Source organism: Gemmobacter aquatilis (assembly GCF_900110025.1).
GTDB classification, from domain to species: Bacteria; Pseudomonadota; Alphaproteobacteria; order Rhodobacterales; family Rhodobacteraceae; genus Gemmobacter; species Gemmobacter aquatilis.
Genome location: NZ_FOCE01000001.1, coordinates 630,212 through 743,104, shown reverse-complemented (window position 1 = coordinate 743,104; position 112,893 = coordinate 630,212). Strand labels below are relative to the sequence as shown.

Below are 112,893 nucleotides of genomic sequence, written 5' to 3'. Positions count from 1 at the left end.
TTCGCTGTCCACAAGGATATGGGCGGCATGGTATTCGGTGCCCGGTTTGAAGTCCTTGTATTTGGCGTCATAGGCGGCCTGCAGCGCCGTATCCGTCACGGCCTTCTGCACCACATCCTGCAGCGCGATGGCAGCGAGGGCGCTGCGGCGGTCATTTTCGATCTGGATACGGTCTTTCTTGCTCAGCGTCGGTTCGACTGATTGTTCCAGCGCGCTTTGCTGCACCATCTGGTCGAGGATGCCCTTGAACAGCACGTCATCGGGCAGCGACAGATATTGCTGTGGCAGCGAGGCGCGCATCACGATCATCTCGCCCAGCGTCACCGGTTTGCCGTTCACCGTGGCGACCACCGTTTCCGGCGTCAGATCCCCGGCCAGCGCAGGCAGGGCGCAAAGGCCTGCCGAAAGCGCCATTGCGCCCAGAATCTTCGTCATTTTCGCCATATCACCGTCTCCTGATCGGGGCAGCCCATTGCGCCACGTTGACTTGGGCGAAGCCGCCCCTTACATCGCGGAGGTCGCGCGAGACGGGGCACCTTCGCGCCTTTCCGGGTTCTTCTATGAAAGCTGGGTGAGGCGGGCAAGTCCCCAAGCCCTACACACCCTCGCACGATCTTGTCAGCTAAGAGGCACCGGAGAAAACATGCTTGGTCTCGGAACGCTCGCGCGGAAGGTCTTTGGCACGCCGAATGACCGTATGGTCAAATCGGTTCGCCCGCTTATCGCAAAGATCAACGCGCTGGAGCCAGAGTTTCAGGCTCTCTCCGATGAAGGGCTGATCGAAAAGACACGGGCCTTTCAGGCGCGGGTGCAGGGGGGCGAAAGCCTTGATGCGCTGCTGCCCGAGGCCTTTGCCAATTGCCGCGAAGGCGCGCGCCGCGCGCTTGGCCTGCGGGCCTTCGACGTGCAGCTGATGGCGGGGATCTTCCTGCATCAGGGCAATATCGCCGAAATGAAGACGGGCGAGGGCAAGACGCTGATGGCGACCTTCCCGGCCTATCTGAACGCGCTGGCGGGCAAGGGCGTGCATGTCGTGACCGTCAACGACTATCTGGCCAAGCGCGATGCGGAATGGATGAGCAAGGTTTACGGCCATCTGGGCCTGACCTGCGGCGTCGTCTATCCGTTCCAGCCCGATGGGGAAAAGCGCGAGGCCTACAAGGCCGACATCACCTATGCGACGAACAACGAGCTGGGCTTCGACTATCTGCGCGACAACATGAAATCCTCGATCGAGGAAATGGCACAGCGCGGGCATTTCTTCGCCATTGTGGACGAGGTGGACTCTATCCTCATCGACGAGGCGCGCACGCCGCTGATCATTTCCGGCCCGTCGCAGGATCGCAGCGACCTGTATCTGAAGGTCGATGCCCTGATGCCAGAGCTGACCGAGGCGCATTTCAAGCTGGACGAAAAGGCCCGCAACGCCACCTATACCGAAGAGGGCAACGAGTTTCTCGAACAGCGCCTGCATGAAATGGGCGTGCTGCCCGAAGGCCAGACGCTGTATGACCCGGAAAGCACCACGCTGGTGCATCACGTCAACCAGTCGCTGCGCGCGCACAAGCTGTTCCACAAGGACCAGAACTATATCGTGCGCGAAGGCGAGGTGATGCTGATCGACGAATTCACCGGGCGCATGATGAAGGGCCGCCGTCTGTCGGACGGGCTGCATCAGGCGATCGAGGCGAAGGAACATGTGCAGATCCAGCCGGAAAACGTGACGCTGGCCTCTGTGACGTTCCAGAACTATTTCCGTCTTTATGAAAAACTGTCGGGCATGACCGGCACGGCGCTGACCGAAGCCGATGAATTCATGGAGATTTACAACCTTGGCGTGGTGGAGGTGCCGACCAACCGGCCCATCGCCCGCAAGGATGACCACGATCAGGTCTATCGCACCGCGCGCGAGAAATATGACGGCATCGTCGAGGTCATCAAGAAGGCGCATGACAAGGGCCAGCCGCTGCTGGTCGGCACCACCTCGATCGAGAAGTCGGAATTCCTGTCGGATCTGCTGAAGAAAGCGGGTATTTCGCATAACGTGCTGAACGCGCGCCAGCATGAACAGGAAGCGCAGATCGTCGCCGATGCCGGCAAGCTGGGCGCGGTGACCATCGCCACCAACATGGCGGGCCGCGGCACCGACATTCAGCTGGGCGGTAATGTGGAAATGAAGGTGATGCAGGCCATCGCCGCCGACCCGCATCTGCACCCCGACGAGGTGCGCGCCAAGATCGAGGCGGACCACGCCGCCGAAAAGGCCCGCGTGCTGGAGGCGGGCGGGCTGTTCGTGCTGGCCACCGAACGGCACGAAAGCCGCCGGATCGACAACCAGTTGCGTGGCCGCTCGGGCCGTCAGGGCGACCCGGGCCGCTCGGCCTTCTTCCTGTCGCTGGAAGACGATCTGATGCGCATTTTCGGCAGCGAACGACTGGATTCGGTTCTGTCGAAACTGGGGATGAAAGAGGGCGAGGCGATTGTGCACCCTTGGGTGAACAAGTCGCTGGAGCGGGCGCAGGCCAAGGTCGAAGGCCGCAACTTCGACGTGCGCAAGCAATTGCTGAAATTCGACGACGTGATGAATGACCAGCGCAAGGCGATCTTCAGCCAGCGGTTGGAGATCATGCAGGCCGAAGACCTGTCGGAGATCGCGCAGGACATGCGCTATCAGGTGATCGACGATCTGGTCGAAGACTTCATGCCGGGCAAAACCTATCCCGAACAGTGGAACACGCAGGGGCTTTATGCCGCCTGTATCGAGCGGCTGAACCTTGATGTCCCGGTGATCGACTGGGCCAAGGAAGAAGGCGTCGATCAGGACGTGATCCGCGAGCGGCTGGAAGCGGCCTCGGACAAGATGATGGACGAGAAACTGCAGGCTTTCGGGCCGGAAACCATGCGCAACATCGAAAAGCAGCTTCTGTTGCAGACGATTGACGCGAAATGGCGGGAACACCTGCTGACGCTGGAACATCTGCGCTCGGTCGTGGGCTTCCGGGGCTATGCGCAGCGTGACCCGCTGTCGGAATACAAGACCGAGGCTTTCACGCTGTTCGAATCGATGCTGAACGGGTTGCGGCAGGATGTGACGCAGAAACTCGCCATGATCCGCCCGATCAGCGCCGAGGAGCAGCAGGCGATGATCGCGCAATATCTGGCGCAGCAGCAGGCCGCGCAGGCGCCCGTCGCGGCACCGGAGGAACAGGTGGCGCCGGCGCCGGCATCGCAAGCGCTGGCGGGGTTCGATGAAACCGACCCCACGAGCTGGGGGAACCCCTCGCGCAACGACCCCTGCCCCTGTGGCTCGGGTGAGAAGTTCAAGCACTGCCACGGTCGTCTGGCCTGACGGTAAGCGGGGGCCACGGCCCCCGTTTTGCGGCGCAAGGTTGGAAACATTCCCCGCTTTCGCCGCAGATTCTCCGCTTTTGGCCGATAGATCTTGCCCGGTAATTCGTGTGGTGGAGCCGGAAGATGGATCGCAAACGTCAGATTGCCCTCGTCGCAGCCCTTGTGGCCGTGGGTCTGGGAGCGGGGCATTTCGTGCAGAAGGACGCCCCGCAACAGACGGCAAGCCTGCCTGCCGTGAAGCCCACGACGGTCGTGCCGCTGGCGGCGGGGCCGGATGATCTGCCGGAACCCGCACCGCCGGTGGTCAAGGCGCCGCCTGCCACGGTGCCGCTGGCCAGCCCCGCGGCGGTTGAGGCCGAAGCCTGCGCCGCGCAGCTGGATATGATCCCGCGCGCGCGGGCGATGATCGGCATCACGCTGATCGCGCCCTGCCACGGCCACCAGCGTGTGGTCATCAAGCATGGCGGGCTGGTAGTGACGGGCCGCGCCTCGGCCAATGGCGTGCTGTTCCTCGATCTGCCCGCGATGGAGCCTTCGGGCCGTGTGACCGTGACTTTCGCCGATGGCGAGACGGTGCAAGGTGCGCTGCCAGTGCCGGACATGGCAGCGGTGCAGCGTTTCGCGGTGCAATGGCTTGACGAAGATGCCTTCCAGATCAACGCGTTCGAGGATGGCGCCGATTATGGCGATCCGGGCCATGTGTCGCAGGCCACCCCCCACCATCCGAGCGATGCGGGCGGGTTTCTGACCTTGCTGGGCGATGCCACGGTTGATCTGCCGATGCTGGCCGAGGTCTATACCTACCCTGCGGCGGGCAAGGCCGAAGTGGTGGTCGAGGCGGCGGTGACGCAGGCCACCTGCGGGCGCGAATTGCTGGGCGAAACGCTTGCATCGCAGGGCGGCGAGGTGCGGACCGAGGAATTGACGCTGGCGATGCCCGAATGCGAGGCCGAAGGCGACATTCTGGTGTTGAAGAATCTTGCCCCGGAGAGGAAACTCGCCACAAGGTAACAGGTGGGGCGCAATGCAGCCAAGGCTCTGGTGCGCGGCGGTTTTCGCCGCGCTCTCGTTTTCCGGGGGAAGCGCTGCGGCGCAGGATGTGACGTTAACGGCACGCGATGGCTCGCTGTCGATTGATGGCACATTGCAGGCCTTTGATGGCGAGTTCTATCGCGTGGTTACCAAATACGGCCCCCTGACCGTGGATGGCGAAGGTGTGATCTGCGAGGGGCCGGGCTGCCCCGACCTGACGGCCACGCTGGCGGTCCTGCGGATCACCGGCGCGGGCGAACAGGGCAATGCCTTGCTGCCAAAGCTTTTTTCGGCCTATGCCGCCACGCGCGGCCTGACGCTGACACAGGCGCCCGAGGGCGAGGGTTTTGTGGCAGAGCTGACCGATCCGGCCAGCGAACAGGTGCTGGCGCGCATCACCTTTGCCCCGGCCACCCCCTCGGACAGCCGGGCAGCGCTGCTGGCGGGCGGGGCGGAGCTGGTGGTCTCGGTGACGGCGGACAAGGGCTTTGGCGCCCATGCCATGGCGCTGGATGCGCTGGTGCCTATCGTGGCGCCGGACAATCCGCTGGGGCAGGTTTCCACGCCGGATCTGGCGCAGGCGCTGTCGGGCGAGATCGACAACTGGAAGGTGCTGGGCGGGCCGGACATGCCGCTGGTGCTGCATGCGCTGCGGCGGGACAATTCGATGCAGGAGGCGCTGGCGGCGCGGCTGGGGCGCGATCTGCCCGCCGTGGTGGTGCATCGCACGGCGGCCGAGCTGGCGGCGGCGGTGGCGGCGGACCCTTGGGCGCTGGCGATCACCGGCATGGCCGAGGCGGGCGCGGCGCGGGTGTTGCCGCTGACCGACAGTTGCGGCTTTCCGCTGCTGCCCGACCGGGCCTCGGTCAAGGCGGCGGATTACCCGCTGACCCTGCCGGTGCAATTGCTGACCCCACGGCGGCGGTTGCCGCTGTTTGCCCGAGAACTGCTTGAATTCCTTGACCATCCTGCGGCACAGGCGGCGGTGGATCAGGCCGGTTTCGTGGGCAGCGCGCCGGAAATCGTGCCGCTGACCGCCGATGGGCTGCGGCTGCTGAACGCGATCAAGGGGGCGGGGCAGGATGTGCCGCTGGACGAGTTGCAGCGGCTGGCCGAGACCATGGCGGGGGCGAGCCGGTCGTCGCTGACCTTCCGGTTCGAGGATGGCACCAGCACGCTGGACGCACAAAGCCGCCAGAATCTGGAGATGCTGGCGCAGCTTCTGGCGGTGGGGGCCTTCAAGGGGCGCGATGTGATTCTGGCTGGATTTTCAGATGGTTCCGGCGATGGCGTGGCGAATATGGATCTGTCGGAAAGCCGGGCGATCGGGGTGGCGACCAGCCTGCGCGCGCTGCTGCCCGATCTGGCCGAAGGGCAGGCCTTTCCGCGCGTCATCGCCTTTGGCGAGGCCCTGCCGATGGCCTGTGACACCACGGCTGCCGGGCGGCGGGCGAATCGACGGGTAGAGGTTTGGTTGCGGCCTGCCGCTATAGATAGCGAGATGCCCTGAAGCTGAGTTCGCGTTCCTTGCCGATGATCAGGTGGTCGTGCAGGGTGATGCCCAGAACCTCGGCCCCGTCGCGGATCTGCAGGGTCATCGCGATGTCGGCATCCGAGGGGGTGGGGTCGCCTGACGGGTGATTATGCACCAGAATCAAGGCGCTGGCGTTCAGTTCCAACGCGCGTTTGACCACCTCGCGCGGGTAGACGGGCACATGATCGACGGTGCCTTTCGCCTGTTCTTCATCCGCGATCAGCACGTTCTTGCGATCCAGAAACAGGATGCGGAATTGTTCGGTTTCGCGGTGGGCCATGGCGGTGTGGCAATAGTCGAGCAGGGCATCCCAGCTTGACAGGATCGGGCGCAGCATCACCCGGGCACGGGCCATGCGCTGGGCCGCCGCCTCCAGAATTTTCAGTTCCAGAACAACGGCTTCTCCGATGCCTTTCACCGCCAGCAGGCGCGGCACCGGGGCGGTGATGACGCGGTTGAAATCGCCGAAAGTCTCCATCAGCAGGCGGGCGAGGGGTTTGACATCCTGCCGGGGGATGGCGCGGAACAGCACGAGTTCCAGCAGTTCGTAATCCGGCATCGCGGCGGCGCCGCCTTCCATGAAGCGGGTGCGCAGGCGTTTGCGGTGGTCGGCGATGTAGGAGGGCAGGCGGTCGGGAACGGGCGTGGGCGGCGCCTCGTCAGGATCGCCGAAGAGACGGGGTTGGGGGGATTCGTGGAAGGCGCGGGGCTGGGTCATGCGGGCAGGGTGGCGCGCAATGGTAAAGGCCGGGTTAACGGCTGACACCGGGCAGGGGGACGAATCGGGGGGCAGGCAGGGTTAACAGGCTGGATTTCGGGGATTTTATGGGGGTGACAGGGGGCGGATTTCTGTCGGCCCTTTGTACACCCCCTGTCGGGCGGGGTTTGGGGATCGGGCCGGGTTAAGGGGGCGGGCGGTGCGTGCCTTCAGCCGGAATGGGCACGGGCAGGAATATGGGCGGCGGCGCGATATTTGGCGATGCGGCGGCGCGGCACGTTCAGGCCCTGTTCGGCCAGCCAGCGCGACAGCGTGGCATCCGAGGCGGGGCCCTGGGTCAGGCGCTGCTGCATCAGGGCCAGAATCTGGCTGCGGCAGGCCGTTTCATCGCTGTTGCACGGCCGCGCAAAGAAGGCGGCGAGCGGGATGACGGTGCCGTTGATCTGGGCGGTGGCGTGGCGGACGATGCGCCCGATGGTGGTTTCGTGCAGGTTCAGGGTCTCGGCCAGAGTGCGGCGGGTCAGCGGGCGCAGCGCGGCGGGGCCGTGGCGCAGCGCCTCGGGCTGGTGCCGGGCGATGGCTTCGGCCACGGCGAGCAGCGAGCGATTGCGCAGATCCATGGCGGTGACGATGCGGCGTGCCTCGTGATGGGTGCGGCGCTGGTCGGCGCTGGTGCCGGACTGGCGCGGCACGAGATGCAGCGCGGGCATGGCGTCGGGGCTGAGCCGGGCCTGCCAGCCGGTTTCGGTTTCGGTGAAGGTGACATCGGGCAGGCGCGGCGGCGGCGGCGTGAAGCTGAACCCGGCGCCGGGGCGTGGGTCAAGGCGGCGCAGTTGCGCGGCCATGGTGGCGAGGCGATCGGGTGCGACGCCGCAGAGGCGCGCAAGGTCGGCGTGGCGGCCTTGTGCCAGCAGGGGCAGGTGATCCAGCAGGGCGGCGAACGCCGGATCAAGGCGGTTTTCGGCGCGCAGTTGCAGCGACAGACATTCGGCAAGGCTGCGGGCGAACAGGCCCGCAGGCTCGATCTGTTGCAAGTCTGCAAGCACCTGCGCCAAGGCGGCTTCGGGCTGGCCGGCGCGCAAGGCGATGCTGGCCAGCGGTTCCACCAGATAGCCCGAGGCATCCAGCGCCTCGGCCAGCGCCAGTGCCAGCGGGTGCTGGCGCCGGTCGGGCACCAGCAGGGGAAGCTGCGTCAGAACATGGGCGATCAGGCTGGGGGCATCGGCGGCGATTTCGACGGCGGGCGCTGTGGCGCGGGGGCGGGTGAGGCGCAGATAGGGGTTTGCCTCCGCCGCCTGCGCAAGCTGTTCGGCCAGTTCCGCCCCCGGCAACGCCATGAAGGCCACCGCCTGCCGCAGCGTCTGGCTGAGGGTCTGGCGCTGGTGCAGCGCGGTGCGGGCGGTGCGTTGCAGCTCCACGGCGGTCAGCCTTCCGGGTGGGGGGCACGAAAGAAGCGGGCGAAACCCTGCGCGACAAGATCGGCATCCAGCGGATCGTGCAGGTCTTTCTGCGCTTCGGCAAGGATTTCGGGGGTGAAGCGCATCCCGAGCCCGGCATCCAGCACCATATCCACATAATCGGCGCCAAATTCCGGGTGGAATTGCACCGACAGTGCCGGGAACGGGTAGCGAAAGCCGCCATGGGGCGAGGCGTCGGAGCGCAGCAGAAGCTGCGCGCCGGGCGGGGCGGTGATGACCTGATCCTGATGCACCGAGACGGCGGCCAGCGGGCTGGGGCCGAACAGCGCTGCGCCTGCGGGTGTGGGATCGTGCAGGTGGCGCCCGATGGTCCAGCCGCGGGCGGCCCGGGCGACGGTGCCGCCAAAGGCCTGCGCCATCAGTTGATGGCCGAAGCAGATCCCGGCGATGGGCGTGCCCGCATCGCGCAGGGCGTGCAGATGCGGGATCAGCGCCTCGGCCCAGGGCTGGCGGTCTGGCACACCGGCGCGGGAGCCGGTGATCAGCACGCCATCGGTGCTGCCGGGCGGCGGCGGGGGTTCGCCCGCCGCCACATGGACCCGGGTAAAGCGGGCCTCGGGCAAGGCCGCGCCCAGCCAGCGTTCGAACATGTCGGCATAGGTGCCGAAGCGCGGCTGCTGGTCGGGCGCGGGGCGGTCTGCCTCGTAGATGCAGATCTGCATGGTTCAGCGCAGGTCGATCCAGACGGATTTGGTCTGGCTGTATTGCGACAGCGCCTCCAGGCACTTGTCGCGCCCGTTGCCCGATTGCTTGAACCCGCCCCAGGGGGTGGTGGCGTCGCCCGCCTCGTAGGCGTTGACCCAGACGATGCCCGCCTCGATGTCGCGGGCGAAACGGTGGGCGGTCTTCACATTCGAGGTCCAGATCGAGGCGGCGAGGCCATAGATCGTATCATTGGCCACCGAAATCGCGTGATCGACATTGTCCACCGGGATGACCGAGGCGACAGGGCCGAAGATTTCTTCCTGCGCGATGCGCATGGAATTGGCGACATTGGTGAACAGCGTGGGTTCCACATAGCAGCCCGCGTTCAGCCCGGCGGGGACAGCGCCACCGAAGGCGAGATTGGCGCCCTCTTTCTGGCCGATGTCGATATAGCGCAGCACGCGGTCCTGCTGTTCGGGGGTGACCAGCGGGCCCATGGTGGTGGCCGGATCGAGCGGGTCGCCGGGTTGGTGGGCGGTTTTGGCGACCTCGGTGAACTTCTCGATGAAGGCGTCATAGATCGGGCGTTCGACCAGAAGGCGCGAGCCTGCAGAACACACCTCGCCCTGATTGCCATAGATGGCGGAAACGGCCGTGGCGGCGGCGGTATCGAGATCCTCGCAATCGGCCAGGATGACCTGCGGCGACTTGCCGCCACATTCGTTGGTGACGCGCTTCATGTTGGACTGGCCCGCATAGATCAGCATCAGCTTGCCCACCTCGCCCGAGCCGGTGAAGCCGATCTTGTCCACATCCATGTGCAGGGCCAGCGGCTTGCCGGTTTCCTCGCCAAAGCCGGTGACGACGTTCAGGATGCCGGCGGGGCCGCCCGCCTCCATGAACAGTTTGGCCAGCAGCAGGGCCGACAGTGGCGATTGTTCGGCGGGTTTGAGCACGACCGAATTGCCGGCTGCCAGCGCCGGGCCAAGTTTCCACGCGGCCATCATCAGCGGATAGTTCCACGGCACCACGATGCCGCAGACGCCCAGCGGCTGGCGCAGGATGTAATGCAGCGCCGAGGCGGTGGTATTGGTGACGGCGCCTTCGGTCTTGTCTACCACCTCGGCGAAGAAGCGGATGTTGGAGACCGAGCCGGGCACGTCGATGTTGAGCATGTCGGAGATCGGCTTGCCCATGTCCAGCGTGTCGAGCAGGGCAAAGCTTTCGGCATTCGCCTCGATCAGGTCGGCAAAACGCGACAGCACGGTCATGCGGTCGCGCGGGTCCAGCCGCGACCAGCGGCCATCGCGGAAGGCGCGCTTGGCCGAGGCGACGGCGCGATCGACATCTGCGGCGGTGCCGCGCGCGACCTCGGCCACCACTTCGCCGGTGGCGGGGTTGATCGTGGGGAAGGTGGCGCCCGACAGGGCATCGACGAATTCACCGTCGATGAACATGCGGGTTTCGGGTTTCAGCGCGGCGGCGCGGGCTTTCCAGTCGTCACGGGTCAGGGTCATGGCAGGCTCCAGTCAGATCAGCGGGGGCTGCGGTCGCGCGACAGCAGCACGGAGACAATGATGAGGATGAGAGAGGCGAGCACGATCAGCGTGCCGACCGCATTGATTTCGGGCGTCACGCCGCGCCGCATGGTCGAATAGATATACATGGGCAGCGTGTTGTCGCGGCCGGTGAGGAAGAAGGTCACCGGGATTTCATCGAAGGACAGCACGAAGGACAGCAGGCCCGCGCCGAACACCGCAGAGCGGATGTTGGGCAGGGTGATGTGCAGGAAGGTGTGCAGCGGCGGGGCGCCCAGATCGGACGAGGCTTCCTCCAGCGATTTCGGCAGGCGTTGCAGCCGGGCAAAGACCTGCGTGACCACCACGCCGATCAGGGCGGTGGCATGGCCGATGATCACGGTTTCAAGGCTGGGGTTGAAGCCGAACAGGCGGAACATGTTCAGCATCGAGATGCCGGTGACGATGCCCGGCAGGGTGATCGGCAGCAGGATCAGGCGGCGGAACAGTGTCTTGCCCCAGAAGTTGAAGCGGTGCAGCGCCATGGCCGCCGGGATGCCGACCGCCAGCGCCAGCAGGCTGGCGAAGGTGGCGACGTAAAAGCTGTTGCCGACGGCGGTCAGCAGATCGGCATTGGCAAAGAGCTTGCGATACCAATCCAGCGTGAAGCCGGGAATCGGCCAGGTGAGCGAGCGCGAGGAGGAGAAGCTGAAGGCGATCAGCACCCAGATCGGCACATAGAGGAAGGCCATCAGCAGGCAGACAAAGGTGGTCAGCGCCGTGTCGGCCACGAAACTCGAGGAGGGTTTGTGCGACATGTCAGGCAGCTCCGGTATGGGCGGTGGCTTCCAGCCGGTCCGACAGCGAGACGATGGCCAGCACGATGATCAGCATCACGATCGACAGCGCCGAGCCGAGCGGCCAGTTGAGCGCCGCGCCGAATTGCGTCTGGATCACCGAGGCGATGAGGTTGCCATCCGGCCCGCCGACGAGGAAGGGCGCGATGAAATCGCCGAAGGACAGGCAGAAGGTCAGGGTGAACCCGGCGGCAATGCCGGGGGTGGACAGCGGCAGGGTGACCTTCAGGAAGGTCTGCACCGGCCCCATGCCCAGATCGGCCGAGGCTTCTGCCAGATTAAGCGGAATCCGCTCCAGCGCGGTGTAGATCGGCATCACCATGAAGGGGATGAAGATATAGGTCAGCGTGACCACCATCGCGAACTGGTTGTACAGGAACAGCGACGAGGGTTCGGAAATCAGGCCGGTGGACATCAGGAACGAGTTCAGGATGCCCTCGGTGCCGAGGATGGTTTTCCAGATATAGGCGCGCAGCAGGTAGCTGACCCAGAGCGGCGCGATCACCGCCATATAGGCCCAGGTGCGCAGCGCCTGCGACCGGCAGCGGAACACCAGCCACCAGGCGAAGGGATAGGCCAGCCCCAGCGACAGGATCGAGACGAGGATCGAGATCTTCAGGGTGCGGCCCAGCACCTGCAGATATTGCACATCGGTCAGCAGGGTCAGGTAGTTGCCGAACTGGAAGGCCGGTTTGAAGGTGGGGTAGGATTTGAGCCAGAAGCTGTAGGTCACGATGATGCCATAGGGCAGCAGCATGAAGACCACGATCCACAGCAGCGGGATGCCCAGCACCAGCAGGGCCGAAAGGTTGCGGGGGGCGCGGGCGATCATGCCGCCACCCTTCCGGCGAAGACGAAGACATTGTGCGGCTCGATCCCCAGCCGGACCGGCGCGCCGGGCTGCGGCACGGCAGAGCGGGCGAGGCTGTCGGGCAGCAGGCAATCCACATGGACCTGCGTGCCCCCGGCCAGTTCGACCGTGGTGCGCAGGCCCAGGCCGTAATAGATCACCTCGGCGATGCGGCCCGGCACGACATTGGCGGCGGTTTCGCCCTCGGCCAGCAGGCGGACCTTTTCGGGGCGGAAGCCCAGCGTCACCTCGGCGCCCTGCGGCAGGGCCAGATCGGCCGTCGCGGTGAAGTCGCCCGCCGCGCTGGCGATGCGGGTGCCTGCGGGGCTGCGCCCGGTCAGCGATCCGGCGACGAAATTGGTGGTGCCGATGAAATTGGCCACATAGGGCGAGGCCGGTTGATCATAGAGATCCTGCGGGCGCCCGTCTTGCGCGACGCGGCCCTTTTCCATCACAACCACGCGGTCGGACATGGTGAGCGCCTCTTCCTGATCATGGGTGACCATGATGAAGGTGATGCCGACCTTTTCGTGCAGGTGCTTCATCTCGATGCGCATCTGGTCGCGCAGGCGGGCATCCAGCGCGGACAGCGGTTCGTCCAGCAGCAGCACCTTGGGGCGGCGCACGATGGCGCGGGCCAGGGCCACGCGCTGCCGCTGGCCGCCGGAAAGCTGCGCCGGTTTCTGGTCGATCTTGTCGGGCAGGCCGACCAGCGCCAGCGCGTCCACCGCCATGTCGCGGGCCTGTGCCCGGCTGCGGCCCTGAATCTTCAGCCCGTAAGCGATGTTTTCGCCCACGGTCATGTGGGGGAACAGCGCGTAATCCTGAAACACCATGTTCACATCGCGCCGATAAGGCGGCACATGTGTCACATCCTGCCCGGCCAGGCGGATCATGCCATGGGTCGGCGCCTCGAACCCGCCGATCATGCGCAACAGGGTGGACTTGCCGCAGCCCGACGGGCCGAGCAGGGTGACAAACTCGCCGTCCTCGACATCAAGGCTGACATCATCGACGCCGATGATGGTTTTGGAATAATGCTTCGATATGCGCTGAAGCTCGATGATTGCGGCCATGCGGCGCCCTTTCCCTGTGTGATTCCGCCCGGGTGGCGGGCAGCCGAAGCCGCCCGCCCCCGATCTTTTCCCCGATGGAGTCGGAGAGGTGCGGTTACTGCGCCTTCACGGCATTCCAGGCGTTGGTATAGGCCTCGAACCGATCACCGAGCGCTTGCCAGACCTGCAGGCTGTCCAGATAGTTCGGGTCATCCTGATGCAGGGCGGCATATTGTTCGGCGGGCATGCAGGCCTTGGCGGCGGCGGCATTGGCAACCGAATAACCGTTCACATTGGCCACACCGCATTGGCCCAGTTCGGAAAGCTGCATGTTGAGGAACTTGTAGGCACATTCCTTGTTGGGGGTGTCTTTCACCACCATCCAGCTGTCCATCCAGCCCTCGGCGCCTTCTTTCGGGATGAACTCTGTCACCTTCACGCCTTCGGCCTTCAGCAGACCCGATTGATAGCCGGCCCAGGTGTTGGAGATCACAACCTCGCCTGCCTTGTAAAGATCGACCAGTTCCCCCGCCGTGGCCCAGTATTTGCGCACCAGCGGTTTCTGTTCGACCAGCGCGGCCTTGGCCTTTTCGATCTGCTCGTCGGTCAGGTTGTAGATGTCCATGTCGCCATTCTTGCGCGCAGCGACATAGATCGAGCTTTTGTCATCCCAGAGCGAGATCTTGCCCTTCAGTTCCGGGTTCCACAGATCGGCGATCGAGGTCGGCGGAGTGGGGAAGGCGCTGTCGAGATACATGAAGGCGATGGCGCCCCAGACATAGGGCATGCCGTAATAGGCGCCGTCCCGCTGGATCCCCTCTTGCGACAGGAATTTCGGGTAGATGTCGTTCCAGCCGGTGATCGCGGCGGTATCCAGCGGCTCTACCAGCCCGAGGTCGATCATCAGGGCGGTGGTGTCGATGGAGGGGGTGATCAGGTCATAGATGCCGCCGCCGCCCAGCAGTTTCGGCGCGAAATCGTCATTCGAGCCGACATAGGTCGCGCTGACCTTGCAGCCGGATTCTTCTTCGAACTTGGTGATGAAGGACGGGTCGGCATAGCCTTCCCAGGTCAGCACGTTCACCGTGCCTTCGGCAAGCGCAGGACCGGCGGCAAGGCCGAGGGTCAGCATGGCAGTCAGGGTCTTTTTCATTCTCTCGCTCTCCTGTTGGTGGTTGTTTGGCCCTCAGGGCTCTTTTCTGGTTTTTCGGACAATGGTGCCGATATCGACACCAAGGGCGGCAGCCGCCTTGCGCTTGCTGCCATGGATGCGGATCGCCTCCTCGATCACGCGCGTCTCGAAGCCTGCGACCTGCGCACGCAAAGAGCCGCCTTCCGCCCCCGGATCGGGGGCGGGCTGGACGGATTGCAGACGGCGCGGCAATTCATCCTCGCCGTCGCCCAGAACCGAAATCTGTTGCAGAAGATTGGCCAGTTCGCGGATGTTTCCGGGATAGTGATAGGCCAGCAGCCGCGCCCGCAGATCGGCAGACAGCACGAGCGGTTGCGCCCGGCGCTGGTTGATCGCGGTCAGAAACCGTTCGATCAGGTGATCGAGCAGTTCGGGCATGTCGCGCAGCGGTTTGATCGGCATGTTGACCACGGCCAGCCGGTAATAGAGATCCAGCCGGAAGCGGCGATCTTCGGCCATTTCCAGCAGGTCGCGGTTGGTGGCGGTGATGATGCGCAGGTTGACCCGGCGCGGGCGGGTGGAGCCGACGCGCAGCACCAGACCGTCTTCCAGAAAGCTGAGCAGCTTGGCCTGCAGCGTCAGGGGGATCTCGCCGATTTCATCCAGAAACAGCGTGCCACCTTCCGCCGCCTCGATCAGGCCCTTCTTGCCTTCGGTCAGCGCGCCGGTGAAGGCGCCGCGTTCATAGCCGAACAGTTCGGATTCAAACAGGGTTTCGGGGATGGCGGCGCAGTTCACCGCCACGAAAGGATCGGCGCCATTGGCGACGAAGCTGTGCAGGTGGCGGGCGATTTCGGTTTTACCGACGCCGCTTTCGCCGGTGATGATGACGCGGGCGCCTTGCAGCAAAGCGCGTTCGCCCCGGGCGATGATGCGGTCCAGATAGGGGGAAAGCTGACGCTGGCGGGCGAAATCGGGGCGCAGGCGCCGCTCGACGGTGGAAGAGAAGCCGGCGGGGTCACGCTCGCCGGTGGCGCGGCGGCGGGCATGGTCGAACACCGCCAGATCGCGCAGTGTCAGCGCCAGCGCGCCGGGCTGATCGGCGATGCGGCGCAGGGTGACGAAGATCGCCCCCATCCCGTCGCTGCGCAGGATCATGTCGCCAGACCGGCCCGAGGCGACCAGTTCCTCGATCGGGGCCCAGTTCAGGGCCGACAGGCGGGCCAGTTCGGCAAAGGGCTGGCCGCTGACCCGGGCGTTGCCCAGCCCGGCCAGCGTGGCGGCCTCGCGGTTGCACAGCACCACCAGCCCTTCGGGGTTCAGCACGATCAGCCCGTCGGGTGCGGCGTCGAAGGCGGCCAGCAGCAGCCGCGCGCGTTCGGCGGCGGGTTTGGTCGGAGGGTCTTGCGGCAGCGTCATCTTCATTGCGCCCCCCGCTCGGCCCGGCTGGCGGGGCGCAGGCACAAGACCAGCGCGGGCGTGCCGCGCAGGTCAAAGCTGGCGGCAGTGCCTTCCACCCGCAACGGGCCGCTGGGGCGCAGGGCCAGCGCGGAAAACGGGCTGCGGGTGGCGTGCAGGCTGGTGGCATCGGCCAGCAGCGCGGCCAGCGGGCGCCCGGTTTCCAGCAGGTCTTCGAACTGGCGCAGGGCGATGACCTCGGGCGGGCCTTCAAACAGCGCTTCGGCGGCGATGTTGAGATAGATCGGCGCCCCCGCATCATCGACGACCAGAACCGGATCGGGCAGGGCCGCCAGCACCGATTGCAGCGCGCCGATTTCATCGCGCAGCAGGGTTTCCCGCCGCACATGTTTGGACACATCGCGCACAGTGCCCCACATGCGCACCAGCTTGTTGCCGCGGATATGGCCGCGCACATCGTTTTCCACGTCGATGAACATGCCGTCATAGCGCAGATCGCGCGAGGGAGAGGCGGTCATGTCGAAATCTGCGCGGATCAGGCGGCGGATGAAATCTTCGTTTTCCGGGGTGCGCGGAAAGGTTTCCGACACGGGCAGAGCGTTGAAATCCTTGCCCGGCGGGGTGCGATACAGCCGCGCCATCGCCTCGTTGCAAAAGCGCCAGCGCGGCCCGTTTTCAAAGACCTGCCGGACGATTTCATGTTCCGGCGCCGACAGATCCACCGGATCGGCCCATTCCATGCACCAGCCGGCATCGGAGGAGGCGGCGACGATGCCGGACAGCACCTCGTTGGCTTCCGACAGGCGGGCCACGTCATCCAGTGCCCCGCCTGTCGGCCATTTCCACAGCCGCAGGCAGCGGCCATGCTGCGGGTCATCCACCCAATCGGCCACGGCGGCGGTGGCCAGTGTTGCGCCCGAAGCGGCGCGCAGCACCATCGGCAGGACGGCAGGGGTGATGGCCGCCGTCCCCTGCGCGAACAGCGCCGCGATCCGGTCGCGCGCATCCAGCGTATAGATGCGCGCCCAGTCCGCCCCTTCCAGCGCGTCGGCTGTCAGGCCGAGCCGCGCTGCCTGCACCGGATCGGCGCCAAGGATCAGCCCGTCCGGCGACAGGATGTCAACCATCGGGCCGGGCACGGCGGCGATCTGCGGGGCGAGGGGGCGGTTCATCGGGGCTCCTTTCAGAGGCAGATCGGGATCACGGCACGCAATGCAGATAGCGTTCGACATCCCAGTTGGTCACTTCACGCAGGAACCGGGTCCACTCGTCACGTTTGTACTCATCGAATACCTCATAGAGCCGTCCGGGAAGGGCCGATTTGATCACATCGTCTTTTTTCAGCGCTTCGAGGGCGTCGTGCAGGTTCAGCGGGATCAGTTTCACCGGCTCGCCCGATTGCCAGACGGTGGTGACGTTGCGGGTTTCATGCGGGCCGGGGTCGATCTTGTTGGTGATGCCGTCATCCATCGCCTTCAGCAGCGCGCCGCAGAACAGATGCGGGTTGACCATGCTGTCCACCGCGCGGAATTCAAAGCGGTCGGGCGAGGAGATGCGGATGGTGCAGCTGCGGTTCTGCAGGCCCCAGTTGGCGCCGATCGGGGCCCAGAGGCCGTAATCATTGAAGCGGCGATAGCTGTTCACGGTCGAGGCGCCAAGGCAGGTCAGCGCGTCGATATGTTTCAGGCTGCCGCCAAGGATGTGGTGGCCCAGTTCGGTGGGAATCCAGCCGCCATCCTTGTTTTCAAACTCGTTCACGCCGCCTTTGGAATAGTGGAACAGCTCTTCCATCCCCGGCGCCTCGCCCGGCACCAGTTCCTGCATCTCGCGCGAACCGCCTGTCCAGACCGAGCAGTTGTGGTGACAGCCATTGGCGGCATAGCCCATGAAGGGTTTGGCCATGAAGCAGGCGATCAGCCCATGCTGGCGGGCCACCTCGGCGCAGATCTGGCGATAGGTGGTCATCCGGTCGCAGGTCGGCAGGGCATCGTCGAACTGGTAGTTCAGTTCGATCTGGCCGGGGGCGTCTTCGCAATCGCCCTGGATCATGTCCAGCCCCATGGCGAGCGCATAGTCGCTGACCTGGGTCCAGATATGGCGGGCGGATTCGAACTGGCCGATGTGATAGGCGAAGGCCTCGGTGATGCCTTCATAGGGGCGCACTTCGCCCGCCTTGGGTTTGAGCCAGAGCATTTCCGGCTCCAGCCCGACGCGCAGGTGCAGGCCGTTGTGTTTGGTGCGGAATTCGGCGTCGAAGCGCTTCAGGTTCCCGCGGGTGTCATGTTCGTAATACATGCCGGGCGAGGTGTAATCCTCGAGGCTGTAATACAGCGTGCAGAACACGCGGGCGACGCGCTTGTCCCAGGGCAGCTGGCAGAAGGTGTCGGGGTCGGGCAGGGCGATACATTCCATCGCATTGCTGTCGAAGCCGATCAGGTTGCCCTTGAAATCGGGGGTGACGTTGGCCACGCCGCCCATCCAGGTCTGCACGCCTTTGCGGGCCTGGGTTTCCCAATGCCGCGCCGGGGCGGCCTTGCCCATCACCCGGCCGGTGATCGAGATATATTGATAATAGATATATTCTACGCCCAGGGCGTTGATCTTGTCGCGGACGCGTTTCACGAGCGCGGCGCGGCCGGGGGCTTCGATGTCGCGGTGATAGTCGGTATCGGTGCGCGCTTGGGTGCCGGTAACCATCTTGTTCATTCTCTCATCCCTCCAGATAACGGGCGCGCTCTTCCGCGCTGACAGCTTTTGCTAGGCTTGCGTATTCGGCGCGGCAGGCTGCCGCGTAATTGTCGGTGAAGGCGTCGCCCCAGATGCGGCGCACGGCGGCCGAACGATCCAGCCGGTCGGCGGCTTCGGCCAGATCGCGCGGGAAGCGCTGGGCACCTTCGGGCACGAAATCAGGCCCGGCCGAGGCGGTGGCGGCAGGGGCGGGCAGGCCGCGTGCGATACCATCCAGCCCCGCGCCCAGCATCATCGCCATGGTCAGATAGGGGTTGCAATCGGCGGGCGGCACGCGGAATTCCAGCCGCGCCAGCGGCCCGGCATGGGGGGCAGAGCGGACGGCGACGGTGAAGGGATGTTCGGCCCAGGTCAGCGATTTCGGCGCCCAGCTTCCCGGTGCCAGACGGCGATAGGCGTTGACGGTGCCGGTGCACATGGCAAAGGCCTCGGGCACGATGTCCATCATCCCGGCGATGAATTGCCCGGCCAGCGCGTTGGTATGGCCGTCGGGCGAGGAGAACAGGTTGGCGCCGGTGGTGGCATCTTTCAGCGACAGGCAGATATGCCCGCCGATGCCGGGATATTCGGCGCCAAGGTAAGGCATGAAGCTGGCGGTCTTGCCGTGTTTGCGGGCAAAGGCGCGGGTTGCCAGCCGGAAGAAGGCGGCATCATCGGCGGCGCGCAGACCTTCGGTCGCGGCAAGGGTGCCCTCCAGACAGCCCGGCCCGAGTTCGACGCCCAGCCCGTGCAGCGCGATGTCATGGCCCAGAATCTCCGCCTCCAGCGCGGCGATGAAACCGGCATGGGTATTGGCGGTGGTGCCGGACCAGCATTTGTTGTCGGGCGCGAATTTCTCCAGCCCGGCAAAGCCCTTGCTGCGCACCGTGGTTGCGTCTTCGTCCAGCAGGATCACTTCGAATTCAAAGGCGGCATCGACCTTGAAGCCCATGGCCGCCGCACGTTCGATCTGGCGGCGCAGCACCTGACGCGGCATCAGCTCTTTCGCATCGCCTGACAGTTCGGCGATGACCGACACGGCATTGGGTTCCGACGGATTGCGGCGGATCGAGCTGGCGTCGATTTCGACGGTTTCGGTGTAGTAGCGCGTGCCGCCGAACAGGCTGTCGGCGGTATCCCAATGCGCGATCACATTGGCAAAGCGCGGATCTTCGGCCCATTGCAGGAATTGCGCGCGGCGCAGGCGGCGTTCGCGAAAGACCGAGGCCAGATCGAACTGGCCGACATGCACGACCTCGGCGTCGAACGGCGCGAGGGCGTCGGTGAGCGTGGACATTCTGTTCTCCCTGTTCGCGGCTCTTATGCGGCCACGGTTTCGTTCAGTGCCGCATCCAGCCGGGGCCGGTGGCGGGTCAGGTGTGCGGGCGACAGGCCAAGGCCCAGAAGGCCGATCAGCCGCCCGCCCTGCAGATACTCGACAAGGCAGGGCTCTTGCCCCAGCCGGTCCAGCCGCCCTTCGGCGATGCGGATCGCATCGGCCAGCGCGGGCGCGCCGAAGCTTTGCAGGCGCATCCCGTGCTGATCGCTCCAGAAACTGGGCATCGGGGCGAAGGTGGGGGCGGGGTCGTGGCCCGCCGCGCGGGCGGCGATGGTTTCGGCGGCGCGTTTCGCGGTCTGGCCGGGCACGCACCAATGTTCCACCCGGCGCGGCGCGGGGCCGAACAGCGGGTTGGGAAAGCGCGCCAGATCGCCCACGGCCAGCAGGCGCGGGTTGCCCGGGGCCGTCAGGGTGGCATCGGTCAGCACGCCATTCGACAGATCCAGCGCCGGGTCGGTCAGCCATTCGGTATTGGGCAGTGAGCCCACCGCCTCGACCAGCAGATCGCCGGTGACGGTGCTGCCGTCAGACAGTGTCAGGGTTACCCCGTTTGCATCCGACAGGCCGGTGACCGTCAGACCACAGCGCAGGTCGATGCCCCGGGCGCGGTGAAAGCTGGCCATGGCCTGCGCCACATCGGGGCCAAGGGCCGCCAGCATCGGCGCCGCCTGCGGTTCGATCACCGTCACCGACAGGCCCAGATGCGCCGCCGTTGCGGCGATTTCGCAGCCGATGAAACCTGCCCCCACCACCAGCATCCGTGCGCCGGGCACGAGTTGCGCGCCCAGCCGGGCCGCATCGTCAAAGCTGCGCAGCACATGGCGGCGGGCTTCGGCCCCTGCGAAGGGCAGGCGGCGGGGCCGCAGCCCGCTGGCGGCAATCAGCCAGTCATGGGCGATGCGCCCGCCATCCGACAGACGCACGCTGCGGGCGTCGGCGTCAAAGCCGGTCGCCTTGACCCCCAGCCGCCAGTCCAGCCCGGCATCGGGCAGGCGGTGCTTGAAGGTCAGTTTCGCCAGCGCCGCCTGCTGCGTTTCTGCATCGGCCCCGGCCAGTTGCTCTGCCACGTCTTTCGACAGCGGCGGGCGGTTGTAGGGGGCGTGCGGTTCGTCGCCGATCAGGGTGATGCGGGCGTCGGGCAGCAGGGCGCGCACCGCTTCGGCGCTGCGCAGCCCGGCCAGCGAGGCCCCGACGATGGTGACGCGCGGCGCCACGGCCTTAGCCTTCCAGCACGATGGCCTGCTCGGGGCAGGCATCGGCGGCGGCTTCGGTATCGGCGCGCAGGTCTTCGCCGATCTCTTTCACCCAGACGAGACCGCCGTCATCGTCAAAGGAAAACACCTCGGGCGCGGCGATCACGCATTGGCCGTGCAAGAGGCAGATCGACATATCGACATGAACTTTCATGAGTCACTTCCTGTTGGTTTCTTGTGGGATGTCCGGCGTCTCAGGCCGGATCAAAGGCCAGCGGCATGCGGATCGCGCCGGTATTGCCGCTGTCGGGCAGCCATTCGACCGGCGCGGCGAAGCGCGGGTTCTTCAGGCGGCTGGCCAGCAGTTTCAGCGCCTCGGTCATGTCGCCACGGGCGATGAAATGGCCAAGGCAGTGATGCGCGCCGCCGCCAAAGCCGAAATGCGGCTTGCGTTCGGCGGTGATGTCAAAGCGTTCGGCATCGGGCATCACCGCCGGGTCGGTGGCGGCGGTCTGGCCGTACAGGTGCAGGGTGGTGCCCTCGGCAATCTCCAGCCCGTTGAAGGTGAAGGTTTCGGTTGCGGCACGGGTGACCCAGGTCACGGTGGGGCGGGTGCGCATCACCTCTTCGACGGCGGCTTTGGCCAGATCGGGGCGTTCGGCCAGCAGCGCCCATTGGTCGGGGTTCTGCACGAACATATCCATCGCCAGCCCGATCTGGTTGCGCGTCGTGTCGATGCCGCCAAAGATCGCCAGCACGATCATGTCGAGCAGTTCCTGATCGGAAAGCTGATCCTTGTTTTCGGTATTGGCCTTGACCAGCATCCCCACGAAATCGGCGGAGGGATGGGCGCGGCGGTCGGCCACCAGCTCTTCGGCATAGGCGAACAGCCGGGCGATGGCGGCCTCGATCTTCGGCAGATCCTGCTTGAAGGTCACACCCAGGGCGAGGCCCATATCGGCGGCGATGTCGGCCAGTTCGCGCCATTTCTCGAACGGCAGGCCCAGCAGATCGCAGATCACGCCGGTGGCATAGGGTTCGGTGAAATCGGCGATGAAATCACATTCGCCCTTGGCCGCGAACTGGTCGATCAGGCGGTTGGCCAGTGCCTGGAATTTCGGCTGCAGATCCGCGATCAGCTTGGGCGAGAAGGCGGGGTTGGCCATGCGGCGCAGGCGGCCATGGGTTTCGCCTTCCTGACACAGCAGCATGTTGCACCACCAGGTGGCAAATTTGCCGGTGGTGACGCCATTGTGCTGCGGCCACAGATGGCTGCCCTGCCGCAGCTTCGGGTGGCGCAGCAGCTTTTGCACCTCGTCATAGCGCAGCACGGCGATGCCATAGGGGGTGCGGGCATACCAGCTTTGCGCCCGCGCATCTTTTACCGCCTGCGAGCGGATCGAGAAGGCAGGGTCGGCAACGTCAAGATAGGGGGCATCGGCGAGGGGGGCGGCAGTCTCGGTCATGGCAAGCTCCGGCAATCAGCGCGTTCGATTGGGGAGATGCAGGTTTGGGGCCAGTTTTGCGGGGCGGGGCGTGGATTTTGTCTAGTTGACTGATTATTAAGGGAAAGAAAAACATTCCGGGAGTTTTTGGCGGGATGTGGCGCCGGGGATCGCGTGCCTCTTGTCGCGGGGTGATGTGGTTTTGCGTTGGGTGCTGTGGATTTGCAGCAGCCGGTTTTGCTGCATCGGCATATGAGAACGCCCCGGACGGGCGTTCGCGGCCTGTCCGGGGCGTTCGGGGCGGTGGGAAGATCAGGCGGTTTCGGTCAGCGGATCGCCCGCAAAGCTGTAGCTGGTCTTGACGGTGGTGTAGAATTCCACCGCATGGCGCCCCTGTTCGCGCGACCCGTGCGAGCTGCCGCGCGTGCCGCCGAAGGGCACATGGTAATCCACCCCTGCGGTGGGCAGGTTCACCATCACCATGCCTGCCCGCGCGTGATGGCGGAAATGCCGCGCCTTGGCGAGCGAGCGGGTGCAGATCCCGGCGGACAGGCCAAACTCGGTGGCATTGGCGAGGGCAAGCGCATGGTCATAGCTGTCGGCGCGGATCACTGTGGCGCAGGGACCGAAGATTTCCTCGCGCGCCACGCGCATGTCGTTGTGTGCGTTCAGGAACAGGGCGGGGCGCTGGAAATAGCCCTCGGTCGGGCCGTTCAGACAGTCGCCGCCCAGCACGGTGCAACCTTCTTCCGCCGCAAGCCGGACATAGCCCAGATTGCCATCCAGTTGCGGCGCCGAGACGACCGGGCCGATCTGGCTGTCGGCGGCCAAGGCCGGGCCGACGCGCAGCGCCTGCATCTGGCGCGACAGTTCGGCCACGAAAGCGTCATGGATGCCGCTTTCCACGATCAGCCGCGACGAGGCGGTGCAGCGCTGCCCGGTGGAGAAGAAGGCGCCGTTCAGGCAGGCGGCCACGGCCAGCGGCACATCGGCATCGTTCAGAACCACCATCGGGTTCTTGCCGCCCATTTCCAGCTGCACCTTCTTCATCGTTTCGGCGGCGCGGCGGGCAATGGCGCGGCCGGTGCGGGCCGATCCGGTGAAAGTCAGGGCGGCGATCTCGGGCTGGGCGACCATCGCGGCGCCCACCCGGCTGCCTGCGCCCATCACAAGGTTGAACACGCCCGGCGGCACGCCCGCCTCGTGCAGGATCTGTGCCAGCAGATGCGCGGTGCCGGGGGTGATTTCGGCGGGTTTGAACACCACCGCATTGCCATAGGCCAGCGCCGGGGCGATCTTCCAGGCGGGAATGGCGATCGGGAAGTTCCAGGGCGTGATCAGGCCCACAACGCCCATCGGTTCGCGCAGCACCTCGACATCCACGCCGGGGCGGGTGGAGGCGAGCGCCTCGCCGGGGATGCGCAGCGCCTCGCCCGCGTAAAAGCGGAAGATCTGCGCGGCGCGGCGGGTTTCGGCGATGGCTTCGGGCAGGATCTTGCCCTCTTCCCGCGCCAGCATGGTGCCGATTTCGGTGGCGCGCGCCTCGATCAGCCCGGCCACGCGATCCAGCAGATCGGCGCGGGGCTGGGGGCCGCCGCTGAACCAGGCGCGCTGGGCCTCGGCGGCGGCGGCCGTGGCGCGGGCCACGTCGTCTTCGGTGGCGCTGGCGTAATGGCCGATCACATCGGCAATATCGGAGGGGTTGCGGTTTTCGCTCGCGTGGTCGCCCGGCACCCATTGGCCGGCGATGAGGTTCAGATGCGTGTCGGTCATGGGGCCTCGGCAAAAGTCGGCCCGCGCCTTGCCGGGGGCAAGGCGGGGCCAGTCAGGGGGCGAAGAGGGGTGGATCAGGCGGTTTTCTGCACCGCAGCCTCGACCGAGGCTTCGATGATGTCCAGCGCCTCGTGCAGTTGATCCATCGGGATGGTCAGCGGCGGCAGCAGGCGGATGACGTTGTAGCGCGTGCCGCAAGACAGCAGGATCAGCCCGCGCGCCTCGGCCTCGGCCACGATGGCAGTGGTCAGCGGCGCATCGGGCGCATTGGTGGCGCGGTCTTTCACCAGTTCGAAGGCGTTCATCGCGCCAAGGCCGCGCACGTCGCCGATACATTCCATGCCCTGACGGGCAGCCATGGCGGTCAGCCGGGCGCGGATCACCTCGCCGATCTCGGCGGCACGGGCGCAGAGGTTTTCCTCGTCGATCACATCCAGCACGGCATGGCTGGCGGCAATGGCCAGCGGGTTGCCCGCATAGGTGCCGCCCACCCCGCCCGGATTGGGCGCATCGACGATATCGGCGCGGCCCGTCACGGCAGACAGCGGGAAGCCGCCAGCCAGACCCTTGGCCATGGTGATCAGGTCGGGGGCGACATCGGCATGGTTGACGCCAAACATCCGCCCGGTGCGCGCCATGCCGGCCTGCACCTCATCGGCGATGAAAACGATGCCATGTTGATCGCAGATCTTGCGCAGGGCGCGCAGGAAACTGAACGGCGCGATGGTGAAGCCACCTTCGCCCTGCACGGGTTCGATGATGATCGCGGCAATCCGCTCCGGGTCCACCGACGAGGCGAAGATGCGGTCCAGCTGGGCCAGTGCCTCGGCTTCGGAAACACCGTGGAAGGCATTCGGGAAGGGGGCGTGGATGATTTCGGGCGGCATGGCGCCGAAGCCCTTCTTGTAGGGCGCAACCTTGCCGGTCAGCGCCATGCCCAGCAGCGTGCGGCCATGGAAGCCGCCCGAGAAAGAGATGACGCCCGACCGTCCGGTGAAGGCGCGGGCCATCTTGATCGCGTTCTCCACCGCCTCGGCGCCGGTGGTGACGAGCATGGTCTTTTTCTCGAAATCCCCGGGGGTTGCGGCGTTCAGGCGTTCCGCAAGCGCGATGTAGGATTCGTAGGGGGCAACGTGAAAGCAGGTATGGGTGAAGGCCTGCGCCTGATCGGCGACGGCGGCCATCACCTTGGGGTGGCGGTGGCCGGTGTTGTTGACGGCGATGCCCGCCGCGAAGTCGATGTAGCGCTTGCCTTCGGCATCCCAGAGTTCGGCGTTTTCAGCGCGAATGGCATAGATGCCGCGGGTGGAGACGCCGCGGGCGACGGCGGCGGATTTGCGGGCGGAGAGGGCGGTGGTCGCGGTCATTTGAGGCTCCAGCTTTGTTCTGGGATTCGATGTAGCATTGCGCAGGATATTGAGCAACATATTCTGCAAATATCAGGCGGTTTATCGGGTGAAGTTGCGCATCGGGCGTATCTGGCCTAGGGTCGTGGCAGAGAAGGAGCGCGATCATGCAGGAATTCGACGTTGGCACGCGGCTGAAAGAGATGCGGCTGGTGGCCGGGCTGTCGCAGCGGCAGTTGGCCGAGGCGTCTGGCGTGCCGCATGGCCAGATTTCGATGATCGAAACCAACCGCTCCAGCCCATCGGTAGCCTCGTTGCGCAAGATTCTGGGCGGACTGGGCATCACCATGTCGGAATTCTTTGAACCCGACACGCCGACGACGCAGGCGGTGTTCTTCAAGCCGCAAGAGCTGCGCGACCTGACGACCAAGCTGTATTCCACGCTGGACGATCCGCGCGGCAAGATCACGCTGCAACAGGTGGGCGATGCGCGGGCGCATAACCTGCAGGTGCTGTATGAACGCTATGAACCGGGCGCGGATACCGGCGAGGCGATGCTGGAACATGTGTCGCATGAAGGCGGCATCGTGATCGCGGGCGAGATCGAGATCACGGTGGGCGATCATTGCGCGGTGCTGAAGGCGGGCGACAGCTATCTGTTCGACAGCAACCTGCCGCACCGCTTTCGCAATATCGGGGATCGTGAGGCGGTGGTGGTCTCCGCCTGCACGCCGCCTTACCTGTAAGGCGCCCCCGCCGCGCGGGGGCGCGGCCGGTCATTTGCCCAGCAGCACATCCATCGGCACGGGCTGCGAGATGCGCCATTCATCGACACGGGCAGGTTTGCCATCGGTGATTTCGACGATCTGCATCAGCGCGGTGTTCTGGTGGTGCAACTCGGCGCTGAAGCTGCGCGGGCCGAAGGCGGTGGGTTCATCCTGCATCTTTTCCAGTTCTGCCGTGACGGCGGCGCCATCCACGCTGCCTGCACGCTCCACCGCCTTGGCCCAGAGGTCGATCAGCACATAGCCGGGATAGGCGTATTGGCTGGCCGGGCGGGCGCCGGTCTTGGCCTCATAGGCGGCGTTGAAGGTTTCCACCTCGGGGCGCGGATCGTCGCCATGGATCGAGCCTTGCACCGGCAGCACGAAGCCTGACAGGCCCGGCGTCGCATCCAGCCAGTAAGATCCATCCACAGCCGAACCGTTCAGGATCAGCGAGTTGATGCCCGCCGCGCGGATCTGGCGCACGGCAGCGGCAGCCCCCGGCATGACCGAGCAGAGCATGATGACATCGGGTTCCGCCCCCAGCGCCTTGATGCGGGTGATCTGCGAGGCGATCGAGGCGTCGTCGTTCTTGAACGTATCGGAGCCGACGATCGAGGCGCCTTCCAGCGTCGGGAACATCCAGTCAAAGCCGGTGCAGATGCCCTTGTTGTATTCGATGAAGGTATCTTCCAGCACATAGGCGGTGCGGGCGTTGCGCTTGGCATGGGCCCATTCGGCCATGGTGGCCCCCTGCACCGGCGCCAGAACCGAGGACGAGAAGCTGTTCGGCCCCACGCCCTGAATACCTGCCTTCACGTCCTCGGCGCAGAGGAAGAAGCTGTTCATCCCTTCGCCCTCGGCCACAAGGGCGGCGGGCGCGCCGAAATCGTAATCGCAGGAGACGACCATCATCTGCGCGCCCTGATCCAGCACGTCCAGCCCGGCCTTGGCGCTTTCGGCGCGGTCGGTGCGGGTGTCTGCCTCGACCACCTTGATCTGCTGGCCCAGCAGGCCCCCTGCGGCGTTGATCTCGTCGATGCGGATCTTGGCAGCGGTGGCGGCGGGGGTATCGTAAGCCTCCATCCAGCCGGATTTGGCGATGGCGAAGCCGATGGTGATGTCTTCGGCCTGCACAGGGGCGGCAAGCGCCAGCAAGGCAAGCAGGGATGTGGTGTATTTCATGGGAAACTCCTGTCGGGAAGGGTCATTGATTGGATGTGCCGCGTCCGGTGACCCAGCGGGCGGGCAGCATGATCTCGCGCCCGGCCAGAAGGCCTGCGGGGCGGAAGACCAGAACAAGGATCATCGCCAGCGCGATGAGGATCTCCTGACTGCCGGGGGGCAGCGCGAAGGTGGTGGTGCCCAGCGTCACGCCCTTTTCCAGCCGCACCAGCGCCTCGACGGCGAGGGAGACGGCCAACACGCCGACCACCGCGCCGGACAGGCTGCCGATACCGCCCATCACCAGCATGGCGAGCATCAGGAAAGTGAGGCTGAGGTAGAAGCTGTCGGGGTTGATGACGCCGATGAAATGGCCCATCAGCGCGCCGCCCACCCCGCAGAAAAAGGCGGAAACGGTATAGGCCAGCAGGCGGTGACGATACCGGTCGATGCCCGAGGCGGCGGCGGCCACCTCATCTTCGCGTGAGGCGCGCAGGGCAAGGCCCGAGGCGGACGCGGCATGAAGGGCGGCGGCGAGGATGGCGGCCACGGCCCAGCCGAGGGCAACCCAGGGCGAGACATAGCGCGCCAGCCCCACCACCGACGAGGTGCCGCCGGTGACCGGGGTCCAGTTGGCCCAGATGGTGTTGACCATGGCGAGGAAGGCAAAGGTGGCAATCGAGGCGGCGATGCCCGACAGCCGCAGGATGGCCGCGCCGCTGATCAGCGCCAGTGCCGCCGCCAGCAGCCCCGCCGCAAGCGCGGCAGGCAGCACCGGCCAATGCGCCTGCGCCAGAAAGCCGGGCAGGCCGGGCAGCAGCAGCGTCTTCATCGCCGGTTGCAGTGTCAGCCAGGCGGAGGTGTAGGCGCCAAGGCAGGCAAAGGCGGCATGGCCGAAGCTGATCACCCCGGAATTGCCGGCGAAGATCCAGAAGCCCACGACCAGCGTGACGCGGATCAGGGTTTCCGCTGCCATGCGCGCCGTGGCCCGATCTCCCAGCAGGGTTGCGGCCAGAACGAAGGCCAGCAGCAGCAGGGCCAGCAGAACCGGCGTTGTGGCGGCCATGCGGCGGCGGATCTGGTGGGGGGTGGTGGGTTGGGGGGACATGGCTCAAACCCTCGGTTTGGCGCTGGCAGAGGCGAAAAGGCCTTGCGGGCGGAAGAGCAGGACAAGGATGACGAGCCCGTAGAGAAAGGCGTCGCGGAAGGGCCGGGCCTCGGGCGGCAGGAAGGCTTGCAGCAGGGCCGAGACGGCACCAAGCGCAAGGCCCGCGGCGACGGCGCCGGGCAGGCTGCCCATGCCGCCCATCACGGTGGCGATGAAGGCAACCAGCATGATCTGCCCGCCCATCCGCACATCGGCCACGCCGGTTTGCGCCACCAGCACCAGCGCCACCACGGCAGCCAGCGCGCCGGACAGCGCGAAGGCGCCCGAGATCACCCGGTTGGCCCGCACCCCGAGCAACCGCGCCATGCCGAAATCCTCGGCTGCGGCGCGCATTTCCAAGCCGATACGCGTACGTTTCAGCATCAGCGCCAGACCGGCCAAAATCACCCCCACCGCGCCGATGACGAACAGTTGCAGCAGCGGGATTTCGGCGGACAGCAGGCGCACCGGCTGGCCCAGTTCAGGCCAGAGGCTGATCGCCTTGGGGCGCCCGCCATAGGTGACCAGCAGCAGGTTCTGCAACAGGATGCCAAGCGCGAAGCTGGCCACCATCAGCGCGACCGGGCTGGCATTGCGCAGCGGGCGGAAGACGAAGGCTTCGGCCAGAACCGCCAGCCCGGCGCCGAACAGCAGAATGGCCGGGATCAGCAGCCCGGCGGGCAGCGCGCCCAGACCCAGCACCGCCACCGCATCCGCCGAGGGCAGGATCAGCGCGAAGACCGAACAGGCGATGAACTGGCCATGGGCGAAGTTCACCAGTTTCATCACGCCGAAGATCAGCGCGATCCCCAGCGCGGCAATGGCGTAGATGCCGCCCAGCGACAGGGCGTCGAACAGGATTTGCAGGCTCATGCGGGGTCTCCGAAATAGGCCTCTGACAGCAGGTCATGGGCGGCAAAGCTGGCGGCATCGCCATCGGCGACCACCCGCCCGCCGCGCATCAGCAGCATCCGCCCCCCCACCCGCGCGGCGCGGGCCGAGGATTGTTCGACGATCACCAGCGTCAGGCCGCGCTGGGCCTGCAGGGCCACCAGCCGGTCATAGACCTCGTCCACCACCTTGGGCGCGAGGCCGAGCGAGGGTTCATCGACCAGCATCAGCTTGGGGTTGGTCATCAGCGCACGCGAAATCGCCAGCATCTGCTGTTGGCCGCCCGAAAGCGCCCCGGCATTGGCGTGGCGGCGGTCGTGCAGGATCGGGAAGGCGGCATAGACCGTCGCCAGATCATCGGCCACGGCAGCGCGGTCACGGCGCAGCCCGGTGCCGACCATCAGGTTTTCCTGCACGCTCAGCGCGCGGAAGATGCGCCGCCCTTCGGGCACCATCGACAGCCCGCGCCGGGCGATGCCTTCGGGCGAATGGCCCGACAGGATGTCGCCATCCATCTCCACCCGGCCATGCGCCGCGCGCACGGCCCCGGAAATCGCGCCCAGAAGCGAGGATTTGCCCGCACCATTGGGGCCAGAGATGAACAGCCGCTCGCCTTCGGCCACGGTGAAGGACACGTCCGACAGCGCGGTCAGTTTGCCATAGCGAACGGAAAGATCGTGGACACCCAGCTTGGACATCAGGCTTCCTCCACATTGGCGCCAAGATAGGCTTCGCGCACGGCGCGGCTGCCCAGGATCGCGGCACGGTTGCCCTGTTCGATGACGCGGCCCCCATCCAGCACCACGACATGCGAACAGACCGACAGCACCAGCCCGACATTGTGTTCGATCAGCAGGCAGCCGGTGCCCCGTTCCACCGCGATGCGCCGGATCAGGGCGGCCAGATCGGCGGCCTCCTTTTCCGACATGCCAGCGGCGGGTTCATCGAGCAGCAGGAAGGCGGGGCGGCCCATCAGCGCGCGGGCAATGGCGACGCGGCGTTCATCGGTATAGGGCAGGCCCGCGGCGGGGCGGCTTTGCAGATCGGCAATGCCCATCCAGCGCAGCAGGTCTTCCGCCTCGTGTTCGGCGGCGGCGCGGCGCTGGCCAAGGCCGACGCCGGTGCAGGCCAGATTGTCCAGCACATCGAGGCCGGTGAACAGCCGCCCGGCCTGAAAGGTGCGCGCCACGCCCGCGCGGCGAAAGGCATGGGCGGAGAGGCGCGAGACATCGCGCCCCCCCAGTGTTACCCGCCCCGATGTGGGGCGCTGGAACCCGGTGAGGGTGTTGACGCAGGTTGTCTTGCCTGCGCCATTCGGGCCGATCAGCCCGATCACCTGCCCCGGCTCTACCGCAAGCGTCACATCGCTGAGCGCCCGGAAGCCGCCGAAGGCGACCCCTGCCTGGTCCAGTGCCAAGGGCATGTCAGGCGTCCTCGGTCAGGGCTTCGGCGCGGGCGGCGCTGTCCGCAAGGGCCGGGGCATCGCCCAGCGTCACGAGATAGACCCCGGTTGCATCCAGTTCGGCCACCCAGCCCGGCTCGATCACGATGGTCGTGGTGACCTCTTGAATGACGGCAGGCCCGGTGATGCGGTCGCCCGCCCCCAGCAGCGCACCGTCATAGACCGGCGTTTCATGGGCCAGACCCGAGGCGGTGAAGATCATCTCGCGCGTGCCCTTCAGCGCGGCATGGGCGCCTTTGCCTTGGGCCACGGTCATGCGCGCGGGCTTGTCCACCCCGCCGGTGATGGCGCTTTCGACGTTCACCACCTCCACCGCGCTTTGCGGTTCGGAATAGGTGTAAAGCTCTTCATGCCGGGCGTGGAAGGCGGCTTTCAGCCGTTCCAGCGCGGCTTCGGTCACCTCGAACGGGTCCACGTCCACGGTGCATTCATGCACCTGCCCGACATAGCGCATGTCCAGCGACCGGCGGATGGCGATCTGGTCATCGGTGAAGCTGTCGGCCTTCAGATCGGCGGTGCCGCGCGTTTCCAGATCGGTGAACAGGGTGTTCAGGCGGGCGGCAGCCTCGGCGCCTTCCAGACGGATCGGGGCGGGGGCCATGTAGTTGTATTTCACATCCGACAGGATCTGCCCGAAAGCGCAGAGCCCCGAGGCGAGTTTCGAGATCATCACCTTGCGGATGCCCATTTCGCGGGCCAGCGCGGTGATATGCGCGCCGGTGGCCCCGCCCGCGCAGTTCAGCACGAAATCGCGGGGGTCATAGCCGCGTTCGACTGAAACCCGGCGGATGGCGTTCACCATGTTGTTGTTGACGATGGTGAACATGCCATAGGCGGCGCGTTCCACGCTGATGCCCAGCGGATCGGCCAGATGGGTCTTGATGGCGGTGCGGGCCTTTTCCACGTTCAGCGGCAGGCGCCCGCCCACCAGACCATCGGGATTGAGGTAGCCGAGGATCAGGTTGGCATCGGTGGTCGTGGGCTTTGTGCCGCCTTGGTCATAGCAGGCCGGGCCGGGTTCCGACCCTGCCGATTGCGGGCCCATCTGCATCAGACCCATGCTGTCGATCCAGCCGATCGAGCCGCCGCCCGCGCCAAGCGTTTCCACCTGAATCATCGGGATGCCGATGCGGTAGCGCAGGAAGTCGATGTTTTTCGACACATTCGCCCGACCGTCGCGGGTCAGCGTGATGTCGAACGAGGTGCCGCCCATATCGACGGTGATGATGTCCTGCATCCCCCAGGGCTCGCCCAGATAGAGCGCGGCCTGCGGCGCCGAGGCGGGGCCGGAGTTGATGGCATAGACCGACTGGTCCGACACGATCCGCCCCAGCGCCAGCCCGCCATTCGACTGGAAGTAACGCACCGGATGGCGCGCGCCGAGCGACTGGAAGTAACCGTCCACCGCCTCGACATAGCGTTGCAGGATCGGGGCGAGATAGGCGTTCACGATGGCGGTGGAGGTGCGGGTATATTCGCGCACCTGCGGATAAAGCTGGCTGCCCACGGTCAGGCGGACATGCGGCATCATCTCGCGCACGATTTCGGCGGCGCGCTGTTCGTGTTCGGGATGCAGCACCGACCAGACGAAGCTGATGGCAACGGATTCCACCTCTTCGCGCAGGAAGTGGCGGCAGGCGGCGCGCACATCCTCTTCGTTCAGGGGCGTGTGGACGGCGCCGGTGGACAGCACCCGTTCGGCGATACCACGGCGCAGGTAGCGCGGCACCAGCATGGTGGCGGGCGGATATTCCGGGTCGTAACGATAGCCGTCTTCCTTGTGGCCCAGCCGGATCTCGATGCTGTCTTCGTGCCCGGCGGTGGCGATCAACCCGGTTTTCGCGCCGTTATGGGTGATCAGCGCATTGAGCCCGACCGTGGTGCCGTTGATGCAAAGATCGGAATTGGCGACGATGGTCTGCGGCGTGAGGCCGGTTTCCTCTTCGATCAGTTTCAGCCCGTTGCGGATGGCCGCGGTGGGATCGTTCGGGGTGGACAGTGCCTTGAAGATGCGCACCTCGCCCTTGCGGTCAGCGAGGATGAAGTCGGTGAAGGTGCCGCCGGCGTCGATGCCAAGGCGATATTGGTTCTGCATGGGACGGGTTCCTTTGGGATGTGGGGCGGGGATGGGGGGCTGTCTGCCCCCCACGGCCTTCGGCCTTCCCCCCGAGGATATTTTTGAACAGAAAATGAAGATCAGGCGGCGCGCAGCTTTGCCGTGGCGGCGTGATCCACCGTCAGGCTGTCGCGGTCGGTGATGACCACGCCGTAATCCAGGCGGGCGCCATCGAGGCTGACGAGGCCGTTGCGCACGTCTTCGACCACCTTCTGCACGTCCCGCTCGAACGGGTTGCCGAAGCCGCCGCCGCCGGGGTTGCGGTTGGCCGCGCGCTCGCCGGGCTGGATGGTTTCGATCACGTTGTCGGTGATGATCTGGGTGGCGCCGTTGCGGGTGACCTCCAACCGGCCGACCTTGGGCGGGATGAGGGCGGATTTGGCGCCTGCCGCCCCCATGGCGGGGATGCGGCGGCCTTCGCCGAAGGTGATGAGGGTCATCGGGCTATCGAGCGGTTCGACCTCCCAGCAGGTGCCCGATCCGCCACGATTGCGGCCCGCACCGCCCGAATCCTCCATCAACCCGTAGCGGTGGATGATGATCGGGTAGCTGTGTTCCAGCATTTCAATGTCGCCCGAGGTGAGGGCGCCAAAGCAGCATTCCGGGCCACAGGCGTGCCAGCCATCCTGGCTGGCGGTGGCACCCGCGCCCGAGATGATCGAGGCCAGCACCATGGTCACATATTCTTCGTCATGCCGCTTGTCCCAGCCCGCGATGTTGCAGCCATTGGCATGGCCCCAGCTGGCCGAAACCTTGGCGGGCGCGGCCTGTTCAAAGGCCAGCCGCACCGCATCGGTCAGGGTTTCCATCGGCGTGGTGGTGCAGTTCATGTGCGGCGCTGGCGACTTGGCGTTGCACAGTGTGCCCTTGGGGCCCATGTCGGTGGTGACGCAGCGGTAAAGGCCCTCGTTATAGGGCGGCGGCAGTTGGGCGAACATCATCAGCCCGAGATAGACGCCGGAATGGCTGTTCCCTTCGTAGCTGTTGATGAAATAGGGGATCTGCGGCGGCGAGGCGATTTCGATATGGCAGCCGTCGCCCTTGATCGTCACCGTGGCGGTGATTTCAAAATCCCCGAAGCCATGGCCCGCGTCTTCGAGAATGGCCGTGCCGGAATAGGTGCCGTCGGGCACTTCGGCGATCAGCTTGCGCATATGCGCCTCGGCCATATCCAGCAGTTCGGCGATGCAGTCCTGCACCATCTCCTTGCCGTATTTCTTCATCAGGTTGATGAGATTGCGCGCCCCCACCTGACAGGCACCGATCAGCGCGTTGAAGTCACCCTCCTGATCGCGGCGGGCGCGCATGTTGGTGAGCAGCAGGTTCATCACGTCATGGCGCGGCTTGCCCTTGTCCCACAGCTTGACCGGCGGGATGCGCAGGCCCTCGGCATAGATTTCGGTCGCGTTGGGGTTATAGCCTGCGGGCACCGGGCCGCCGATATCGGTCAGGTGGCCCTTGCAGACCGTCCAGAACACCAGTTCGCCTTCGTAGAACACCGGGTAATACATGCAGGTGTCGATGATATGGCTGCCGCCATAGGCCGGATCATTGTGCAGGATCAGGTCGCCCTCGTGGATCTCGCCCTCGAAGAACTTCGCCACCGATTTCATGGCAGGGATCAGCGAACCGAGGTGGATCGGGATGTCCTGCCCTTGCAGGATCATTTCCGGCGTGTGGTTGAACAGCGCTGTCGAATAGTCATGCGCCAGATTGAACACCGAACTGCGCGCCGTCTGTTCCAGTGTCAGCGTCATTTCGCGCTGCGTCGTTTCCAGCACGCCCCGCACCACTGAAAGCGTGATCGGATCTACCTTGCGTCGTGTCATCCCTGTTTTCCTTCGCTGGGGAGGCGTGCGGCAACAAAGGACAGGGCCGCCGAAGCGGTGTCTGGTCGTCTCCCTGTTCTCCGTGCCGCTGTCCGGCCTCATGGTTCTGAGGGAAAGACTGACGCGAATCGGCGGGGCGATCTTGCAGCCGGGCGCGCAATGATTTGTGTTTCCGTGCAGCCGGGCCGCGGATTTGTCTGTCCGCGCACAAGCTTTTGCCGCAGGGTGCGGTGAGGGCGAAGTGTCACGAAATTTTCTTGATTGGACTCGGCGCGATCATTACCGATTCTTGCAGGCGGATGGGGAAGCTGCGGATGGGGCTATCGGCGCAAACCACGGATGGCATCGCACCGGCGCAACGCGCGGGGCATTGGAATCGCGTGATCGCCGAGGCCTATTTTCCGCTGCAACTGAGCTTCCGCGACGCTGCCACCTTCAGCGGGCGGCTGGAGCGGCGGCAGTTGGGGGTCGCGGCGCTGTCGCGGCTGGCGACCGAGCCGATGCAATATGAACGGCGGCCCAACCACATTTCGGGGGCGGCCGACGAAGAATACCTGATCACCATCCCGCGCCGCAGCCCGGTGGAGTTTCGCCAGTTGGGCCGCGAGGTGCGCTGCGATCCGGGCGGGTTCATTCTGGAGCGGGGCGACGAGCCCTATCGCTTTTCCTACGGGGCGCCGAACGAGCTGTGCGTGTTGAAAGTGGCCAAGCCGGTGCTGGCCGAACGCCTGCGCGACCCCGACAGGTTCTGTGCGGCGGTGATCGACGGGCGCGAAGGGGTGGCGGGGCTGTTCACATCGACGCTGCGCCAGTTGCAGGATCTGCCCGCAACAGAACCACATGTCGCCGAGGTGCTGGGGCGGCAGTTGATCGAGCTTCTGGCGCTGGCGCTGGACCGGCAGGTGGAGCCGGAGGGCGGCGTGCGCAGTGCCGTGCGCGCCGCGCATCTGCGCCGGGCGGAACAGGTGATCCGCCGCAACCTGTCTGACCCCGCGCTGTCGCCCGAAATGGTGGCCGATGCCTGCGGCATCTCGAAGCGCTATCTGCACGAGCTGTTCAGCGACGCAAACTCCACCGTGTCGCAGTTCATCCGCGAGCAGCGGCTTTATGCGGCGCGCGATGCGCTGCAGACGGCGCAAGGCCCGGCGATGGCCGAGATCGCCTACAAGTTCGGGTTCAGCGATCAGGCGCAGTTTTCGCGGCTGTTCAAGGCGATGTTCGGGCTGACGCCATCAGGCTATCGCGCGGGGCAGCGGGTGGGGTGATCTATGCGTTTTGCGCATAGATAGTTGGCCAGCCAGCGTTGGCGCCACGGGGCGCGATCCGCTATCGCTGGGCTGCAACGCAGATCAAGGAGACAGCCGGATGGCGGAGAATGTAGTGCCGGGCGGTCAGGCGCCGCTGGCCGGGCTGAAAGTGGTGGAACTGGCGCGCATTCTGGCCGGGCCGTGGATCGGCCAGACGCTGGCCGATCTGGGCGCCGAGGTCATCAAGGTCGAAAGCCCGCAGGGCGATGATACCCGCAGCTGGGGCCCGCCCTTTCTGGAACGCGATTTGCCCGAGGGCGGGACGGAAAAGGTGGCGGCCTATTTCCATGCGGCGAACCGGGGCAAGCGCTCGGTCACCTGCGATTTCGCCGATCCGGCCGATCTGGCCCGCGTCAAGGCGCTGGTGGCCGAGGCCGATGTGGTGATCGAGAATTTCAAGGTGGGCGGTCTGAAGAAGTTCGGGCTGGATTATCCGGGCGTTGCCGCACTGAACCCGCGCGCGGTTTATGTTTCCGTCACTGGCTTTGGCCAGACCGGGCCGATGGCGGCGCAGCCGGGCTATGATTTCCTGATTCAGGGCATGTGCGGCATCATGGATCTGACGGGCGAACCTGCGGGCGAGCCGCAGAAGGTGGGTGTGGCCTGGATCGACATCTTCACCGGGCTTTATGGCGTGATCGGCGTGCAGGCGGCGCTGGCAGAACGCGCGCGGTCGGGCCTTGGGCAGCATGTCGATCTGGCGCTGCTGGATTGCGGTGTGGCGGTGCTGGCCAATCAGGCGATGAACTATCTTGTGTCGGGCAACAGCCCGAAACGATTGGGCAATGCCCATCCGAACATCGTGCCCTATCAGGTGTTCCCCTCGGCCGACGGGCATCTGATCATCGCTTGCGGCAATGACCGGCAGTTTGTGGCGCTGTGCGGCGTGCTGGGCGTGGCGGAACTGGCGCAAGACCCGGCCTATGCCACCAACCCGGCCCGCGTGGCCAATCGCGCGGTCTTGGCGCCGCTGCTGGCCGCGCGCACGGCGCTTTGGGTGAAGGCCGATCTGATCGCGGCGCTGGAAGGGGCGGGCGTGCCGGGCGGGCCGATCAACACGGTGGCCGAGGCCTTGGAGCATCCGCAGATCGCCGCGCGCGGGCTGCGGGTGGCGCCCGAAGGCATCCCTGGTCTGCGCACCCCGATCCGCTTTTCGCGCAGCCCGCTGGCGCTGGACGGCGCCTCGCCGCTGTTGGGGCAGGGGCGCTGGGCCTTCGGAACGGGCCCTGACACCCCGTAGCCTGCGCCCGCTGCCCCGGCTATGCTGCGGCGGGCGGGGCAGGAAAGGGCGGCGATGGACAGGCTGAACGCCGAACGGATGTTCGTGAAGGTGGTGGAAACCGGCAGCTTCGCGGCGGCGGCGCAACGGCTGGGCACAAGCTCGGGTCAGGCGTCCAAGCTGGTGGCGCGGCTGGAGGCGGAACTGGGCGTGAAGCTGCTGAACCGCACCACCCGCGCGCTGTTCCTGACCGAGGCCGGGCAGGCCTATGCCGAGCGGTTGCGCGGACTGATCGAGGCGTTCGACGATCTGGAAACCGAGACGCGCAATGCCGCCGTCGCCCCGCGCGGGCGGCTGCGCCTGACGGCACCGCTCAGCTTCGGCACGCTCCGGCTGGCGCCGGTGCTGGTGCGCTTTGCCGCTGAATTTCCCGACATCGCGCTGGATGTGCAGTTTGCCGACCGGATCGTGAACCTTGTCGATGAAGGCTTCGATGCGGCGATCCGGGTCGGAAATCCGGGCGATGGCACGCTGATCGGGCGCAAACTGGGCGTGGCGCGGATGCTCTGCGTGGCGGCGCCCGGCTATCTGGCGCGTCTGCCTGCGCCAGCGGAGCCTGCGGCACTGGCGGCCCATGCCTGCATCATCGACACCAATTTCCGCGATCCGCATCACTGGCCTTTCGCGCAGGGGCAAAAGGTGGCGGTGGCCGGGCGGTTGGCCTTTTCCAACGCCTCGGCCTGCCTTTGCGCGGCAGAGGCCGGGCTGGGCATCGCCTGTCTGCCGGATTTCGTGGCGGCGGACAGTCTGGCCGCCGGACGGGTGCAACAGGTGCTGGCCGCGTTCGAGCCGCCCCCGCTGGGCATCCATGCGCTCTATCCCGGGGGGCGGCATTTGCCCGCCAAGGTGCGGGTTCTGGTGGATTTTCTGACCAAGGCGCTGCGCTGATACATTCCATTTCGGAAGCAATCATCTTCTATCTTCCTGAATTGTTGTTTGAGGGGAATCGGCGCATCTTCTTCTCATCGGGCCAAGCCCCAGACATCAGGAGATGACCATGACCACCACGATCCATACCGAAACCCGCTCTGCCGATCTGGCCGCCACGCTGCTGCGTGTCACCACGGGCGGGTTGTTCCTTGCCCATGCGGCGCTGAAGATCTTTGTCTTCACCCCGGCGGGCACTGTCGGCTTTTTCCAGTCCATCGGGCTGCCGGGCTTTCTGGCTTACATCACCATCCTTGTCGAAGTGCTGGGCGGGCTGGCGTTGATTGCCGGGTTCCGCACCCGCATCGTGTCGCTGGCACTGGTGCCGGTGCTGCTGGGGGCGGCGTGGTTCGTGCATGTGCCGGCGGGTTTCTTCTTCTCGAACCCCAATGGCGGCTGGGAATATCCGGCCTTCTGGGCAATCGTGCTGATCGCGCAATCGCTGCTGGGCAGCGGCGCCTATGCCGTTGACCGCCGTATCTGACTGCTGGCCCCGGCGCTGCGCCGGGGCTTCCCCTTTCGCCTGAACCGGAGACTGCCATGTCCACTGCATCCGCCCCCATTGAGATCGGCCATGTCACCCTGACGGTGCATGATCTGCCAAAAGTTGCCGCCTTCTATGAAACCGCGCTTGGCCTTGCGCGCCTGTCGTCGGAGGGTGAAACCGTCCGGCTGGGCGCAGGCGGGAATGTTCTGGTGGAACTGCGCGGGGATCGCCACGCCCGCCGGTCTACCCCGCGCGAGGCCGGGTTGTTTCACACAGCCTTCCTGATGCCGTCACGGGCGGCATTGGCGCGCTGGCTGATCCATGCCGCTGAAAGCCGGGTGCCGCTGCAAGGCGCCTCGGACCATCTGGTCAGCGAGGCGATCTATCTGGCCGATCCCGAGGGCAACGGGATCGAGGTCTATGTCGATCGCCCGCGCAGCGCCTGGTATGATGCTGCGGGGCAGGTGAAGATGGCGACGGATGCGCTGGATCTGAACGCGCTCGCCCAAGCCGCCGATGGCCGCTGGACTGGCGCGCCCGAAGATGCCGTGGTGGGCCATGTTCACCTGCAGGTCGGCGCGGTGCCGCAGGCCGAGGCATTCTGGCGCGATACGGTGGGGATGCCGATCATGGCGCATTACCCCGGCGCGGCCTTCTTCGGCTCGGGTGGCTATCACCACCATATCGCGGGCAATATCTGGAACAGCCGCAATGCGGGCCCGCGCAGCTTTCCGGCCACCGGGCTGGCCAGTGTCACGTTGCGCGCCGATGCGGCGGACCATGCGGCGATTGTCGCCCGCGCAGGCAGTGCCGATCTGACCGACCCGTGGGGCACCCCGATCCTTGTTGAACGGAAAGGGGCCTGAGATGCTGGTCAACGGCAAATGGGTTGAAAACTGGCAACCCGTGCAGGCGAAGGACGCAAAGGGCGGCTTCGTGCGGCAGGTGTCCAGCTTTCGCAACTGGGTCACGCCGGATGGTGCGGCGGGGCCGACCGGCGACGGCGGCTTCAAGGCCGAGGCCGGGCGCTATCACCTTTACGTCGCACTGATCTGCCCTTGGGCCAGCCGCACGCTGATCGCCCGCAAGCTGAAGGGGCTGGAGGCGGTGATCTCGGTCTCTGTCGTGGAACCGGCGCTGACCGAACAGGGCTGGCGCTTCGGGGATTACCCGGGGGCAGACCGCGATACGCTGAACGGCGCCACCTACATGCACGAGATCTATACAAGCGCCGACCCGGTGTTTTCGGGCCGCGCCACGGTGCCGGTGCTGTGGGACAAGCAGCGCGGCACCATCGTATCGAACGAATCCGCCGATATCCTGCGCATGTTCAACAGCGGCTTTGGTGCGCTGGCCTCTGGCCCCGATCTGCGCCCCGCCGGTCTGGTGGCAGAGATCGACGCGCTGAACGACTTCATCTATCCAAGGCTGAACAACGGTGTGTATCGCGCCGGGTTCGCCACCACGCAGATCGCCTATGACGAGGCCTTTGCCGATGTGTTCGCCGCGCTGGACGCGCTGGAGGTGCGGCTGTCCGACGGGCGCGCCTTCCTGCATGGCGCCGCGCTGACGGAAACCGACATCCGCGCCTTTGTCACGCTGGTGCGCTTTGACGCGGCCTATCACGGGCTGTTCAAATGCAACCTGCGGCGCGTGGCCGATTACCCGCATCTGCAGGCTTTCATGGAGCGGGTGCTGGCCCTGCCGGGGGTGCGCGACACGGTGAGCATCGACCATATCAAACGCGGCTATTACTCGATTGCCGCGCTGAACCCGTCGCGCATCGTGCCGCTTGGCCCCGATCTGCCCTGGATGCGCTGAGCCTTAGCCCTGCATCACGTAGCGGCCCGGTGCGGGGCCGTGATGCGGGGCGTCGGCGTCGCCCATCGGCGGGGGCGCCACGCTTTCCGGCCCGCCGGTGCGGTGCAGCCAGTCGGCCCAAGGGGCCCACCAGGTGCCCGCCACTTGCGGCACCGAAGCGGCCCAATCCTCTGGCGCCGGATGCGTCTCGCCCGCGTGATGGCCCAGAAGCCTGTAACGCGCCCGCGTCGAATCCGGTGGCGCCACGATGCCGGTATTGTGCCCACCCGAGACCAGCGCGAAGGTCACCTCGCCCGGCAGAAGATAGGTCAGCTTGAAGACCGAATTCCACGGCGCGATATGGTCATGTTCCGTCGCCACGGCAAAGACCGGCACGCCGATGTCTTGCAGATAGACGCGGCGCCCGCCCGCCTCCATCCGCCCTTCGGCCAAGTCGTTTTGCAGGAACATCCGGCGCAGGTATTCCGAATGCATCCGGTAGGGCATCCGCGTGGCATCCTTGCTCCACGCACCCAACTCGCTGGCGGCCTCGCGTTCGCCCATCAGATATTCGCGCACCATATGCGACCAGATCAGATCCTGTGATTTCAACATGCTGAAGGTGCCCGCCATCGCGGATTTGTCTAGGTAGCCATCCTCCCACATCATGTCTTCCAGCAGCGCAAGCTGCGCTTCCGAGGTGAACAGCGACAGCTCGCCCGCTTCGGTGAAATCCACCTGTGCGGCCAGCATGGTCAGCGAGGCGAGACGGTCATCGCCATCGCGCGCCATCGCCGCCGCCGCAACCGACAGCAGCGTGCCGCCAAGGCAATAGCCCAGCGCATGAACCTTGTGCGCGCCGGTGATGCGGGTGACGGCCTCCAGCGCGGCCATCACGCCGAGTTCGCGGTAATCGTCAAACCCCAGATCGCGGTCGCCCGCATCGGGGTTCTTCCAGCTGATGCAGAAGACGGTGAAACCCTGTGCCACCAGCCAGCGGATCAGCGAATGGGCCGCCGTCAGGTCAAGGATGTAATATTTCATGATCCATGCGGGCACGATCAGCAGCGGCACCGGATGCACCGTGCCGGTGGTGGGGGCATACTGGATCAGTTCGATCAGGCGGTTGCGCAGCACCACCCGGCCCGGGGTGGCGGCAACGGTTTTACCCGGTTTGAATGCGGCGTCGGTGCCATCCGCCGTGCCCGCCATCATGCGTTTCGCGTCTTCGGCCAGAAAGGCCGCGCCGCGCAACAGGTTCTGCCCGCCTTCCCGCATCGTGCGCTCGATCACCTCGGGGTTGGTGGTGGGGAAGTTGGACGGCGCCAGCATGTCGAGCAACTGGCGGCCATAGAATTCCACGATCTGTTCGTGCCGGTCATCGACGCCATGGATGTGGGTCGTGGCATTGTGCCACCATTGCTGTGTCAGCAGAAAGCTCTGGGACCACAGGTTGAACGGATAGCGCTGCCATTCCGGCCCGGCGAAGCGGCGGTCTTGCGGCAGGGGCGTGATGCAGGCGGCGGGGGCATCGTCCTTGCGGGCGGCATCCGTCATCTGGCAGGTGAGCACCCCCATCAGCCGTTGCCATTTGCGCGCGGCCTTCCAAGCGAGTTCGAGCTGCTTGCCGGGCGATACCGCCAGATGCTGGGCCCAATCGGCCCATGCGGCGTGCAGCGCGATGGGCGACAGCCCACCCGCCGCCTGCCCGATCCGGGCATGGATCAGCCGGTCGAGATTGAGGAACGCGTCTTCTGCCGCCTGCCTGCCCGGTTCTTCGGGCCGCAGGGCGGGAAGATGCGCAGCGGCAGGGACAGCCGGGGCGGTGGGTGTCACATCCCCGAAAGCCCGGGGTGCGGCTTCGCCTTGCGCCTTGCGTTGCCGCGCCTTGCGCCGCTGCGTCACGTCCTGCATGTCTCAGCTCTTGGGCTTGATGGTCGCGCCGACAGCCGCGGCCTCTTCCGTGGCGCTGCGCACCGCCTGCTGCGCGATTTCCGACACCGAGGCAGCCAGTTTGTTGGTCTCGGTCCCGTAATCGGCCAAGGTGCGTTGCCAGAACTCGGACCAGAGCGACATCACCTCGCCGGATTCGGTGGCATCGGCCATCCGTGACACAAGGCCCAGATCGCGTTCATACCGGGCCCGCATGAAGGCCAGCACTTCGATATTCTGCTTCAGCAGGGCTTCCATCATTTTCGCCTGCGGACGAATGAGCGCGGACACGGCAGCGGTCGATGCGCCGGGCATCAACGCCGCCATCGCATCCATCGGGGTCTTCTGGGATTTCGCAGCCATGAGTGTTTCTCCTCCTCTGATCTCTGACGCCTTCAGTTTAGCACGTTCGGCGCGACCCTTTGTTGACATGACGCAACTTCTGGCGCCGGGCGGGCGGAACCTGGCCCATATCCGTGACCATCGGCTGCGGAATGCCTGCTGCGCCGCCGTTACGCCATGGTTCTGGGCTGCACAGGAACGGATCATGCGAATCACCTGGGCCAAGGGGCTTTGCGCGAATTTCCGGGCTGAAGATGCCTTTCATCATGGGGACAGCAAACAGACCAAGGCCAAGCCGTGCAGCCAAGGGGCACCTGCAGTATCAAAGCAGTGTCGTCAGGATCTGCTGGGCCCCACGCGAATCGCAGGTGAAGCCATGAGGCCGCGCTGTGCCGTCGGGCCACAGGCAGGTTTTCCGCCCGTGCCGCTGACTTGAAGACCTGCTGTCTTTTGGCCGTTTCGTGGCTGTGCTATAGAACCCGCGAACCGCCGGTTGGAAAACGACAGTATGAATACCTTCTCTCCCGCTGCCGAGCGCACGGACCGGCGTGCCGAAGGGGCGCCGGACCTGTCGGTCGTGGTGCCGATGCAGGACGAGGCGCCCAATATCGGGCCGCTGGTCGCTGCGATCCGCGCGGCGCTGCCGCAGGGGTTGCGCTATGAAATCGTGCTGGTCGATGACGGATCGCGCGACGAGACGCGGGCGATTGCGCTGCGCCTTGCGACCGAGGCGCAGGCCGCCGGGCTGCCACCGCTGCGGGTGATCGCGCATGACCGGGCGGGCGGGCAATCGGCGGCGGTCAATTCCGGCGTGATCGCGGCGCGGGCGCCGGTCATTGCCACGCTGGATGGCGATGGCCAGAACCCGCCCGAAAACCTGCCCGCGCTGATTGCGCCGCTGATGGCGCCGGGCCGCGATCCGCGTCTGGCGCTGGTGGCGGGGCAGCGCGTCGGGCGGCAGGATACGCTGTCGAAAAAGCTGGCCTCGCGCTTTGCCAACGGGTTGCGGTCCTGGGTGCTGAACGATGGCACGCGCGATACCGGCTGCGGGCTCAAGGCGTTTGACCGGGCCGCCTATCTGGCGCTGCCGTTCTTCAACCACCAGCACCGCTATCTGCCCGCGCTGTTCACCCGCGATGGCTGGACCGTGGCGCATGTCGATGTGACCCATGCCCCGCGTGAGGCAGGCCGGTCCAAATACACCAATTTCGGGCGGGCCATTGTCGGGATCACCGATCTGATGGGCGTGGCCTGGCTGATCCGTCGTCGCAAGCTGGCGCGGCCCGGCGAACTAACCCCGATGGAGCGCGCGCAATGAGCCTTGAAGCCGTCTGGTCGGCCCTGCATGTGGAAAACTGGACCGAGTTCACCTGGGTCATGGTCGGTTTTGCCGGGCAGTTGATGTTCACCATGCGCTTCATCGTGCAGTGGATCACGTCAGAGCGGCAGAAGAAATCGGTGATCCCGGTGGCCTTCTGGTATTTCTCGCTGGCGGGGGGGATCGTGCTGTTCACCTATGCGCTGTGGCGGCGCGACCCGGTGTTCGTGCTGGGGCAATCGACGGGCCTTGTGATCTACATCCGCAATCTGTGGCTGATCCATGCCGAAAAGCAGAAGATGAGCCGTGCGTCCTGAGGCGGGGGCACCGGGCCGCAGGCTGGCGATTGCGGCGATCCTGTTGCTGACCGCGTTTCGCGTCATCACCCTGTGGTTCGACCGGACAGAGCTTTACACCGACGAGGCGCAATACTGGTTCTGGGGGCAGGATCTGGCCTTTGGTGCCTTTTCCAAGCCGCCGCTGATCGGCTGGCTGATCCGCGCGATGACCGAGTTGTTCGGGCAGACCGAATTTGCGGTGCGTCTGGTGGCGCCGCTGCTGCACGGGATCACGGCCCTTCTGGTGCTGGCGCTGGGGTTGCGTATCGCGTCGGACCGGGTGGCGGGCTTTGCGGCGCTGTCCTATGCCACGCTGCCTGCCGTGGCGCTGGGGTCGGCGCTGGTGTCCACTGATACGCCTTTGCTGGCCTGTATCGCGGCGGGGCTGCTGATGCAGCATGTGCTGGCGGCGCGCGCGCTGCGCGGGCAGGGGGCGCCGCTTCTGGCGGTCACGCTCGGGCTGGTGCTGGGGCTCGGCTTTCTGGCGAAATATGCGATGGTCTATGCCATGGCGGGGATGGTTGCCGCCGCGTTGGTCAGCCGCGATTGGCGCATCCGCCGCGCCGATCTGGGGATTGCGGCGCTGGTCTTTGCTGCCACCATTGCGCCGAACCTGTGGTGGGTGGCGGCGCATGGCTTCGTGACGGCGAAACATCTGGCTGCCGATGCCGAATGGGCGGGGCCAAAGCTGGACGCGCTGCGTGGGCTGAAATTCATGGCCGAGCAGTTTGCCGTCATGGGGCCGGTGCTGTTCGGCGCCTGGTTGCTGGCGCTGGTGACGCCGGGGCGGGGGTCTGGCGCGCTGCGCGGGCTGCTGGCGGCCTCGGCGCTGGTGCTGGGCATTGTGGTCGTGCAGGCGGTGACCAGCCGGGCGCTGGCCAATTGGGGCGTGGGCTTTGTGATCGCAGGCTGTCTGGTCGCCGCCGCGCGGCTGGAACGGGCGCCGCTGCTGCGCGCGCTGTCACTTGCGCTGGGGCTGGCGCTGAGCCTTGCCCTGCCGATCCTGAAGATCGAAGGCACCACGCTGCGCCTGCCCAACGGCCAACTGATGCTGGATCGCTATCTGGGCCGCGCCGAGGTGTCGCAGCGCGCCATCGCCTTGGCGCAGCAAAACGGTGCAGGTGTGATCCTGTCCGCCGACCGCGAATTGCTGGCGGATCTGAGCTGGCAGGTGCGCGCCGGTGGCCCGGAGGTCTTTGCCGCGCCCTTTGACGGGGCGCCGCGCCATCACTGGGATCTGACGCGCCCTTACCCGGGCGGCACGGCGCCGGTGGTGCTGTTGGCCAAGGGGGACCAGCCGCCGACCTGCCGCCCCGGCACCGCGCCGCTGCTGGTCGATCACTGGACCGCCGGGCCGGGCTTCGCCGAAGGCCGCGCCTTCACCCTGAGCCTGCTTCCCGCCGATTGTCTGGTGCCTGCCCCATGAAAGACCCGCTTTATACCCGGCTGCTGATCGTGGCGCTTGTGCTGCTGCTGGGCGTCTTTGCGCTGTTCGCCGCAGCGCCATCGCTTGATCTGGCGATCTCGCGCGCGTTTACCGATGCCGAGGGGCGGTTCTGGCTGACGCTCACCCCGGCGCCGGGTGCGTTCAACGCCGCGCTGAAAAAGGTGTTGGAGCTGTTGGCCTATGGCGTCGTGCTGGCAACGCTGGTCATGGTGATCCTGCGGCGGCGCCCGCAGTCGGGGCTGCGCAACTGGCTGTTCCTGTCGGGGGTGTTTCTTGTCGGGCCGGGGCTGATCGTCAACCTGATCCTGAAGGAACATTCGGGCCGCGCGCGCCCGGCCAATGTGATCGAGTTCGGGGGCGAAAAGCTGTTTACCCCGGTGCTGCAATTTACCGATCAATGCGCCAGCAACTGTTCGTTTTCCTCGGGCGAGACGGCGCTGTCTTCTGCCGTGGCCTTCGCGGTTCTGGTGCTGCTTTGGCCGCATCTGGGCTGGCGGGGGCGGCTGGTGGGGCTGCTGACGGGGGCTGGGCTGATCGGGGTGACGCTGGGGCTGCGCATCGGGCTGGGCCGGCATTTCGCCAGCGATGCGCTGACTTCGGTGGCGATTTCGGCGCTGGTGGCGCTGGGGTTTTACCGGCTGTGCGGGGTGGCGCAGGCGCGGCAAAGCTTCACCCGCGCGGCGCTGATGGCGGATCTGCGGGCCTTGGGCGCCCGGTTGCGGCGCCGGTTTTCCGCGACCTAGGTCGCATTCCCCCGCGCTGCCCGCGCTGGCATCCTTGCCCCAGCCGGGGAGGAGCCTGCCATGCGGGACCGGGAACATGTGCGCGAGATTGATCTGGTTCTGACGGGGCGCGAAAGCAGCCGCGACAGTATCGTTGCGCAATCGTGGCGGCGCTGCGTCGAACAATACGGGCTGGACCCGGCGCGCCCCAGCCCGGCGCATATCGTCACCGACACAAGGCTGCGCGAACACCGCGAACAATCCGAACGGTTGATCGCCATTGCCCGCAGCGGGCTGGAATCGCTGTTCCGCCAGATTGCGGGGCAGAACTATGTGCTGCTGGTGGCCGATGCCAAAGGCGTGACGGTGGATTTCTTCGGTGACCCGCGCTTTGAGGATGACCTGCGCCGTGCCGGGCTTTACCTCGGCTCCGACTGGTCGGAAAGTCTGGCGGGCACCTGTGGCGTGGGTTCGTGCATCGTGACGAAACAGCCGATGACCATCCACCAGACCGACCATTTCGACCTGACGCATACGCCGCTGTCCTGCACCGCCGCGCCGATCTTCGATGCTTCGGGCGTGCTGGCGGCGGTGCTGGACATCTCGTTGCTGCGATCCCCCCAACCGAAGATCAGCCAGAGCATGGCGCTGAGCCTAGTGAAAGCCTCGGCCCGGCGGATCGAGATGGCGAACCTGATGGCGATGACGCGGGGCGACTGGGTGCTGCGCTTTTCCACCCTGCCCGAATTTCTGGATGTGGACCCCGAGGCGGCAATCGCGCTGGACGGATCAGGGCGGATCATCGGCATGACGCATGGCGCCGAAACCACGCTGGCGCCCCAGGGCGGGCCGGTGATCGGGCAGCCGCTGGATCGGTTCTTCAACCTGTCGATTGACGATCTGCCCGAGTTGATGCGCGGCCGCCCGACCGAGGAACGGCTGGTCCAACTGGCCGACGGGCGGGCGCTGTTCGGCCATGCCATTGCGCCGCAGCGCGGGCCGATGCCGCGCCCCGGCCCGGCATCGACCTTGCCTGCCGCACTGCAGAGCTTTGGCGGCGCTGACCCTGCGATCCGCCGCCTGCTGGCCGATGCCGCCCGGCTGGCCCCAACCGCGATCCCGTTGCTGATCCGGGGTGAAACCGGCAGCGGCAAGGAACGGCTGGCCCGCGCGATCCACATCTGCGATCCGGCGCGGCGGCCCTTTGTCACGCTCAACTGCGCCGCGCTGTCGGATCGGCAGTTGGACGAGACGCTGCTGCCCGGCTCGCAACTGGCGGTGGCCGAAGGCGGGACGCTGTTTCTGGACAATCTCGCCGATCTGCCGATGCCGTTGCAGGGGCGCCTGTTGCAGCTGTTGATCGAGGCGGAAACGCAGGGGGCGGGACGGATCAAGCTGCGGGTGATTTCGGCCAGCCCTGCGGATCTGGCGCAGGCGGTGCGCGAGGGGCGGTTCCGGCAGGATCTGTTCTTCCGGCTGGCTGTGGCCACGCTGACCGTGCCGCCGCTGCGGCTGCGGCAGGATTTCGACTGGGTGCTGGACCGGCTGCTGCGCCAGCGCACCCATGGGCGAGCGGAAAGCTATCGCCTGTCGCCCGCTGCCCGGGCCGAATTGCAGGCGCGACCGTGGCCCGGCAATATCCGCGAATTGGGCAATGTGCTGGATGTGGCGGTGGCCTTGGCCGACCAGCCGGTGATCGACCTGCCGGATCTGCCCACCCCCGCGCTCTCTGCCCCGGCGGAGCCCGAGGACGACCTGCCCGCCATTCTGGCTGCCTGCAACGGCAACATGGCGCAGGCGGCGCGGCGCATGGGGGTGGATCGCTCCACCATCCTGCGGCGGATGCGCCGGCTGGGGCTTGCGCCCTAGCAGCGTGTTGCATGCCGTTGCGCCTGCAACGCCGCCCCCGCCTTTCTGCACGCTGCGTGCCAACCGGCCCGCATAGCAGGTGACTCCGGCGCCCTTGCTGCCAATCTGTCCGCAGAGGAGAGCGATTTTCAGGGAGGAAACCATGCTCGATACCACCGCCAACGAAGCGGTCACCGCCGTTCTGTCCGAACTCGGCGCGGCACTGGAGGCGGGTGATATTGCCCGCGCCACGGCGCTGTTTCAGGACGATTGCTATTGGCGCGACCTGATCGCCTTTACCTGGAACCTCAAGACGATGGAGGGGAAGGATCAGGTCGCCGATATGCTGGCCCATCAACTGGCCACCACCAAGCCGCGCAACTGGCGCATCGCAGACGGCGAAGTGGCGACCGAAGACGGCGGCGTCACCACCGCCTGGATCAGCTTTGAAACCGATGTGGCGCGCGGCTTTGGCTTGATCCGCCTGAAGGGCGATCTGATCTGGACGCTGCTGACCACCATGACCGAGCTGAAGGGGCACGAGGAGCCCCTTGGCTTCAACCGCCCGCTGGGCGCGAAACATGGCGCAGGCAAGAACAAGCAAAGCTGGCTGGAGGAACGCGAGCAGGAAGCGCGCGAGTTGGGCTACACGGTGCAGCCCTATACCGTCATCATCGGCGGCGGGCAGGGGGGCCTTGCGCTGGGCGCGCGGCTGCGGCAGTTGGGCGTGCCCACGATCATCATCGAAAAGAACCCCCGCCCCGGCGATAGCTGGCGCAACCGTTACAAGTCGCTCTGCCTGCATGACCCGGTCTGGTATGACCATCTGCCCTACCTGCCCTTCCCGCCGAACTGGCCGGTCTTTGCCCCCAAGGACAAGATCGGCGACTGGCTGGAAATGTATGCCAAGATCATGGAGCTGAACTTCTGGGGCAGCACCACCTGCAAATCCGCGCATTACGATGAGGCGACGCAGGAATGGACGGTGGTGGTGGACCGTGACGGCGAAGAGGTCACGCTGCGGCCCAAGCAACTGGTTCTGGCAACCGGCATGTCGGGCAAGGCCAATGTGCCGACCTTCAAGGGGATGGAGCGGTTCAAGGGTGATCAGCACCATTCCAGCCAGCATCCCGGCCCGGATCAGTGGCGCGGCAAGAAGGCGGTGGTGATCGGGGCCAACAACTCGGCCCATGACATCTGCGCCGCCCTGTGGGAAAACGATGTCGATGTGACGATGGTGCAGCGGTCTTCGACCCATATCGTCAAGTCGGATACGCTGATGGATATCGGGCTGGGCGGGCTGTATTCCGAAAAGGCGGTGCGCGGCGGCATGACCACACACAAGGCCGACCTGATCTTCGCCTCGCTGCCCTACAAGATCATGCACGAATTCCAGATTCCGCTCTATGACCAGATGCGCGAGAAGGACAAGGATTTCTACGACGGGCTGGAAAAGGCCGGGTTCTGGCTGGACTGGGGCTCTGACGGATCGGGGCTGTTCATGAAATACCTGCGTCGCGGCTCGGGCTATTACATCGACGTGGGCGCCTGCCAGTTGATCATCGACGGCAAGATCAAGCTGGCGCATGGCGATGTGGCCGAAGTGGTGGAAGACGGCGTGATCCTGAGCGACGGCACCAAGCTGGAGGCGGATCTGATCGTCTATGCCACGGGCTTCGGCTCGATGAACGGCTGGGCGGCGGATCTGATCGGCAAGGATGTGGCCGACAAGGTGGGCAAATGCTGGGGCCTTGGTTCCGACACGCCGAAAGACCCCGGCCCCTGGGTGGGCGAGCAGCGCAACATGTGGAAGCCGACGCAGCAAGAGGCGCTGTGGTTCCATGGCGGCAACCTGCACCAGTCGCGCCACTATTCCCAATACCTGTCGCTGCAACTGAAGGCGCGGATGGAGGGGATCGCCACCCCGGTTTATGGCATCCCGGACACCTACCATCTGGGCTGACGACCCCTGAAGCCCGGAAAGGTGGCTGCCGCATCCCCTTTGGGGGTGCGGCTTGTCGGTTTCAGGCCATGGGGTGCGGCGATACGATTTTCCTATCGCGCGATAGGCCGCGTATATCATTGAAAGATTAGGGGTTTTTCGGCGGTTCTGACTGTGTGAAATCTGTCGCAATCGGTGAGCCGGAGTCGGAAATCGACACTGGTGTGCCGGAACGGCGATTGCCGTGCAGCCCCGACATGTCTAGCAGTTCGATGCAGCACTAGGCCTTCTTCTCCTCACGCTGACACATCGGAACCCGACCATGAACGCATATGTCCTGACCGTGCAATGCACCTCCCGTCGCGGCATCGTCGCCGCGATCTCCACCTATCTGGCGGCGGAAGGATGCAATATCACGGATGCCTCGCAATTCGACGACGACCTGACCGGCAAGTTCTTCACCCGGATCTCGTTCCGCGCGGAAACCGGCACCCCGCTGGAAAAGCTGCGCGCAGGTTTTGCGGCGGTGGCCGAACCCTTCGGGATGGAATGGGCGATCCATGACGGTGCGCACCGTATGAAGGTGTTGCTGATGGTGTCGAACTTCGGCCATTGCCTGAACGACCTGCTGTATCGCTGGCGCATCGGCGGCCTGCCGATCGAGATCGTCGGCGTGGTGTCGAACCACATGACCTATCAGAAAGTCGTGGTGAACCACGACCTGCCCTTCCACCACATCAAGGTGACGAAGGAAAACAAGCCCGAAGCCGAAAAGCGCCTGCTGAACCTTGTCGAGGACAGCGGTGCGGAACTGGTGGTGCTGGCGCGCTACATGCAGGTTCTGTCGGATGCGTTCTGCGAAAAGATGTCGGGGCGGATCATCAACATCCACCACTCGTTCCTGCCGTCGTTCAAGGGCGCCAACCCCTACAAGCAGGCTTACGAGCGGGGCGTGAAGCTGATCGGGGCAACGGCGCATTATGTCACCGCCGATCTGGACGAAGGCCCGATCATCGAACAGGACACCGTGCGCATCACCCATGCGCAAAGCCCGGATGACTATGTGAGCCTTGGCCGCGATGTGGAGGCACAGGTGCTGAGCCGCGCCATCCACGCGCATATCCATCACCGCGTGTTCCAGAACGGCAACAAGACGGTGGTCTTCCCGGCCTCGCCCGGTTCCTACGCGTCCGAGCGTATGGGCTGATCGGCCCAGAGCGCAGGTTTCAGGCCCGGCAGGCGCGCCGCCCGCCGGGCCTTTTTCATGGCCGCAGCAGTTGCCGGTCCAGCGACAGCCGCCCCGGCCCGCCTGCGATCAGGCCAAGGAAACAGGCCGCCCAAAGGCCATGTGTCGCCCAGGCATCGGGATAGACGAAGATCTGGATGGTCAGCGTCATCCCCAGCAGCGCCAGCGCCGAGGCGCGGGTGGCAAGGCCAAGGATCAGCAGCACCGGAAAGACATGCTCGGCAAGGGTGGCGGCCACGGCAGCCCAGGCCGGGGGGATCAGCGGCAGGGCATAGTCATGCTCGAACAGATACCAGGTGCTGTCGGCGATGGCGAAACCGTCCACCTTCGTCTGGCCGGATGCGAGAAAGACCAGCGCGGGGAACAGGCGCAACGCCAGCGCCGCCACATCCCAGGGCAGGCGGGACAGCAGGGTGTCGCTCAGGCGCAGCAGGGCAAGCGGGGTCATCTTGGCTCTCCGGTATCCGGGGTGATCAGGGCGCCGGCCTGCATCAGGCACAGCAGCAGGCGGGCTGGGTCATGGCGCGGCGCGGCGTGCGCGGCGCTTTCCGCCGCGATCAGCAGCGGGGCGCCTGACTGCAGCGCGCGGGCAAAGGCGGCATCGCCGGGCGGAAGCGCCAGCACGCGGACTGCATCGCGCCGGTCGCGCAGGATCAGCGCTGTTTCTGTTTGGGTGGCATCTATGGGCGCAGGTAAGGCGTCGGGCTGGTTCGCCTGCCAGATCGACACCACTGCGAAATCCGATGCCAGCAGCGCCACCGATGGGTGCAGGGCCAGCCGCGCGGTATCGGCCTGCGCGGCAGCCGCGGCCAGAGCTTCGGGCGGGGCGGGCGGATGGTCGGCGGCGTGCCAGGCCCGGCCACGGGCAAATTCCAGCCGGGCGACATCGGGCAGATAGGGCAGGCCCGCAACGGGCGGGAAGCCCTGCAGGAACCCTGCAAACCCGTCGCCCCATTGGAACAGCAGGGGTGAGGCAGGCAGATCGCCCCCCAGATATACCCGGGCCATGGCGGCGAAAAATTCCGGGCCGACCAACCGCTCGATCACTGGAAAGCGGGCCGCCAGTGCGCGGCCCAGCGAATGGGCCACGTTGTTGCGATAGACGGCAAAGCGGCGTTCCGCCTCGTCCGGCGCGGGGACGGTCAGCCCCGGGGGCAGGGTGCCGTTGAACAGGCCCTGCCGGAAGGCCGTGATGAAATCAGGATGCGCAAGCAAGGCGCACCTCACGGTCTTGCCGCAAGACGGCGGCGGCGCGCCGGGCCTCGGCCAGCAGATCGCGGAAAGGCGGCACGTCATTGTCCCATTCGATCAGGCTGGGCAGCGGGCCGGTGCGGGCGATCACCTCGGCAAACAGCGCCCAGACCGGATCGGCGACCGGGCTGCCATGCGCGTCGATCAGCAGCGGGCCGGAGGGCAGCGCCTCTTCGGCATGGCCGCCCAGATGAATCTCGCCCACCACCGCCAGCGGAAAGGCGGCCAGATAGGCGCGCGGGTCCATCCGGTGATTGGTGCAGGATACAAAGACGTTGTTCACATCCAGCAACAGGCCGCAGCCGGTGCGCCGGGCGATTTCGGCCAGAAACTCCGGCTCGGGGATCGTCGATTGGGCGAACAGAACGTAGGTCGAGGGGTTTTCCAGCAGCAACCGGCACCCCAGCGCCTCTTGCGCCTCGTCCACATGATCGCAGACGAGGGTCAGGGTTTCGGGCGTATAGGGCAGCGGCAGCAGGTCGTTCAGGTAATCGGTGCCATGGCTGGACCAGGCAAGGTGTTCGGAAAAGCTTTCGGGGTGATAGCGGTCGATCAGGGCGCGCAGCCGGGCCAGGTGATCGCGGTCCAGCCGTGCCCCGCCGATCGACAGGCCCACCCCATGCAGCGACAGCGCATAATCGGCGCGCAGCGCGGCCAATTGGCGATGCGCCGGGCCGCCCGCGCCCATGTAGTTTTCTGCGTGGACCTCGAAGAACCCAAGATCGGGTCGCAGGTCGCGGATCGTCTCGAAATGCTCTGGCTTGAAGCCAAGGCCGGGGGCGGGGGGCAGGCTGGGGCGCATGGGTATGATCCTTGGGGAAAGATCGGGATGCGCAGGCAAGCGCGCATCCCGAAGGCGCATCACATCTTGATCGGTTCCAGCGAGCCCATGCCGTGCGGCGTCTGCATCGTGGTGCAGGTGCCTGCGGGGACCAGCTTCCAGGCATTGCCCTGATAATCCATCTTCGCCGTGCCAGCGCAGGTGGTGCCGGGGCCGGCGGCGCAATCGTTCTGGCCGGCCATCGCCACCCCATAGCACTTTTCCATCTCGCCCTCGGCATGGGCCGCGGCGGCGGCCAGCGTCAGGGCAGTGGCCAGCGTGGCGGTCAGCGAAAGGGTTTTGGTCATCATGGTCATCGCGATCATTCCTGTGTTGAACAAGAGCCCAACCGGCTCTCGGGAATGCCATTCGCAGGGAAAGGGGCTGGCGTTACCGCCTTCACGCTTTGGTGTTTGGGCGTGATCGTGCATAAGAAAATTTCGGGCGGCCTGTAACAATCCGGCGCGGGCGGCGTAATGCAGGGCAGAATGACCGATACCGAACGAGACTGGGCGGCGCTGATGCGGGCGGCCAATGCCGGGGACGGGCGTGCTTACGCCCGCCTTCTGCATGCCATCACGCCGGTGTTGCGCGGTATCGTGCGGGCCCGGGGACGGGCGCTGCCGCCCGACCGGCACGAGGACATCGTGCAAGAGGTGCTGCTGGCGATCCATGAAAAGCGCCACACCTGGCGCGACGACAGCCCTCTGCGCCCCTGGCTGTTCGCGGTGGCGCGGCACAAGGTGATTGATGCCTTCCGTCGCCGGGGCGCTGCGGTGCATCTGCCGATCGAGGATTTCACCGAAATCCTCGAAGCGGTGGCCGGGCCGGAGCCGCTGGCGGCGCGTGATGCCGAACGGATGCTGGCGCAGATCGACGCGCGCTCGGCCGAGATCGTGCGCGCGGTCAGTCTGGAAGGAGAGGAGGCCGGGGCCGTGGGCGCCCGGCTGTCGATGTCGGAAGGTGCGGTGCGCGTGGCCTTCCACCGTGCGATGAAAAGGCTGGCCGCCCTGGGCCAGAGGCCGGAGCGATGAGAACCGAAGACCTGATCACCCGACTGGCCACCCAAGCTCCGCCTGCGCCGATCCGGCCGGCGCGGGTGGTGGCGGTGCTTCTGGCGGTGCTGGCGCCGCCGGTGCTGTGGTTCCTGTGGAGCATGGGGATGCGCCCCGATCTGGGCCCGGCGCTCCTGGCGCCGGTGACGCTGCTGAAATCGTTGATCCCGGCCACGCTGTCGGTGGCGTCCCTCGCGTTGGCGCTGAACCTTGCCCGGCCCGAGGCGCGTGCAGGGCTGCGCCTTGCCCCGCTCTGGCTGGCCACGGGGGCGGCGCTTGCCTTGCTGGGCTGGGCCTGGGCACAGACGCCCGCCGATCAGATGGGTGCGGCGATCCGTGGCTCGACACAGGCCAAGTGCCTGATCTCTATCGTGCTATTCTCGATCCTGCCACTGGCGGCGGGGCTTGCTTTGCTGCGCCGGGGGGCCAGCACCCGGCCCGCACTGTCCGGGGCCATGCTTGGTCTGGCCTCCAGCGCTGGGGCCGCGACCGCCTATGCGCTGCATTGCACCGAGGATAACCCGTTGTTCTTCATCACCTGGTATGGCGCGGCCATCCTTGGCGTCACGCTGGCCGGGGCGTTGCTCGGGGCGCGGCTGCTGCGCTGGTAAGGCTGCGGCTCAGGCCGCCGACCAGTCGGTCACATCCGGGTAATATTTCCGCCGCCACGCCCGCACGCGCGGGTTCATCCGTCGCCGCCACAGCGGCGGGATCATCGCCAGCACCCCCATCGCCGGATAGCCCATCGGCAGCATGGGCGCCGCGTCCTCGGGATAGGTTTGCAGCAGGGGGAAGCGGCGGTCGGGTTTGTAGTGGTGATCGGAATGGCGCTGCAGGTTGATCAACAGCCAGTTTGAGGCCCGGTGCGGCGCATTCCACGAATGATGCGGGCGGACGGGTTCGTATTTGCCCCCCTCAAGCTTGCGGCGCACCAGCCCGTAATGCTCGATGTAATTGGTCAGTTCCAGCTGCCAGATCGCCCAGAACGCCTGCAACGCGAACAGCACGATGCCCCAGCCGCCGCCCACCGCATAGGCCAGCGCCACGGCCAGCAGTTGCAGCCCGGCATAGCGCCAGAACGGGTTCGACTTGTGCCAGACCGGGCGGCCCACCTTGGCCAGTTTCTCGCGTTCCGCTGCCCAGGCCGAGGCCGGGCATTCGCGCAGCACGCGCAGGAAGAAGCGATGGAACCCCTCGTTATAACGCGCGGTCACCGCATCGCGCGGGGTGCCGACATGGCGGTGATGCACCAGCAGATGTTCGGTGCGGAAATGGCTGTACAGCACGGTCGCCAGCAGCAGATCGCCCAGCCACCGCTCGGCATCATTGCGCTGGTGCAGCAGTTCATGGGCGTAGACGATGCCGATCGTGCCCGACACCACCCCCAGTCCGAACATCAGGCCGAGAATTTCAAGGATCGACAGATGGTCTGTATGGGTCACCCACCAGATCGTGCCGTAGATGGTCAGCGCCTGCAGCGGCAGCCAGATCAGCGTGATGGCGCGATACCAGAAGAGATCGTCGTCTTCGGTATCGGTGGCAGGGTTTTCGGTGTTCAGCCCCAGCAGCAGGTCCAGCAGCGTGATCAGCGTCCAGGCATAGGCGGGCACCAGCAGCACGCTCCACCCGCCGCGCGTGGCGGCAAGGAAGGTCAGCGGCAACAGGCCGAGAGACAGCCAGAAGGGCAGGGCATCGCGCAGGCGGGTCTTGGGCATCGGGGCCTCCGGTTCGGGCGCAGCTTAGGGCGCGGCGCGCGGCGGCTCAAGCGGGGCGCGGTGTCGCGGCCAGATCCCAGGCCTTGCGCATGACGGTGGGCAGGGCGGCAGGCGAAAAGGCGGCGCGGGGAGTAAAGGTGCCGCGCGTGGGATTGCCCGCACTGATGCCGCGCAACACGGTCAGCACAAGGTGAAAATGCGTGAAAGTATGGCGCACCTCGCCCACCTCCTGCCAATCGGCCTGCAAGGGGGCTGGCAGGGTCGATCCGTCCCAGCCGGTGGTCGGAAAGCCCGCCATGCCGCCCAACAGGCCCTTGGCTGGCCGTTCCTCCAGCAATACCGCCCCATCCGGACGGGTGACGAGCCACACAAGCCCCGTGCGCACGGGCTTTGCGGCCTTCGCCTCTTTGCGCGGCAGGCTGGCTTGCACCCCTGCGGCGCGGGCGGCGCAGGGGTCCATCCACGGGCAGATGCCGCAAGCCGGGCTGCGCGGGGTGCAGATCGTGGCGCCCAGATCCATCACCGCCTGCGCATAATCGCCGGGCCGCTGTTGCGGGGTCAGTGCGGCGGCAAGCGCGGTCAGTTCGGGTTTTGCGCGCGGCAGCGGCGTTTCCACCAGATGCAGCCGGGACATCACGCGTTCCACATTGCCATCCACCACCACCGCCGGTTCGTCGAAGGCAATCGAGGCCACGGCGGCGGCGGTATAGGGGCCGATGCCGGGCAAGGCCAGCAATGCCGCGCCCGAGGCCGGAAACTGCCCGCCATGATCCACAGCCACCGCCCGCGCGCATTTCAGCAGATTGCGTGCCCGTGCGTAGTAGCCAAGCCCTGCCCATTCGGCCATCACCGCCGCATCCTCGGCCGCCGCCAGATCGGCCACCGTTGGCCAGCGCGCCGTGAAGCGTTGGAAATACTCGCGCACTGCCGCAACCGTCGTTTGTTGCAGCATCACCTCGGACAGCCAGACCCGATAGGGATCAGGCCGTTCTCCTGCCGCGCGTGCGCCGGGCGGAACGCGCCAGGGCATCGAGCGGTGGTTGCGGTCGTACCAGTCCAGAAGTTGGGGGGCGAGATCGGTCTGCATTGCCCCTACCATAAGGGCCGGCCCGAAATCCGCCAGAGTCCCTGCCTTCTTCTTTGCCTAAATACCCCACTTGCAACGTCGATCCAAAGGCGCATCTTCGGCCTGTCAGATCCTGAAGATCGGCTGCAACAGGCGCGGGATCAGACTGTTGAAGCGCAAAGGCGCGTCGGTCGCGGCCAGACAGATGCAATCCGCCCCCGGCTCGGCCACCGGCGTATGTTCCAGCTCTTCGCCTGCAATTTCCAGATCGCCGGGGCCGAAGCGATCCGTCGCGTCGCTGAACGCACCTTGCAGCACCAGCGTCAGTTCGGTGCCCCGGTGCCCATGGTCGGGCACCGCCTGCCCGGCGGGGATATACAGCAGCCGCGCCGTCGCGTCGCGCCCGGTGGGCAGGATGGCCTGCCGCACCCCCATGCCCAGCGGGCGCCATTTCACCGCCGCCAGATCGCCGCCGATGTAATCCTGCAACGGCTGCGGAAACAGCCCGCGCCGCGGGGCGGGACGCTTGCGCTCCGGCGCCTGCGCGTCGATGCGGGCCATGCAGGCGGCAAGGCTGTCTTCGGCCAGATCGGCCCGGCAATCACCCAGCATCGTGCCGCCCACGGCATCGAAGGCGCCCAAGCGGGCGCGGCAGTCGTCACACAGCGACAGATGAGTCGCAAGAACCAGACTGAAAGCCTCGGGCAGTTGGCCAGCGGAATAGGCCATCAGCAGCGCGTCAGAAACATGGTGGCGGATCAGGGTCATGGTCTTGGCCTTCAACTCAGATGCTGGCGCAGGCGGTCCAGCGCCAGACGGATACGCGATTTGATCGTGCCCAGCGGCAGGCCGGTTTCGGCGGCGATTTCGCTGTGCGAAAGCTCGCCGAAATAGGCGCGTTCGATCAATGCGCGCTGTTTCTCGGGCAGGCGGGCGATGGCCTCGCCCAGCCGTTCGGTTTCCTGCGCCATTTCCAGCGCCTCCTGCTGGTCGGGCTCGGGTTCCGGGCCCCAGGGCAGGTCTTCGGGTTCGGCGCGCCGGGCGCGGCGCAGCGCGTCGATGCGGCGGTTGCGGGCGATGGTGAACACCCAGGTCGCCACACTGGCGCGGGCCGGGTCGAACAGATGCGCCTTGTGCCAGAGCGTGGCCATCACATCCTGCGCACATTCTTCGGCCAGCGTGGCCGAAGCGCCGGATTTCATCAGGAAGCCCTTCACCCGTGGTGCGAAATGCCGGAACAGCGCGGCAAAGGCCGCCCGATCCTGACTGTCGCGCACGGCAAGCAACAATGCCGTCCAATCCTCGTCCGTATCCGCCTGACGTTCCATCACTGCCCGATATTGCCTGCTTTGCAGCGCAGCATAAGGGGCACGCGCGGGGCGTGCATCCGGTATTTGAGCGCGGGCAAGACTGATCATCATGCAGCTTCTACGCGGCGCGGGGCAGGGCGGATCACCGGGGCTGTCTAAAATCTCTGCTGCTATCTCGCGGCCGGGGTGATCCGTATCGTCGCCCCCGGCGTAGAGCTTACAAATACCAAAAGGATGACCGGATGCCGTTCGAAATGCCCCCCGCCCCCCGCCGCCACATTGCCGTGATCGGCGGCGGCATTTCCGGCATGGCCGCAGCCCATCTGCTGGCCGAGGGGGCCGAGGTCACGCTGTTCGAGGCGGCGCCGCGTCTGGGGGGCCATGCGCGCACGGTGCTGGCGGGCAAGCGCGGCGATCAGCCGGTCGATACCGGCTTCATCGTGTTCAACAAGGTGAATTACCCGCATCTGACCGGTCTGTTCGACCGGCTGGAGGTGCCTTATGTCAAAAGCGCCATGAGCTTTGGCGCCTCGTTCGGCGGTGGGTCGCTGGAATATGCGCTGGCCAGTCTGGACACGCTGTTCGCGCAGAAATGGCGGGCGGCGGACCCGCGGTTCCTGCGGATGATCCGCGACATCCTGCATTTCAACGCCAATGCCGAAGCGGCACTGAAACATCCGGGCATGACCATTGGCGAGTTTCTGCGCGAGTTGGGCACCGGCCCGTGGTTCCGCGACCATTACCTGCTGCCGTTTTCCGGCGCGATCTGGTCCACCCCCTGCGAAGGCGTGCTGGAGTTTCCGGCCCATGCCCTTGTGACCTTCTTCCGCAATCATGCGCTGATGAGTCTGGAAGGACAGCATCAGTGGTATACCGTGCAGGGCGGCTCGGTCGAATATGTGCGCCGCTTGCAGGGCTTGCTGGAAGCGCAGGGCGTGCATCTGCGGTTGGGCTGCCCGGTGGCCGCCGTGCGGCGGGGCGCGGCGCCAGAGGTGCGCGCCGTGGGCGGCGTGTGGGAGCGGTTTGACGAGGTGGTTTTTGCCACCCATTCCGATGATGCGCTGCATCTGCTGGCCGACCCTTCGCCCGAAGAACGCGCGGCACTGGCGGCGGTGCGCTATCAACCGAACGAGATGGTGCTGCATTGCGATGAAAGCCTGATGCCGCAGCGGCGCAAGGTCTGGTCAAGCTGGGTCTATTGCGAACCGAAGGGGCCGAAGCCGGATCGTATCGCGCTCAGCTACTGGATGAACTCGTTGCAGCCGATCCCGCAGGATGACCCGATGTTCGTGACGCTGAACGCGACGCAGCCGATCCGCGAAGAGTGCATCTATGACAGCGCGACCTTCCGCCACCCGGTTTACGACATGGCGGCGCTGCAGGCGCAACAGGCGGTGCGGACGATGAACGGCGCGCGGTCCACATGGTTCTGCGGCGCATGGATGCGCAACGGGTTCCACGAAGATGGCTTCGCCAGCGCCGTGGACGTGGCCGAGGCAATGGCCGCGCGCGACACCCAGCGCATCACGGCGCAATGAGCCGGGTCGAACATATCGCCGGGCAAACCTTCCACGGGCGCAAGGGGGCTGTGGTGAACAGCTTTCGCTATGGCGTGGATTATGTGCTGGTGGATATGGATCGCGCCGAGGCGCCGGGCCTGTTTTCGCGCAACCGCCGCAACCTGTTGTCGCTGTGGGATGCCGATCACGGCGGCGCGCCGGGGCAGGGGCGTGGTGCGCTCTGGCTGGCTGAGGTGCTGGCCGCCCATGGCCTGCCCGCGCCGCAACGGGTGGAGTTGCTGGCGCAACCGCGCGTGCTGGGCCATGTGTTCAACCCGGTCAGCTTCTGGCTGTGCCATGGCGCGGACGGTTTGCAGGTGGTGGTGGCCGAGGTCACCAATACCTATGGCGACCGTCATTGCTATCTGTGCCACCGCGATGATCTGGCGCCCCTGACCCGCGCCGATACGGTGGTGGCGCGCAAGATCTTTCATGTCTCGCCCTTTCAGCCGGTGGAGGGGGAGTATCGCTTCCGCTTCGACATCACGGCGGATCGCATCGGTATCTGGATTGATCATTCCAACGCAAGCGGCGGGATCTATACCAACCTGACCGGCAAACGCCGTGCGCTGACCAATGCAGGCATCCTGCGCGCCTGCCTGCGCCGCCCCTTCGGTTCGCGCCGGGTGCTGGCGCTGATCCACTGGCAGGCGCTGAAGCTGTTCGTGAAAGGGGCAGGCTTCCGCACCCGTCCGGCGCCCCCGGCGGACGAGGTGTCGCGGTGATCGCCGTTGCCACCCCCGGCGCGGGTCTCGCCCGCTGCTCGCTGTTCGCCGCGATGCTGGCGGCGGCAGGGCTGCCGATCTATCTGCACGCGCCCAAGGTCTATGCCGATGCGCATGGGCTGAGCCTTGCGGCGCTGGGGGCCACGCTGGCCGGGTTGCGGCTGGTGGATGTCCTGCAAGACCCGGCGCTGGGTTGGCTGGCCGAACGCACGCGTGCCCGGCGTGGTGCGATGGTGGCGGGGGCGGTGGCGCTGATGGTGGGGGCGATGCTGGGGCTGTTTGCCGTTGCCCCGCCTGTGGCGCCGCTTGCGTGGTTCGCGCTGATGCTGGCCGCACTGTTCAGCGGCTGGTCCTTCCTGACCATCGTGTTCTATGCCGAAGGCGTGGGCCGCGCCGCGCGTCTGGGGCCGCTGGGGCATCTGCGCCTTGCAGGCTGGCGCGAGGCCGGGGCACTGCTGGGCGTCTGCATCGCCGCCGTGGCGCCGCTGGCACTGGGTGGGGTGGTTGCCACGCCCTTTGCCGCCTTCGCCTGTGGCTTTGCCGGTCTGGCGCTGCTGGCAACCGTGCTGATGCGCCACGAATGGCAGGGCACTGCCGCCACCCCCGCCGCTTTCGGCCCGTTACTGCGCGCTGCCCCCGTCCGGCGCCTGCTGGGTCTGGCGCTGGTCAATGCCGCCCCCGTGGCGGTGACCTCCACCCTGTTCCTGTTCTTTGTCGAAAGCCGCCTCGCCGCGCCGGAGGTCGCAGGCCCGCTGCTGGTGCTGTTCTTCCTCAGCGCCGCCTGCTCCGCCCCGGTGTGGAGCCGCCTTGCCACGCGCATCGGCGTCAAACGCGCGCTTCTGTGCGGCATGGGTCTGGCGATTGCCGCTTTCGTCGGGGCGCTTGGCCTCGGGGCGGGGGATGTCGCGGCCTTCGCGCTGATCTGTGCGGCCTCGGGGGCGGCGATGGGCGCCGATCTGGTGCTGCTGCCCGCCCTGTTCGCGCGCGAAATGCAGCGGCAAGGGCAGGGTGAAGCGGCGGGCTTTGCGCTCTGGTCCTTTGTCAGCAAGCTGTCGCTGGCCCTTGCCGCCGCCCTGCTGTTGCCACTGTTGCAGGCGCGGGGCTTCACCTCGGGCGCCACCAACCCACCCGAGGCGCTGGCCGCACTGACCCTTGCCTATGCCGGGCTGCCCTGCCTGCTGAAACTCACCGCCATCGCGCTGTTGCTGCGCCTTGATCTGCCGGAGCTGACCGATGACTGAACTTGCCTTCCTGTTCCTTGGCCTGCTGCTGGCGCTTGCCGCGCTGCTGCTGCATCAGCGCTTCTTCGCCTTCCCGGCGCAGCGCCCCGGCGATTATGCCGATGGCCCACAGATCGATCCGCGCCAGCACCTGAACGGGCCGCTGCTGTGCGAAGGTGTGATCTATGGGCCGACGGGCCGCGTGGTCTCGCGCTTTGTCGCGGATATGGAGGGGCGCTGGCAGGGCAATCAGGGCGTGCTGACGGAATCGTTCCGCTATGACAGCGGGGCGCGGCAGGCGCGGGAATGGCGGCTGAGCCTTGGCAATGACGGCGCAATCCGTGCCACGGCGGCGGATCTGATCGGGCAAGGCCGCGGGCAGGCCAGCGGTTCGGCGGTGATGCTGCGCTACCGCATCCGGCTGACGCCTGAGGCCGGGGGCCATGTGCTTGATGTGGTGGACTGGATGTATCTGATGGAAAACGGCACGATTCTGAACCGCAGCCAGTTCCGCAAATTCGGCATCAAGGTTGCCGAACTTGTGGCGACCATGCGCCCGAAGGTCGCGTGATGGGCGCGCGGCATGATCTGGCGGGCAAGCGCTATTGGCTGGTCGGTGCGTCCGAAGGGCTGGGCCTCGCGCTGGCACAGGGGATGAGCGCGGCGGGCGCTGATCTGGTGCTGTCGGCCCGCAACGCAGATCGGTTGGCGGCGGCGGTGAGCAGCCTGCCGGGGCGGGCGCAGGCCATGCCGATGGATGTGGCCGATGCCGGCGCGGTTCGCGCGGCGGCGGCGCAGGTGGGGGCGGTGGACGGGCTGGTCTGGCTGGCGGGCGTCTACTGGCCGATGCGGGCGCAGGACTGGAACGCAGAACAGGTAGAGGCGATGTGCGACATCAACTTCACCGGCTGCGCCCGGGTGCTGGGCGCTGTGCTGCCCGGCATGGTGGCGCGCGGGTCGGGGCATGTGGTGCTGACCGGTTCGCTGTCCGGCTTCCGTGGCCTGCCGGGGGCGATCGGCTATGGCGCGTCGAAGGCCGGGGTGATGGCGCTGGCGGAATCGTTGCAGGCCGATCTGCGCGGCAGTGGCATTCGCGTGCAACTGGCCAATCCCGGCTTCATCCGCACACGGCTGACCGGCAAGAATACCTTCAGGATGCCGCAGATCATGGAGCCGGAGGCCGCCGCCGCCCATATTCTGCGCCTGATGGCCAGCAACCGCTTTTCGCACAGCTTCCCCACTCCCTTCCAATGGCTGTTCCGCGCCGCGAATTTCCTGCCGGACGCCTTGTATTATCGGCTCTTTGCCCCAAACTGACTTCATCTTGGCCCAAATATCCTCGGGGGGAGGGCCGCAGGCCCCGGGGGGCAGACAGCCCCCCGTCCACCAACCGCCAAGCAGAGGACCGATGCGCCATTTCGCCCTGATCCTGCTGATTGCCCTCAGTCTCACCACCGCCGCGCAGGCGCAAACCCACGCGCCGATGCAGGTCTATCACCTCGGCCACAGCCTTGTGGGCCGCGATATGCCGGCCATGCTGGCGCAGCTGATGGGGCCGGGTTATCGCTACAACCTGCAACTCGGCTGGGGCGCCTCGCTCGATCAGCACTGGCGCGGCGATGTGCCGGGCTTTGCCGAGGAAAATGGCACCCCCGCCTTCCGCCCGGCGGGCGAAGCGCTGGATTCCGGCGCTTATGACGCGGTGATCCTGACCGAGATGGTCGAGTTGCGCGACGCGATCCGCCACCATGACAGCCCGCGCGCCCTGGCCGACTGGGCCCGCCGTGCCCGCGCCGCCCGTCCCGATGTGCGGATCTACCTTTACGAGACCTGGCACCCGCTGGACGACCCCGAGGGGTGGGAGACCCGGATTGCCCGCGATCTGTCCTCGCTGTGGGAAGGCGCGCTGCTGCAGGCGGCGCAAACCCGGTATGGCGCCGGGGCGATGCAGGTGATCCCGGCGGGGCAGGTGATGGCGGCGGTGGTCGCGCGGATCGAGGCGGGGGATCTGCCGGGCCTGACCGCGCGCGCCGATCTGTTCCGGATCAACCCGGATGGCACGCCCGATCAGATCCATCCGGGAGATCTGGGCAATTACCTGCTGGCGCTGGTGCATTACGCGGCGCTGACCGGGCGCAGCCCGGAAGGCCTGCCCCATGTGCTGCTGCGCGCCGATGGCAGCCCGGCCACGCCCCCCGATCCGCGCGCCGCGCGTGTGATGCAAGAGGTGGTCTGGCAGGTGGTCAGCGGCTATGCTTCCCCCGATATGGGCGGTTGAAAGGGTTCCTGCATGTCGCTTGTGGCACTTGTGGCCAAGGTTCTGCTGGTCGGGCACAGCCTTGTCGGCCCTGATCTCGCCCCGCTGGTCGAGACGGGGCTGCGCATCATGGGCCATGACGACGCGGTGGTCGAAGCGCAGGTCATCAACGGCGCGCCGCTGCGCTGGAACTGGGAACACTCTGCCGAGGCAGAGGGGGTGGACGGCAAGGCCCGCCTTGCCTCGGGAACGGTGGAAGCCCTGGTGCTGACCGAGGCGCTGCCGCTGGCCAATCATGTCGAATGGAGCGACAGCGCCGGTCAGGTGGCGCAATGGGCCGGGCTGGCCTGGAAGGCAAACCCGCAGACCCAGGTGTTTGTGTATGAAACCTGGCATGATCTGCGATCAGCCCCGGGGGCCGTGATCGCCGATGACGCAGGCGCCACTGTGCCGTGGGCGGCGCGGATCGCGGCGGACCTGCCGGTCTGGGAAAGTCTTGCCGCACAGGCCGATGCCATGCGCCCCGAAGGTACGGCGCCGGTCCGGCTGATCCCGGCAGGGCAGGCGATGGCGCTGGCTGCCCGTGCCGCAGCCGCAGGCGATCTGCCCGGCGTGCCCGATATCCGCGCTCTGTTCCGCGATGACATCCACCCCAACGGCAAGGGGCTATACCTCGTTGCCATGGTGCATATTGCGGCCCTGAGCGGCGAAAACCCCGAAGGCTTGCCCGCCCTGCTGACCCGGCGCTGGCAAAGCCGTGATGCGGTGATTTCAGACGAACTGGCGCTGGCTCTGCAGCGCATCGCCTGGCAGGCGGTCGAGGCGCAGCGCAGCCGCGAGGCTGCCCGTCCTGTGCCATCCCCAAGCTCCGCCCCACCCGCAAACCCCGTGCCTGCCCCGCCTGCGCAGACAGTTGAAACACCGCCCGAGGCCACGGCCCCCCCGTCACCCGGTACGTCGCCGGTGTTCGCCACACTTCGCCCGCATGACAGGATTACCAACCGCAATCTCGCCCTCGGCCTGTCTTCGGTTGTGGATTGGTCGGTCGCCCAACCTTTTCTCGATGTGATGAAAACCGCCCGGCCCTGGGTCGGGCATCTGCCGGGGCAATGGGGCGGGATGGATCACGCGGCGCTGGCGGCGGGCGGCTGGCTGGATGACGATGGTTGGCTGAAGGCTTTTCCGCCCGACATCACCGGCATCTCCACCCTGTTTCTGACCGATCTGGCCGAAGGGGCGGGCGGTGTTGCCGGGCGCTATGTCGTCCGCTGGCAGGGAAAAGGCGATCTTGCCCTTGATGGGCGGGCCCGGAACATCACCCGGATCGAAGGGGGTCTGACCTTCGATTACACGCCGGGAGAAGGGGCCGTGGTGCTGACCATCACCGGCGTTGACCCGCAAGACCCGCTGCGCAAGATCGAGGTGATCCGGCAAGACAGGCTCGCCGCCCATGATGCAGGCGCGATCTTCAACCCTGACTGGCTGTCGCGCATCCGCGGTGCGAAGCAATTGCGCTTCATGGACTGGATGGCGACCAACGGCGCGACCCTTACGCATATTGAAGACAGCCCGAAGCTGGATGATTACACATGGGCCCGCAGCGGTGTACCGATCGAGGTCATGGTGACGCTGGCCAATGAGCTGGACGCCGACGCCTGGTTCAACATGCCGCATCTGGCCGATGACGCGCTGGTGCGCTTTTACGCGGAAACCGTGGCCGATCTGCTGGAACCCGGGCTGAAAGCCTATGTCGAGTATTCCAACGAGGTGTGGAACTGGCAGTTTGAACAGGCGCATTGGGCTGAAGCACAAGGCCAGGCGCGCTGGGGGCAAGAGGCGACATGGGTGCAGTTCTACGCCCTTCGCGCCGCCGAGGTGGCGGGTATCTGGGCCGATGTCTTTGGCGCCGAGGGCAAGGATCGGCTGGTCCGGGTGATCGCCACACAAACCGGCTGGTTGGGGCTGGAGGATCAGATCCTGAATGCGCCGCTGGTGGTGAAGGAGGGCCTCCCCGCCCCGAAAACCGTCTTCGATGCCTATGCGGTGACCGGCTATTTCGCAGGTCTGCTGGGGGACGAGGCGAAGCTGCCGATGATCAAGGGCTGGCTGGCCGAAGGGGCCGAGGCCGACCCCACGAACCCTTGGGATTACGCGCTGCGGCTGGCGGCGGAAGAGCTGGCCGATGGCCGCCATTCCGGCATTGCCGAAGACACGCTGCAGGATCTGCTGACCCGCGTGCTGCCCTATCAGGCCGAGGTGGCGCGCAAGGCTGGATTGCAACTGGTGATGTATGAGGGCGGTTCGCATGTGGTGGGCTATGGGCCTGTGGTGGATGATGCGCAGGCGACCGAATTTTATGCCCGGCTGAACGCCTCGCCGGAAATGGGGGCGCTTTATGAACAGTTGCTGCAAGGCTGGGCCAAGCTGAGCGATGCGCCGTTCAACTCGTTCGGCGATGTCGCCTCGCCCTCGAAATGGGGCAGTTGGGGCGCGTTGCGGCATCTGGATGACGACACCCCCCGCTGGGCAGTGCTGGCCAAAGGCTGCACCGGGTGCTGAGCGTCATCATCCCGGCATCGAACGAGGCGGGCTATATCGGCGCCTGCCTGACCGCCCTTTTCGCCTCGGACCCTGTTCCGGGCGGGGCCGAGGCGGTGGTGGTGGCCAATGGCTGCCGCGATGCCACGGCTGCGGTGGCACGCGGTTTTGCGGCGCAGGCGGCGGCGGCGGGCTGGCGCCTGCAGGTGCTGGATCTGGCGCAGGGCGGCAAGCCGGGTGCGCTGAACGCCGGCGATGCGGTGGTGCAAGGGGACCGGCGCGCTTATCTGGATGCCGATGTGGTGGTCAGCCCGCCGCTGATGGCCGCGCTGGTCGCGGCCTTGGCCCCGGACACCCCGCTTTACGCAGGCGGCACGCCGGTCATTCCGCCACCGCGCAGCCGTGTGACCCGGGCCTATGCCCGCTTCTGGCAGCGCCTGCCTTTCGCGCAAAGCGTGGCGCCGGGTTATGGGCTGTTCGCGGTCAATGCCGCAGGGCGCGCGCGCTGGGGCGCCTTCCCGGCGATCATCTCCGACGATACCTTCGTGCGGCTGCAATTCTTGCCGTCCGAGCGGCGGCAGGTCGCCCCGACCTATCTCTGGCCGATGATCGAGGGGTTTGCAGCGCTGGTCCGCGTGCGGCGCAGACAGGATCACGGCGTGGCTGAAATCGAGCAGCACTGGCCGGGGCTGACGGCGCGCGAAGGCAAGGCGCGGCTGGGGCTGTCCGGGATTGCCCGGCTGGCGCTGGCTGACCCTTGCGGCTTTGCGGTTTACGCGGCTGTGTCACTGGCCGTCCGCCTGAAACGCGGCAGCAGTGGCTGGACGCGTGGGCGCTAAGGCTCAGGCGCGGCGCCTTTGGCAGAACGCGCATGGATATTTAAGCCAAGGTAAAGAGCAACCAACTGCCCCTTTCATCCTGGCCAAAATACTCCGGGGGAGGCGCGCGCAGCGCGGCGGGGGCAGCGCCCCCATCCCCGATCAGATGTTGAACACCCGGCTCGGATGCAACTCGCCCGCCTTGTAGATGCCGACCGCAACCGGCTTGCCCTGATACGAGGCCCAAGCCTCCTCGCCATATTCGACGCTCGATGCGATCACCATGCCGGGATTGCCGTTCTTCAGTCGGGCAGCCCCTTCCGGCGTGGCGGGCAGTTCCGGCAGATCGGCCAGACCCAGTTCCAGCGGCAGGATATGGACATCCAGCGCATCGGTCTTGGCCCCGGCCTCGACCACCTCAAGGCTGATCCCCTTGTCCGCCTCGAACGGACCGGACCAGACCCGGCGCAGCCAGAGCACATGGCCAAGGCACCCCAGCGCCCGCCCCAGATCGCGCGCGATGGAGCGGACATAGCCGCCCTTGCCGCAGACCATTTCCAGCTCCACATGATCGGCATCCGGGCGCGCGATCAGATCGAGGCTTTCCACCCAGAGCGGGCGGGCCACCAGATCCATCTCCACCCCCTCGCGGGCCAGATCATAGGCGCGTTCGCCATCGACCTTCACGGCGGAAAACTGCGGCGGGATCTGTTCGATGTCGCCGCGAAACGCCACCAGAGCCGCCTCGATCGCCGCATCGTCGGGGCGCAGGTCGGAACTTTCGACCACCGCGCCCTCGGCATCGTCGGTCGTGGTGGCCTGCCCCAGCCGCACGACGAAGCGATAGCATTTCAGGGCGTCGGTGATATAGGGCACGGTCTTCGTCGCCTCGCCCAAGGCCACCGCCAGAACCCCGGTCGCTGCCGGATCGAGCGTGCCGGCATGGCCCGCCTTCTGCGCATCAAAGGCCCATTTCACCTTGTTCACCACGGCGGTGGAGGTGATGCCTGCGGGTTTGTCGATCACGACCCAACCCGAAATCGCCCGGCCTTTTTTGCTGCGCGCCATGCCCGTCTCCCGTTCAAGAAGCCCGCCTGCTAGACCCGGCGAGGGCCAAGGTCAAGGTGAGGGGCAAGGTCAAGGTGAGGGGCAAGGTCAAGGTCTGGGCACTGCAAGCCCGATGATCGGCCCCATCGGCAGCCCCAGATCGCTGCGATGCAGGTCGGGCGCAAAAAGCCGCGAGATCTTGCCGTCGAGATACAGCGCATTCGGCAACTGCAGCACATCGCGGTAAAGCCGCCCGAACGTGTCGAAATTCACCGAATCGTCCGAAATCGCAAAGACCGCGCGTTGCCCGTCCGCCGAAACCCCCACCCCGTTGCGGATATAGCGGCTGTCGCCCCCCGGAATGAAACGCGGATGCAGCTTGCCACCAATCACCAGCATCGGGCCGGATTGCGTGGCATGGCGGCAGGCCGGGGGCGCCGCCGCGAAGGCGCGCGATTCGATCACGGCGAAACCGGCATCGCCGATGCAGAACACGCCATTCGGCAGCAGCCCGAAATTGCCATCAGAGGCGGCGGTGACGATCCCCGCCCGCTCCACCCCATTTTCGACATACAGGCCGACGGGGCGGCGGTCGGGATGATACATCCCGGCATTCATGGCGAAGGCCAGCGTCTTGCCCTCTGCCGCCAGCAGATCGTTCACCGCGCCGAAGCTGCCCAGCAATCCGCCCTGCGCATCGCTGTGGAACAGGCGCAGGTCTTCGCCCGCGCGCACTTCGCACAAGGTAAATTCGGCGCCTTCAAATTCGGTCAGGCTGCAGGGCGCGGCAAAGGTGGGGCTGGCCAGAAAGGCCAGCGCTGCCAGAAGCTTACGCATCGTCCCCATCATCGGCGGCAGCATCGTCGCCCGGCGTCGCCAGATCGCGGCGCACCTTTTCATCTGAAAACAGGCGGCGCGTCTCGTCCAGCTGATCAAAGGTCGCGTCGGGGCGGAAGCGCAGATCGGGCGCATATTTCAGCGTCAGTTGCGCGCTGACATGGCGGCGCAGTTCAAACTTGTTGCGGGCCAGCGCGGCAATCGCCTCTTCGACCGGCACAGACCCCATCAGCGGCATGACGTAAACCGTCGCCACCTTGAGGTCGTTGGAGCAGCGCACCTCGCCCACAGTGATCGACATGCGGTTCAGATCCGGGTCGTGGATTTCGGCCCGGTTCAGCACGTCAGACAGGGTGCGGCGGATCAGTTCGCCGACGCGAAGCTGACGCTGTGTTGGGCCATCGCCCGAGGAGGAACGGTTTTTCGACATGCCCTTCCTCTAAGCCTTTTGCCGCCCGCCCGCAACGGCAGGGTTTTCGTGCGGGTTTGGCTGCGGTATTGGGGCACAAGCCAGAAGGAGACGGAAGATGGGCGACTTGCCGGGGATCGTGATCACGGGCGCTTCGGGGCGTATGGGGCAGATGCTGATCCGCACGGTGCTGGAGTCCGGCAAGGCAAAGCTGGTCGGCGCGGTGGAACGCGCGGGCAGCCCCTGGGTGGGGCGGGATGTGGGCGAGGCGATGGGCGGTGCGGCGCTGGGGGTGATCTGCACCGATGACCCGCTGGAGGCGTTTGCCAAGGCGCAGGCGGTGATTGATTTCACCGCACCCGCCGCAACTGTGGAATTCGCCGCGCTGGCCGCGCAGGCGCGGGCGGTGCATGTGATCGGCACCACCGGGCTGGAAGCCGAACATCTGGCGAAGATCGCCGCCGCCGCGCATCATGCGGTGATCGTGCGCGCGGGCAACATGAGCCTTGGCGTCAACCTGCTGGTCAAGCTGACGCAGAAAGTGGCGCAGGCGCTGGATGCCGATTGGGACATCGAAATCATCGAGGCGCATCACAACCGCAAGGTCGATGCGCCGTCGGGCACCGCGCTGATGCTGGGCGAGGCCGCCGCCGAAGGGCGGGGCGTGGCGCTGGCCGATGTGCGCGATTCGGGGCGCGACGGTATCACCGGCGCGCGGCAACGCGGCGATATCGGGTTCAGCGCGATCCGCGGCGGCGATATCGTGGGCGAACATGACGTGCTGTTCGCCAGCCCCGGCGAGCGGATCGTGCTGCGCCATGTGGCGACCGACCGGGCCATTTTCGCGCGCGGCGCGCTGAAAGCCGCACTTTGGGGGCAGGACAAGGCGCCCGGCGCCTATGACATGCTGGATGTCTTGGGCCTGTAAGGCGAAAAAATTCCGGCGGGCGTGAACCTTTCGCCCGCCTCGCGCGTATCCGCATAGTCCAGACCCGGAGGTTTGCCATGCTGCTGCGCCTGATCCCGCTTTGCCTTCTGTTGGTTTTGCCTGCCGCCGCACAGGCCTTCACGCCAGTCCGTGATCGCGATCAGTTCCTGCAACTGGTGGCGGGGCGCGAATTGCGGCTGGGCCTGTTCAGGATCGGCCTGACCATTTTGCCAGATGGCCGCATCGAAGGTTCGGCCCTGGGCTGGGGTGTGACCGGGCGCTGGCAGTGGAAAGATGGCTATTTCTGCCGCGAGATGGATTGGAGCGGCAAGCCCATCCCCTATAACTGCCAGTTGGTCGAGGCGCAGGGCGATCAGATCCGCTTCACGGTGGATCGCGGCGCAGGCGATTCGGCGGCCTTTCGCCTGCGCTGACGCTGGGCGTCTCCCTCTCCCCCCGGGGGAGAGGGCCGGGGTGAGGGGGCGACGACTTCAGAAGTCGATCGCCAGCCCCTTCTTCTCCCAATCGCCATAACGCACCGGCTCTGGCCCGTCGCGCCCGCCCAGTTCGGGGGCCAGTTCCAGCGCCTTGGCAGCTTTGCGGCGCTCTTCAGCCTCGGCAAGGGCGCGCAGCGCTTCGGGGGGAAGATCGGGGGCGGGAAGATCGGGTTTTTCGTCGCGCATCGGCTCATTCCTTGCGAGGGGATGACCCATGATATACGGGCCGCAGGGCAGGTAACAAGGTTTGGGCGGAAGATGGCGATGACGGCGCGGGCCGCAGCAGTGCGGATGCTGGATGCGGTGCTGGACGAAGGGCTGCTGCTCTCGCAGGCCGAGGGCGGGCTGGTGGGGCTGGCGCCGGGGGATCGTGCCCGCGCGCAGCGGCTGGCGATGCAGGTGCTGCGGCATCTGGAACAGGCGGATCGCGTGCTCAAGCCCTTTTTGCGCAAACCGCCCGTGCTGACCGTGCTGAACATCTTGCGGCTGGGCACGGTGGAGCTGGCCTTGGGCGAGGCCGCGCATGGCGTGGTGAACGAGGCGGTGAGCCTTGTGCGCAACGACCGCCACAATGGCGCGCTGTCGGGGCTGGTCAATGCGGTGCTGCGCAAGGTCGCGGCGCTGGAAGCGCCCTTCGCCAAACTGCCGCCGCAGCGGCTGCCCTATTGGCTGCGCAAGCCGCTGGTCGATGCCTGGGGCCGCGAGGCGGTCAGCGCGATGGAGGCGGTGCAGGCCCGCCCCGCGCCGGTCGATCTGACGCTGAAACCCGGCTGGACCGGCGATCTGCCGGGCGCGGCCTTGCCCACCGGCAGTTGGCGCTTGCCTGCGGGCGTGCAGATCTCGGCGCTGCCGGGCTATGACGATGGCGCATGGTGGGTGCAGGATGCCGCCGCCGCATTGGCGGTGCCGCTGTTGCAGGTGCAGCCGGGCGCGCGGGTGCTGGACTTGTGCGCCGCGCCGGGCGGCAAGACGCTGCAACTGGCCGCCGCCGGGGCGCAGGTCACGGCACTGGACATCAGCGGCCCGCGTCTGGCACGGCTGGCCGAAAACCTCGCCCGCACCGGCTTGCAGGCCGAGGTGATCGCCGCCGATGCGCTGCACTGGCAGCCCGAGGCGCCGTTCGACGCGATTCTGCTGGATGCGCCTTGTTCGGCCACCGGCACCATCCGCCGCCACCCCGATCTGCCTTTTGTCAAAGACGGCTCGGAACTGGCCGATCTGCTGCCCTTGCAGGCGGCACTGCTGGATCGGGCGCTGGGTTGGCTGAAACCCGGCGGGCGGCTGGTTTATTGCACCTGCTCCTTGCTGCCGGAGGAGGGCGAGGCGCAACTGGAGGCGGCCCTGGCCCGCCATCCGGGGCTGGCGGTGCAGCGGGTGCAGCCCGAAGGCGTGGCGCCTGAATGGATCACGCCCGCCGGCGCGCTGCGGCTGCGGCCCGATTACTGGGCCGCGCAGGGCGGCATGGACGGGTTCTTCATGGTCTGCCTCACGCGCTGAGGCGGGCCACCAGCCCCGGCAGGTCTGAAAAATCGCTGAAACTGGCGGCATGGGGCAGATCTGCGATGGGAGATTTACGGTAGCCTTCGGTATAAAGCAGGAACGGCGCCGCCGCGCGGGTTGCAGTTTCGGCATCCACCTCGCTGTCGCCCACGAACAGCAACGGCCCGCCGCCAAGCTGTTGCTGCGCGGCCAGCAGCGGCGCCGGGTCCGGCTTCTTTACGCCAAGACTGTCGCCGCCGATCACCACCGGAAAGAAGCGGTCCAGCCCGAAATGGCGCAGCACCGCATGGGTGGGCGCCAGCGGCTTGTTGGTGCACAGGCCAAGCCGCGTGCCACGGGCGGCCAAGGCTTCCAGCGCGGCAACGGCATTGGGGTAAACCGTGGTCAGCGTGCAGGCGCCCTCATAAAGCGCCAGAAACGCGGCCAGAAAGGCGTCGAAGCTGGGCCCTTCGGTCGGTTGCGCCCGTGCCTCCAGCATCCGCGCCACCAGCACCGGCGCGCCGCGGCCGACGAAGCCCTGCACCTCGGTCCGGGTGAAGGGCGCCAGCCCATGTGTGCCCAGCACACTGTTCGCGGTGGCGTGGATGTCAGCGGCACTGTCGATCAGCGTGCCGTCAAGGTCGAAGATCACGGAATGGGTCATGTTGCGCTCCTGTCGAGGCGACCATGCCGCGCGGGCGGGCGCCGGTCCAGATCCGAACGGGGTTTTGCGGTGACAGTCGCCCCCCCGGACGCTATGGTGCAGCATAGACCCGCAACCGGGCGACAGGCAGTGCAGGACAGGTGAGCGAGGCATGGCGGGCGGGACGCAACACGCTTGGTGGGCAGAGGTTTGGGTGCAGGCGATGAACCGCCGCGCCGCCCGGCGTGCCGCCAAGGCGGCGCCTGCCGCCGGGTTCGTGTCGCAGCCCGAACCGCGCACCATCGGCCTGTATGCCCGGGGCAAGCAGCTTGTGGCGGGCAATTTCCTGTTCGCCGGCCACCTGATCGAGGCGCCGGGCACGCCGATCTGGGATATTCCTTGCCCCAGCCCGGCCTTCGAGGCCGATCTGCACGGCTATGCCTGGCTGGATGATCTGGCGGCGGTGGGCGATCCGGCGGCCCGGCAGCGCGCGCAGGACTGGACCTTTGGCTGGATCGACCGCTTCGGGCGCGGGCGTGGCCCCGGCTGGTCGCCCGACCTGACCGGGCGGCGGCTGATCCGCTGGATCAACCACGCGATCCTGCTGCTGGGCGGGCGCGACCGTGACGCGGCATTGGCCTATTACCACGCGCTGTCGCATCAGACGGTGTTTCTGGCCGCGCGCTGGCAGGTGGCCTCGCCCGGCCTGCCGCGATTCGAGGCGCTGACCGGGCTGATCTATGCCGGGCTGGCGCTGCTGGGGATGGAGCATCACGTCGATTCCGCCGCCGCCGCGCTGGCGAAGGAATGCGAGCGCGAGGTGGATGCCCAAGGCGGCATCCCCACCCGCAACCCCGAGGAATTGCTGGAGGTGTTCACCCTGCTCACCTGGGCCGCGCAGGCGCTGGCCGATGCCGGGCGCATCGTGCCCCATGCCCATCTGGCCGCGATCGAACGCATCGCCCCGACCCTGCGCACCCTGCGCCATGCCGATGGCGGGCTGGCGCGGTTTCACGGCGGTGGGCGCGGGCTGGAGGGGCGGCTGGATCATGCGCTGGCCAGTTCCGGCGTGAAACCCGTGCCGCATCCGGGGCTGGCCATGGGCTTTGCCCGGCTGCAGGGCGGGCGCAGCTCAGTCATCGTCGATGCCGCCGATCCGCCAGCGGGGCGGGCGGGAGCTTCTGCCCATGCCTCCACCCTCGCGTTCGAGCTGACTTCGGGGCGGCGCCCGATGATCGTGAATTGCGGCAGCGGCGCGCCCTTCGGGGCAGATTGGCACCGCGCCAGCCGGGCGACGCAAAGCCATTCGACACTGGCGATCGATGGCTATTCCTCGTCCCGTTTCGCCCATGACGCGCGCGAGGTGCTGGAAGACCGTGCCCGCGTCGTGCTGCTGCGGCAGGGCCATTCGGACGAGGGCGAGCATCTGTTGCTGGGCCATGCGGGCTGGCGCGGCACGCATGGGCTGGTGCATTTCCGCGACCTGACGCTCAGCCCCGACGGGCGGCACCTGTTGGGGGTGGACATGCTGGCCGCCGAAACCGCCGAGGACAAGGCGCGCCTGCAGGCCATGCTCAAACGCAACAAGGGCGATCTGCATTTCGCCATCCGCTTCCATCTGCACCCCGATGCGGATTCGGAAATCGACATGGGCGGGGCGGCGGTTTCCATCGCGCTACGCTCGGGCGAGATCTGGGTGTTCCGCCATGACGGGCAGGCAAAACTGACGTTGGAACCCTCGGTCTATCTGGAAAAGGGCCGGTTGATGCCGCGCGCCGCAAAACAGATCCTCCTCAGCGCGCATTTGCAGGATTTTCAGGCCCGGATCGGCTGGACCTTGGCGAAGGCACAGGATACTCCGCTCGCCATCCGCGACCTTGACCGGGATGAGCCCCCATCCCGCCCCTGATCTGGAGGGAAACCCCAATGCTGACCGCCGCCAATACCGCACCCGTCAACCTCGTGCCCGTCGGGCGTGCGCTGCTGTCGGTGTCCGACAAGACGGGGCTTCTGGACCTCGCGCGCGCGCTGGCCGCGCAGGGGGTCGAACTGATCTCCACCGGCGGCACGGCGCAGACGCTGCGCACCGCAGGCCTGAAGGTGCGCGACGTGGCCGAAGTGACCGGCTTTCCCGAAATGATGGACGGGCGGGTGAAAACCCTGCATCCCATGGTGCATGGCGGCCTTCTGGCGCTGCGCGACGATGATGAACATCTGGTCGCCATGGCCGCCCATGGGATCGAGCCGATCGACCTGCTGGTGGTGAACCTTTACCCGTTCGAACAGACGGTGGCGCGCGGCGCCTCTTATGCCGACTGCATCGAGAATATCGACATCGGCGGCCCGGCGATGATCCGTGCGGCGTCGAAGAACCACAAATTCGTCAATGTCATCACCGATCCGCAGGATTACACCGCCCTGCTGGCCGAGATGAAAGCACATGACGGTGCCACCACCTATGCCTTCCGCCAGAAACTGGCGCTGACCGCCTATTCGCGCACCGCTGCCTATGATGCCGCCGTTTCCGCATGGATGGCCGGGGCGATCAAGGAAGAGGCGCCGCGCCGCCGCGCCTTTGCCGGCACGCTGGCCCAGACCCTGCGCTATGGCGAAAACCCGCACCAGAAGGCCGCCTTCTACACCGATGGCACGCAGCGCCCCGGTGTGGCGACCGCGATGCAGGCGCAGGGCAAGGAACTGTCTTACAACAACATCAACGATACGGATGCCGCCTTTGAACTGGTGGCGGAATTCGATCCGGCCAAGGGTCCGGCCTGCGCCATCATCAAACACGCCAATCCCTGCGGCGTGGCGACCGGCGCCACCATGGCCGAGGCCTATGCGCGCGCCTTTGATTGCGACCGCACTTCGGCCTTCGGCGGCATCATCGCGCTGAACCAGCCGCTGGATGCGGCGACGGCGGAAAAGATCACCGAGATCTTCACCGAAGTCGTCATCGCTCCCGGCGCCTCGCCCGAGGCGCGGCAGATCTTCGCCGCCAAGAAGAACCTGCGCCTGCTGACCACCGACCGCCTGCCCGACCCGAAGGCCAAGGGGCTGGCGTGGAAACAGGTCGCCGGTGGCTTCCTTGTGCAGGACCGCGACAATGGCGCGCTGGCGCTGGCCGATCTGAAGGTGGTGACCAAGCGCGCGCCCTCTGACGCCGAACTGCGCGACCTGCTGTTCGCCTGGACAGTGGCAAAACACGTCAAATCCAACGCGATCATCTATGTGAAAGACGGCGCGACTGTCGGTGTCGGCGCCGGTCAGATGAGCCGGGTGGACAGCACCCGAATCGCCGCCCGCAAATCGCAGGACATGGCCGAGGCGCTGGGGCTTGCCGCACCGCTGACCCAGGGCTCGGTCGTCGCCTCCGATGCGTTCTTCCCCTTCGCCGATGGCCTGATCACGGCGGCAGAGGCGGGGGCCACGGCGATCATCCAGCCCGGCGGCTCGATGCGCGACGCCGAGGTGATCGCGGCGGCGGACGAGCGTGGGCTGGCGATGGTCTTCACCTCCATGCGCCATTTCCGGCACTGACATGCGGCGCGTGGCCCTTATCGCGGCGCTGGTCTTTGCGATCGACCAGATCACCAAGATCGGCGTCGTCCAAGGCCTCGACCTGATATCGCGGGGCGAGATCGACGTGATCCCGCCCTTCCTGAACTTCCGCATGGCGTGGAATCAGGGGGTGAATTTCGGCCTGTTTGCCTCAAGTGCCGGGGTGATGCGCTGGGTGCTGATCCTGCTGTCGCTGGTCATCGTGGCCTGGGTCTGGCGCTGGACGGCGCGGGCGCCGCATGGCCCATGGGCCCGCGCCTCGGCGGGCGTGCTGATCGGCGGCGCCTTGGGCAATGTGGTGGACCGGTTGGTCTATGGCGCGGTGGCGGATTTTCTCAACATGTCCTGCTGCGGTTATGAAAACCCCTATGCGTTCAACGTGGCCGACATTGCCATTTTCGCGGGTGCGGCCGGGCTTGTGCTGTTTACGGGATCGGACGCGCGGCCCCCCGCCAAGCCCCGCAAATCGCGCGGAAAGACCTCGTGACGCGCCCGATCCTTTGCGCTAAAGACAACGGGACGGAGTTGCGGGAGTCAGTTATGAAGGCAGCATGGAGGGCCACTCTGGCAGGCGCCGCGGCGCTGTCCCTGTTGCTTGCCGGTTGCGGGCGGAATGATGACCCGAACCTGATGAATATCCGCAAATCCTCAAACGGGCCTGATGAATTCGGTATTCTGCCGCCCAAACCCTTGCAGATGCCTGAATCGCTTGCCTCCCTGCCGCCGCCGACCCCGGGCGGCATAAATCTGACCGACCCGACCCCGGAGGCGGATGCGATCACGGCACTGGGGGGCAAACCGGGCGCCGGGGGCAGCGATGCGGCGCTGGTGGCGCAGGCCACGCGCTTTGGCGTCGCCTCGGGCATCCGCAGCACGCTGGCCGCCGAGGATCTGGAATATCGCCGCAACAATGATGGCCGCCTGCTGGAGCGGGTCTTTGCCGTCAACGTCTATTTCAAGGCCTATGCGCCACAATCGCTCGATCAATATGCCGAACTGGCGCGCTGGCGACGGCTGGGCGCGGCGACACCTTCGGCTCCGCCGCAGGTGTCTGAGTAAACTCCGCGTCACCCCCGCTTGACCGCCGCGCCTCGAGGCGTAGGTGTTGGGCCACAGTGCGAGAGGGTGCAGATGCGCAAGATGTTCCGGGTGGCCGCGATGATCGCCGCCCTAGGCCCCACCACCGTCCTTGCCGGGACGGTTTCGGATTTCACGCTCGACAACGGGTTGCAGGTGGTGGTGATCGAAGATCACCGCACGCCGGTGGCGGTGCAGATGCTGTGGTACAAGGTCGGCGCGGCGGATGAACCTGCCGGCCATTCCGGCATAGCGCATTTCTTCGAACACCTGATGTTCAAGGCGACAGATCGTTTGAAGGCGGGCGAGTTTTCCGCCACCGTCGCAGCACAGGGCGGCAGCGACAATGCCTTTACCAGTTGGGATTACACCGCCTATTTTCAGCGGGTTGCCGCAGATCGCCTTGATCTGATGATGGGGATGGAGGCAGACCGGATGCGCCATCTGCAACTGACCGATGATGTGGTGGGCACCGAGCGCAATGTGATCCTTGAAGAACGCAGCCAGCGCACCGACAGCGATCCGGGCAGCCTGTTTCAGGAACAGATGCGCGCGGCGCAATACCTCAACCACCCCTACGGTGTGCCGGTGATCGGTTGGCGGCACGAAATCGCGGCGCTGGATCGTGCGGATGCCGAGGCGTTTTACAAGACCTATTACGCGCCCAACAATGCGGTGCTGGTCGTGGCGGGCGATGTGGCCCCCGATGACGTGCGCAAACTGGCGCAATCGCGCTATGGGCAAATTGCCCCCACCGAAAACCTGCCACCGCGCCTGCGCCCGCAGGAACCGCCGCAACTGGCCGAACGTCGCCTGACCATGCAGGATGAACGGGTGTCGGAACCCTATCTGATGCGCAGCTATCTGGCGCCCAACCGCCGCCCCGGCGACCAGAAAGAGGCGGCGGCGCTGACCTTTCTGGCCGAATTGCTGGGCGGGTCGGGCACAACCAGCCTGCTGGCGAAAAAGCTGCAATTCGAGGCGCCGGTCGCCGTGCAATCCTATGCCTATTACGATGGCACCGCGCTGGACAGCGGCAGTTTCGGCCTTGGCCTGATCCCGCTGCCGGGGGTGAAACCAGCGGATGCCGAGGCGGCGATGGACAAGGTGATTGCCGATTTCCTCGCCTCCGGCCCCGATATGGCGGCGTTTGAACGGATCCGCACGCAACTGCGCGCGTCCGAGGTCTATGCGCAGGATGATGTGGATGGCATCGCCCGCCGCTATGGCGCAGCCCTGACCACCGGGCTTTCGGTGCGCGATGTGCAGGATTGGCCGAAGGTGCTGCAAGAGGTGACACCCGAAGAGGTGATGGCCGCCGCGCGCAAGGTGCTGGATCGGCGCAATGCCGTGACCGGCTGGTTGCTGGCAGAGGGGGGCGCGCAATGATCTGGCGTCTGGTTGCATTGTTCGCGCTGATCGCCCTGCCGCTGCAGGCCGAGACGAATATTCAGGAAGTCACCTCGCCCGGCGGCATCAAGGCCTGGCTGGTCGAGGAACATGGCATCCCCTTCACCGCGCTGGAAATCCGCTTTCGCGGCGGCACATCTCTGGATGCCGAGGGCAAGCGCGGTGCGGTGAACCTGATGACCGCGCTGATCGAAGAAGGTGCGGCAGAGATGAACGCGCAGAAATTCGCGGAAAGCCGCGATGCGCTGGCGGCCGAGTTTCGCTTCAACGCCTCGGTCGATTCCGTATCGGTTTCGGCGCGGATGCTGACCGAAAACCGCGCACGGGCGGCCGAGCTGCTGCGGCTGGCGATCAACCACCCGCGCTTTGATGCCGATGCGGTGGAACGGGTGCGCGGGCAGGTGCTGACCAATATCCGCGCGGGCGAGAAAGATCCGGGCACGATTGCGGGCGATGTGTTCTCGCATATGGCCTTTGGCGATCATCCCTATGGCAGTTCGGGCGATGGCACGCAGGCCAGCGTGGCTGCGCTGACCCGGGATGACATCCTTGCCGCCCATCGTGGTGCCATGGCGCGCGACCGGCTGTATGTGGCGGCGGTGGGCGACATCACGCCCGAGGAACTGGGCGCGCTGCTGGATCATCTGCTGGGCGAATTGCCCGCCACCGGCGCCCCGCTGCCCGGCCCGGCCAAGGTCGGCCTGACCGGCGGTGTGATGGTGCAACCGTTCCCGACACCACAGGCCGTGGTGATGTTTGGCCATGACGGCATCCCCCGCGACGATCCCGATTATTTCGCCGCTTTCGTGCTGAACGAAATCGTCGGTGGCGACCGTTTCACCGCCCGCCTGATGATCGAGTTGCGCGAAAAGCGCGGCCTCACCTATGGCGTCGGCAGCTATCTGGCCGATTACGATCAGGCCGATCTGGTGCTGGGCGAATTCGCCACCGACAACCGCACCGCCGGGCAGGCGGTGGAGGTGCTGCGGCAGGAATGGGCGCGCGCCGCCCAAGGCGTGACCGAGGCCGAACTTTCCGCCGCCAAGACCTACCTCACCGGCGCCTATCCGCTCCGCTTCGATGGCAATGGCACCATCGCCAATATCCTCGTGGGGATGCAGATGAGCGGCTATGACAAGGACTATCCCAAAACCCGCAATGCCCGGATCGAGGCGGTGACGCTGGCCGATGTGGCGCGGGTGGCCAAGCGGATCTACCGCCCCGATGACCTGCGCATCGTCGTGGTGGGCCAACCCGAAGGGCTGCCGGCTCCGTGACCTGCGCCGCTATTCCTGTGGCCGAATCTGCCGCCTCATGCTAGCTCTGGGGGTATGAAACTCGATACCCCCCAGATAGCGCGGCCTGTCATCCGGCAGTTGGACGAAGCGGCGATCAACCGCATCGCTGCGGGCGAGGTGGTGGAACGTCCGGCCTCTGCCGTGAAGGAACTGGTGGAAAACGCGCTGGATGCCGGGGCGCGGCGGATCACCGTCGATTACGCCGATGGCGGCAAGACGCTGATCCGGGTGACGGATGACGGCTGCGGCATGACCGCCGAAGACCTGCCGCTGGCGCTATCACGCCATGCCACATCGAAGATCGACGGGTCCGATCTGCTGAACATCCGCAGCTTCGGCTTTCGCGGCGAGGCGCTCCCCTCGCTGGGCGCGGTGGGCCGCCTGACGCTGACCTCGCGCGCCGAAGGCCATGACGGCGTGAGCCTGAGCGTTGAAGGCGGCCGCATGGGCGCCCCGCGCCCCGCCGCGCTGTCCCGTGGCACGGTGGTGGAACTGCGCGACCTGTTCTTCGCCACCCCGGCCCGGCTGAAATTCATGCGCTCTGATCGGTCGGAAATGGGCGCGATTGCCGATGTGGTGAAACGTCTGGCGCTGGCGGAACCGCATGTCGGATTCATCCTGCGCGATGTGTCGGGCGGGGGCGAGGGGCGCGTGGTCTTCCGCGCCGACCCGGAGAATGGCGACTTCTTCGATGCGCTGCATGGCCGCCTGTCGCGCGTCCTTGGCGCCGATTTCACCGACAACGCCCTGCGCATTGATCTGGAGCGGGAGGGGCTGCACCTCGTGGGCTATGCCGCGCTGCCCACCTATTCGCGCGGATCGTCCGCCGCGCAGTTCCTGTTCGTGAATGGCCGCCCGGTGCTGGACAAGATGCTGTTCGGTGCCCTGCGCGCCGCCTATATGGATGTGCTCAGCCGGGATCGGCACCCAGCGGCGGTGCTGAACCTGATCTGCGATCCCGAACGGGTGGATGTGAACGTGCATCCCGCGAAATCCGAGGTGCGGTTCCGCGAACCGGCGCTGGCGCGGGGGCTGATCGTGTCGGGCCTGCGTCTGGCATTGGGCGGGGCGGGGCATCGGGCCTCTTCGACCGTGGCGGATGAAACGCTGGCGGCCTTTCAGCCCGAACCGCAACAAGCGTCCGGCTTTCCCCGCGTCTATCAGATGGATCGGCCCAGCCAGCCCAGCCTGATGCGCGCCTATACCGCGCAAGCGCCCGAAGGCTTCGGCTTTGCCGAAGCGCCTTCCGCCCGGGTAGAGGCGGTGGCCGCCCCGGAACCCGATCTGACCGAACGGCCCTTGGGCGCCGCCCGCGCGCAGGTGCATGAAAACTATATCATCGCCCAGACCACGCGCGGCATGGTCATCGTCGATCAGCACGCCGCACACGAGCGGTTGGTCTATGAGCGGCTGAAGGCGCAGGCGGCCGACAAGGGCATCGCGGCGCAGGCGCTGCTGATCCCCGAAATCGTCGATCTGTCAGAGGCCGACGCTGCCCGCCTGCTGGATATTGCACCCGATCTGGCGGCGCTTGGCCTTGTGGTCGAACCCTTCGGCGGCGGTGCGGTGGCGGTGCGCGAGGTGCCCGCGATCTTGGGTCGTGTGGATGCCAGCGCCCTGATCCGCGACATCGTGGATGATCTGGCCGATCTCGGCTCATCAGAGCGACTCAAAGGCCGCATCGACGCCGTGCTCAGCCGCATGGCCTGCCACGGCTCCATCCGCTCGGGCCGCCAGATGCGCGCCGACGAGATGAACGCCCTGCTGCGCGAGATGGAGGCGACGCCGCTGTCGGGCCAGTGCAACCATGGCCGCCCGACCTATGTGGAACTCAAGCTGGCCGATATTGAACGGCTGTTCGGACGCAGATGAACGGGCTGGCCAATATCGACCTCAATGATCCCCTTGTGCTGATCATCGGCGGGGCAGGGGCGCTGTTCCTGCTGCTGATGGGGCTGCTGCTGCGCGCGGTGGCGCGGTCTTCCAGCACGGCGGGGCCTCTGTTGCAGGAACTGGGCTGGCTGGGCCAGCGGGTGCAGGCGCTGGCCGAGGGGCAGGAACGGCTGGCAGGCGGGCTGCACCACGTTTCCGAAACGCAGGCCGTCAGCCAAAGCGCCATGCTGCGCGTGATGGAACAGCGTCTGGCCGAGGTGCAGCGCCAGATGGGCGAAAGCCTGCACGGGTCATCCACCCGCACGGCGCGCAGCTTGGGCGAGTTGCAGCAAAGGCTGGAAACCATCGACAAGGCGCAGGCCAATATCGAAAAACTGTCGGGCAATGTGCTGAGCCTGCAAGACATCCTGTCCAATAAACAGACCCGCGGCGCCTTTGGCGAAATTCAGCTGCATGACATCGTGCTGAAGGCGCTGCCGTCTGACAGCTATACGATGCAGGCCACGCTTTCCAACGGCAAGCGGGCCGATTGCCTGATCCACCTGCCCAACCCGCCCGGCCCCATCGTGATCGACAGCAAGTTCCCGCTGGAGGCCTATGAGGCGCTGCGCCGCGCCCAGACCCCGATCGAGACCGAGGCCGCATCCCGCCTGCTGCGCACCTCGGTCCGCGCCCATATTCGGGCGATTTCCGAGAAATACATTCTGGAAGGCGAAACGGCGGATGGCGCGCTGATGTTCCTGCCCTCGGAAGCCGTCTATGCCGAGTTGCACGCCAATTACCCCGAACTGATCCGCGACGGCTTTGCCGCCCGCGTCTGGATTGTCTCGCCCACCACCTGCATGGCGACGCTGAACACCATGCGCGCCGTGCTGAAAGACGCGCGGATGCGCGAACAGGCGGGGGCGATCCGCAAGGAACTGGCCGAGCTTTACAAGGACGTGCAGCGGCTCGGCGACCGCGTGGGCAACTTGGACCGCCATTTCGGGCAGGCCGCCAAGGATCTGGAGGAGATCAAGATTTCTTCCGAAAAAGCCGGTCGCCGCGCCCGCCGCTTGGACAACTTTGATTTCGAGGAACTCGCCCCGGAAACCCCGGCTTTGATCGGCGAGTAAGTTTCCTCAGGGGGGCGAAGTCCGGTGGGGGCAGACAGCCCCCCGGCGACAGTTCCGCCTGGCCCGCCGTCAAAAGGCGCGCCTGCGGCGCAAGTCTTTGTCTCGGCGACCGGGCAGGGCCCGGATCGCCTCGGGTAGCCTCCGGCGGGGATATTTTCAAACAGGAAATGCGCATGAAAAAGCCCCGCACGCGGGCGGGGCTTTCTGGCGTGATCCAGGTGGGGATCAGCCTTTTTTCAGGCAGCGCTTGCCCAGAACTTCGGCGATCTGCACCGCGTTCAGCGCCGCGCCCTTGCGCAGGTTGTCGGACACGCACCACAGCGACAGGCCGTTTTCAACCGTGCTGTCCTGACGGATGCGGCTGATATAGGTGGCGTAATCGCCCACACATTCGACCGGGGTGATGTAGCCACCGGCCTCGCGCTTGTCGATCACCATGATGCCGGGCGCCTCGCGCAGGATGTCTTGCGCTTCCTGCCAGTCGATCGGGTCTTCAAACTCGATATTGATCGCCTCGGAATGGCCGACGAACACCGGCACGCGCACGCAGGTCGCAGTGAGCTTGATGTTCTTGTCGAGGATCTTCTTGGTTTCCGCGACCATCTTCCACTCTTCCTTGGTGGAACCGTCATCGAGGAACACGTCGATATGCGGAATCACGTTGAAGGCGATCTGTTTCGGATAGACCTTCGGCGCCACTTCCTGACCGGGGACATACATGCCCTTGGTCTGGTTCCACAGCTCGTCGATTGCTTCCTTGCCGGTGCCGGACACCGACTGGTAGGTGGCGACGACAACGCGCTTGATGCGGGCGCGATCATGCAGCGGCTTCAGCGCCACGACCATCTGCGCGGTGGAGCAGTTGGGGTTGGCGATGATCATCTTCTTCTTGTAGCCGTCCACGGCCTCGGCGTTCACTTCCGGCACGACCAGCGGAACGTCGGGGTCGTAGCGGTAGAGCGACGAGTTGTCGATCACCACGCAGCCCTGCGAGGCGGCCTTGGGGGCATAGATCTTCGTCGCGTCGGAGCCGACGGCGAAGAAGGCGATGTCCCAGCCGGTGAAATCGAAATCGGCGAGGTCTTTGGTCTTGAGAGTCTTGTCCCCGAAGCTGACTTCGGTGCCGAGAGAATTGCGCGAAGCCAGCGCAGTGATCTCGTCCACCGGGAACTCGCGCTCGGCGAGGATGTTCAGCATTTCGCGGCCCACGTTGCCCGTGGCACCAACGACGACGACTTTATAGCCCATCGGGGACCCTCCATAGCGTCAAAAGTGACGCTGCCCCTTACCGCAACGGGGGGCGGGGGGGAAGGGGTTCTGCACGCGCGCGGGCCTGCGCACGCGCTTGTGCGAGCTTTGCGGCGAATGCGTCACGGTCATACTGCGCGGGCTGGCCTTCGGGGGCGGTGAAGGCGGGGTAATAGGCGGTGCCGAGCCAATGCAGGAAGGCGGCGCGCAGGTCTGCGTCGAATCCTTGTCGGTCGGGCGTCGTGAACAGAGCGTTCAAGCTGGGCTGGTTGGGCGCGTGGTTCGCCAGCCCCGGCAGGGTGAAGAAGGCGCGGCCGAGCGTGATGACGGGCTTGTCATGGAAGAAGCTTTGCAGCCCCATCGACGAGTTCAGCGTCACCACCCCGCGCGAGGCGGCGATCTGGGCAAAGCTGTCGGTGCCATTGTCCAGCACGGCGCGCCCGGTGGCAAGCAGGGGGGCCAACGCGGCGGTCAGCGGGATCTTGGCCGAGGGATGCTCTTTCAGCCGCAGGTGCCAGCCTGCGGGCAGATGGGCGGCGGCCTGTGCCAGCGCCGCCAGAAACCCGTCCATGCCGCCACACCAGCCCGCGAACAGCGTGACCTGACTGTCATCGGGCACTTGCAGCGGGCAGAACAGGAAGGGCGTATCGGGCAATGCGCCGCCCGCTTGCCCGACATCGGCGCGGCGCGAGGCGCGGGCGGTCAGGCCCGCGCCGATGGCGCGCCAAGAGGTGGTGTCATGGGTGATGGCCCATTGGCGATAGAAATCAGGGCCTTGCGGCACTGATCCCTCGGCGTTCACCCCCGCAGGGTCCAGCGTGATGCGACCGGGCAGGGGGGCAAGTTCGGCATAAAGCGTGGGCGCCCCGGCATCGCGCGCCCCTTGCAGGAAACACATGCGCGAGCCGGTGAGGCCGTTCCACGCCAGCGCGATCTGGTCGGGGTGCTTGGTGAAATGGCGCCGGGCCCAGTTGTATTGGCCGCGCAGCAGTTGCCGTTTCAGCCAGCGCGCGACGGGGCCTTTCGGCTGGCGCTTGGCGCGGGCCAGCGCTTCGGCCACGCGGGCGGCGGTTTCCGGGAAATCGTGGAAGTTCAGCGGGATGGCGGTCAGGCGGCGCGAGGCGCCCTCAACCTCGGCCAGCGCTTTGAACACGGCTTCCTTGCGGGCATTGTATTCGGCGGGGAAGACGATCATCGCGGGCCTGTCTGTTGCTGGCGCCAAAGTAGGCCCGCGCCGGGCAAAGGGAAAGCTCAGTCGGTGCGGTCTTTGGCGAAGAGGTAGATCAGGCAGCCGAACAGCAGCGTTGCGCCGAAGAACAGGAACAGCGCGGCATAGGGGGCCGACGGGGGGAGGGGGGCGATGGCGGCATGCAAACGCCCGGTGAGCAGTTGCACCAGCCCGACAGAGCCGATGCCGAACAGGTTGAGCAGCGTCACCCCCCGGCCCACCAGATGCGGGGGAAAGAAGGCGCGGCCATGGGCGATGACCATACCGAAGCTGGACCCGAAGAACCCCATCGCCGACAGCAGGGCCAGGGTGAACCAGCCGCCCGCCTCGGGGCGCAGCCACAGCGCCAGCAGGCTGAGCGCGCAGATCAGGTTTCCGGTGAAGATCACCCGTTTGCGGGTGCGAAACAGCCGGTCCAGCGGGCCATAGGCGAAGTTTCCGGCCACCATCGCCAGACCCATCACCAGCGTCGCGCGGCCCACCGTTTCGGTATTCGCCGCGAAAACATCGGCATAATAGGGGCCGATCCACAGCCCGCGCAGCGCCCCGGCAGGCAGGTAACAGACTGCCATCATTGCCAGAATCGGCCATAGGGCACGGAGTTTCAGCAAATCCAGCACCGAGCCTTCGGCATGGCCCTCTGCGCGTTCCGGGTCGCGCACGGCCAGGGCGATCAGGGCCGCGACCAGCAGGGTCAGCGCGGCGGTGGCGCCCAGCGTGCCGCGCCAGCCGAACGCCTCGATCGCGCGGGCAAGGGGCAGGCTGCCTGCGATATTGCCAAGGCTGCCGATGCCGATCGTGGCGGTGGCGAGGGTGGCAAAGACGGCGGGGCGGTAGAGGCGGGCGAAGATGTAGTAGCTGGACATCAGCACCGGGGCGCAGCCGATGCCGATCAGGCCCATCGCCAAGGTGACGGCCAGCGGTCCCTGTGCGGTGGCAAAGACAAGGGCGCCGCCGCCGCCGCCCAGTGCCAGCAGAACGGCGCTGGTGCGGCGCGGGCCGATGCGATCCAGCGCCCAGCCGACGGGAAGCTGCATGGCGGCGAAGGTCAGGAACCACAGGCCCGAGGCCAGCGCCAGATCTTCGGCGCTGGCGCCAAGTTCGGCTTTCAGGGTCGGGGCCAGAACTGCCAGAAAGGCGCGGTAGAACTGGCTCAGCACATAGGCTGTGACAAGGCTGGCGATGCCGAGGCGCATGGGTCAGGCCGCCTGCGCGGCCCAGGGCCGTTCGCGGATGGGCAGGTGGACGAGGGCCGAGAAGGCGCCGACGCCGACGCCGATCCACCAGACCAGCGTGTAATTGCCTGTAATGTCATACATTTTCCCACCCAGCCAGACGCCGAGGAAGCCGCCGATCTGGTGGCTGAGGAACACGAAGCCGTAGAGCGTGCCCATGTAGCGCAGCCCGTAGATATGCGCGACAAGGCCCGAGGTCAGCGGCACGGTGGCCAGCCACAGCGCGCCCATCGAGATCGAGAACAACAGCACGGTGGTCGGCGTCATCGGCAGCAGGATGAAGGCGGCGGCAATCACGGTGCGGGCGGTGTAAATACCTGCCAACAAATACTTTTTCGTGAACTTCTTGCCCAGCATCCCCGCCGTGATCGTGCCGACGATATTGGCGAGGCCGATCACCGAGATTGCCACCGCCCCCAGTGCCGAGGTGCTGGAAATGCCCAGGGCGGCGAGCGGGCCGTTGGGATCAATCGGGCCGCACATCTCGGTCACGAAGGCGGGAAAGTGGGCGGTGATGAAGGCCAACTGATAGCCGCAGGAGAAAAAACCAAGGAAAATCATGATGAAAGACGGATCGACGAAGGCGCGTTTCAGCACGCTGCCCAAGCTTTCTTCCAGCTCGGCCCGGCTGGCAAGTTCGGGCGAGCGCAGGAAGGGCAGGGCCAGCAGCGTGGCAAGGATGATGCCCGCGAAGATCAGAAAGACGCCCTGCCATGGGAAGCTTTGCAGCAGAATTTCGGCCAAGGGGGCGCCGACCACCTGACCGGCAGAGCCTGCGGCGGTGGCGATGCCAAGGGTGAGCGAGCGGTGTTCGGGGGCGGCAGCCCGGCCCACCACGGCCAGAACCACACCGAAGCCGGTGCCCGCGATACCGAAACCGACAAGGATTTCAAGAAGTTGCATCTGCCCCGGCGTGACGGCGAAAGACGACAGCACCAGCCCCAGCGCATACAGCAGGGCGCCGGCGATGATCGCCTTGCGATCCCCGAACCGTTCCGCCACGGCGCCGAACAGCGGCTGGCCGATGCCCCAGGCAAGGTTCTGGATGGCGATGGCCAGCGAAAATTCGGCCCGCGGCCAGCCAAATTCATTGGCGATGGGCAATTGGAACACGCCGAAACTGGCCCGCAGGGCGAAGTTCAGCAGCAGGATCACACAGCCCGCGATGAGGACGGGGGTGAAGATATTGGCTTTGGTCATGGCGCGCTCCGATCAGGGGCGGAGGGTGAGGCGGCGGCGGCGCAGGGTCAATGTGATTTTTGTGATGCACACAATCGGGGTTTGGAATGGTGAAAAAAGGGGGGGTGACATCGGTACACCGGGCGTACACCCCCGGTACACCCGCCGTCGGGCGCTTGCGGGCCGGGGCCGGGGGGCGCTACGTTAGCGCGAACGGTGCAGGAGACAGGCATGAGCGAGTGGTGGCGCGGCGCGGTGGTCTATCAGATCTACCCGCGATCCTTTCAGGATAGCGATGGCGACGGGATCGGTGATCTGGCGGGGATCACCCATCGGCTGGACCATGTGGCGCGGCTGGGGGTCGATGCGATCTGGCTGTCGCCGGTGTTTCGCAGCCCGATGGCCGACATGGGCTATGACGTGTCGGACTATTGCGACATCGACCCGCTGTTCGGCACGCTGGAGGATTTTGACGCGCTGGTGGACCGCGCCCATGATCTGGGCCTGAAGGTGATCGTGGATCAGGTGATCAGCCATTCCAGCGACCAGCATCCGTTCTTTGCCGAAAGCCGACGGTCGCGCGACAATGCCAAGGCGGACTGGTATGTCTGGGCCGATGCGAAACCCGATGGCAGCCCGCCCAACAACTGGATTTCGGTCTTTGGTGGTTCTGCCTGGGAATGGGATACGCAGCGGCGGCAGTATTACCTGCACAACTTCCTGCCCTCGCAGCCGGATTTCAACTTTCATAACCCCGAGGTGCAGGACTGGGCGCTTTCCGTGCTGCGCTTCTGGCTGGAGCGGGGGGTGGACGGGTTCCGGCTGGATACGGTGAACTATTACTTCCACGATGCCAAGCTGCGCGACAACGGGCCGGAGCCGAGCGTGGAAAACACCCCGGCGGTCAATCCCTATGACATGCAGGACCACGAATATTCCAAGACGCGGCCCGAGAATCTGGCGTTTCTGGCGCGGATGCGGGCGGTGCTGGACGGTTATGACGGGCGGACCATGGTGGGCGAGGTAGGCGACAACCCGCGCCGGGCGCTGAAGATCATGGAGGATTACACCAGCGACGGGCGGCTGCACATGGCCTACAGCTTTGACATGCTGGGGCCGAAATTCTCGCCCGCGCATTTCCGGTCGCGCGTGGAAGGGTTCTTTGACGCGGCGCCGAATGGCTGGCCGATGTGGGCCTTTTCCAACCATGACGTGATCCGCCATGTGACGCGCTGGGAAGACTTTGGCACGCCAGAACAGGTGGCCAAGCTGGCGGCGGCGCTGCTGCTGAGCTTTGAGGGCTCGATCTGTCTGTATCAGGGCGAGGAACTGGGGCAGAGCGAGACGGAGATCGAGTATGACGAGCTGACCGACCCGCCCGGCTTCCGCTTCTGGCCGGATTACAAGGGGCGCGATGGCTGCCGCACACCGATGGTGTGGGACGGGTCGCGCCATGGCGGGTTCAGCGCGGTGAAGCCCTGGCTGCCGGTGAAGGCGCCGCAACTGGCGCGCAACGTGATGGGGCAGGACGGGGTGGACGGATCGGTGCTGGAAACCTATCGCAGCCTGCTGGGGTGGCGGAAGGGATCGGCGTTGCAGGCGGGGCGGAGCGTGTTCTTCGATCTGGCGGCGCCGGTGCTGGGCTTCCGGCGCGATGCGGCGGGCGGATCGGTGCTGTGCCTGTTCAACCTGTCGGATGTGGCGGTGGATGTGCCGGTGACGGGGCTTGCGGCGCTGGACGGGCCATCGGAAGGGGCGGTGCTGGCGGGCGGCGTGGTGCGGCTTGCGCCCTGTGGCTGGGTCTGGACGCGCTGCGCGGCGGGCCTGCGCGCGGGCTGAGAGGGGGGACCACGGCCTGCGGCCTCCCCCCGTGGGTATTTTTACAAAGAAGAAGGGATCAGAGCGGTTTGGCCATCCGGTGGACGGTGTGGTGCCGGGTGCCATAGGGGCGATCAGGGAACACCTGTTCGGGCAGGAAGCCTTCCCGCTGCCAGAAGGCGCGGCCTTTGGGATTGGCCTCCAGCGCGGCGATCAGCAGGCGGGTGGCGCCGCGCGCCCGGGCGGCGGTTTCGACCGCGCGCAGCAGGCGGGCGCCATGGCCTGCGCCGCGGGCGGCAGGGGCAAAGATCATCAGGCCGATATAGGCATCCTGCGGCCCGGGATAGCCGAAGGCCACATCCACCTTGCCCAGCAGGGTGGCGCCGTCGAACAGGCCGAGGCGCAGACTGGTGGCCGGGTCGATGCCAGGCGGGGCATCGGTGAAGAAGGCGTCGGCCTGCGAGTCATCGACCGGCAGGCCGGTTTCCAGCGCGACGTAATCGGCGGCGGCGCGGAACAGCGCCGCGACGGCGGCGCGGTCTTGTTGCGGGTCAAGGCTGCGGATCATCGGGAGGCTCGATCTTGAGGATTTCCAGCTCCAGCGGCCCGGTGGGGCGGCGCCAGGTGACGGTATCGCCGGGTTCGGCGCCCATGAGCGCGCGGGCGAGCGGCGAATGGGGGGCGATGCGGCCAAGGGGGGCATCGGCCTCATCCTCGCCGGTGATTTCATAGGTGGCGGTCTGGCCGCTGCCCTCCGCCACGGTGACGCGCAGGCCGAAGGCGACGGCGGTCAGCGGCTGGCGCGCCGGGTCGATCACCTGGGCCGAGCGCAACCGCGCCTCCAGATAGCGGATGTCGCGTTCGGCGGCGGCCTCGGGCAGTTTGTCGAGCCGGTCGGGGCGGGCGCGCAGGGTGGCGAGGCGGGATTGCGTATCGCGCAGGCGGGTCTGCAGCGCGGCCAGACCGCGCGGGGTGACATAGTTCGGATGGTCGGGGATCGGCAGGTCGGGCAGGGGGGCCAGATCATTGCCGTCTTCCTTGACGAAGGCGCGGCTCATCGGACGATCGGCTCCAGCGGGTCATAGAGGATGCCTTCGCCCCAGGCGGCGGCGGCCAGACTGTCGGGTTTGAAGCGGATGGCGGCGAGACCGGCGCGCGAGAAGAAGCGGCGCTCGGTCACGATACCTTCGGGGTCGCGCCAGTTGGACGAAATCTGGCCTGCGGTGATGGTGCAGCGGAAATAGATGTCCACCTGATGGAAGCTGCCATGGGGATCGTGAAATTCGTTCACCAGCGCCGGGGCGCCCACGGTGACGGTGAGGCCGGTTTCCTCGTACACCTCGCGGGCGAGGTTGGCGGGCAGCGAGGCGCCGCGTTCGACGCCGCCACCGGGCGCGCACCACAGATCCGAGACGGTGGTGCGGAAGGCGTTGACGAGCAACAGGCGGTTGTCCTGCAGGATCAGGGCGCGGGCGGCAAGGCGGGGGCTGGGCTTCGACATGGGCCGAGGCTGGCCGATGGCGGGCGGTTTGTCCATGGTCATGGCGGGGCGAGGGGCCTAGATTGCGGGGATGCTGCGTCTGGTTCTGATCCTTTGCCTGTGGGCCGCTCCGGTTTGGGCCGATTGCGTGGTGCTGCTGCATGGGCTGGCGCGCAGCGAGGCCTCGCTGCTGGCGATGGAAAAGGCGCTGCAGGCGCAGGGATTTGACGTGGTGAACGAGGGCTACCCCTCGACCGCCGCGCCGATCCGCGATCTGGCGCCGCTTGTGGGCGAGGCGGTGGCACGCTGCGGGCCGGGGCCGGTGCATGTCGTGACCCATTCGATGGGCGGGATTCTGGCGCGGGTCTGGCTGGCCGATCACAAACCGGCGCAGATGGGGCGGGTGGTGATGCTGGCGCCGCCCAATGGCGGGTCAGAGATCGTCGATGCCTTCGGGCATCTGGGCGCCTTCGAATGGATCAACGGCCCTGCCGGGATGGAACTGGGCACCGGCGCGGGATCGGTGCCGCTGGCGCTGGCCCTGCCGGATTACGAATTGGGGGTGATCGCGGGCACACGCTCGCTGAACCCGGTCTATTCGGCGCTCATCGACGGGCAGGATGACGGCAAGGTCTCGGTCGCCTCGACCCGGGTGGCGGGGATGCGGGCGCATCTGGTGCTGCCGGTGACGCATACTTTCATGATGCTGAACCCCGAGGTGATCGCGCAGACCGTGCTGTTTCTGCGGCAGGGGCGGTTTGACCCGGTGATGGGCCTGGCGCGGGCGGTGGAGATCACGCTGGGCGCTGCCCCCTGACACGGCGCGCATCGCCCCCTTATTTTCTGTTCAAAAATATCCTGGGGTGAATTGGCCGCAGGCCAAGAGGGGCAAAGCCCCTGCCTTTGCGACGCCAATGCCGCCCAGCCACGGCGGGGCCAAGGCGCCCCCTCCCCCTTCAGGGGGGAGGGCCGGGGTGGGGGTGGTGTCAGGCGCCGAGGTGGCGGGTGCCGCGCTGTTCGGCCAGTCGCATCTGGTGCATCCGCTCGCGGAACCGGGCGCGGTCGGCCTCGGTATATTCGCCGGTGCAATGCGGGCATTGCACGCCTTCTTCATAGGCTTCGTGCTGCTTGTCGGTGGCGGACAGCGGGCGGCGGCAAGCGTGGCAGGTGTCGTAATCGCCGGGCACAAGGCCGTGGCCGACGCTGACGCGCTGATCGAAGACATAGCACTGGCCGTGCCACAGGCTTTGATCCTCGGGCACGTCTTCCAGATATTGCAGGATGCCGCCCTTGAGGTGAAAGACCTCGGGCACGCCCTGCTGCAGCAGGAAATTCGTCGATTTCTCGCAGCGGATGCCGCCGGTGCAGAACATGGCGATGCGCTTGTTGTGAAACCGCTCCTTGTTCGCGGCCCACCAGGCGGGAAAATCGCGGAAGCTGCGGGTTTCGGGATCCACGGCGCCCCGAAAGGTGCCGATGGCGACCTCGTAATCGTTGCGGGTGTCGATCACCGCCACGTCGGGTTGGGTGATCAACTCGTTCCAGTCGGCAGGGGCGACGTAATGGCCGACAGAGGCGCGCGGGTCGATGTCGGGCTGGCCCATGGTGACGATTTCCCGCTTCAGCCGCACTTTCATGCGGCCAAACGGCATGGTGTCGGACCAGCTTTCCTTATGCGCCAACGCGGCGCAACCGGGCAGGGCGCGGATATGCGCCAGCATGGCGTCGATCCCGGCGCGGGGGCCGGCGATGGTGCCGTTGATCCCCTCGGTCGCCAACAGCAGCGAGCCTTTGACGCCCTGCGCCTCGGCCAGCGTTTGCAGGGGCGCGCGCAGGGCGGCGGGGTCGGGGAAGCGGGTGAAGTGATAGAGCGCGGTGATGGTGAACATGGCCCCATCTGGCGCGGGCGGGCGCGAAATGCAAGCGCGGCATTGACGCATCGGGCGGGGCTGCGTAGCCATGGGGAAACCGCAGGAGGCTGGCATGACCGAAGCGCTGATCGTGATCGACGTGCAGAACGATTTCTGCCCCGGTGGCGCGCTGGCGGTGGCCGGGGGCGATGCGATCCTGGCGGAGGTCAACGCGCTGCTGGGCAGCTTTGAGGTGAAGGTGCTGACGCAGGACTGGCACCCGGCGGATCATGCGAGCTTTGCCGCCAATCATCCGGGCGCGGCGCCGTTTTCGATGGTGGAGATGCCTTACGGGCCGCAGGTCTTGTGGCCCACCCATTGCGTGCAGGGCACGGCGGGGGCGGCGTTTCATCCGGGGCTGCAGGTCGATGCGGCGGATCTGGTGATCCGCAAGGGGTTTCGGGCGCAGATCGACAGCTATTCGGCGTTTTTCGAGAATGACCGCAGCACCCCCACCGGGCTGGATGGCTATCTGCGCGACCGGGGCGTGGGGGCGGTGACGCTGGTCGGGCTGGCCACCGATTTCTGCGTCGCCTATTCGGCGCTGGATGCCGCGCGGCTGGGCTATGCGGTGACGGTGCAGATGAGCGCCTGCCGGGCGATTGATCTGGACGGATCGCTGGCCGCCGCCTGTGCGCAGATGCGCGCGGCGGGGGTGGTTCTGACGTGATTTGCCGAATCGGGTTTTGACCTTGCCGCCCGATCTGCCCTAGACAGGGGCGGAGCAGGGAGGCGCGGGCATGGTTGATATTGCGACACGGGTGCATAACCACAATTGGAAGATTGACCCGATTGTCCGGTCTCTGATCGACACAGATTTCTACAAGCTGTTGATGTGTCAGTCTATTTTCCGCAACAGCCCGGATACGACGGTGGTGTTCAGCCTGATCAACCGATCAAAATCGGTGCGGCTGGGCGAGTTGATCGACGAGGGCGAGCTGCGCGAACAGCTGGATCATGTGCGCGGCTTGAGCCTGTCGCGCGGCGAAAGCACCTGGTTGCGGGGCAACACGTTCTACGGCAAGCGCCAGATGTTCCGCCCGGATTTCATGGAATGGTTCGAGGGGATGCGCCTGCCGCCCTATCATCTGGAAAAGATCGACGGGCAATATGAGCTGACCTTCGAGGGCAAATGGCCCGAGGTGATGCTGTGGGAGATCCCGGCGCTGGCGGTGCTGATGGAGTTGCGCAGCCGTGCGGTGCTGAAGGATATGGGCAAGTTCGAGCTGCAGGTGCTCTATGCCCGCGCCATGGCCCGGCTGTGGGAAAAGGTGGAGCGGTTGCGCGGGATCGAGGGGCTGAAGCTGGCCGATTTCGGCACGCGGCGGCGCCATTCCTTCCTGTGGCAGGATTGGGCGGTGCAGGCGTTGCAGGAAGGGTTGCCAGAGGCCTTCATCGGCACGTCGAATTGCAAGATCGCCATGAAGCGCGACATCGAGGCGATCGGCACCAATGCGCATGAATTGCCGATGGTCTATGCCGCTCTGGCCGATAGCGATGCCGCACTGGCGCAGGCGCCCTACAAGGTGCTGGCCGACTGGCACGAGGAACATGACGGCAATCTGCGCATCATCCTGCCCGATACCTATGGCACCGAAGGCTTCCTGCGCAACGCGCCGGACTGGCTGAGCACATGGACCGGCATCCGCATCGACAGCGGCGATCCGGCGGTGGGGGCGGAAAATGCGATCCGCTGGTGGAACGAGCGGGGGGAAGACCCGAGACAGAAGCTGGTGATCTTTTCCGACGGGCTGGATGTGGACAAGATCGAGGAATTGCACCGCCAGTTCACCGGCCGGGTGAAGGTGTCTTTCGGTTGGGGCACGCTGCTGACCAATGATTTCAACGGGCTGGCGGGCGACCGGCTGGCGCCGTTCTCGCTGGTCTGCAAGGCGGTGTCGGCCGATGGGCGGCCGACGGTGAAACTTTCGGACAATCCCAACAAGGCGATGGGGCCGGCGGACGAGATCGCGCGTTACAAGCGGATTTTCGGGGTGGGCGATCAGGTGGCGCGCGAGGTGGTGGTTTAACGACCGCCTGCCAAAACGTGATCGGCCCACATCACGGCGCGGGCGATGTGGCTGCGGTGCACCGGGTCTTCGGGCGGCAGGCGCGGGGCGGCCCAGCCGACCGAGGCCAACACCCGGGCCAGCGTGAACACCGGCACCATGGCGGGATCGAGCGGGCGCAGGCTGGCGTAGCCGTCGATCAGCGCCTCTTGCAGCGCGGGGCGCTGCGGTTCGTAAAGGTCTTGGGACAGCACGGTGCCGAGGTCGTAGAGGCGGAAGCCGATGCCGCTGTCATCAAAATCAATCAGCGACAGGTGGTCGGAGACGAGGATGTTTTCGCGCAGCACATCGGCATGGATCGGGGCGAGGGGGGCGGTGCGGGCGTGATCGGTCAGCCGGTCGCGCAGGAAGGCGCGGGCGCGGCGCAGGGTGGCGGCGGCATCGGGCGAAAGCTGCGGATGTTCCCAGAAGCGGCCCCAGAACGGAGTTTCGCCCACCAGCCCGTCAATGTCCCAGCGCGGGCGGGTGAAGCTGGCGGGCAGGGTCAGGCTGTCAGTGGCGGTGTGGATTTCCGCCAGCAGGCGCCCCAGCGCGCGGTGGCGGGCCTGTTGCGCGGCAGGGGGGCCGGGCAGGGGCACGCCCGCCTCGCCGAAGGGTTCGCCCGCGATCCAGCCGATGGCCGAGGCGTGGCGGCGGGTGGAAAGCTGCGGCAGGGTTTCGCCGCTGGTGGTGGTGATCGGCGCGGGCACCGGCAGGCCGCGTTCGGCCAGCGCGGCACAGAGCCAGAGTTCCGAGCGGATGGCATCGGCGCCCTGATAGCCCATGCGGTGCAGGCGCAGCGCGGCGCGGCGCCCATCGGGCAGGCGCATGGCATAGACGGCATTTTCGCGGTTGCGCAATTCGCGCAGATCGGTGCCGCCCCAATGGCGGGCGGCTTCCTCGGCCTCGGTCATTCTTCGCCCTCGATCTTGCCGCGCAGCGATTTCACCTCGCCCCGGATGGATTTGGCGGCGAGGCGGCGGCGCTGGCTGCCCAGCGTCGGCTTGGTGGCGATACGGCGCTTGGGCGCGACGAGGGCCTGGCGGATCAATTCCACCAGACGTTCCTGCGCCAGTTCGCGGTTGCGGGCCTGACTGCGGGTTTCTTCGGCGCGGATGACGATGGCGCCCTCGGTCGTCCAGCGGCGCCCGGCGAGGCGTTTCAGGCGGGCTTTGACGGCGGGGGTCAGATGCGGCGAACGGTCCGCCTCGAATCGCAGTTCGACGGCGGTTTCCACCTTGTTGACGTTCTGGCCGCCGGGGCCGGACGAGCGCGAGAAATTCTCGCTCAGTTCCCAGTCGGCGATGAAGACGGAGTCGGTGATGCGCAGCATGGGGACAGGGTAACGGGTTTTGCGGCGGGGGGAAGAGGGGCGGGCGGGAATTGTCGTCTGATCTGGTCGTTTATAAACTGTTTACATTTTAAGCGACGGATCCGGACATTTTAAGGTTGAGTGAAAACGAGAAAGGGTCGCCGGTGTGCGGCGACCCTTTCCGAGTTCCAAGGAGATGGGCCAGTTAGGTTTCAAGCCCAATCAGTGGTTGGATTCCAAGGGGTTGCCCCTAGATATCGTGCCCCCCGACTGTCCCGACACCTCTCTCCAATATCACTCTAGACACTGGATCACCTCCTTTCAATGTGTTGCCGATAAGGGAAAGGTGACACAGATCTGGTGATTGTCAAAAGTTTTTACGCGAGTGCAGCGGTAAATTTTCCGACAATCAGGCGGAATGGCACAAGTGCAACAGCGGCCAGCGCCAACTTCACCAGCCAGTCGGCAGCGGCCAGCGAGACCCAGAGCGGCGCCATCGGACCAAGGCCCAGCAGAGGCAGCGACTCGTTGGCCCAGGACACATCGGTTGCCGGATCCAGCCAGATCAGGCTGGCGGAAAAGGCGATGGAGAAGAACAGCGCGGTGTCCAGCGTGGCGCCAAACAGGGTGGAGACGAGCGGGGCGCGCCACCAGCCGCGATAGCGCAGGCGGTTGAACACGGCGACATCGGTCAGTTGCGCGCAGAGGAATGCGAGGCCAGAGCCGAGGGCGACGCGCAGGGTGACCAGCGGGCCGAATTCGCCCATGATCTGCGTGCCGATCAGCGAGCAGATCACCCCCACGACAAAGCCCGCATAGACGACGCGGCGCGCGGCGGCGGGGCCTTGCAGGCGGTTCGTCAGATCGGTGACGAGGAAGGCGAAGGGATAGGTGAGCGCGCCCCAGGTCAGCCAGGGGCCAAGCAGGTGCTGCACGAGGATATTGGAGGCTACGACAAGCGTCGCCATGGCAAGGATGCCAGGGATCAGGGATTTGAACATGTGAGTTCCGTTTTTTACAAGGTCGCGGAGACTTGGCCCTTATGGGCAAGGCGGGTCCGATACGCCGGGAGGGCCCCCCGAGTCAACGGGCGAGTCACCGTGGCAGGCGGTATTCGACCAGTTCGGTGGTCTGGAAAAAGCGGAAATTATCGTCGGCGACCATGGTCAGGCGAATGGCGCCCCCCTTGTCGCGCCAGACGGCGATGCCTTCCAGATTGTCATGCTGGCCGGGGCGGGATTCCAGCAGCACCTCGCCCGCCGAGGCGGTGTCGCCGCGGATGTCGAATCGGCGCACGCGGCTGGCGAAGCCCATGATGCCGCGAAACTGGCGTTCCAGCAGGTAAAGCCGCCCGTCGGGGCCGAAATCGGCACCAACGGGAAGAAAGGTGCCAAGGCGGGGCAGGGTGAAGGGACGTTGCCACTGGCCCCCCCGGAAGCGGAAGACCTGAAGGGGGCCGCTGTCGCGCCCGCCGCTTTCGGGGATTGTATACAGCGCACCGTCGGGGCCGATGGCCAGCGCCTCCAGCGCGCTGTTCAGGCGCAGGCGGGCAAATTCGGGTGGGGAGGGCAGGTTTTCCGCCGGGCCGCCGATGTCGCGATAGCGCAGCACGCGGGCGGTGCCCGGCCCCTCGAACGAGACATAGGCGGTGCCGTCGGGGGCGATGGCCAGGCCTTCGCTGTCATTGCGCCCGGGGGCGAGAGGCATGGTGCCGCGCGCCTTCAGCAGCGTGACAGGGCTTGCCGCGATTCCGGTGATCGCGCCGCTGGCGTCGCGCAGGATGCGCCCCGCAGTCCAGGCGCCGCGATCCGACAGGGCGGTGAAGCGGGTGCCGGTGCGGTCAACCTCCAACGCGGACAGGCCGCCGAGGCGGGGATCATCGGAGGTCCAGACATAATTGCCGATATAGCCTGCGGGCAGGGTTTCGGCGGCGCTGCCCTCCAGCGCCAGCCCGCAGCCGAGGATCAGGGCGCAGAGAGAACGGCAGCGCATTGGGCGGGCAGATCGGCCATGGTGTATTCGCGCGGGTGGCGGGTGCGGGGGGCCGGTTCCTGCGGCTTCTTGCCGGGTTTGGGCGGGTTCAGGTAATCGGTCACCCACCAGGTGAGCGTGTCATCGCAGCCATTGCCGCCTTTCGACAGATCATCCACCGTCGGCGTCTGGGTCTTGCAGAGCGTGGCGCCTTTCGGGCATTTCAGCCGCACATGGAAATGCGTGTCATGCCCGGCGACGGGGCGGATTTTCTGCAGCCATGCGGTGTCTTTCCGCGTGGCGGTCTTGCACATTTCGATCTTCACGGCGGCGGCGACGAAGATGCGGTCCACCCGCGCATCCGAGGCGGCGGCGCGCAGCAGGGCGTGGTGGCGCGGCGTCCAGTTGCGGGTGACGCTGCGCTGATCGGCGGAGCGCACGGGGATGGAGCTGATATTCTCGCGCTGTTTGCGGCTGAGGTCGAGCCGGTCGGGCGGCAGCATCCAGATATCGGCATCCAGCCCGATCTGGTGGCTGGCATGGCCCGAGGTCATCGGGCCGCCGCGGGGCTGGCTCATGTCACCGATATAGAGGCCCCGCCAGCCGATCTGCGTGGCGGCGACCGAAAGCTGTTGCAGATAGTCCACCAGCACCGGCTGGCCGTAATTGCGGTTGCGCGACAGGCGCATGGCCTGCCATGTCGGCCCGGTTTCCGGCAGTTGCACCAGACCCGCAGCGCAGCCCTTGGCGTAGGAGCCGATGGGCATGGGCGGTTGCTGCGAGGGGCTTTGCGCCTGCCCCAGCGTTTCCACGGCCAGCGGGGCCGCCGTGGCGGGCAGGGCGCAAGCCAGCGCCAGCGCGGTCAGAAAGGGGCGGATCATGGTCATGCCTGCCTGTCACCATTCGGTTTGACCCAGACTAGCAGAATCAGGCCGACAAGAAACAGCCCGATCAGCGGCGCGACGCCGATGCGCTGCGATCCGCTTACATCCGAGGCGATGGCGATGGCGAAGGGCGCGATGAAGGCGGTGGCCTTGCCGGACAGGGCGAACAGGCCGAAGGCCTCGGTCGCGCGTTCGGGGGTGGTGTGGAACACCATCATGGTGCGCGAGGCGGCCTGCACCGTGCCGCCCGCCGCCCCGATCAGGATGCCGCAGCCATACATGATGAGGTCGGGCAGGGGGGAGCCGGGGGCGAAGGGCAGGCCGAAGATCGACTCGCGCGACATGCCGACGATCACGGCGCAGACCGCGATCAGCACCCAGATGGAGCCCACGATCACAGGCTTTGGCCCGCGTGCGGCATCCAGCTTGCCGCCGATCCAGGTGGCCACGGCGGCCGACAGCGCGCCGATGATGCCGAAGATGCCGATCTGCGTCACGCTCCACCCCAGCACGCCCGAGGCATAGACGCCGCCGAAGCCGTAAAGCGCATTCAGCGAGTCGCGGTAGAACATCGAGGACATGAGGTAAGCGAACAGGCTTTGCCGCGAGGGCAGCGATTTCAGCAGCCGCCCGAGTTGCGCCAATGCGCGGGGCAGGCTGTGGCCGGTGCCGGTGCCCTTGGGTTCGCGCACCCACAGGAAGAACGGCACCATGAACAGCGCATACCACAGCGCGGTAAAGGGGCCGACGGCGCGGGTGCCTTCGCGGGCGGTGGCGTCCAGCCCGAACAGCGGGTCCAGCCCGATCAGGGTTTTGCCGGTGGCGCCGTTTTCGGCGAACAGCAGCAGCATCAGCACCAGCGACACGATGCCGCCGGTATAGCCGAAGGCGAAGCCGGAGCCGGAAACCTTGCCCATCTCCTCGGGCGGGGCGAGGCTGGGCATCAGCGAGTTGGTGAAGATCGTCGCAAACTCCATCCCGATCAGGCCGATGCCGAAGCAGAGCATGGCCAGCGTCAGGTTGGGGGCGGTGGGCAGCAGATACCACAGGCCGAAGGCGCCGAAGACGTAGAAGGCGGAAAACACCCAGATCCACGCCATGCGGCGGCCCGAACTGTCGGCAATCGCGCCAAGGATCGGGGCGAGGCAGGCGATGGCGATGCCGGCAAGGGTCTGGCCATAGCCCCAGAAGGCCTGCGCCTCGGCCGCCGCGCGGTCGGGGGCCATGCCGAGGCTGGTGTAATGAGTGCGCGCCACCTCGGCAAAATAGGGGCCGAAGATGAAGGTCAGCAGGAGCGTGTTGTAGGGCTGGCTGGCCCAATCGAAGAAATACCAGCCCCAGATGCGTTTGCGGTCCATGCGCGCCCCCTGTTTGCCGGGCGATGAAGCCCGAAAGCGGCGGGATGTGCAAGTGCAGCGTAGATTAGGGGTGGGGCGGCCAGGGGCGGGTGGCATCGGCGGCGATCCAGTCTGCCACCCAGGCGGGCAGCGGCGGGCTGGCCGGGTTTTCGCCCATCGCGGCGATCACCTGCGTGGGCGGCACGATGCCGTTGCGCGAGGTGAAGGCGGAGCGGGCGAGCATCTGGCTGGTGCACTCTGCGCCGCGCCACATCGTCTGGTCGATATAGAGAAAACGGTCGTCCCAGCCGACGCAGCGCGAGCGCATGGTGATGGCTTGAAACGCCGTCACCCGCTTGCGGTAGCGGGTGGAGTTTCCGGCGATGGCCATGCCCCAGCCGTTTTGCAGCACGGTGGCCGAAAGCCCGGTGCGGATGCCCAGCGGCACCCGGCCCAGATCGTAGAGTGTCAACGTGCGGCCATTGTTCAACTCGCGCCACGGGTCGATATCCCACGGCCAGCAGATATGCGTGCTTTCGTGGGTGTCGAGCAGGCCGAGTTTCGGCGCGCGGCGGGCGTTCAGGATTTCTTTGGCGAGTCGGATATAGGGATACATGGGGCACCTCTGCCCTGTCGGGTGCCGTTCCGGGGGTGGGGGCGTCAAGCGAAACGCTGCGGAAGTGGTTGTGCTTCGGGGGGCCGCGCGCTACCTAAACCACAGCTTTGAACGAGGGTGCCGATGGTTTCGATCCTGCAAATCCTGCTGATGGTGCTGAGCGTGGCGCAGTTCATCATCCTTGCGCATATCATCATGTCCTGGCTGATCAACTTTCAGGTGCTGAACCTGCGGCAGCCCTTGGTGGGGCAGTTGTGGTATGGGCTGGGCCGCTTGCTGGACCCGGTGTATGACCGGCTGCGGTCCGTTCTGCCGGCGATGGGCGGGATCGACCTTGCGCCGCTGCTGGCGCTGCTGGCGATTTACGCGCTGCGCATCATCATCGTGAACAACATGCCGATGTTCTACTGACCGATGCAGGAGCCGCGCGCGCTTCTTGCCTCGGTCTTTGGCTATGGCGCCTTTCGGCCCGGTCAGGAAGAGATCGTCGATGCGGTGCTGGCCGGGCGCGACACGCTGGCGATCATGCCGACGGGGGGCGGGAAATCCCTGTGTTTCCAACTGCCTGCCCTGTGCCTTGAGGGCGTGACGGTGGTCATCTCGCCGCTGATTGCGCTGATGCGCGATCAGGTGCGCAGCTTGCGCGAGGCGGGGGTGGAGGCCGGGGCGCTGACCTCTGGCAATACCGATGAAGAAACCGAGGCGGTGTTTCACGCGCTGGACGAGGGGCGGCTGAAACTGCTATACATGGCGCCGGAACGGCTGGCCGCACCCGGCACGCTGGGCCTGTTGCGCCGGGTCGGCGTGTCGCGCATCGCGGTGGACGAGGCGCATTGCGTCAGCCAGTGGGGCCATGACTTCCGCCCCGATTACCTGCGCATCGGTGATCTGAAACGCGCGCTGCAGGTGCCGGTGGCCGCCTTCACCGCCACGGCGGACGAGGAAACCCGCGCCGAGATCGTGACCCGGCTGTTCGACGGGGTGGAGCCTGCGACCTTTCTGCGCGGGTTCGACCGGCCCAATATCCACCTGGCCTTCGCGGTGAAGGACAATCCGCGCCGCCAGATTCTGGGCTTTGCCGCGGCGCGCAAGGGGCAATCGGGCATCGTCTATTGCGCGACGCGGGCCAAGACGGAAACGCTGGCCAGTGCGCTGCGCGAGGCCGGGCACGCCGCCTGCCACTATCACGGCGGGATGGAGGCGGAGGACCGCCGTCAGGTCGAGGTGCGGTTTCAGCAGGAAGACGGGCTGATCGTCTGCGCCACCATCGCCTTCGGCATGGGGATCGACAAGCCGGATATCCGCTGGGTCGCCCATGCCGACCTGTCGAAAAGCATCGAGGCCTATTATCAGGAAATCGGTCGCGCGGGCCGCGATGGCGCGCCTGCGGAAACGCTGACGCTGTATGGCCCCGACGACATCCGCCTGCGCCGCAGCCAGATCGACGAAGGCGCCGCCCCGCCCGACCGCAAGGCCGCCGATCACGCGCGGCTGAATGCGCTGCTGGGGTTGGCCGAGGCGGTGGGGTGCCGCCGTCAGGTGTTGCTGGGCTATTTCGGCGAGGCGTCCGCGCCCTGCGGCAATTGCGATCTGTGCGACCGCCCGGCGCAATTGTTCGACGCCACCGATGCGGTGCGCAAGGCGCTGTCGGCGGTATTGCGCACCGGCGAATGGTTCGGCGCGGGGCATCTGATCGACATCCTGACCGGCACCGCCACGGCCAAGGTGCGCGAAAAGGGCCATGACGGGTTGCCAACCTTTGGTGTCGGGCGCGAGCTGTCGAAAACCGGCTGGGGCGCGGTGTTCCGCCAGATGATGGGGCGCGACCTGCTGCGCCCCGACCCGGATCGCTTTGGCGCGTTGCGGATGACCGAGGCCGCGCGCCCGATCCTGCGCGGCGAGGAAAGCATCACCCTGCGCAAGGATACCGTGCAGGTTTCGGGCGGGCCGGTGGCCAAGGCGCTGGTTTCGGAGGAGGACGCGCCGCTGCTGTCGGCGCTGAAGGCCAAGCGGCGCGCGCTGGCCGAGGCGGCGCGGGTGCCCGCCTATGTGATCTTCCCCGACCGCACGCTGATCGAGATGGCCGAGCGGCGGCCCACGACACTGGACCAGATGGCGCAGGTCAGCGGTGTCGGGGCGAAAAAGCTGGAAAGCTATGGCGCGGCGTTTCTGGCGGTGATCACCGGCGCGGTGGAGGGGCTGCATCCGCAGCGGATGCGGCTGGCCGGGCGCCCGGCGGGCGAGATCTTCGACCGGCTGGCCGAGGCGCAGTTGCGGCTGATGCGGGGCGAGGATGGCATCGGCAAGCCGCTGTCGCTGTCGCAGACCGCGCTGCGCAAGATCGCCGAGGCGCGGCCTTCGACCCTGTCGGATCTGGACCGGGCGGGCGATCTGGGCCCGGCCAAGCTGGAACGCTTTGGCGCGGCCTTTCTGGAGATTTGCCGCGCGGGCTGACTTGCCTTCGCCGCCCGCACGGTTAGCTAGGGCGCGAAGGAGTGCCCGATGCTGACCGTGATTTCCCCCGCCAAACGCCTTGATCCCGCCCCGCCTGCCTTGCCCGACGGCATCGCCGCCAGTGACCCGGCCTTTGTCGCCGCGGCGCGCGATCTGGCGCAGATCGCGCGCGGGCTGTCTGCGGCGGAATTGCGCAAGCTGATGGACATCTCGCCCGCGCTGGCCGAGCTGAATGTGGGGCGCTTTGCCGCCTTTGGCACACAGGACCGCGCGCCTGCCGCGCTGCTGTTCGCGGGCGACACCTATGCCGGGCTGGAGGCGAAGACGCTGTCGCCCGATGGCTGGCGCTGGGCGGCGGGGCATTTGCGCATCCTGTCGGGGCTTTACGGGCTGCTGCGCCCGACCGACCGGATCGAGCCCTATCGGCTGGAAATGGGCTCGCGGCTTGCTTCGCCCAAGGGGACGGATCTTTACGCCTATTGGGGGGATCGGATCGCCGGGGCGCTGAACGTGGCGGCGGAGGAGACGGGGGCGCGGGTGTTGGTCAACTGCGCCTCGGTCGAGTATTTTTCGGCGGTGGATCTGGCGGCGTTGCGCTTGCGGGTGGTGACGCCGGTGTTTCTGGAGGAAAAGGCGGGCGAAGCGAAGGTGGTCAGCTTCTGGGCCAAGAAGGCGCGCGGGGCGATGGCGCGGTTTATTGTCGAGAACCGGCTGGATGATGTGGAGGCGCTGCGCGGCTTTGATGCGGGCGGCTATCGGTTCAGCGGGGCCGAGGGGGATCGGCTGATCTTCCGGCGCGGGGCCTAGGCGGCCCCGGCCTCGGGCGTATCGGTCAGCACGGGGCGCACATCGGCGGGGGTAAATTCCACCAGCGCCTCGCAGATCGCGGAGCGGCGCAGCGGTTTGGTCAGATAGCGGTCGATCCCGGCGGCGAGAATGGTTTCGGCGTCGCCCTCCATCGCGTGGGCGGTCAGCGCGATGATGGGCACGCGCGGCCCGGTGCCTTCGGCCTGACGGATGGCGCGGGCGGCCTCGCGCCCGTCCATTTCCGGCATGGAAATATCCATGAAGATCAGGTCGGGATGCAGGGTGGTGAACAGCGCCACCGCCTCGCGCCCGTTATGGGCGAAGGTCAGATCGAGGTCGAGATCGCGCACCATCTTGCGGAAGACAAGCTGGTTGGTGCGGTTGTCCTCGGCTGCCAGCACGCGCATCTGGCGCAGGGGGGCGGCGGTGGGCGGCGGGGCGAGATCTTGCAGGCGGCGATACAGATCGGCGCGCAGCAGCGGCTTTTGCAGGATATGCGCCACAAGATCGGCCCCCGGCAGATCGCGGGCGGCGGCGGGATTGGCCGACAGCAGCAGCACGGGGGCGACGATGCCCGCGCCGCGCAGGCGCTGCACGAGGGTCAGCCCGTCCAGTTCCGGCATGTCCTGATTGCACAGGATCACGTCGAAATCGCGGTCACTGTCCAGCACCGCCAGCGCGTCGGCGCCCGAGCGGCAAAGCACGGCCTGCATGCCGCAGGTGACCAACTGGCGTTCCAGAATGGTGCGGTTGATATATTGGTCATCCACCACCAGTGCGCGTTTCAGGCTGACGGTGGCGGGGTGATCCTCGCTGATCTCGGCCACCGGCAGCGACAGGCGGAAGCCGAAGCACGAGCCGCGCCCCAGTTCGCTGTCCACCCAGACGGCGCCGCCCATCCGGTCCACCAGCCGCTGTGTGATGGCGAGGCCAAGCCCGGTGCCTTCGAATTTGCGGTTGCTGTCGGTTTCCACCTGATTGAATTCGCCGAAGATGTGATCGAGATGTTCGGGTGCGATGCCGATGCCGGTGTCTTCGACGGTGATGTGCAATTGCTGCGCGCCCGGTTCGGCGGCGATGCCGACGACGCGGATCAGCACATGGCCGGCATCGGTGAATTTCACCGCGTTGCCGATCAGATTGGTCAGCACCTGCCGCAGCCGCCCCGGATCGCCGATATAGCGGGTGGGCAGGAACATGTCGAAATCAATCAGCAGATCGACGCCCTTGGCGCGCGCCTTGGGTTGCAGCAGCATCGAAACCTCGTGAATGACCCGTTCCAGATCAAAGGGTTCCGGGCGCAGGGTCAGGCGTTCTGCCTCGATCTTGGAATAATCGAGAATGTCGTTGATGATGACCAGCAGCGCCTCGCCCGAGGAGCGGATGGTATCGGCGAACAGGCGCTGTTCTTCGGTCAGCGGCGTGTCGCACAGCAGTTCGGCCATGCCGACGACGCCGTTCATCGGGGTGCGGATCTCGTGGCTCATATTGGCGAGGAAGGCCGATTTGGCGCGCACCGCCGCCTCGGCCGCCTCGCGGGCGGCTTGCAGGGCGGCCTGCTGTTCGCGCTGGCGTGTGATGTCCACCCGCAGGCCGACGCGCCCGCCATCCGGGGTTTCCTTGTCGATCACCCGCAGCCAGCGGCCCGGCGTCAGTTCCTGTTCGAAATCCGAGCTTTTCGCCTCGTGCAGGCGCAGGCGTTCATCCAGCCAATCCGCCTCGCGGCCCTGTGCATCGGCATATTGGCCGCGATCCAGCCCGTAACGCAGGATGGTTTCAAAGGTGGCGCCGGGCACCATGGCCGGGGCGCTTTCGGGAAAGAGGTCGCGGTAACGCTGATTGCAGACCATGAGCCGGTCCTCCCTGTCAAAAAGCACGAAGCCATCGGGGATCGCCTCGATCGCGGCCCAGATGCGCTTCTGGTCGGTGATGTTGAGCGCGAGGCTGACCATATCGCCATCGCGCCCGCGGTGATCGACAAGGCGGACCCAGGTGCCGTTGGAAAATTGCAGCTCCAGCGGTTCGATCGGGTCTTGATCCCAGCGGGCCAGCATGGTGGAGCACCAGTCTTGCGGCGGGACGCTGCCGATATCGACAAGGCCGGTTTCGCAGGCGCTGCGCAGAAGGGTGTCATAGGCAGTGCCGGGGGCGATGTCTTCGCTTTCGAAGGCGGCGAGGTAGGCGCGGTTGGCGGCGACAAGGCGGTTGGCACTGTCGAACACGGCAAACCCGTCACGGATGGTGTTGATCGAGTCCCACAGCCGCCGTTCGGCCATCACCGCCGCGGTATGGGCGCGTTCCAGATCCGACAGGAAGCGCAGGTTCTGGCCTTTCAGCGCCTCGGCCTCCGACAGGGCCGATTTCACCACCTGCCGCTGTTCCACGATCTGGTCGGACAGGGAACGCGCGTGCAGGGCCAGTTTTTCATTGGCCGCGAAAAGCTCGCGGCTTTTCTGTTCCAGCAGGCGTTCCGCCGCAAGGCGGGCGCGCCGTTCTTTTGCCAGCCGTTCTGAAAGGTCCATCCGATTCCGTCCGCAGGGGCGATTGCAGGGCAGGCTGGCGCAACATCGTGAAGCAAGGCTTAACGCCGACAATCTTCGGCGGGGTCTCTGGCGCGACCCGCTGCCCGATTGCGCAATCGGGCCGGGCGTGGCAGCATCGCGGCAACTGATTTCAGGAGGTATTTCGATGCGTGCGTTCAGCCGGGCCATTCTGTTCGGTCTCTTTTGCGCCCTGCCCGCCGGGGCTTGGGCAGAGGATCTTGTGCCGGCAAAGCGGTTTGTCATCAGTCAGGATGCGGACCTGCCGGGGGGCGATCTGTCCACGCTGCTGGATACCACGCTGGAGGCCTGCGAGCGGGCCTGCCTCAGCGAGGCGCGCTGCACGCATTTCACCTTCAACACGCGCAACGGGTCTTGCTTTGCCAAGGCCGATCCGGGGGCGGAGGCGTTCTATCAGGGGGCGTTGTCGGGCCGGGCGGTGGCCAATGACGCGAAGGTGCTGGCCGGGGCGGCGGCGCGCAAGGCCGAGCTGACCTTCCTGCGCGACGACGAGTTTGCCACGGCGCTGCAACAGGCCGAGGGGTTGGCGGCGCGCCACACCTCGGGGCAGTGGAGTGCGGCGGAGCATCTGCAACAGGCGCATGATCTGGAGGCGGGCGGCGATGCGCTGCGCGCCAGCGATTTCGCCGGGGCGGCGACCAATGTCGATGACAGCCCGGAGGTGTGGACGGAATATGCGCGGCTGTTGCTGGCGGCCTCGGACGCGGGGCAGGGCGATGTGGGCGATCAGCGGGCGCGGGCGCTGAGTGCCGCGATCAACGCCTATCTGCGGGCGGGGAACAAGGCGATCCGCCATAACGCGCTGGTGAAGATGGCTTTTGCGCTGGAGGCCACCGAGCGTGGCAGCGATATGGTCAAGGCGCTGCGGCTGGCGCAGCAAATGCAGCCGCGTGACGAGACGGCGGCGCTGCTGGACGATGCGGCGGGGAAATACGGCTTTCGCCTGCTGGAAACCGATGTGCAGGCCGACAGCGCGCGGCCGCGCGTCTGCGTCAACACCTCGGAAGATCTGGTGGAGGCGGGGGTGGATTACACGCCCTTCGTGCAACTGCCCGAACCGGGCCTGACGGTAGAGCCGGGCGGCTGGCGGCAGTTGTGCATCGAAGGGGTGAGCCACGGCACGCGCTATCAGTTCACCTTCCGCGAGGGGCTGCCTGCGGCGGATGGGCAAGCGCTGGCGAAATCGGTGGGGGTTTCGGCCTATGTGCGCGACCGCCAGCCGGGCGTGCGCTTTCCGGGGCGGGCCTATGTGCTGCCGAAATCGGATCAGGCGGCGCTGCCGGTGGAAACGGTGAACACCGAAAAGCTGGACCTGACGCTGTTCCGCGTGTCGGATCGCAACCTGCTGCGGGCGGTGCAGAACAGCTATCTCGACATGCCGATGGCCGAATATCAGGAATACGGCTTTGACGGTGATGTGGGCGAGCAGTTGTGGAAAGGCGCCGCGACGGTGGTGCAGGAGGTCAACAAGGACGTGACCACCCGCCTGCCGATGGACGAGGCGCTGAAGGGTCTGCCAGCGGGGATCTATGCGCTGAAGGCGGCGGTGCCGGGGGTGGACCCCTATACCATTCCGGCGGCGTGGCAGTGGTTTGTCGTGTCGGATCTGGGGGTGACCACGCTGTCGGGCACCGACGGGCTGCATGTGATGGTGCGCAGCCTTGGCACCGCCGAGGCGAAGGCGGGGGTGACCGTCGATCTGCTGAGCCGGGCCAATGCGGTGCTGGGCAGTGCGGTGACCGATGCGCAGGGCTATGCCCGCTTTGACGCCGGGCTGGCACGGGGCACCGGCGGGGCGGCGCCTGCCATGGTGGTGGCGCATGAGGGCGAGACGGACATCGCCTTCCTGTCGCTGACCGACCCGGAGTTCGATCTGTCGGATCGCGGGGTGGAGGGGCGCGAGGCCGCGCCGCCGGTGGATGTGTTCCTGACCACGGATCGCGGCGCCTATCGTGCCGGGGAAACCGTGTTCGCCACGGCGCTGGCGCGGGATGCGCAGGCGCAGGCGATTGCCGGCATGCCGCTGACGGCGGTGCTGAAACGGCCCGACGGGGTGGAATACAGCCGCCTTGTGACACAGGATGCCGGGCAGGGCGGGCATGTCTTTGCGCTGCCGGTGGCCGGATCGGCGCCGCGCGGCGTCTGGTCGCTGGAGGTCTATGCCGACCCCGAGGCGGACCCGCTGACCAAGCAGACCTTTCTGGTCGAAGATTTTCTGCCGGAGCGGATTGATTACACGCTGGCGCTGACGGACGGGCCGGTGAAGCTGGGCGATGTGCTGCGGCTGGATGTGGCAGCGCAATATCTGTTCGGCGCGCCGGGGGCGGATCTGGCGATTGAGGGCGAGGTGCTGCTGCGCGCCGCCAAGGAGTTGCCCAAATTCCCCGGCTATGTATTTGGCCGCCACGACGCACCCTTCGATGCGCGGATGGAGCCGATCCCGGAGGGCACGCGCACCGATGCGGCGGGCAAGGCCGTGGTCAGCGCGGCGCTGCCCGAGGCGGACGATCCCGGCCTGCCGCTGGAGGCGCGGGTGACCCTGCGCATCGCCGAAGGCTCGGGCCGCCCGGTGGAGCGGCGGGTCAGCACGATCCTTGCGCCCTCGGCGCCGATGATCGGGGTGAAGCCGCTGTTCGACGCCGTGGCGCCGGAAAATGGCGAGGCGCGGTTTCAACTGATCGGTGTCGGCGCGGACGCGGCGCCGGTGCCGATGGCGGTAAAGTGGGAGCTGGTGCGGGTTGAGACGCAATACCAGTGGTATCAGTATTCCGGCAGCTGGAACTGGGAGCCGGTGACGACGCGGACCCGGGTGACCGAAGGCCGCGCCGATCTGGGGGCAGAGCCGGTGCAGGTGGCGGTGCCGGTGCAATGGGGCGAATACGAGCTTGTGGTGACGCGGGCGGATGGCGCGCCGGCCGAAACCTCCACCGGCTTTTCGGCCGGGTGGTATGCGGCGGCGGGGGCTTCAGAGTCGCCCGACATGCTGGAACTGTCGCTGGACAAGGCGGCCTACAAGCCGGGCGAGGTGGCGAAGCTGCGCATGGTGCCGCGGGCGGCGGGCAAGGCGCTGGTGATGGTGCTGTCGAACCGGCTGGTGGCGATGCAGGCGGTGGATGTGACGGCGGGCGAGAACCTGATCGAGCTGCCGGTGACCGATGACTGGGGCGCCGGGGTCTATGTGACGGTGCAGGCGCTACGCCCGATGGATGTGGCGGCAGGGCGCAACCCGGCCCGCGCGCTGGGCCTGACCCATGCGGCGATTGATCCGGGTGCGGCGAAGCTGGCGGTCCGCGTGGAGGCGCCGGATGAGGTGGCGCCGCGCAGCCCGGTGGAGGTTGCGGTGAAGGTGGACGGCGTGGCCGAGGGCGATACGGCCTATGTCACGCTGGCGGCGGTGGATGTGGGCATCCTGAACCTGACCGCGTTCAAATCGCCCGATCCGGCAGGCTATTACTTTGGCCAGCGCAAGCTGGGCATCGGCATCCGTGACGTTTACGGGCGGCTGATCGACGGGCTGAACGGTGCCGAAGGTCAGGTGCGATCTGGCGGTGATGCGGGCGCGCAGGCGCGGCTGCAAGGCCCGCCGCCGACAGAGGAACTGGTGGCCTATTTCACCGGCCCGGTGCAGGTGGGCGCCGATGGTCTGGCGCGGGCCAGCTTTGATCTGCCCTCGTTCAACGGCACGGTGCGGCTGATGGCGGTGGCGTGGTCGGGCAAGGCGGTGGGGCAGGCCGAAAAGGATGTGCTGGTGCGCGACCCGGTGGTGGTGACGGCCTCGCTGCCGCGCTTCATGGCGCCGGGGGACGAAAGCCGCGTGCTGCTGGAGGTGGTTCATGCCACCGGCCCGGCGGGCAAGATGGCGCTGAGCGCGGTGGCCGAAGGCGTGACGCTGGGCGCACTGCCGGACAGCGTGGATGTGGGCGAAAAGCAGAAGGTGGTGCTGGCGATCCCGGTCACCGCGACGGCGGCGGGGCTGCATCAGATCACCGTCACGCTGACCACGCCCGACGGCAAGGCGCTGGTGAAAACCCTGACGTTGCCGGTGCAGACCAATGACCCCGAGGTGGCGCGGATCAGCCGCTTCGATCTGGACAAGGGGCAGGAGTTCACCTTCGACGCCAATGTCTTTGCGGGCATGATCCCCGGCACGGGGTCGGCCAGTCTGGCAATCGGCCCGATTGCGCGGCTGAATGCGCCGGGGCTGCTGGCAGCGCTGGATCGCTATCCTTATGGCTGCACCGAACAGATCACCTCCAAGGCGCTGCCGCTGGTGTATTTCGATCAGGTGGCGCAGGCGATGCAGTTGCAGGGGGCCGAGAATATCAGCCTGCGCATCGGGCAGGCGGTGACCGAGGTCTTGCAGAACCAGAACGCCGAAGGGGCCTTTGGCCTGTGGTCGGCGCCGGAGACGAGTGGCTCTGACCTGTGGCTGGATGCCTATGTGACCGACTTCCTCAGCCGGGCGCGGGCGCAGGGCCATGCGGTGCCCGACATCGCGTTCCGCAGCGCGCTGGACAACCTGCGCAATCAGGTGAACTACCAGACCGATTTCGATCTG

The 112,893-nt window shown here is 66.5% G+C and carries 102 protein-coding genes (2 of these 102 only partly in view); 46 read left to right on the top strand and 56 right to left on the bottom strand.

Annotated elements, in window-relative coordinates:
• Window positions 1–444 carry the 5' portion of a peptidylprolyl isomerase gene (locus BMX43_RS03660; RefSeq protein WP_091296858.1) on the bottom strand. The gene continues 405 nt to the left of window position 1, outside the view, so the window shows 444 of its 849 coding nt (coding positions 1–444); the start codon lies at window positions 442–444; the stop codon falls past the left edge of the window.
• Between the two features lie 199 nt (window positions 445–643).
• On the opposite strand from BMX43_RS03660, the gene secA reads away from it, so the two are divergent.
• The 3 genes from secA (at window position 644) to BMX43_RS03645 (ending at window position 5,893) form a co-directional block, all read left to right on the top strand.
• The gene (gene secA / locus BMX43_RS03655) at window positions 644–3,349 is read left to right on the top strand and encodes a preprotein translocase subunit SecA (RefSeq protein WP_091296855.1); all 2,706 of its coding nucleotides are present in this window, start codon (window positions 644–646) and stop codon (window positions 3,347–3,349) included.
• A gap of 125 nt (window positions 3,350–3,474) precedes the next feature.
• Window positions 3,475–4,362 (top strand): hypothetical protein, encoded by an 888-nt coding sequence (locus BMX43_RS03650; RefSeq protein WP_091296854.1) that lies wholly within the window; start codon window positions 3,475–3,477, stop codon window positions 4,360–4,362.
• A 13-nt stretch (window positions 4,363–4,375) separates the two neighbouring features.
• A complete protein-coding gene (locus BMX43_RS03645) occupies window positions 4,376–5,893 on the top strand; it encodes a phosphate ABC transporter substrate-binding/OmpA family protein (protein WP_091296850.1) in 1,518 nt (505 codons plus the stop codon).
• Here the strand turns inward: BMX43_RS03645 and radC are convergent.
• The 17 genes from radC to gabT form a co-directional block, all read right to left on the bottom strand.
• Window positions 5,871–6,635: a RadC family protein gene (radC, locus tag BMX43_RS03640; protein ID WP_091296846.1), complete on the bottom strand. Its 765-nt coding sequence runs from the start codon at window positions 6,633–6,635 to the stop codon at window positions 5,871–5,873. The two genes, BMX43_RS03645 and radC, sit on opposite strands and share 23 nt — an antisense overlap.
• Window positions 6,636–6,844: 209 nt before the next feature.
• A complete protein-coding gene (locus BMX43_RS19710) occupies window positions 6,845–8,053 on the bottom strand; it encodes an RNA polymerase factor sigma-54 (RefSeq protein ID WP_175482008.1) in 1,209 nt (402 codons plus the stop codon).
• Window positions 8,054–8,058: 5 nt separating this feature from the next.
• Complete coding sequence (locus BMX43_RS03625) at window positions 8,059–8,775, bottom strand: type 1 glutamine amidotransferase (protein WP_091296843.1); 717 nt, start codon at window positions 8,773–8,775, stop codon at window positions 8,059–8,061.
• 3 nt (window positions 8,776–8,778) lie between these two features.
• Entirely contained in the window at window positions 8,779–10,275 is a 1,497-nt protein-coding gene (locus BMX43_RS03620; RefSeq protein WP_091296840.1) for an aldehyde dehydrogenase, read from the bottom strand.
• Window positions 10,276–10,292: 17 nt separating this feature from the next.
• Window positions 10,293–11,093, bottom strand: a complete 801-nt coding sequence (locus tag BMX43_RS03615; protein ID WP_091296838.1) for an ABC transporter permease — start codon at window positions 11,091–11,093, stop codon at window positions 10,293–10,295.
• Window position 11,094: 1 nt separating this feature from the next.
• Window positions 11,095–11,964 (bottom strand): ABC transporter permease, encoded by an 870-nt coding sequence (locus tag BMX43_RS03610; RefSeq protein ID WP_091296834.1) that lies wholly within the window; start codon window positions 11,962–11,964, stop codon window positions 11,095–11,097.
• The gene (locus BMX43_RS03605; RefSeq protein ID WP_091296831.1) at window positions 11,961–13,058 is read right to left on the bottom strand and encodes an ABC transporter ATP-binding protein; all 1,098 of its coding nucleotides are present in this window, start codon (window positions 13,056–13,058) and stop codon (window positions 11,961–11,963) included. The genes BMX43_RS03610 and BMX43_RS03605 overlap by 4 nt, the downstream gene beginning before the upstream one ends.
• 94 nt (window positions 13,059–13,152) lie before the next feature.
• Complete coding sequence (locus tag BMX43_RS03600; RefSeq protein ID WP_091296827.1) at window positions 13,153–14,190, bottom strand: ABC transporter substrate-binding protein; 1,038 nt, start codon at window positions 14,188–14,190, stop codon at window positions 13,153–13,155.
• A gap of 33 nt (window positions 14,191–14,223) precedes the next feature.
• The gene (locus BMX43_RS03595) at window positions 14,224–15,594 is read right to left on the bottom strand and encodes a sigma-54 interaction domain-containing protein (RefSeq protein WP_091296824.1); all 1,371 of its coding nucleotides are present in this window, start codon (window positions 15,592–15,594) and stop codon (window positions 14,224–14,226) included.
• The gene (locus BMX43_RS03590) at window positions 15,591–16,760 is read right to left on the bottom strand and encodes a PAS domain-containing protein (RefSeq protein WP_091296821.1); all 1,170 of its coding nucleotides are present in this window, start codon (window positions 16,758–16,760) and stop codon (window positions 15,591–15,593) included. Before BMX43_RS03590 ends, BMX43_RS03595 begins: the two co-directional genes overlap by 4 nt.
• Before the next feature lie 28 nt (window positions 16,761–16,788).
• Entirely contained in the window at window positions 16,789–18,294 is a 1,506-nt protein-coding gene (locus BMX43_RS03585; protein WP_091296819.1) for a glutamine synthetase family protein, read from the bottom strand.
• A 4-nt stretch (window positions 18,295–18,298) separates the two neighbouring features.
• Window positions 18,299–19,612, bottom strand: a complete 1,314-nt coding sequence (locus BMX43_RS03580; protein WP_091296816.1) for a type I glutamate--ammonia ligase — start codon at window positions 19,610–19,612, stop codon at window positions 18,299–18,301.
• Window positions 19,613–19,635: 23 nt separating this feature from the next.
• Complete coding sequence (locus tag BMX43_RS03575; RefSeq protein ID WP_217643925.1) at window positions 19,636–20,868, bottom strand: NAD(P)/FAD-dependent oxidoreductase; 1,233 nt, start codon at window positions 20,866–20,868, stop codon at window positions 19,636–19,638.
• A gap of 4 nt (window positions 20,869–20,872) precedes the next feature.
• Entirely contained in the window at window positions 20,873–21,061 is a 189-nt protein-coding gene (locus BMX43_RS03570) for a ferredoxin (protein ID WP_091296812.1), read from the bottom strand.
• 40 nt (window positions 21,062–21,101) lie between these two features.
• A complete protein-coding gene (locus BMX43_RS03565; protein ID WP_091296810.1) occupies window positions 21,102–22,313 on the bottom strand; it encodes a cytochrome P450 in 1,212 nt (403 codons plus the stop codon).
• Window positions 22,314–22,604: 291 nt separating this feature from the next.
• Entirely contained in the window at window positions 22,605–24,065 is a 1,461-nt protein-coding gene (locus BMX43_RS03560) for an aldehyde dehydrogenase family protein (protein WP_091296807.1), read from the bottom strand.
• A 74-nt stretch (window positions 24,066–24,139) separates the two neighbouring features.
• Window positions 24,140–25,432, bottom strand: coding sequence for a 4-aminobutyrate--2-oxoglutarate transaminase (gene gabT / locus BMX43_RS03555; protein WP_091296804.1), 1,293 nt, complete (start codon window positions 25,430–25,432; stop codon window positions 24,140–24,142).
• 146 nt (window positions 25,433–25,578) lie between these two features.
• On the opposite strand from gabT, the gene BMX43_RS03550 reads away from it, so the two are divergent.
• Window positions 25,579–26,157 (top strand): cupin domain-containing protein, encoded by a 579-nt coding sequence (locus BMX43_RS03550; RefSeq protein WP_091296801.1) that lies wholly within the window; start codon window positions 25,579–25,581, stop codon window positions 26,155–26,157.
• 30 nt (window positions 26,158–26,187) lie between these two features.
• Here BMX43_RS03550 and BMX43_RS03545 read toward each other — a convergent pair whose 3' ends face one another.
• The 7 genes from BMX43_RS03545 to capB form a co-directional block, all read right to left on the bottom strand.
• Window positions 26,188–27,360 carry an ABC transporter substrate-binding protein gene (locus BMX43_RS03545; RefSeq protein ID WP_091296798.1) on the bottom strand — a complete coding sequence of 391 codons (1,173 nt, stop codon included), beginning with the start codon at window positions 27,358–27,360 and terminating at the stop codon, window positions 26,188–26,190.
• Between the two features lie 22 nt (window positions 27,361–27,382).
• The gene (locus tag BMX43_RS03540) at window positions 27,383–28,447 is read right to left on the bottom strand and encodes a branched-chain amino acid ABC transporter permease (RefSeq protein WP_091296795.1); all 1,065 of its coding nucleotides are present in this window, start codon (window positions 28,445–28,447) and stop codon (window positions 27,383–27,385) included.
• A gap of 3 nt (window positions 28,448–28,450) precedes the next feature.
• Window positions 28,451–29,359 (bottom strand): branched-chain amino acid ABC transporter permease, encoded by a 909-nt coding sequence (locus tag BMX43_RS03535; protein WP_091296792.1) that lies wholly within the window; start codon window positions 29,357–29,359, stop codon window positions 28,451–28,453.
• Window positions 29,356–30,075 carry an ABC transporter ATP-binding protein gene (locus tag BMX43_RS03530; RefSeq protein WP_091296789.1) on the bottom strand — a complete coding sequence of 240 codons (720 nt, stop codon included), beginning with the start codon at window positions 30,073–30,075 and terminating at the stop codon, window positions 29,356–29,358. The genes BMX43_RS03535 and BMX43_RS03530 overlap by 4 nt, the downstream gene beginning before the upstream one ends.
• A complete protein-coding gene (locus BMX43_RS03525; protein WP_091296786.1) occupies window positions 30,075–30,800 on the bottom strand; it encodes an ABC transporter ATP-binding protein in 726 nt (241 codons plus the stop codon). The genes BMX43_RS03530 and BMX43_RS03525 overlap by 1 nt, the downstream gene beginning before the upstream one ends.
• Window position 30,801: 1 nt before the next feature.
• Window positions 30,802–32,934, bottom strand: a complete 2,133-nt coding sequence (capA, locus tag BMX43_RS03520; RefSeq protein WP_091296783.1) for a caprolactamase subunit alpha — start codon at window positions 32,932–32,934, stop codon at window positions 30,802–30,804.
• Between the two features lie 101 nt (window positions 32,935–33,035).
• On the bottom strand, window positions 33,036–34,784 hold the full coding sequence (gene capB, locus BMX43_RS03515; protein WP_091296780.1) for a caprolactamase subunit beta: 1,749 nt from the start codon (window positions 34,782–34,784) through the stop codon (window positions 33,036–33,038).
• A 314-nt stretch (window positions 34,785–35,098) separates the two neighbouring features.
• Here capB and BMX43_RS03510 point away from each other — a divergent pair, with 314 nt between their 5' ends.
• The 6 genes from BMX43_RS03510 to BMX43_RS03485 all read left to right on the top strand — a co-directional run bounded on the left by BMX43_RS03510 (window position 35,099) and on the right by BMX43_RS03485 (window position 40,605).
• Window positions 35,099–36,049 carry an AraC-like ligand-binding domain-containing protein gene (locus BMX43_RS03510; RefSeq protein ID WP_091297184.1) on the top strand — a complete coding sequence of 317 codons (951 nt, stop codon included), beginning with the start codon at window positions 35,099–35,101 and terminating at the stop codon, window positions 36,047–36,049.
• 100 nt (window positions 36,050–36,149) lie between these two features.
• On the top strand, window positions 36,150–37,331 hold the full coding sequence (locus BMX43_RS03505) for a CaiB/BaiF CoA transferase family protein (RefSeq protein ID WP_091296777.1): 1,182 nt from the start codon (window positions 36,150–36,152) through the stop codon (window positions 37,329–37,331).
• A gap of 54 nt (window positions 37,332–37,385) precedes the next feature.
• Window positions 37,386–38,258, top strand: coding sequence for a LysR family transcriptional regulator (locus BMX43_RS03500; protein WP_091297181.1), 873 nt, complete (start codon window positions 37,386–37,388; stop codon window positions 38,256–38,258).
• A 109-nt stretch (window positions 38,259–38,367) separates the two neighbouring features.
• Window positions 38,368–38,781 carry a DoxX family protein gene (locus BMX43_RS03495; protein WP_091297178.1) on the top strand — a complete coding sequence of 138 codons (414 nt, stop codon included), beginning with the start codon at window positions 38,368–38,370 and terminating at the stop codon, window positions 38,779–38,781.
• 56 nt (window positions 38,782–38,837) lie between these two features.
• Window positions 38,838–39,650: a VOC family protein gene (locus BMX43_RS03490; protein WP_091296774.1), complete on the top strand. Its 813-nt coding sequence runs from the start codon at window positions 38,838–38,840 to the stop codon at window positions 39,648–39,650.
• 1 nt (window position 39,651) lies between these two features.
• Entirely contained in the window at window positions 39,652–40,605 is a 954-nt protein-coding gene (locus BMX43_RS03485) for a glutathione S-transferase family protein (protein WP_091296770.1), read from the top strand.
• Window positions 40,606–40,608: 3 nt separating this feature from the next.
• Here the strand turns inward: BMX43_RS03485 and BMX43_RS03480 are convergent, their stop codons facing one another.
• Both BMX43_RS03480 and BMX43_RS19435 read right to left on the bottom strand, forming a co-directional pair.
• Window positions 40,609–42,498: a PHA/PHB synthase family protein gene (locus BMX43_RS03480; RefSeq protein WP_091296767.1), complete on the bottom strand. Its 1,890-nt coding sequence runs from the start codon at window positions 42,496–42,498 to the stop codon at window positions 40,609–40,611.
• Window positions 42,499–42,501: 3 nt separating this feature from the next.
• The gene (locus BMX43_RS19435) at window positions 42,502–42,879 is read right to left on the bottom strand and encodes a phasin family protein (RefSeq protein WP_175482007.1); all 378 of its coding nucleotides are present in this window, start codon (window positions 42,877–42,879) and stop codon (window positions 42,502–42,504) included.
• A gap of 487 nt (window positions 42,880–43,366) precedes the next feature.
• Between BMX43_RS19435 and BMX43_RS03470 the strand changes: the two genes are divergently transcribed.
• The 7 genes from BMX43_RS03470 (at window position 43,367) to purU (ending at window position 51,680) form a co-directional block, all read left to right on the top strand.
• Entirely contained in the window at window positions 43,367–44,176 is an 810-nt protein-coding gene (locus tag BMX43_RS03470) for a glycosyltransferase family 2 protein (protein ID WP_091297175.1), read from the top strand.
• The gene (locus BMX43_RS03465) at window positions 44,173–44,493 is read left to right on the top strand and encodes a lipid-A-disaccharide synthase N-terminal domain-containing protein (protein WP_091296762.1); all 321 of its coding nucleotides are present in this window, start codon (window positions 44,173–44,175) and stop codon (window positions 44,491–44,493) included. Before BMX43_RS03470 ends, BMX43_RS03465 begins: the two co-directional genes overlap by 4 nt.
• Window positions 44,483–45,940 carry an ArnT family glycosyltransferase gene (locus BMX43_RS03460; protein WP_091296759.1) on the top strand — a complete coding sequence of 486 codons (1,458 nt, stop codon included), beginning with the start codon at window positions 44,483–44,485 and terminating at the stop codon, window positions 45,938–45,940. Before BMX43_RS03465 ends, BMX43_RS03460 begins: the two co-directional genes overlap by 11 nt.
• Complete coding sequence (locus tag BMX43_RS03455; RefSeq protein ID WP_091296756.1) at window positions 45,937–46,704, top strand: phosphatase PAP2 family protein; 768 nt, start codon at window positions 45,937–45,939, stop codon at window positions 46,702–46,704. The genes BMX43_RS03460 and BMX43_RS03455 overlap by 4 nt, the downstream gene beginning before the upstream one ends.
• 60 nt (window positions 46,705–46,764) lie before the next feature.
• A complete protein-coding gene (locus tag BMX43_RS03450) occupies window positions 46,765–48,552 on the top strand; it encodes a sigma-54-dependent Fis family transcriptional regulator (protein WP_091296754.1) in 1,788 nt (595 codons plus the stop codon).
• Window positions 48,553–48,694: 142 nt separating this feature from the next.
• Window positions 48,695–50,494, top strand: a complete 1,800-nt coding sequence (locus BMX43_RS03445; protein ID WP_091296751.1) for an NAD(P)/FAD-dependent oxidoreductase — start codon at window positions 48,695–48,697, stop codon at window positions 50,492–50,494.
• Window positions 50,495–50,795: 301 nt separating this feature from the next.
• Window positions 50,796–51,680, top strand: a complete 885-nt coding sequence (purU, locus tag BMX43_RS03440) for a formyltetrahydrofolate deformylase (protein WP_091296747.1) — start codon at window positions 50,796–50,798, stop codon at window positions 51,678–51,680.
• Between the two features lie 55 nt (window positions 51,681–51,735).
• Here purU and BMX43_RS03435 read toward each other — a convergent pair whose 3' ends face one another.
• The 4 genes from BMX43_RS03435 to BMX43_RS03420 are packed head-to-tail and all read right to left on the bottom strand — an operon-like array spanning window position 51,736 to window position 54,107.
• Window positions 51,736–52,167, bottom strand: a complete 432-nt coding sequence (locus BMX43_RS03435; protein WP_091296742.1) for a DoxX family protein — start codon at window positions 52,165–52,167, stop codon at window positions 51,736–51,738.
• Window positions 52,164–52,934 carry an HvfC/BufC N-terminal domain-containing protein gene (locus tag BMX43_RS03430; RefSeq protein ID WP_245749358.1) on the bottom strand — a complete coding sequence of 257 codons (771 nt, stop codon included), beginning with the start codon at window positions 52,932–52,934 and terminating at the stop codon, window positions 52,164–52,166. Before BMX43_RS03430 ends, BMX43_RS03435 begins: the two co-directional genes overlap by 4 nt.
• On the bottom strand, window positions 52,918–53,772 hold the full coding sequence (gene bufB, locus BMX43_RS03425) for an MNIO family bufferin maturase (protein WP_091296736.1): 855 nt from the start codon (window positions 53,770–53,772) through the stop codon (window positions 52,918–52,920). The genes BMX43_RS03430 and bufB overlap by 17 nt, the downstream gene beginning before the upstream one ends.
• 59 nt (window positions 53,773–53,831) lie before the next feature.
• Window positions 53,832–54,107: a BufA1 family periplasmic bufferin-type metallophore gene (locus BMX43_RS03420; RefSeq protein WP_217643924.1), complete on the bottom strand. Its 276-nt coding sequence runs from the start codon at window positions 54,105–54,107 to the stop codon at window positions 53,832–53,834.
• Window positions 54,108–54,278: 171 nt separating this feature from the next.
• Between BMX43_RS03420 and BMX43_RS03415 the strand changes: the two genes are divergently transcribed.
• Together BMX43_RS03415 and BMX43_RS03410 are read left to right on the top strand one after the other, a co-directional pair.
• Window positions 54,279–54,824 carry a sigma-70 family RNA polymerase sigma factor gene (locus BMX43_RS03415; protein WP_091296734.1) on the top strand — a complete coding sequence of 182 codons (546 nt, stop codon included), beginning with the start codon at window positions 54,279–54,281 and terminating at the stop codon, window positions 54,822–54,824.
• On the top strand, window positions 54,821–55,456 hold the full coding sequence (locus tag BMX43_RS03410; protein ID WP_091296731.1) for an NrsF family protein: 636 nt from the start codon (window positions 54,821–54,823) through the stop codon (window positions 55,454–55,456). Before BMX43_RS03415 ends, BMX43_RS03410 begins: the two co-directional genes overlap by 4 nt.
• Before the next feature lie 9 nt (window positions 55,457–55,465).
• Here the strand turns inward: BMX43_RS03410 and BMX43_RS03405 are convergent, their stop codons facing one another.
• From BMX43_RS03405 to BMX43_RS03390, 4 genes are all read right to left on the bottom strand, one after another.
• On the bottom strand, window positions 55,466–56,560 hold the full coding sequence (locus BMX43_RS03405; RefSeq protein WP_091296728.1) for an alkane 1-monooxygenase: 1,095 nt from the start codon (window positions 56,558–56,560) through the stop codon (window positions 55,466–55,468).
• 46 nt (window positions 56,561–56,606) lie between these two features.
• A complete protein-coding gene (gene mutY / locus BMX43_RS03400; RefSeq protein ID WP_245749357.1) occupies window positions 56,607–57,647 on the bottom strand; it encodes an A/G-specific adenine glycosylase in 1,041 nt (346 codons plus the stop codon).
• Window positions 57,648–57,752: 105 nt separating this feature from the next.
• A complete protein-coding gene (locus BMX43_RS03395; RefSeq protein WP_091297169.1) occupies window positions 57,753–58,394 on the bottom strand; it encodes a ChrR family anti-sigma-E factor in 642 nt (213 codons plus the stop codon).
• A gap of 11 nt (window positions 58,395–58,405) precedes the next feature.
• Window positions 58,406–58,954 carry a sigma-70 family RNA polymerase sigma factor gene (locus BMX43_RS03390; protein WP_091296721.1) on the bottom strand — a complete coding sequence of 183 codons (549 nt, stop codon included), beginning with the start codon at window positions 58,952–58,954 and terminating at the stop codon, window positions 58,406–58,408.
• Window positions 58,955–59,178: 224 nt separating this feature from the next.
• Here BMX43_RS03390 and BMX43_RS03385 point away from each other — a divergent pair, with 224 nt between their 5' ends.
• From BMX43_RS03385 to BMX43_RS03350, 8 genes are all read left to right on the top strand, one after another.
• Window positions 59,179–60,474, top strand: a complete 1,296-nt coding sequence (locus tag BMX43_RS03385; protein ID WP_091296718.1) for an NAD(P)/FAD-dependent oxidoreductase — start codon at window positions 59,179–59,181, stop codon at window positions 60,472–60,474.
• On the top strand, window positions 60,471–61,220 hold the full coding sequence (locus BMX43_RS03380) for a DUF1365 domain-containing protein (RefSeq protein ID WP_091296714.1): 750 nt from the start codon (window positions 60,471–60,473) through the stop codon (window positions 61,218–61,220). Before BMX43_RS03385 ends, BMX43_RS03380 begins: the two co-directional genes overlap by 4 nt.
• A gap of 53 nt (window positions 61,221–61,273) precedes the next feature.
• Complete coding sequence (locus BMX43_RS03375; RefSeq protein ID WP_091297166.1) at window positions 61,274–62,461, top strand: MFS transporter; 1,188 nt, start codon at window positions 61,274–61,276, stop codon at window positions 62,459–62,461.
• Window positions 62,454–63,011: a DUF3833 domain-containing protein gene (locus tag BMX43_RS03370; protein ID WP_091296711.1), complete on the top strand. Its 558-nt coding sequence runs from the start codon at window positions 62,454–62,456 to the stop codon at window positions 63,009–63,011. The genes BMX43_RS03375 and BMX43_RS03370 overlap by 8 nt, the downstream gene beginning before the upstream one ends.
• Window positions 63,011–63,757: an SDR family NAD(P)-dependent oxidoreductase gene (locus BMX43_RS03365; RefSeq protein ID WP_091296708.1), complete on the top strand. Its 747-nt coding sequence runs from the start codon at window positions 63,011–63,013 to the stop codon at window positions 63,755–63,757. Before BMX43_RS03370 ends, BMX43_RS03365 begins: the two co-directional genes overlap by 1 nt.
• 91 nt (window positions 63,758–63,848) lie before the next feature.
• On the top strand, window positions 63,849–64,718 hold the full coding sequence (locus tag BMX43_RS03360) for a hypothetical protein (RefSeq protein WP_091296704.1): 870 nt from the start codon (window positions 63,849–63,851) through the stop codon (window positions 64,716–64,718).
• A 12-nt stretch (window positions 64,719–64,730) separates the two neighbouring features.
• On the top strand, window positions 64,731–67,256 hold the full coding sequence (locus BMX43_RS03355) for a hypothetical protein (protein ID WP_091296701.1): 2,526 nt from the start codon (window positions 64,731–64,733) through the stop codon (window positions 67,254–67,256).
• On the top strand, window positions 67,241–68,074 hold the full coding sequence (locus BMX43_RS03350) for a glycosyltransferase family 2 protein (protein WP_091296698.1): 834 nt from the start codon (window positions 67,241–67,243) through the stop codon (window positions 68,072–68,074). Before BMX43_RS03355 ends, BMX43_RS03350 begins: the two co-directional genes overlap by 16 nt.
• A 141-nt stretch (window positions 68,075–68,215) precedes the next feature.
• On the opposite strand, the gene truB is transcribed toward BMX43_RS03350, so the two are convergent.
• The 3 genes from truB to rbfA form a co-directional block, all read right to left on the bottom strand.
• Window positions 68,216–69,121: a tRNA pseudouridine(55) synthase TruB gene (truB, locus tag BMX43_RS03345; protein ID WP_091296696.1), complete on the bottom strand. Its 906-nt coding sequence runs from the start codon at window positions 69,119–69,121 to the stop codon at window positions 68,216–68,218.
• 87 nt (window positions 69,122–69,208) lie between these two features.
• Window positions 69,209–69,937, bottom strand: a complete 729-nt coding sequence (locus BMX43_RS03340) for a phosphodiester glycosidase family protein (protein WP_091297162.1) — start codon at window positions 69,935–69,937, stop codon at window positions 69,209–69,211.
• On the bottom strand, window positions 69,930–70,367 hold the full coding sequence (gene rbfA, locus BMX43_RS03335) for a 30S ribosome-binding factor RbfA (RefSeq protein WP_091296692.1): 438 nt from the start codon (window positions 70,365–70,367) through the stop codon (window positions 69,930–69,932). The genes BMX43_RS03340 and rbfA overlap by 8 nt, the downstream gene beginning before the upstream one ends.
• A gap of 97 nt (window positions 70,368–70,464) precedes the next feature.
• Here rbfA and dapB point away from each other — a divergent pair, with 97 nt between their 5' ends.
• On the top strand, window positions 70,465–71,274 hold the full coding sequence (gene dapB / locus BMX43_RS03330) for a 4-hydroxy-tetrahydrodipicolinate reductase (RefSeq protein ID WP_091296688.1): 810 nt from the start codon (window positions 70,465–70,467) through the stop codon (window positions 71,272–71,274).
• A gap of 77 nt (window positions 71,275–71,351) precedes the next feature.
• On the top strand, window positions 71,352–71,708 hold the full coding sequence (locus BMX43_RS03325; RefSeq protein WP_091296685.1) for a dihydrodipicolinate reductase: 357 nt from the start codon (window positions 71,352–71,354) through the stop codon (window positions 71,706–71,708).
• Window positions 71,709–71,765: 57 nt separating this feature from the next.
• On the opposite strand, the gene BMX43_RS03320 is transcribed toward BMX43_RS03325, so the two are convergent.
• On the bottom strand, window positions 71,766–71,957 hold the full coding sequence (locus BMX43_RS03320; protein WP_091296680.1) for a DUF1674 domain-containing protein: 192 nt from the start codon (window positions 71,955–71,957) through the stop codon (window positions 71,766–71,768).
• A gap of 72 nt (window positions 71,958–72,029) precedes the next feature.
• Between BMX43_RS03320 and BMX43_RS03315 the strand changes: the two genes are divergently transcribed.
• Entirely contained in the window at window positions 72,030–73,268 is a 1,239-nt protein-coding gene (locus tag BMX43_RS03315) for an RsmB/NOP family class I SAM-dependent RNA methyltransferase (RefSeq protein WP_091296675.1), read from the top strand.
• Here BMX43_RS03315 and gph read toward each other — a convergent pair.
• Window positions 73,258–73,914, bottom strand: coding sequence for a phosphoglycolate phosphatase (gene gph / locus BMX43_RS03310; protein WP_091296672.1), 657 nt, complete (start codon window positions 73,912–73,914; stop codon window positions 73,258–73,260). The genes BMX43_RS03315 and gph overlap by 11 nt on opposite strands.
• A 151-nt stretch (window positions 73,915–74,065) precedes the next feature.
• On the opposite strand from gph, the gene BMX43_RS03305 reads away from it, so the two are divergent.
• From BMX43_RS03305 to BMX43_RS03270, 8 genes are all read left to right on the top strand, one after another.
• Window positions 74,066–75,802 (top strand): heparinase II/III family protein, encoded by a 1,737-nt coding sequence (locus tag BMX43_RS03305; protein ID WP_245749356.1) that lies wholly within the window; start codon window positions 74,066–74,068, stop codon window positions 75,800–75,802.
• 17 nt (window positions 75,803–75,819) lie between these two features.
• Window positions 75,820–77,433: a bifunctional phosphoribosylaminoimidazolecarboxamide formyltransferase/IMP cyclohydrolase gene (gene purH / locus BMX43_RS03300; RefSeq protein WP_091296667.1), complete on the top strand. Its 1,614-nt coding sequence runs from the start codon at window positions 75,820–75,822 to the stop codon at window positions 77,431–77,433.
• Window position 77,434: 1 nt separating this feature from the next.
• Entirely contained in the window at window positions 77,435–77,941 is a 507-nt protein-coding gene (lspA, locus tag BMX43_RS03295) for a signal peptidase II (protein WP_091296664.1), read from the top strand.
• Window positions 77,942–77,994: 53 nt separating this feature from the next.
• Entirely contained in the window at window positions 77,995–78,513 is a 519-nt protein-coding gene (locus BMX43_RS03290) for a DUF3035 domain-containing protein (RefSeq protein ID WP_091296661.1), read from the top strand.
• Between the two features lie 72 nt (window positions 78,514–78,585).
• A complete protein-coding gene (locus BMX43_RS03285) occupies window positions 78,586–79,920 on the top strand; it encodes a M16 family metallopeptidase (protein ID WP_175482004.1) in 1,335 nt (444 codons plus the stop codon).
• On the top strand, window positions 79,917–81,218 hold the full coding sequence (locus BMX43_RS03280; RefSeq protein ID WP_091296658.1) for a M16 family metallopeptidase: 1,302 nt from the start codon (window positions 79,917–79,919) through the stop codon (window positions 81,216–81,218). The genes BMX43_RS03285 and BMX43_RS03280 overlap by 4 nt, the downstream gene beginning before the upstream one ends.
• A gap of 54 nt (window positions 81,219–81,272) precedes the next feature.
• Window positions 81,273–83,111 carry a DNA mismatch repair endonuclease MutL gene (gene mutL / locus BMX43_RS03275; RefSeq protein WP_091296655.1) on the top strand — a complete coding sequence of 613 codons (1,839 nt, stop codon included), beginning with the start codon at window positions 81,273–81,275 and terminating at the stop codon, window positions 83,109–83,111.
• On the top strand, window positions 83,108–84,247 hold the full coding sequence (locus BMX43_RS03270; RefSeq protein ID WP_091296652.1) for a DNA recombination protein RmuC: 1,140 nt from the start codon (window positions 83,108–83,110) through the stop codon (window positions 84,245–84,247). The genes mutL and BMX43_RS03270 overlap by 4 nt, the downstream gene beginning before the upstream one ends.
• A 225-nt stretch (window positions 84,248–84,472) precedes the next feature.
• On the opposite strand, the gene BMX43_RS03265 is transcribed toward BMX43_RS03270, so the two are convergent.
• Genes BMX43_RS03265 through BMX43_RS03250 form a run of 4 tightly spaced genes read right to left on the bottom strand, consistent with a single transcriptional unit; the run spans window position 84,473 to window position 89,158 of the window.
• Complete coding sequence (locus BMX43_RS03265; RefSeq protein WP_091296650.1) at window positions 84,473–85,495, bottom strand: aspartate-semialdehyde dehydrogenase; 1,023 nt, start codon at window positions 85,493–85,495, stop codon at window positions 84,473–84,475.
• Between the two features lie 37 nt (window positions 85,496–85,532).
• Complete coding sequence (locus BMX43_RS03260; RefSeq protein ID WP_091296646.1) at window positions 85,533–86,690, bottom strand: capsular polysaccharide export protein, LipB/KpsS family; 1,158 nt, start codon at window positions 86,688–86,690, stop codon at window positions 85,533–85,535.
• A gap of 56 nt (window positions 86,691–86,746) precedes the next feature.
• Window positions 86,747–87,919 carry an MFS transporter gene (locus BMX43_RS03255; protein WP_091296642.1) on the bottom strand — a complete coding sequence of 391 codons (1,173 nt, stop codon included), beginning with the start codon at window positions 87,917–87,919 and terminating at the stop codon, window positions 86,747–86,749.
• Between the two features lie 3 nt (window positions 87,920–87,922).
• Window positions 87,923–89,158, bottom strand: a complete 1,236-nt coding sequence (locus BMX43_RS03250) for an MFS transporter (protein ID WP_091296638.1) — start codon at window positions 89,156–89,158, stop codon at window positions 87,923–87,925.
• A gap of 210 nt (window positions 89,159–89,368) precedes the next feature.
• Between BMX43_RS03250 and BMX43_RS03245 the strand changes: the two genes are divergently transcribed.
• A complete protein-coding gene (locus tag BMX43_RS03245; protein WP_091296635.1) occupies window positions 89,369–90,976 on the top strand; it encodes an alpha-amylase family glycosyl hydrolase in 1,608 nt (535 codons plus the stop codon).
• Between the two features lie 58 nt (window positions 90,977–91,034).
• On the opposite strand, the gene BMX43_RS03240 is transcribed toward BMX43_RS03245, so the two are convergent.
• The 3 genes from BMX43_RS03240 to BMX43_RS03230 are packed head-to-tail and all read right to left on the bottom strand — an operon-like array spanning window position 91,035 to window position 92,456.
• Window positions 91,035–91,523, bottom strand: coding sequence for a GNAT family N-acetyltransferase (locus BMX43_RS03240; protein ID WP_091296631.1), 489 nt, complete (start codon window positions 91,521–91,523; stop codon window positions 91,035–91,037).
• Window positions 91,507–92,013, bottom strand: a complete 507-nt coding sequence (locus BMX43_RS03235; RefSeq protein WP_091296628.1) for a GreA/GreB family elongation factor — start codon at window positions 92,011–92,013, stop codon at window positions 91,507–91,509. Before BMX43_RS03235 ends, BMX43_RS03240 begins: the two co-directional genes overlap by 17 nt.
• Window positions 92,010–92,456: an NUDIX domain-containing protein gene (locus tag BMX43_RS03230; protein WP_091297153.1), complete on the bottom strand. Its 447-nt coding sequence runs from the start codon at window positions 92,454–92,456 to the stop codon at window positions 92,010–92,012. The genes BMX43_RS03235 and BMX43_RS03230 overlap by 4 nt, the downstream gene beginning before the upstream one ends.
• Window positions 92,457–92,526: 70 nt before the next feature.
• Between BMX43_RS03230 and BMX43_RS03225 the strand changes: the two genes are divergently transcribed.
• Window positions 92,527–93,252, top strand: a complete 726-nt coding sequence (locus BMX43_RS03225) for an alpha/beta fold hydrolase (RefSeq protein ID WP_091296624.1) — start codon at window positions 92,527–92,529, stop codon at window positions 93,250–93,252.
• 169 nt (window positions 93,253–93,421) lie between these two features.
• On the opposite strand, the gene trhO is transcribed toward BMX43_RS03225, so the two are convergent.
• Window positions 93,422–94,324, bottom strand: a complete 903-nt coding sequence (gene trhO / locus BMX43_RS03220; protein ID WP_091296621.1) for an oxygen-dependent tRNA uridine(34) hydroxylase TrhO — start codon at window positions 94,322–94,324, stop codon at window positions 93,422–93,424.
• Between the two features lie 94 nt (window positions 94,325–94,418).
• Here trhO and pncA point away from each other — a divergent pair, with 94 nt between their 5' ends.
• A complete protein-coding gene (pncA, locus tag BMX43_RS03215; RefSeq protein WP_091297150.1) occupies window positions 94,419–95,015 on the top strand; it encodes a bifunctional nicotinamidase/pyrazinamidase in 597 nt (198 codons plus the stop codon).
• Between the two features lie 70 nt (window positions 95,016–95,085).
• Window positions 95,086–96,375, top strand: coding sequence for a nicotinate phosphoribosyltransferase (gene pncB, locus BMX43_RS03210; RefSeq protein WP_091296618.1), 1,290 nt, complete (start codon window positions 95,086–95,088; stop codon window positions 96,373–96,375).
• On the opposite strand, the gene BMX43_RS03205 is transcribed toward pncB, so the two are convergent.
• The 7 genes from BMX43_RS03205 to BMX43_RS03175 all read right to left on the bottom strand — a co-directional run bounded on the left by BMX43_RS03205 (window position 96,372) and on the right by BMX43_RS03175 (window position 102,513).
• The gene (locus BMX43_RS03205) at window positions 96,372–97,307 is read right to left on the bottom strand and encodes a phosphotransferase enzyme family protein (RefSeq protein ID WP_091296616.1); all 936 of its coding nucleotides are present in this window, start codon (window positions 97,305–97,307) and stop codon (window positions 96,372–96,374) included. The two genes, pncB and BMX43_RS03205, sit on opposite strands and share 4 nt — an antisense overlap.
• The gene (gene arfB / locus BMX43_RS03200) at window positions 97,304–97,726 is read right to left on the bottom strand and encodes an alternative ribosome rescue aminoacyl-tRNA hydrolase ArfB (RefSeq protein ID WP_091296614.1); all 423 of its coding nucleotides are present in this window, start codon (window positions 97,724–97,726) and stop codon (window positions 97,304–97,306) included. The genes BMX43_RS03205 and arfB overlap by 4 nt, the downstream gene beginning before the upstream one ends.
• Window positions 97,727–98,082: 356 nt before the next feature.
• Entirely contained in the window at window positions 98,083–98,706 is a 624-nt protein-coding gene (locus BMX43_RS03195) for a queuosine precursor transporter (protein WP_091296611.1), read from the bottom strand.
• Between the two features lie 94 nt (window positions 98,707–98,800).
• A complete protein-coding gene (locus BMX43_RS03190) occupies window positions 98,801–99,697 on the bottom strand; it encodes an esterase-like activity of phytase family protein (protein WP_091296608.1) in 897 nt (298 codons plus the stop codon).
• Entirely contained in the window at window positions 99,670–100,557 is an 888-nt protein-coding gene (gene mepA / locus BMX43_RS03185) for a penicillin-insensitive murein endopeptidase (RefSeq protein ID WP_091297147.1), read from the bottom strand. Before mepA ends, BMX43_RS03190 begins: the two co-directional genes overlap by 28 nt.
• A 2-nt stretch (window positions 100,558–100,559) precedes the next feature.
• On the bottom strand, window positions 100,560–101,918 hold the full coding sequence (locus BMX43_RS03180; RefSeq protein ID WP_091296606.1) for an MFS transporter: 1,359 nt from the start codon (window positions 101,916–101,918) through the stop codon (window positions 100,560–100,562).
• Window positions 101,919–101,982: 64 nt separating this feature from the next.
• Entirely contained in the window at window positions 101,983–102,513 is a 531-nt protein-coding gene (locus BMX43_RS03175; RefSeq protein WP_091296603.1) for an acyl-CoA thioesterase, read from the bottom strand.
• Between the two features lie 123 nt (window positions 102,514–102,636).
• Here BMX43_RS03175 and BMX43_RS03170 point away from each other — a divergent pair, with 123 nt between their 5' ends.
• Genes BMX43_RS03170 through yaaA form a run of 3 tightly spaced genes read left to right on the top strand, consistent with a single transcriptional unit; the run spans window position 102,637 to window position 105,774 of the window.
• Entirely contained in the window at window positions 102,637–102,924 is a 288-nt protein-coding gene (locus BMX43_RS03170; protein ID WP_091296602.1) for a YggT family protein, read from the top strand.
• Between the two features lie 3 nt (window positions 102,925–102,927).
• Window positions 102,928–104,967 (top strand): DNA helicase RecQ, encoded by a 2,040-nt coding sequence (gene recQ / locus BMX43_RS03165; RefSeq protein WP_091296599.1) that lies wholly within the window; start codon window positions 102,928–102,930, stop codon window positions 104,965–104,967.
• Window positions 104,968–105,015: 48 nt separating this feature from the next.
• Complete coding sequence (gene yaaA, locus BMX43_RS03160; RefSeq protein WP_091296596.1) at window positions 105,016–105,774, top strand: peroxide stress protein YaaA; 759 nt, start codon at window positions 105,016–105,018, stop codon at window positions 105,772–105,774.
• Here the strand turns inward: yaaA and BMX43_RS03155 are convergent.
• The gene (locus BMX43_RS03155; RefSeq protein ID WP_091296594.1) at window positions 105,771–108,296 is read right to left on the bottom strand and encodes a hybrid sensor histidine kinase/response regulator; all 2,526 of its coding nucleotides are present in this window, start codon (window positions 108,294–108,296) and stop codon (window positions 105,771–105,773) included. The two genes, yaaA and BMX43_RS03155, sit on opposite strands and share 4 nt — an antisense overlap.
• 166 nt (window positions 108,297–108,462) lie before the next feature.
• Between BMX43_RS03155 and BMX43_RS03150 the strand changes: the two genes are divergently transcribed.
• Window positions 108,463–112,893, top strand: partial view of an alpha-2-macroglobulin family protein gene (locus BMX43_RS03150; RefSeq protein ID WP_091296591.1) — the 5' portion only. The gene runs 1,005 nt beyond the window's last position; the window shows 4,431 of its 5,436 coding nt (coding positions 1–4,431); its start codon is at window positions 108,463–108,465; the stop codon falls past the right edge of the window.

Excerpts from the sequence above, each read along its gene's own strand:
- BMX43_RS03305 (WP_245749356.1), top strand. The coding sequence starts at position 74,066 with ATGGCGGGCGGGACGCAACACGCTTGGTGGGCAGAGGTTTGGGTGCAG.
- purU (WP_091296747.1), top strand. The coding sequence starts at position 50,796 with ATGAACGCATATGTCCTGACCGTGCAATGCACCTCCCGTCGCGGCATC.
- BMX43_RS03405 (WP_091296728.1), bottom strand. The coding sequence starts at position 56,560 with ATGCCCAAGACCCGCCTGCGCGATGCCCTGCCCTTCTGGCTGTCTCTC.
- BMX43_RS03570 (WP_091296812.1), bottom strand. The coding sequence starts at position 21,061 with ATGAAAGTTCATGTCGATATGTCGATCTGCCTCTTGCACGGCCAATGC.
- BMX43_RS03455 (WP_091296756.1), top strand. The coding sequence starts at position 45,937 with ATGAAAGACCCGCTTTATACCCGGCTGCTGATCGTGGCGCTTGTGCTG.
- BMX43_RS03565 (WP_091296810.1), bottom strand. The coding sequence starts at position 22,313 with ATGACCGAGACTGCCGCCCCCCTCGCCGATGCCCCCTATCTTGACGTT.
- BMX43_RS03435 (WP_091296742.1), bottom strand. The coding sequence starts at position 52,167 with ATGACCCCGCTTGCCCTGCTGCGCCTGAGCGACACCCTGCTGTCCCGC.
- BMX43_RS03260 (WP_091296646.1), bottom strand. The coding sequence starts at position 86,690 with ATGATCGTCTTCCCCGCCGAATACAATGCCCGCAAGGAAGCCGTGTTC.
- BMX43_RS03265 (WP_091296650.1), bottom strand. The coding sequence starts at position 85,495 with ATGGGCTATAAAGTCGTCGTCGTTGGTGCCACGGGCAACGTGGGCCGC.
- BMX43_RS03500 (WP_091297181.1), top strand. The coding sequence starts at position 37,386 with ATGGACAGGCTGAACGCCGAACGGATGTTCGTGAAGGTGGTGGAAACC.
- mepA (WP_091297147.1), bottom strand. The coding sequence starts at position 100,557 with ATGATCCGCCCCTTTCTGACCGCGCTGGCGCTGGCTTGCGCCCTGCCC.
- arfB (WP_091296614.1), bottom strand. The coding sequence starts at position 97,726 with ATGCTGCGCATCACCGACTCCGTCTTCATCGCCGACTGGGAACTGAGC.
- gabT (WP_091296804.1), bottom strand. The coding sequence starts at position 25,432 with ATGACCGCGACCACCGCCCTCTCCGCCCGCAAATCCGCCGCCGTCGCC.
- BMX43_RS03230 (WP_091297153.1), bottom strand. The coding sequence starts at position 92,456 with ATGTCGAAGCCCAGCCCCCGCCTTGCCGCCCGCGCCCTGATCCTGCAG.
- yaaA (WP_091296596.1), top strand. The coding sequence starts at position 105,016 with ATGCTGACCGTGATTTCCCCCGCCAAACGCCTTGATCCCGCCCCGCCT.
- BMX43_RS03650 (WP_091296854.1), top strand. The coding sequence starts at position 3,475 with ATGGATCGCAAACGTCAGATTGCCCTCGTCGCAGCCCTTGTGGCCGTG.
- BMX43_RS03245 (WP_091296635.1), top strand. The coding sequence starts at position 89,369 with ATGAGCGAGTGGTGGCGCGGCGCGGTGGTCTATCAGATCTACCCGCGA.
- BMX43_RS03375 (WP_091297166.1), top strand. The coding sequence starts at position 61,274 with ATGCTGGCGGCGGCAGGGCTGCCGATCTATCTGCACGCGCCCAAGGTC.
- BMX43_RS03445 (WP_091296751.1), top strand. The coding sequence starts at position 48,695 with ATGCTCGATACCACCGCCAACGAAGCGGTCACCGCCGTTCTGTCCGAA.
- mutL (WP_091296655.1), top strand. The coding sequence starts at position 81,273 with ATGAAACTCGATACCCCCCAGATAGCGCGGCCTGTCATCCGGCAGTTG.
- mutY (WP_245749357.1), bottom strand. The coding sequence starts at position 57,647 with ATGCAGACCGATCTCGCCCCCCAACTTCTGGACTGGTACGACCGCAAC.
- BMX43_RS03225 (WP_091296624.1), top strand. The coding sequence starts at position 92,527 with ATGCTGCGTCTGGTTCTGATCCTTTGCCTGTGGGCCGCTCCGGTTTGG.
- capB (WP_091296780.1), bottom strand. The coding sequence starts at position 34,784 with ATGACACGACGCAAGGTAGATCCGATCACGCTTTCAGTGGTGCGGGGC.
- BMX43_RS03390 (WP_091296721.1), bottom strand. The coding sequence starts at position 58,954 with ATGGAACGTCAGGCGGATACGGACGAGGATTGGACGGCATTGTTGCTT.
- purH (WP_091296667.1), top strand. The coding sequence starts at position 75,820 with ATGCTGACCGCCGCCAATACCGCACCCGTCAACCTCGTGCCCGTCGGG.
- BMX43_RS03420 (WP_217643924.1), bottom strand. The coding sequence starts at position 54,107 with ATGACCATGATGACCAAAACCCTTTCGCTGACCGCCACGCTGGCCACT.
- BMX43_RS03615 (WP_091296838.1), bottom strand. The coding sequence starts at position 11,093 with ATGTCGCACAAACCCTCCTCGAGTTTCGTGGCCGACACGGCGCTGACC.
- BMX43_RS03190 (WP_091296608.1), bottom strand. The coding sequence starts at position 99,697 with ATGCGCTGCCGTTCTCTCTGCGCCCTGATCCTCGGCTGCGGGCTGGCG.
- BMX43_RS03290 (WP_091296661.1), top strand. The coding sequence starts at position 77,995 with ATGAAGGCAGCATGGAGGGCCACTCTGGCAGGCGCCGCGGCGCTGTCC.
- BMX43_RS03325 (WP_091296685.1), top strand. The coding sequence starts at position 71,352 with ATGCTGCTGCGCCTGATCCCGCTTTGCCTTCTGTTGGTTTTGCCTGCC.
- BMX43_RS03590 (WP_091296821.1), bottom strand. The coding sequence starts at position 16,760 with ATGAACCGCCCCCTCGCCCCGCAGATCGCCGCCGTGCCCGGCCCGATG.
- BMX43_RS03605 (WP_091296831.1), bottom strand. The coding sequence starts at position 13,058 with ATGGCCGCAATCATCGAGCTTCAGCGCATATCGAAGCATTATTCCAAA.
- BMX43_RS03240 (WP_091296631.1), bottom strand. The coding sequence starts at position 91,523 with ATGATCCGCAGCCTTGACCCGCAACAAGACCGCGCCGCCGTCGCGGCG.
- BMX43_RS03525 (WP_091296786.1), bottom strand. The coding sequence starts at position 30,800 with ATGCCCTTGGCACTGGACCAGGCAGGGGTCGCCTTCGGCGGCTTCCGG.
- BMX43_RS03155 (WP_091296594.1), bottom strand. The coding sequence starts at position 108,296 with ATGGACCTTTCAGAACGGCTGGCAAAAGAACGGCGCGCCCGCCTTGCG.
- secA (WP_091296855.1), top strand. The coding sequence starts at position 644 with ATGCTTGGTCTCGGAACGCTCGCGCGGAAGGTCTTTGGCACGCCGAAT.
- BMX43_RS03250 (WP_091296638.1), bottom strand. The coding sequence starts at position 89,158 with ATGACCAAAGCCAATATCTTCACCCCCGTCCTCATCGCGGGCTGTGTG.
- BMX43_RS03545 (WP_091296798.1), bottom strand. The coding sequence starts at position 27,360 with ATGAAATACACCACATCCCTGCTTGCCTTGCTGGCGCTTGCCGCCCCT.
- BMX43_RS03625 (WP_091296843.1), bottom strand. The coding sequence starts at position 8,775 with ATGCAGATCTGCATCTACGAGGCAGACCGCCCCGCGCCCGACCAGCAG.
- BMX43_RS03385 (WP_091296718.1), top strand. The coding sequence starts at position 59,179 with ATGCCGTTCGAAATGCCCCCCGCCCCCCGCCGCCACATTGCCGTGATC.
- lspA (WP_091296664.1), top strand. The coding sequence starts at position 77,435 with ATGCGGCGCGTGGCCCTTATCGCGGCGCTGGTCTTTGCGATCGACCAG.
- BMX43_RS03530 (WP_091296789.1), bottom strand. The coding sequence starts at position 30,075 with ATGTCCAAGCTGGGTGTCCACGATCTTTCCGTTCGCTATGGCAAACTG.
- gph (WP_091296672.1), bottom strand. The coding sequence starts at position 73,914 with ATGACCCATTCCGTGATCTTCGACCTTGACGGCACGCTGATCGACAGT.
- BMX43_RS03505 (WP_091296777.1), top strand. The coding sequence starts at position 36,150 with ATGGCGGAGAATGTAGTGCCGGGCGGTCAGGCGCCGCTGGCCGGGCTG.
- BMX43_RS03540 (WP_091296795.1), bottom strand. The coding sequence starts at position 28,447 with ATGTCCCCCCAACCCACCACCCCCCACCAGATCCGCCGCCGCATGGCC.
- pncA (WP_091297150.1), top strand. The coding sequence starts at position 94,419 with ATGACCGAAGCGCTGATCGTGATCGACGTGCAGAACGATTTCTGCCCC.
- BMX43_RS03380 (WP_091296714.1), top strand. The coding sequence starts at position 60,471 with ATGAGCCGGGTCGAACATATCGCCGGGCAAACCTTCCACGGGCGCAAG.
- BMX43_RS03600 (WP_091296827.1), bottom strand. The coding sequence starts at position 14,190 with ATGAAAAAGACCCTGACTGCCATGCTGACCCTCGGCCTTGCCGCCGGT.
- BMX43_RS03410 (WP_091296731.1), top strand. The coding sequence starts at position 54,821 with ATGAGAACCGAAGACCTGATCACCCGACTGGCCACCCAAGCTCCGCCT.
- truB (WP_091296696.1), bottom strand. The coding sequence starts at position 69,121 with ATGGCGCGCAGCAAAAAAGGCCGGGCGATTTCGGGTTGGGTCGTGATC.
- BMX43_RS03450 (WP_091296754.1), top strand. The coding sequence starts at position 46,765 with ATGCGGGACCGGGAACATGTGCGCGAGATTGATCTGGTTCTGACGGGG.
- BMX43_RS03175 (WP_091296603.1), bottom strand. The coding sequence starts at position 102,513 with ATGTATCCCTATATCCGACTCGCCAAAGAAATCCTGAACGCCCGCCGC.
- BMX43_RS03535 (WP_091296792.1), bottom strand. The coding sequence starts at position 29,359 with ATGAGCCTGCAAATCCTGTTCGACGCCCTGTCGCTGGGCGGCATCTAC.
- BMX43_RS03585 (WP_091296819.1), bottom strand. The coding sequence starts at position 18,294 with ATGAACAAGATGGTTACCGGCACCCAAGCGCGCACCGATACCGACTAT.
- BMX43_RS03580 (WP_091296816.1), bottom strand. The coding sequence starts at position 19,612 with ATGTCCACGCTCACCGACGCCCTCGCGCCGTTCGACGCCGAGGTCGTG.
- BMX43_RS03365 (WP_091296708.1), top strand. The coding sequence starts at position 63,011 with ATGGGCGCGCGGCATGATCTGGCGGGCAAGCGCTATTGGCTGGTCGGT.
- BMX43_RS03315 (WP_091296675.1), top strand. The coding sequence starts at position 72,030 with ATGGCGATGACGGCGCGGGCCGCAGCAGTGCGGATGCTGGATGCGGTG.
- BMX43_RS03620 (WP_091296840.1), bottom strand. The coding sequence starts at position 10,275 with ATGACCCTGACCCGTGACGACTGGAAAGCCCGCGCCGCCGCGCTGAAA.
- BMX43_RS03465 (WP_091296762.1), top strand. The coding sequence starts at position 44,173 with ATGAGCCTTGAAGCCGTCTGGTCGGCCCTGCATGTGGAAAACTGGACC.
- BMX43_RS03205 (WP_091296616.1), bottom strand. The coding sequence starts at position 97,307 with ATGACCGAGGCCGAGGAAGCCGCCCGCCATTGGGGCGGCACCGATCTG.
- BMX43_RS03320 (WP_091296680.1), bottom strand. The coding sequence starts at position 71,957 with ATGCGCGACGAAAAACCCGATCTTCCCGCCCCCGATCTTCCCCCCGAA.
- BMX43_RS03195 (WP_091296611.1), bottom strand. The coding sequence starts at position 98,706 with ATGTTCAAATCCCTGATCCCTGGCATCCTTGCCATGGCGACGCTTGTC.
- bufB (WP_091296736.1), bottom strand. The coding sequence starts at position 53,772 with ATGCGCCCCAGCCTGCCCCCCGCCCCCGGCCTTGGCTTCAAGCCAGAG.
- radC (WP_091296846.1), bottom strand. The coding sequence starts at position 6,635 with ATGACCCAGCCCCGCGCCTTCCACGAATCCCCCCAACCCCGTCTCTTC.
- BMX43_RS03415 (WP_091296734.1), top strand. The coding sequence starts at position 54,279 with ATGACCGATACCGAACGAGACTGGGCGGCGCTGATGCGGGCGGCCAAT.
- dapB (WP_091296688.1), top strand. The coding sequence starts at position 70,465 with ATGGGCGACTTGCCGGGGATCGTGATCACGGGCGCTTCGGGGCGTATG.
- BMX43_RS03235 (WP_091296628.1), bottom strand. The coding sequence starts at position 92,013 with ATGAGCCGCGCCTTCGTCAAGGAAGACGGCAATGATCTGGCCCCCCTG.
- trhO (WP_091296621.1), bottom strand. The coding sequence starts at position 94,324 with ATGTTCACCATCACCGCGCTCTATCACTTCACCCGCTTCCCCGACCCC.
- BMX43_RS03360 (WP_091296704.1), top strand. The coding sequence starts at position 63,849 with ATGCGCCATTTCGCCCTGATCCTGCTGATTGCCCTCAGTCTCACCACC.
- BMX43_RS03355 (WP_091296701.1), top strand. The coding sequence starts at position 64,731 with ATGTCGCTTGTGGCACTTGTGGCCAAGGTTCTGCTGGTCGGGCACAGC.
- rbfA (WP_091296692.1), bottom strand. The coding sequence starts at position 70,367 with ATGTCGAAAAACCGTTCCTCCTCGGGCGATGGCCCAACACAGCGTCAG.
- BMX43_RS03280 (WP_091296658.1), top strand. The coding sequence starts at position 79,917 with ATGATCTGGCGTCTGGTTGCATTGTTCGCGCTGATCGCCCTGCCGCTG.
- BMX43_RS03270 (WP_091296652.1), top strand. The coding sequence starts at position 83,108 with ATGAACGGGCTGGCCAATATCGACCTCAATGATCCCCTTGTGCTGATC.
- BMX43_RS03595 (WP_091296824.1), bottom strand. The coding sequence starts at position 15,594 with ATGAAGATGACGCTGCCGCAAGACCCTCCGACCAAACCCGCCGCCGAA.
- BMX43_RS03490 (WP_091296774.1), top strand. The coding sequence starts at position 38,838 with ATGTCCACTGCATCCGCCCCCATTGAGATCGGCCATGTCACCCTGACG.
- pncB (WP_091296618.1), top strand. The coding sequence starts at position 95,086 with ATGGTTGATATTGCGACACGGGTGCATAACCACAATTGGAAGATTGAC.
- BMX43_RS03560 (WP_091296807.1), bottom strand. The coding sequence starts at position 24,065 with ATGACCGACACGCATCTGAACCTCATCGCCGGCCAATGGGTGCCGGGC.
- BMX43_RS03255 (WP_091296642.1), bottom strand. The coding sequence starts at position 87,919 with ATGCGCCTCGGCATCGCCAGCCTTGTCACAGCCTATGTGCTGAGCCAG.
- BMX43_RS03370 (WP_091296711.1), top strand. The coding sequence starts at position 62,454 with ATGACTGAACTTGCCTTCCTGTTCCTTGGCCTGCTGCTGGCGCTTGCC.
- capA (WP_091296783.1), bottom strand. The coding sequence starts at position 32,934 with ATGCAGAACCAATATCGCCTTGGCATCGACGCCGGCGGCACCTTCACC.
- BMX43_RS03470 (WP_091297175.1), top strand. The coding sequence starts at position 43,367 with ATGAATACCTTCTCTCCCGCTGCCGAGCGCACGGACCGGCGTGCCGAA.
- BMX43_RS03485 (WP_091296770.1), top strand. The coding sequence starts at position 39,652 with ATGCTGGTCAACGGCAAATGGGTTGAAAACTGGCAACCCGTGCAGGCG.
- BMX43_RS03395 (WP_091297169.1), bottom strand. The coding sequence starts at position 58,394 with ATGACCCTGATCCGCCACCATGTTTCTGACGCGCTGCTGATGGCCTAT.
- BMX43_RS03645 (WP_091296850.1), top strand. The coding sequence starts at position 4,376 with ATGCAGCCAAGGCTCTGGTGCGCGGCGGTTTTCGCCGCGCTCTCGTTT.
- BMX43_RS03510 (WP_091297184.1), top strand. The coding sequence starts at position 35,099 with ATGGGGCTATCGGCGCAAACCACGGATGGCATCGCACCGGCGCAACGC.
- BMX43_RS03610 (WP_091296834.1), bottom strand. The coding sequence starts at position 11,964 with ATGATCGCCCGCGCCCCCCGCAACCTTTCGGCCCTGCTGGTGCTGGGC.
- BMX43_RS03285 (WP_175482004.1), top strand. The coding sequence starts at position 78,586 with ATGCGCAAGATGTTCCGGGTGGCCGCGATGATCGCCGCCCTAGGCCCC.
- BMX43_RS03340 (WP_091297162.1), bottom strand. The coding sequence starts at position 69,937 with ATGCGTAAGCTTCTGGCAGCGCTGGCCTTTCTGGCCAGCCCCACCTTT.
- recQ (WP_091296599.1), top strand. The coding sequence starts at position 102,928 with ATGCAGGAGCCGCGCGCGCTTCTTGCCTCGGTCTTTGGCTATGGCGCC.
- BMX43_RS03550 (WP_091296801.1), top strand. The coding sequence starts at position 25,579 with ATGCAGGAATTCGACGTTGGCACGCGGCTGAAAGAGATGCGGCTGGTG.
- BMX43_RS03495 (WP_091297178.1), top strand. The coding sequence starts at position 38,368 with ATGACCACCACGATCCATACCGAAACCCGCTCTGCCGATCTGGCCGCC.
- BMX43_RS03480 (WP_091296767.1), bottom strand. The coding sequence starts at position 42,498 with ATGCAGGACGTGACGCAGCGGCGCAAGGCGCGGCAACGCAAGGCGCAA.
- BMX43_RS19435 (WP_175482007.1), bottom strand. The coding sequence starts at position 42,879 with ATGGCTGCGAAATCCCAGAAGACCCCGATGGATGCGATGGCGGCGTTG.
- BMX43_RS03180 (WP_091296606.1), bottom strand. The coding sequence starts at position 101,918 with ATGGACCGCAAACGCATCTGGGGCTGGTATTTCTTCGATTGGGCCAGC.
- BMX43_RS03170 (WP_091296602.1), top strand. The coding sequence starts at position 102,637 with ATGGTTTCGATCCTGCAAATCCTGCTGATGGTGCTGAGCGTGGCGCAG.